This window comes from Streptomyces sp. DT190, assembly GCF_049846985.1.
Classification (GTDB): Bacteria; Actinomycetota; Actinomycetes; order Streptomycetales; family Streptomycetaceae; genus Streptomyces.
Genome location: NZ_JBNCNM010000004.1, coordinates 34529 through 149871, shown reverse-complemented (window position 1 = coordinate 149871; position 115343 = coordinate 34529). Strand labels below are relative to the sequence as shown.

Sequence of the window (115343 nt, the reverse complement as noted above, 5' to 3'; positions counted from 1 at the left end):
GCAGCTGAAGACCGCCCAGCGGACCACCTCCGTCGCGGTGTCCCGCGGGGGCGGGGTCGCGCGGCCCGCCTCGGAGGCGGGTCGGGGTCCGGACATGGCGTGCTCCCTGTGGTGTGGCTCACGGGGTTCAACGCGCGGCCGGGGTGTCGGTCACTGTGCGGCCCGATCACCCCACGGGTAAGTGAATCCTGTGCAAACCGCCTGTACAGCGCAGCAACCATTGCGTTACGGGCGTCGCCTCGTGCATGCTCCCTGGAACCCGCACGCACGGCGGGCGGGATCTGGGCTAAGGAGGCGTGCCGCCGTACCCTGGGGGGTATGGGGTTGGGAAGACCATTCCCGGACACAGCTCCGCCGCACACGTTGTCCCACCCATTAAAGGATCACAACGCCGAGACAGCCATGGCCGGTCACGAATTCTTCGAACACGCGGACCGCAAGCGGCCCGTCGCCGATCCCACGGCGGCCGAGCCCCTGGCGGCGGAAGAGCCACGCCATTCCTGCGATCCCGCCTTCAAGCACGGGGTCGTCGTCGGCTTCGACGGCTCCACCTCCAGTGAGCGCGCCCTGGCGTACGCGATCGGCATGGCCCATCGCTCCGGGTCGGGCCTGATCATCGTCCACGTCGCCAACCGGCTGCCGACCACGGTGTGGGCCGGCTGCGAGCCGCCCGTCTTCGTGGACGTGCCGGACCACCGCACCGAGGTGCTCGGTCTGGAACTGGCCTGTGCGGACTACCTCGCCGAGGTGCCCTGGATCCTGGTCGAGCGCGGCGGCGACATCTGCCACGAACTCGAAGAGGTCGGGCGGGAGTACGAGGCCGACGCGATCGTCGTCGGCTCGACCCACGGCATCGTCGGGCGGATCTTCGGCTCCGTCGCCGGCCGTCTCGCCAAGCGGGCGCAGCGGCCCGTCATCGTCATCCCCTGAGCTCCAACTCCCTTGGTGCCGCGTGAATCTACTCGCGCGTAGAGGTGTTCGTGCCCTTGTGAAGGGCATATACGGGACACCGCACCACTGCACCTGCACGAAGGGAGCCCGCCGTGGACGAAGACGTCTCCGGGGGAAGCGGAATCACGACCGTGGCCGGTCGACTCGCCCTGGGCATCACCCTGTTGGCCTTCGGGCTGGGCAACACCGCCGTGGTCGACGGCGTGTCCGCCGCTGACGCCACGTCAATCGCCCAGTACGTGGGCGGAGTCGCCCTCTTCGTCGCCCTGGTGCTCATGGCGATCGCGAGTTTCGCCGGCAACGACGGGCTCGTGAGTCCGCGACGCGCTGCGGGCCGGGGTGTGACGGCCATCGGTCAGCCGCGCCGGCCGGGAAGTTGGGCGGCTTCCCGGCGATGAAACGGACCCCCCGTGCGTGGTGGCAGCACGTGGGGGTCCGTTTTCGTTTGTCGGCCTGTGCGGGTGCGTTGTGGTTGCCCGCGCAGTTCCCCGCGCCCCTGAAAGCGGGGTCACTTACTCCACCGTCACCGACTTGGCCAGGTTCCTCGGCTTGTCGATGTCCCTGCCCAGGGCGAGGGCCGTGTGGTACGCGAGGAGCTGGAGCGGGATGCCCATCAGGATCGGGTCCAGCTCGTCCTCGTTCTTCGGGACGACGATCGTCTCGTCGGCCTTCTCCTGGTGCTGGTGGGCGACCGCGAGGATCTTGCCGCTGCGGGCCTTGATCTCCTCCATGGCGGCGCGGTTCTTCTCCAGCAGGTCGTCGTCGGGGACGATCGCGACCGTGGGCAGGGCCGGCTCGATCAGGGCGAGCGGGCCGTGCTTGAGCTCGGAGGCGGGGTAGGCCTCGGCGTGGATGTAGGAGACCTCCTTGAGCTTCAGGGAGGCCTCGCGGGCCACCGGGTAACCCCGGACACGGCCGATGAAGAGCATCGAGCGGGCCTCGGCGAACTGCTGGGCCAGCTTCTTGACGTCCTCCTCCTGCTCCATGATCTCGGCGATCTGCGCGGGCAGCTTGCGCAGGCCCTCGATGATGCGCTTGCCGTCACGGACCGACAGGTCGCGGGTGCGGCCCAGGTGCAGGGCGAGCAGGGCGAAGGCGACCGTGGTGTTGGTGAAGCACTTGGTGGAGACGACGCAGACCTCGGGCCCGGCGTGCACGTAGATGCCGCCGTCCGCCTCACGGGCGATCGCCGAGCCGACCACGTTCACCACGCCCAGGACGCGGGCGCCCTTGCGCTTCAGCTCCTGCACGGCGGCCAGCACGTCGTAGGTCTCGCCGGACTGGGAGACCGCGACGTAGAGGGTGTCGGGGTCGACGACCGCGTTGCGGTAGCGGAACTCCGAGGCGGGCTCGGCGTCGGCGGGGATGCGGGCCAGCTCCTCGATCATCTGGGCGCCGATCATGCCCGCGTGGTACGAGGTGCCGCAGCCGAGGATCTTCACGCGGCGGATCCGCCGGGCTTCGCGGGCGTCCAGGTTGAGGCCGCCCAGGTGCACGGTGGAGAAGCGGTCGTCGATGCGGCCGCGCAGCACGCGGTCCACGGCGTCGGCCTGCTCGTGGATCTCCTTGTGCATGTAGGTGTCGTGGCCGCCCATGTCGTAGGAGGCGGCCTCCCACTCGACGGTGGTGGGCTCGGCGGTGGTGCGGGTGCCCTCAGTGGTGTACGTGCGGAAGTCGTCGGCCTTGAGGGTGGCCATCTCGCCGTCGTCGAGGGTGACGATCTGCCGCGTGTGGGCGACCAGCGCGGCGATGTCGGAGGCGACGAACATCTCCTTCTCGCCGATGCCGAGGACGACCGGGGAGCCGTTGCGGGCGACGACGATGCGGTCGGGGAAGTCGGCGTGCATGACGGCGATGCCGTACGTGCCCTCGATGAGCCGGAGGGTCTCGCGGACCCTGTCCTCCAGCTTCGTCGCCTGCGAGCGGGCGATGAGGTGGACCAGGACCTCGGTGTCGGTCTCCGAGAGGAACTCGACGCCGTCCGCCTCCAGCTTGCGGCGCAGGTCGGAGGCGTTGTCGATGATGCCGTTGTGGACGACGGCGACCTTGCCCTCGGCGTCCAGATGCGGGTGGGCGTTCACGTCGGAGGGGGCGCCGTGGGTGGCCCAGCGGGTGTGGGCGATGCCGGTCGTGCCCTTGAAGCGCGCCGGGACCTTGGCCTCCAGGTCGCGCACCCGGCCCTTGGCCTTGACCATCTTCAGGCCGGAGGCCTTCGGGGACGTGACGACGATGCCCGCGGAGTCGTAGCCGCGGTACTCCAGGCGCTGCAGGCCCTCCAGGAGCAGGGGCGCGACGTCACGCTTCCCGATGTAACCGACGATTCCGCACATGAATACGTATTCCTAGCCGTAGACGATGCGCCGCAGCTGCCGGAGCGAGAGCTCCGGCGGGGCCACCGCGCGGTATTTGAGGTCCGCCTCGATCCGTTCGAAGATCGCCGCGTTGACCAGGCCCTGGGCCTGGAGCTCGCGGTGGCGGCGACGGACGTACTCCTCGGTCGTCTCGTCGAAGTAGGCGAGCACGTCCTGGATCACGCGCAGCGCCTCGCCCCGGCTGAGGGCGGTGGACCGCGTCAGATGATCTACGAGTTCGTCGTGCACTCGCTAGATCCTGGAGTACCGGCGGCCCTTTCGCAAGAATTCTGCCCGGATTCGGGCAAGCGCCACACTACTCCTTCCTGCGTGTGGACGTCGCCCCCGCGCCGAAGGGGCGCCTGGCCACGCTGACGGTGCGCGGCATCGCCGAGACCGGTGACCGCATCGACCACTTCACGGTGGCCCGCCGGGCGAAGTAGCGCCCGGGCGGCATCACATCCGCTTGAGGACCGCCTGCTTGGCCAGTGCGAACTCGTCGTCCGTGAGCACGCCCGTGCGGTGCAGATCACCGAGCTCACGCAGCCGGCGCAGCAGGGCGTCATGGTCGTCCTCGGCGGAGCCGACGGCGGGGGCGGGCGGTTGCGGCCGGGTGTCCGGCGCGCCGTCGGCGGTGGCCCGGGCCGGGTGCGGGAGCCTGGCCTGGACCGCCGCCGCGACCAGGGCCATCAGCGGGTCCTTCTTGAAGCCCCACAGCTCCACCGCGTTCGGGTCGTACTTGGGCGGGGTCCCGGTCGGCGCGTTGCGCACGGTGAAGCGGAGGTGGCCGTTGTCCAGGCCGGCCGCCGGGTGCCACTCCACGCCCGTGACGTCGGCGAGCGGGAGCGTGCGGGTGCCGGCGGCGGCCTTGGCGTCCTCCGTCTTCCAGTTCCACTCCAGGCGTATGCGCTCGCCGTCGAAGCTCGCCGTGCCGTCCCCGGCGGAGACCGACAGCGGCACGGCCGGGCCCGGCAGCAGGTACTCGGTGACCGGGCCGGCCGGCACCTGGTCCAGCAGCAGCGCGTTGCGGACCTCGTCCGTGAAGTACTCGGCGACCCCGTAGCGGTCGGACTCGACGACCAGCTGGTACGGATCGTGGGGCTCGGTCAGCCGCCCGCCGGTGGCGAGGAGCAGCGGGTCGGCGCCGTCCCGCAGGCGCAGCCGCAGCCGTCCGCTCTTCTTGCCCTGCTCCAGTGAGATGCCCGCCAACGCGGCCAGCGGGACGACGAGTTCACCCAGTTCCCTGCGCAGCAGGCTGACGTTCCTGTCCCGTCCCGGGGTCAGCCGCAGGGCGTCGCCGTCGAAGATCCACGAGCCGTCCTTCTGGATGATTTCCGCCATGGGGTGGATTGTTCCACCCAGGTGCCGGGATAGTGGTCCAGACCTCTTGGAGCTCAACGGCTCACGGAAGGGACGGTTTTGTGAGAGACGGTCTTGTCAGACAGCACCACAGAACACTTCGCCTTCTCGGCTCCCTGCTGCTCGTCGCGGTGGGCGTCGGCGTCACCCAGGCCGCCCCGGCCCGGGCGGCGGACCCCACACCGCTCGACCGGGTCGTCCCCGCGCCGGCCTCGGCCGAGCCCGGCGGCGCCCCGTACCGGATCACCCGCGGGACGCACATCCGTGTCGACGGCTCGCGGGAGGCGCGCGGCGTCGCCGAGTACCTCGCGGACCTGCTGCGCCCCTCCACCGGCTACCGCCTGCCGGTGACCACGCACGGCCGGGGCGGCATCCGGCTCCGGCTCGACCACGGCGACTTCGGCCCCGAGGGCTACCGCCTCAACAGCGACGCCCGGGCCCTCACGATCAGCGCCAGGACGCCCGCGGGCCTCTTCCACGGTGTGCAGACCCTGCGCCAGCTGCTGCCCGCGGCCGTCGAGAAGGACACCGCCCAGCCCGGCCCCTGGCTGGTCGCCGGCGGCACCATCGAGGACAGCCCGCGCTACGGCTGGCGCGGGGCCATGCTCGACGTCTCCCGGCACTTCTTCACCGTCGACCAGGTCAAGCGGTACGTCGACCAGCTCGCCCTCTACAAGTTCAACAAGCTGCACCTGCACCTCAGCGACGACCAGGGCTGGCGCATCGCGATCGACTCCTGGCCGCGCCTGACGACCCACGGCGGCTCCACGGAGGTCGGCGGCGGCCCCGGCGGCTACTACACCAAGGCCCAGTACAAGGAGATCGTGCGGTACGCCGCCTCCCGCCACCTGGAGGTCGTCCCCGAGATCGACATGCCCGGCCACACCAACGCGGCCCTGTCCTCCTACGCCGAGCTGAACTGCGACGGCGTGGCACCGCCGCTGTACACCGGCACCGAGGTCGGCTTCAGCTCGCTGTGCGTCGGCAAGGAGATCACGTACGACTTCGTCGACGACGTGATCCGGGAGCTGGCCGCGCTCACCCCGGGCAGGTACCTGCACATCGGCGGCGACGAGGCGCACTCCACCAGCCACGAGGACTACGTGACCTTCATGGACCGGGTGCAGCCGGTCGTCGCGAAGTACGGCAAGACGGTGGTCGGCTGGCACCAGCTGACCGGGGCCACCCCGGCGAAGGGCGCGCTCGCGCAGTACTGGGGACTGGACCGTACGAGCCCCGAGGAGAAGGCGCAGGTCGTGAAGGCCGCGCAGAACGGGACCGGCCTGATCCTCTCGCCCGCGGACCGGGTGTACCTCGACATGAAGTACACCAAGGACACGCCGCTGGGGCTGTCCTGGGCGGGGTACGTCGAGGTGCAGCGGTCCTACGACTGGGATCCGGGGGCGTATCTGCCCGGGGTGCCGGCCGGTGCCGTGCGCGGTGTGGAGGCGCCGATGTGGTCGGAGACGCTGGAGAACTCCGGGCAGATCGAGTACATGGCCTTCCCGCGGCTGCCGGGGGTGGCCGAGCTGGGGTGGTCGCCGGCCGCCACGCACGACTGGGAGCGGTACAAGGTGCGGCTCGCTGCGCAGGCCGAGCGGTGGGATGCCCTGGGTGTTGCCTGGTATCGGTCGCCGCAGGTTCCGTGGAGTGCGCAGTGACGCGTCCGCGGGCCGGTGGGGGCTGAGCGCGCAGTTCCCCGCGCCCCTGGAGGGAGATGTCCTGGCCCCTGAAAAGGACGGGCCCCCGGTGGACCGTACACCGGGGGCCCGTCTGCTTCCGGGTCAGAACTCCGCGATCGGGTTCTTCAGGTTGCCCACCAGCTGCAGGGCGCCCGACGGGTCCGCGAGGTCCACCATCTGCTGGTTGTTGCGCAGTTGCAGGCGGTTCAGGCAGGACAGGGCGAACTCGGGGGCGAACATGTCGTACTGGGCGAACTTCTCGGCGAGTTCGGGCCTCGACTCCTGGTAGGCGCGGGTGACCTCCGCGACCGTGCGCCAGAAGTCGTCCTCCCGAAGGATCCCCTCGGTGGCGAGGTTCGCCGCGAGGAAGCGGAAGAAGCAGTCGAAGACGTCCGTGAAGATCGACAGGAGTTTCTTGTCCTCCGGGACCTCCACGCGCAGCCGCTCCACCGCCGGCGGCAGCACCGCGTCCGGGTCCATGACCGCGATCTCCTCGGCGATGTCCTTGTAGATCGCCCGCTGCACGACCCCGTCCTTCAGCACGAGGATGACGTTCTCGCCGTGCGGCATGAAGACCAGGTCGTAGGCGTAGAAGCTGTGCAGCAGCGGGGTGAAGTACGCCTGGAGGTAGCGGCGCAGCCACTCGGTGGGGGCGAGGCCCGACCGCTCGATCAGCGCGCCCGCGACGGAGGCGCCCTCGTCGTCGACGTGGACCAGCGAGGCCATGGTGGCCAGCTGCTCGCCCTCCTGGAGGGACGGCACCGGGCTCTCCCGCCACAGCGCGGCCAGCATCTTGCGGTACGGCGAGTAGCGGTCCGTCGCCTGCTCGTACTCCAGGTGCCGGTAGCCGACGGCCGCGCGCTCGCGGATGATCGACAGGCCCGTGGCCTTCAGCACCGGGTCGCCCTCGATGAGCTGGGCCAGCCAGTCGTTGATGGCCGGGGTGGCCTCCATGTAGGCCGCCGACAGGCCGCGCATGAAGCCCATGTTGATGACGGACAGGGCCGTCTTCACGTAGTGCTTCTCGGGGCTGGTCCGGTTGAAGAAGGTCCGGATGGACTGCTGGGCCAGGTACTCGTCGTCGCCCTCGCCCAGGCACACCAGGTGCCTGCGGGCGACCTCGGCGGCGAAGGTGACGGAGAGCTTGTTCCACCACTGCCAGGGGTGGACCGGGATGAGCAGGTAGTCAGCCGGGTCCAGGTCCTGCGCGCGCAGGACGCCGTGGAAGCGCTCGACCGTCTCCGCGCCCAGCTCCTGCCGCACGAAGGACTCGTACTCGATGCCGACGCCGGCCGTGAACGCCGCCCGCGAGCGGTGGGCCGCCAGCCAGACGAGCCGGACCGGGCTCGCCGTCTCCGGGGCGTACGACAGGTACTCGTGGATGCCGAAGCCGAGCCGTCCGTTGTTGGCGACGAAGCAGGGGTGGCCCTCGGTCATCGAGGTCTCGACGGTCTGGAAGTCGGCGCGGGCCAACTCGGCCGCCGTCGTCCTCGGCTTGGTGAGCTTGTAGCAGGTGCCGGAGAGGGTGGAGGAGATCTCCTCCAGGTAGACCGGCAGGATGCTGTCGCTCAGGCCCAGGGACTTCTGCAGCTCGATGAAGAAGTCCAGCGCGGCGAGCGGGAGTTCGGCGCCGTCCCGGTGACGGGTGATCGACTCGGCGTCGACCTGCCAGTGGTCCAGGGCGCGGATTGTCGCTGCGAAGGTGTACCGGGTCAGGCCGTCGTCGCTGCGGACGACGTAGGTGCCCTCGGCGGTGGCTTCCGGCGTGATGAGGCGCTCGTGCGTGAACTCGGCGAGCGCCTTGCGGATCAGGAGGCGGTTGGCCCGCGCCCAGCGGTGGGGGGACAGATGCGCCACGGCGTCGGACAGGGTCATACGGCTACTCCTCGGGCGGCCAGGAACTGTGCGCGGGTGCAGAAGCTCAGCAGCGCGCGCTTCTCCGGCTTCTGGATCTCGCGCTCGGGTACGAACCCGACGGCCTCGTTCAGGGCGTGCACGGCCTTGTTGTCCACGTCGGGCTCGACGACGACCCGCCGCACCGCCGGGTCCTCGAAGAGGTGGGCCATCACGGCGGTGATGACGGACCGGGTGAAGCCGCGCACGGGTGTGTCGGTCGGCGGGGTGAGGAAGTGCATGCCGATGTCGCCCGGCTGCGGCTCGTACAGGCCGACCAGCTCGCGGTGGGCCGGGTCGTACTTCTCCATCAGGAAGGCGGGGACACCGTCCTGGAGGCCGAGCTCGGCGTGGTGGTGCTCGTCGGCCGCGATCTCCATGTAGGCGCGCTCGACGTCCTCCAGTCTCGCGTCCTGCATCATCCAGAAGGCGGCCTTGGGGTGGGTGACCCAGGCGTGCAGGAGCTCGGCGTCCTTCAGCGGGTCGAGGGGGCGGAACGTGAAGGTCATACCGAGAACTCCTGGAACGCGATCGTCTTCTCCACCGGGTAGTACTCGGTGCCGAGCAGCTCGCGGATGATGTACGCGTTCCGGTACGGGCCCATGCCCAGGTCGGGGCTGGTGATGCTGTGCGTGTGGACGCCGGCGTTCTGCAGGAAGATCCCCCGGCCGGTGACGTCGACGGCGTAGTTGCGGGCCACGTCGAAGTTGCCCCGCGAGTCGTAGCGCAGGCGGTCGCGGACCGGCGCGAGGAACTCCGGCTCGGCGTACCGGTAGCCGGTGGCCAGGATCAGGCCCTCGGAGGTGAGCTCGAAGTCCTTCTCCTGCTCCTCCTGGCGGAAGGAGAGGGTGTACGTGCCGTTCTCGTACGAGGCCGCCGTCAGCGCGGAGTTGGTGAGCAGCCGTGTCGGGACCGGGCCGCCGAGGTTCTTCTGGTAGAGCAGGTCGAAGATCTCGTTGATGAGATCGCCGTCGATGCCCTTGAACAGGCCCTTCTGCTCGGCCGTGAGGCGGTAGCGGGTGGCCTCGGGCAGCTCGCGGAAGTAGTCGACGTACTCGGGGGACGTCATCTCCAGCGTGAGCTTGGTGTACTCCAGCGGGAAGAAGCGCGGGGAGCGGGTCACCCAGTTCAGGCGGTAGCCGTGGACGTCGATCTCGCCGAGCAGGTCGTAGTAGATCTCGGCGGCCGACTGGCCGGAGCCGACCAGGGTGATCGAGTCCTTCTTCTGCAGCTCCGCCTTGTGCTGGAGGTAGCGGGAGTTGTGGATGAAGTCGCCGCCCAGGCCCTGGCAGGCCTCGGGGATGTGGGGCGGGGTGCCCGTGCCGAGGACCAGGTGACGGGCGCGGTAGGTGTCCCCGGCCGTGGTCCGCACGACATAGACGTCGTCCTCGTACGTCACCTGCGAGACCGTCGTGCCGAAGCGGATGCTGCTCAGCTTGTTCGCGGCCCAGCGGCAGTAGTCGTCGTACTCGACCCGCAGCGGGTAGAAGTTCTCGCGGATGTAGAACGAGTACAGCCGGCCCTTCTCCTTCAGGTAGTTCAGGAAGGAGTAGGGCGACGTCGGGTCGGCGAGGGTGACCAGGTCCGACATGAACGGCGTCTGGAGGTGGGCGCCGTCGAGGAACATCCCCGCGTGCCACTCGAAGTCGGGCTTCGACTCCAGGAAGACACCGTCGAGTTCGGCGATGGGCTCGGTCAGGCAGGCCAGGCCGAGGTTGAAGGGGCCGAGCCCGATGCCCACGAAGTCGTGGGTGGTGGTCGGGTTGTCAGGACGCGCGGTCAAGGGATTCTCCCAGGTACTGCTCGGCGTGGCCGGCGATCAGGTCGAGGACGGCGGCGATGTCGGACGCCTGCGTCTCGGGGTTGAGCAGGGTGAACTTCAGGTAGTGGCGGCCGCCCACCTTGGTGCCCGCGACGATGGCGTCACCGGAGGCGAACAGGGCCTTGCGGGCGTAGAGGTTGGCGCGGTCGATCTCGGCGGGGTCGGTGACGTCCGCCGGGATGTAGCGGAAGACGAGGGTGGACAGGCTCGGCTCGACCACGACATCGAAGCGCGGGTCGGCGGCGAGCAGCTTCCAGCCCTCCCGGGCCAGCGCGCACACCTCGTCGAAGAGCTGGCCGATGCCGTCGGCGCCCATGGTGCGCAGCGTCATCCACAGTTTGAGGGCGTCGAAGCGGCGGGTGGTCTGCAGGGACTTGTCCACCTGGTTGGGGATACGTTCCTGCACCATCCGGCGCGGGTTGAGGTACTCGGCGTGGTACGTGGCGTGGCGCAGGGTCGCGGCGTCCCGCACCAGCACGGCCGACGAACTGACCGGCTGGAAGAAGGACTTGTGGTAGTCGACCGTGACCGAGTCGGCGCGCTCGATGCCGGCGATGCGGTCGCGGTGCTTCAGCGAGGCGAGCAGACCGCAGCCGTAGGCGGCGTCGACGTGCATCCAGGTGCCGTACTGGGCGGCCAGTTCGGCGATCTCGGGCAGCGGGTCGATGGAGCCGAAGTCGGTGGTGCCGGCGGTGGCGACGACGGCCATGGGGACGAGGCCGTCCTGCGCGCAGCGCTCCAGTTCGCGGGCGAGGGCGACGGTCTGCATGCGCTTGTCGTGGTCGACGGGGATCGAGACCACGGCGTCCTGGCCGAGCCCGAGGAGCTTCGCGGACTTCTTCACGCTGAAGTGGCTGACCTCGGAGGCGAAGATGCGCAGTTTCGCCAGGTCCTCGGTCTTGGCCTCCTCGCGGGCGAGCAGCAGCGCCTGGAGGTTGGACTGGGTGCCGCCGGAGGTGAACACGCCGTCGGCGTTCTCGCCGAGGCCGATGCGGGCCGTCGTCCAGTCGATCAGTTTCCGCTCGATGAGCGTGCCGCCGGCCGACTGGTCCCAGGTGTCCAGCGAGGAGTTGACGGCGGACAGGACGGCCTCGCCCAGCACGGCCGGTATGACGACCGGGCAGTTGAGGTGGGCCAGGTACCGCGGGTGGTGGAAGTAGATCGCGTCCCGGAGGTAGACCTCCTCCAGTTCGTCGAGCACCGCGCTGGTGTCGTGCAGCGGCTGGTCGAGGTCGATGCCGTCGATGCGGGGAGCGAGGGCGTCGACGGTGACGCCGGTGAACGGCCGGTCGGTGGCGGCGAGTTTGGCGGCCACCCGCTCGACTCCTTCGGTCACGGAGCGGCGGTACTGCTCCGCGGTGGTGTCGTTGAGCAGGTGCGAGCGCATGTGGGGGTCCTCCGGTGGGGACAGTCCGGTGCGGGACAGGAGCGGGCTGCTCCGCGGTTCAACTTAGGTAAGCCTAACCTAACTTCGATCACGGGGAACCGGGCCCTGCCGTGACCGTGGTCACTCAGGTCACGCAGAGAGCCGGATGTGATGGACAGGCGAACGGCTAGCCCTCGGCGCGCAGTTGCTCCTCGGTCACGCCGCGGCGCCAGTAGCCGACGAATGTGACCCGCCGCCGGTCGATCCCGCGCTCGCGCACGAAGTGCCGGCGCAGTTCCTTCACGCACCCGGACTCACCGGCGATCCAGACGTACGGGCGCTCGGCGGGCGGGAGTTCGGCCGCGCGGAGGGCGTCGAGGGCCATGGGGGACCCCTCGGCGCCCTCCCGGTCCCCAACCAGCCAGGTGATCTCGGCGTCGGCCTCGGTCACCAGGTCCTGGATGTCCCCGGCGTCCGGGACCTCCAGCCAGACCCGGGCCCGGGTGCCGGCGGGCAGCGACTCGACGATGGCCGAGGCGGCCGGCACGGCCGTCTCGTCGCCCCAGACGACCACGAGGTCGGTGTCCTCGGGCGGCCGGAAGCGGATGGCCCGGTTGTCGGCGACGGCCGGGCCGAGCAGCAGCACCCGGTCCCCGGCACCGGCCCGGGCGGCCCAGCGGGAGGCGGGACCGGCCTGGACGGAGGCACCCGGCCCGATGCCGTGCAGGGCGAAGTCGATGTCGATCTCGTCCGGGTCGCGGCGCAGCGCGCGCAGTGTGTACGACCGCATCACGGCCCGTACGTCGTCGGGCAGTTCGCGCCAGCCCTGCCACCAGCCGTCCCCGAGCTCCAGCGGCACGACCGGCTCGGGCTGTCCCGGGTGCGGCAGGAACAGCGACAGCGACTGGTCGCAGCCGTCGGAGTGGAAGGCGTGCAGATCGGGCCCGGTGAAGGTGACACGGACCAGGGACGGCCCGAGCCGCCTCGTCCGCACGACCTGGAGGGAGAAGAAGCGGAACGGGGCGGCTACGGCGGTGGTCATGGATGGGCTCCTGAGTCGTCGTCAGGGATGCGGGCGCGCCCTTTCGGGGCGCGGGGAACCGGCCGCCCGGCTCGTGCGGACCGCGGTCGCGGCCGGGCGGTGTCCTGGCGGCGCCGGGCGCCTAGCCGACCTTCTTCGCGGTCTCGATGGCCTTGGCCAGGTTCTCCACCAGCGGCACGCACTTGTCGTAGGACAGGATCGGCTCGGCCGAACGCGAGATGACCTGGCCGGCCCTGACGGCGGGCAGCTTCTTCCAGGTCGCCTCGGTGATGTCGGCCGGCTGGATGGCCGAGGAGCGGTCGTCCATCATGATGATGTCGGCCTGGTACTTGTCGACGTTCTCCCAGCTCAGGCTCTCGAACCAGCCGCCGCCCTGGGCCTTGGCCTTCTCCGGCGGCTCGACGAAGTTCACGCCGAGGGCCTTGAAGTACTCCAGGTCGATGGAGAGGTTGGTGCCGGAGACGTAGAACAGCTCCTGGCTCGCCGAACCGGCCATCACCTTGATGTCGGGGTGCGCCTTGGCGGCCTTGCGCAGGCGCTCCGAGGCCTCCTCGAACCGCTTCTTGGCGTCGGTGGCCTTGGCGGACTTCAGGTCGCCGCCGAGGGACTCGGCCAGCTCCCACATGCGCTGCAGCGGGGCGGTGAGCTGGCGGTCGTAGACGGAGATGCCGACGCTCGGGGCGAGCTTGGCGATCTTGTCCTTCGAGGCCTCGGGGATGTACCAGAGGGTGCCGGCGTCGTCGAACATCGTGGAGATCAGCACGTCGGGCGCGAGGGTCGCGTACTTCTCGACGTTGAACTGGTCCCAGGTGTTGCCGAGGATGGTCACCTTGCTGATGTCCATGTCGCCGGCCTGGACGTCGGGCTTGCCGTCCTGGGTTTTGGTGGGGCCGAAGACGCCCTTGACCGAGACGCCGTAGTCGTGCAGGGCGGCCGCGACGCCGGTGAACGCCACGATGTTCGCGGGCGCCTTGTCGAGCTTGACGGTCGTGCCGCGGTCGTCCTTGAAGGACCACGGACCGGACTTGGCACCGGCCGTCGATTCCGAGCCGCCGTCCTTGGAGTCCTCGCTGCCGCACGCGGTCACGAGGGCGCCGAGTCCGAGTGCACCACCGGCGGCGAGGAGGCCGCGGCGGGAGAAGCGGGCGGTTCTGGCGTTCGACATGGGTGGGTCTGCTTTCATACGTACGGAGCCACTGCGGGCGCGGCGGACAGCCGCTTGGCTGGAATCAGGCTTAGGTTAGCCTAACCTCAGATCTTGTCCAGGGGGGCCCTGGTATCCGTGCCCGAGGGGAGGCGCGGACATGCGGACGGGCGCAGTGATCCACATCACCGCGCCCGTCGGCGACCGGCTCCGACCGGTGGTGCCGCCGGTCAGCCCACCAGGCCCAACTCCCGGGCGATCAGCATCCGCTGGACCTCGCTCGTGCCCTCGCCGATCTCCAGGATCTTGGAGTCGCGCCACATGCGGGCGACCGGGTACTCGTTCATGAAGCCGTAGCCGCCGTGGATCTGCGTGGCCTCCCGGGCGTTGTCCACCGCGACCGTGGAGGAGTGCAGTTTCGCCAGGGCTGCCTCCTTCTTGAAGGGCTCGCCCGACACCAGGCGGGCCGCCGCGTCGCGCCAGGCGAGGCGGGACGTGTGGGCCTTCATCTCCATGTCCGCGATCTTGAACTGGATCGCCTGGTTCGCGGCGATCGGCCTGCCGAACGCGTGGCGTTCCTTGGCGTACTTGACCGACTCGTCGACGCAGCCCTGCGCCAGACCCGTCGCCAGGGCGGCGATCGCGATGCGGCCCTCGTCGAGGATGCGCAGGAACTGGGCGTAGCCGCGGCCCTCCTCGCCCAGCAGGTTCGCCGCCGGGACGCGCACGTCCGAGAAGGACAGCTCGCGGGTGTCCGAGGCGTTCCAGCCGACCTTGGAGTACGGGGCAGCGACCGTGAAGCCGGGCGTGCCCGACGGGACGATGATCGAGGAGATCAGCGGCCTGCCGTCGGGCTTGCGGCCCGTGACCGCCGTGACCGTCACCAGGCCCGTGATGTCCGTGCCCGAGTTGGTGATGAAGCATTTCGTGCCGTTGATGACCCACTCGTTCGTCGACTCGTCCAGACGGGCCGTCGTACGGGTCGCTCCCGCGTCGCTGCCGCCGTCGGGCTCCGTCAGGCCGAACGCGCCCAGCACTTCGCCCGAGCACAGGCGGGGCAGCCACTCCCGCTTCTGGGCCTCGGTGCCGTAGAGGTGGATCGGCATCGCGCCGAGGGAGACGCCGGCTTCGAGGGTGATGGCCACCGAGGAGTCGACACGTGCCAGTTCCTCCAGGGCGACGCCGAGGGCCAGGTAGTCGCCGCCCATGCCGCCGTACTCCTCCGGGAACGGCAGGCCGAACAGGCCCATGCGGCCCATCTCCCGGACGATCTCGTACGGGAACTCGTGCCGCTCGTAGAAGTCGCCGATCTTCGGCGCCACCACCTCGTGCGCGAACTCCTCGACCGTGCGGCGGAGTTCCTCCAGCTCGGGGGAGAGACGGTAGTCCATGGTGATCAGTGCTCCTCGGTGTCCTCGTGGGACAGGGCTCGGACGGTGCGGGACGGGCTGGGTCGGCCTAGTTGGGCGGCCATCCACGCGCTTGTGGCGACGAGGCGGCCGAGGTCGATTCCGGTGTCGATGCCGAGGCCCCGCAGCATCCACACGAGGTCTTCGGTGGCGAGGTTGCCCGTCGCCGACTTCGCGTACGGGCAGCCGCCCAGGCCGCCCGCGGAGGCGTCGACCGTCGTCACGCCCTGCTGGAGGGCGGCGAGGGTGTTGGCCAGCGCCTGGCCGTAGGTGTCGTGGAAGTGGACACCGAGGGCGGAGGAGGGGATGCCCGCCTCGGCCAGGGCCGCGAGGAGGGCGGCCACATGGCCGGGGGTCGCCACGCCGATCGTGTCGCCGAGGCTCAGTTCGTCGCAGCCCATGTCCGTCAGGGCGCGGCAGACCTTCACCACCTGGGGGACCGGGACCGGGCCCTCCCAGGGGTCGCCGAAGCACATGGACAGGTAGCCGCGGACGTGGACCGACTCCGCCTTCGCCCGGCTCACCACCGGTTCGAACATCGCCAGGGCCTCGTCCACCGTGCGGTTGAGGTTGGCCTTGGCGAAGGACTCCGTGGCGCTGGCGAACACCGCCACACGGCGGGCACCGAGGGCCAGGGCGCGGTCCAGGCCCCTCTCGTTCGGGACGAGGACCGGCAGGGCCACCGGGAGGTCGGCGATCTGGGGGAAAAGCTGCTCGGCGTCCGCCAGTTGGGGGACCCACTTGGGGTGGACGAAGCTCGTCGCCTCGATCGTCGTCAGGCCGGCGTCGGCCAGCCGGCGGATGAACTCCGCCTTGATCTCCGTGGGGACGGTCGTCTTCTCGTTCTGCAGGCCGTCGCGGGCGCCCACCTCGTGGATGCGCACGCGGGTGGGCAGGTCCCCGGCGGGGACGGCCATCGGGAGTCCCGGGACGGTCATGGCGCCGCCTCCTCGTTCGGTGTGATGACCGCCAGGACCTGGTCCATGGCGACCGTGGTGCCGGGCGCCACGTCCAGCTCGGTGACCTTGCCGGCGTGCGGGGCGGAGATGACGTGCTCCATCTTCATCGCCTCCACGACCAGCAGGCTCTGGCCCGCGCTCACCTCGTCGCCGACGGCGACCTTGACGACGGTCACCGTGCCGGGCATCGGGGCGGTGAGGGAGTCGGCGCCGCCCTGCGCCGACCGGGTCAGGGACGCGGCCACCGGGTCGTGGTCGCGCACGTGCCAGGCGTCGCCGTCGCGGCCGAGCCAGTCCGCGGCGCGGTGGAAGGTGTGCCGGACGCCGTCCAGGGTCACCGCGACCCGGTCGTCGGTGACGGCCGCCGTGCCGCGCGGGGTGTACTCCAGCGGGTCCTGCACCCGCAGGTGGAAGGCGGGCGGCTTGCGGGCGCCGCCCAGGCGCCAGCCGCTCGGCACCGAGAACGGGTCCGTCCAGCCGCCCGGCTCGGGCTTCAGGGCCTCCAGGCGTACGGCCGCCGCCGCCTCGTAGACCTCCTCGGGCACGTCCGCGGAGACCAGGCCCTCCACCTCGCGCTCGACCAGGCCGGTGTCCATGTCGCCGGAGACCACCGCCGGGTGGGCCAGCAGGCGGCGCAGGAAACCGGCGTTGGTCTGCACGCCGAGCGTGACCGTCTCCGCCAGGGCCGCGCGGAGCTTGCGCAGGGCGGTGGCGCGGTCGGGGCCGTAGGCGATGACCTTGGAGAGCATCGGGTCGTAGAGGCTGCCGACCTCCGTGCCCTCGGTGAGACCCGAGTCGGTGCGGACGCCGTCGCCCTGGGGCTCGCGCAGCCGCAGCACCGTGCCGCCGGAGGGGAGGAAGCCGCGGGCCGGGTCCTCGGCGCAGATACGGGCCTCCACCGCGTGGCCCGTCAGCCGTACGTCCGCCTGGGTGAAGCCGAGGGGCTCCCCGGCCGCGACGCGCAGCTGCCACTCGACCAGGTCCAGGCCGGTGATCAGCTCCGTGACCGGGTGCTCCACCTGGAGGCGGGTGTTCATCTCCATGAAGTAGTAGGAGGACGGGTCGGTGCCGGGGACGATGAACTCCACCGTGCCCGCGCCCCGGTAGCCGCAGGAGCGGGCCGCCTGGACCGCCGCCTCGCCCATCGCGGCCCGCGTCCGCTCGTCGAGGAGCACGCTCGGCGCCTCCTCGATGATCTTCTGGTGGCGGCGCTGGAGGGAGCACTCGCGCTCACCCAGGTGGACCACGTTGCCGTGGCCGTCGGCCAGGACCTGGATCTCGATGTGGCGGGGGCGGTCGACCCAGCGCTCCACCAGCAGGGTGTCGTCGCCGAAGGAGGCGCGGGCCTCGCGCCGCGCCGAGGCGATCTCCTCCTCCAGGCGGGTCAGGTCCCGCACCAGGCGCATGCCCTTGCCGCCGCCGCCCGCGCTCGGCTTGAGCAGCACCGGGGCGCCCAGGGCGCGGGCCGCCTCGGCCAGCTCCGGGTCCCGGCCGCCGGGCACCACCGGCACCCCGGCCTCCTGGACCGTCTCCTTGGCGCGGATCTTGTCGCCCATCAGCGCGATCGCGTCCGCCGGAGGGCCGATGAAGACCAGGCCCGCCTCGGCGCAGGCGCGCGCGAAGGCGGCGTTCTCGGCGAGGAAGCCGTAGCCCGGGTGGACGGCCTGCGCGCCCGTGCGGGCCGCGGCCTGAAGCAGGCGCTCCACCGAGAGGTAGCTCTCGGACGCCGGGGCCGGGCCGATCCGCACCGCCGTGTCCGCCTCGCGGACGTGCCGGGCGTCGGCGTCCGCGTCGGAGAAGACGGCCACCGAGCGCACGCCCATCGACCGCAGCGTCCGGATGACGCGTACGGCGATCTCGCCCCGGTTGGCCACCAGCACTGTCTCGAACATCGTCGTCCGTCCCCTCACATCCGGAAGACGCCGAACTGGGGGTCACCCAGGGGCGCGTTGGCGCAGGCGGTCAGGGCCAGGCCCAGGACCTGACGGGTGTCCAGCGGGTCGATGACACCGTCGTCCCACAGGCGGGCCGTCGCGTAGTAGGCGTTGCCCTGGCGCTCGTACTGGGCGCGGATGGGCGCCTTGAAGGCGTCCTCGTCCTCCGCGGGCCAGGACTCACCGCGGGCTTCGAGCTGGTCGCGCTTGACCGTGGCGAGGACCGAGGCGGCCTGCTCGCCGCCCATGACCGAGATCTTGGCGTTGGGCCACATCCACAGGAAGCGGGGGGAGTACGCCCGGCCGCACATGGAGTAGTTGCCCGCGCCGTACGAGCCGCCGACCACGACCGTGAGCTTCGGTACGCGGGTGCAGGCCACCGCCGTGACCATCTTGGCGCCGTGCTTGGCGATGCCGCCCGCCTCGTAGTCCTTGCCGACCATGAAGCCCGAGATGTTCTGCAGGAAGACCAGCGGGATGCCGCGCTGGTCGCACAGCTCGATGAAGTGGGCGCCCTTCTGGGCGGACTCGGCGAACAGGATGCCGTTGTTGGCGACGATGCCCACCGGGTGGCCGTGGATCCGGGCGAAGCCGGTGACCAGGGTCTGGCCGAACTCGGACTTGAACTCGGCGAACCGCGAGCCGTCGACGACGCGGGCGATGATCTCGCGCACGTCGTAGGGGGTGCGGGAGTCGACCGGGACCGCGCCGTAGAGGCCGTGGGGGTCGACCTTGGGCTCGACGGGCTCCGCGACCTCCCAGGGGAGGGCGCCCCGGGCGGGGAGCGTGGAGACGATCGTGCGCACGATGCGCAGGGCGTGCGCGTCGTTCTCCGCGAGGTGGTCCGTGACGCCCGAGACGCGGGAGTGGACCTCGCCGCCGCCGAGCTCCTCCGCCGTGACCACCTCGCCCGTGGCCGCCTTCACCAGGGGCGGGCCGCCGAGGAAGATCGTGCCCTGGTTGCGGACGATCACCGCCTCGTCGCTCATCGCCGGGACGTAGGCCCCGCCGGCCGTGCAGGAGCCGAGGACGGCGGCGATCTGGGGGATGCCGGCGCCGGACATGCGGGCCTGGTTGTAGAAGATCCGGCCGAAGTGGTCGCGGTCCGGGAACACCTCGTCCTGCATGGGGAGGAAGGCTCCGCCGGAGTCCACCAGGTAGACGCAGGGGAGGCGGTTGTCGAGGGCGACCTCTTGGGCGCGGAGGTGCTTCTTGACCGTCATCGGGTAGTAGGTGCCGCCCTTGACCGTGGCGTCGTTGGCGATGACCACCGTCTCGCGGCCGCTGACCCGGCCGATGCCGGCGATCACCCCGGCGGCCGGTGCCTGGTCCTCGTACAGCCCGTCGGCCGCGAGCGGGGCCAGCTCCAGGAAGGGCGAGCCCGGGTCGAGGAGGGTGTCGACGCGGTCGCGGGGGAGCAGCTTGCCGCGCGCGGTGTGGCGGGCGCGGGCCTTCTCGCCGCCGCCCCGGGCGGCCGCGGCCAGCTTGGTGCGCAACTCCTCCACGAGGGTGCGGTGCGCCTCCTCGTTGGCCCGAAAGGCCTCCGACGCGGGGTCTGCCGCGCTCGTGAGCTCCGGTGCCTCGTGCATCCTGCGGGTCCCCTCACTTGTTAATGAGCGTTAACGCATTTCCTTCAGGTTAACGACCGCTAACCTCCCTGTCTAGAATTGATTTCATGGCCACCAGAACCGACGCCCCCACCCGCCGTGAGCAGATCCTCAAGGAGGCCGCGCGGCTCTTCGCCGAGCGGGGCTTCCACGGGGTCGGAGTCGACGAGATAGGCGCCGCGGTGGGGATCAGCGGGCCCGGGCTGTACCGGCACTTCGCGGGCAAGGACGCGATGCTCGCGGAGCTGCTGGTGGGGATCAGCGGGCAGCTGCTGACCGGGGCGAAGCGGCGGCTGGCGGAGGCGGACGGGGGTGGGGCGGAGCAGGTCCTCGACTCGCTGATCGAGGGGCACATCGACTTCGCGCTCGACGACCGGCCCCTCATCACCCTGCACGACCGGGAGCTGGACCGCCTCCGGGACAGCGACCGGAAGATGGTGCGGCAGCTCCAGCGGCAGTACGTGGAGCTGTGGGTCGGGGTGGTGCGGGAGGTGTACCCCGGGCTGGGGGAGCCGGCGGCCCGGTCGGCGGTGCACTCGGTGTTCGGGCTGCTGAACTCGACGCCGCACCTGGGCAGGGCCGGGGTGCTGCCCGGGCGGGGGGCCACGGCCGAGCTGCTGCACCGGATGGCCCGGGGGGCGTTCGCGGCCGTGGGGGGCTGAGGGGCCTTTCACCCACCCACCCACCCACCCGACACGGTTGGCCGAGAGGCCCGGCTCGCCTCGAACTCTGCCCCGGGCGCCGGGAAGTGTGCCCACGCGCCCCCGGCAAGCCCGACGGCAGGCACGCCCCCACCGTGACGAGCGCCACCCCGCCCCCACCCTGGACCCCTCCGATACTCACCGGTATCTTGGGCTGAGCAAGCGCTTAGACATGATGTCGTGGAGGTGGCGGCGTGCGCCGTACGGTGTTCAACGAGGATCACGAGGCGTTCCGGGAGACCCTTCGCGCCTTCATCGAGGCCGAGGTCGTACCGGTGTACGACGAGTGGTTCGCCGCCGGCCAGGCGCCGCGCGACTTCTACTACAAGCTCGGTGAGCTGGGCATCTTCGGCATCAACGTGCCGGAGGAGTTCGGCGGCGCCGGCATGGACAGCCACAAGTTCGAGGCCGTGCTGTACGAGGAGACCGCTCGCGCGGGCGTCCAGTTCGGCGGCTCCGGCGTGCACGTGCTGCTCGCCCTGCCCTACATCAAGATGCTCGCCACCGACGAGCAGAAGAAGCGCTACCTGCCGAAGTTCGTCACCGGCGAGGAGATGTGGGCCATCGCGATGACGGAGCCGGGCACCGGTTCCGACCTCGCGGGCATGAAGTCCACCGCCAAGCTGAGCGAGGACGGCACGCACTACGTCCTGAACGGCGCCAAGACCTTCATCACCGGCGGCGTGCACGCCGACCGCGTGATCGTCTGCGCCCGGACGGCCGCCCCGACCGCCGAGGACCGCCGCCACGGCATCTCCCTCTTCGCCGTGGACACCAAGTCCGAGGGCTACTCCGTCGGCCGCAAGCTCGACAAGCTCGGCCTGAAGACCTCCGACACCGCCGAGCTGGCGTTCGTCGACGTCAAGGTGCCCGTCGAGGACCTCCTCGGCGAGGAGAACAAGGGCTTCTACTACCTCGGCCACAACCTGGCCTCCGAGCGCTGGGGCATCGCCTTCGGTGCCTACGCCCAGGCCAAGGCCGCCGTGCGGTTCGCCAAGCAGTACGTGCAGGAGCGCACCGTCTTCGGCAAGCCGGTGGCGCACTTCCAGAACACCAAGTTCGAGCTGGCCGCCTGCCAGGCCGAGGTGGACGCCGCCGAGGCCGTGGCCGACCGCGCGACCGAGGCCCTGGACGCCGGTGAGCTGACGCCCGCCGAGGCCGCGTCCGCGAAGCTGTTCTGCACCGAGGTCGCCCACCGTGTGATCGACCGCTGCCTCCAGCTGCACGGCGGCTACGGCTACATGAACGAGTACCCGATCGCCCGCCTGTACGCGGACAACCGCGTCAACCGGATCTACGGCGGCACCAGCGAGATCATGAAGACGATCATCGCCAAGGACATGGGCCTGTAAGGCCCCCGACACCGGCACGCGATCACTGGCCGGTACAACCACCTCATGAGCCAGGCACTACAGGACCTCCTCGATCTGCTCGACCTGGAGCAGATCGAGGAGGACATCTTCCGCGGCCGGTCCCGGTCCGCCGTCGTCCCGCGGGTCTTCGGCGGGCAGGTGGCGGCCCAGGCGCTCGTCGCCGCCGGGCGGACCGTCCCCGAGGACCGGCCCGCGCACTCGCTGCACGCGTACTTCCTGCGGCCGGGCGATCCCGGCGCGCCCATCGTCTACACGGTGGACCGGATCCGGGACGGCCGCTCCTTCACCACCCGCCGGGTCGTCGCCGTCCAGCACGGCAAGCCGATCTTCCACCTGTCGGCGTCGTTCCAGGTGGACGAGGACGGGCTGGACCACCAGGAGCCGATGCCCGCCGCGCCCGACCCCGCGACGCTGCCCACCGGTGAGGAGCGGCTGCGCGGCTACGGGCATCTCGACCCCGTGGTGGTCGAGCGGTTCCTGGAGGCCCGGGCCGCCGTCGACCTGCGCTACGTCGACGAGCCGCCCTTCGGGAAGTACGGCGAGCCGCGCGAGCCGCACTCCCAGGTGTGGTTCCGGACCAACGGCAAGCTCGACAGCGAGGTCGACGACCCGCTGCTGCACGTCGTCCTCGCCACCTACGTCTCCGACATGACGCTGCTCGACTCCGTGCTGCTCGCGCACGGGCGCGGCGGCTGGGCCGTCGGGGACGTCGTCGGGGCCTCCCTCGACCACGCGATGTGGTTCCACCGGCCGTTCCGCGCCGACGAGTGGCTGCTGTACGACCAGGAGTCCCCGTCCGCGCACGGCGGCCGGGGACTGGGACAGGCCCGTATCTACACGCAGGACGGGCGGCTGGCCATCACGGTGATCCAGGAGGGCGTGGTCCGCGTGCCGCGCGGGCCGGGCGCTAGCTGAGGCCCGCCTCCGCCAGCAGGTACGCCGTCATCGGGTCGTAGTGGCGGGGGCTGACCACGTGGTCGTCCAGGGGCACCGTGACCTGGACGGTGCCCTCCGCCTCCGCGAGGAACAGGGCCGGGTCGTTGCAGTCGGCGTAGCCCACGGAGTCCACGCCGTGCTGTCCCGCGTAGCCGGCCCAGCCGTGGTCGGCGACGACCAGGTCGGGCAGCGGGCGGCCCTCGCGCTCCAGGGCCGTCAGGATCGCCTTCATGGGTTCGCCCGAGTGGGTGTGCCACAGGGTGGCGCCGTGCTCCAGGACCGCCACGTCCGCGAACTGCATGACGTAGCCCTCCTCCGTCGTCAGGCCGTCCGGGATGACCACGATCTCGCAGCCGGCCGCGCGCAGGGCCGCCGCCGTCGCGCGGTGCACGTCGAGCAGGCCGCCGGGGTGGCCGGTGGCGAACAGGACCCGCTGCTGCCCGTCCGCTGCCTTGCGCAGCCGCCCCGCCATCCGCTCCAGGCCGGCCACGGTCAGCTCCGGGTCGATGGTGTCCTGGCCGTAGCGGTGCTCGGGGTCGTCGTTCACGCCGACGCGTTCTGCCATCACCGCCAGGACGTCCTGCTCGTCGGTCCAGCGGTCGCCGAGTTCCAGGCCGAGCCAGTAGTGACGGTCGCCGTTCGCCAGCTTGCGGTAGTGGGAGAGGTTGTTCTCGCGCGGGGTGGCGACGTCGCCCGCGATGCGCGTCCTGACGAGGTGCTCGACGAGTTCGGCGCGGCTGGGTGTCCCGGATATCGGCATGGCATCCATTGTGAGGCAGCCCGTGCGTGGGCGTCCCTGGCGTATCGCACGCTGGGACGTGCGTCACGTACTCAGAGCGACACCGCTCACGTACTCAGACCTGCCGCAGCGCGAACCACAGTTCCATGCGGACGTCCGGGTCGTCGAGGTCCGTCTCCAGCAGGGCGGCGCAGCGGGCGACGCGCTGCCTGACGGTGTTGCGGTGGACGGACAGGGCGACGGCCGTGCGGTCCCAACTGCCGTGCAGGGACAGCCAGGTGCGCAGGGTCTCGGTGAGCGCCGGGTGCGCCGCGATCGGGGACAGGAGGGTCCGGGCGTGGGCCGCCGCCTCCTCGGAGGGCACCAGGTCGGCCAGGGCGGGGCGGGCGCCGTGCCGGACCAGCGGGGCCCTGGTGGCCCGGGCCCGGGCCAGGGCGCGGGCCGCCTGGGTGTCGGCCAGGGGCCAGTCGGACGGCGCGACGGCGGCGCTGACGCCCAGGACCCAGCCGGGCAGCGCGGCGGGTGCCCGGCCGGCCGGGACCAGGACGCGGACGACGTCGCCCGCCGGGTCGACCAGGGCGGAGCCGAGCGCGGCCCCCAGCGCGGAGGCGGCGACCGGGTCGGGGGCGCCGTCCCGTTCCGGCCGTCCGTGCACGACGAGCCACCGCCCGCCGCCGAGCAGCGCGGCGACGTCCTCGGCGGACGCGCCCAGCAGCAGCCGCACCAGGGCGGCGGACCGGGCCGCGCCCGGGCCGCTGTGCTGCTCCCCGGTCAGGAGGGACAGCAGCACGGCGGCGACGGAGGCGATGGTGTGGTCCCCGGCCGCCCGGTCCGGGGCGGCGACCCCGAGCACGAAGCCGTGCCCGGCGCCGAGCGCGTAGGAGGCCAGGTGGGTGCCGGCGACGGTGTCCGTGGCGGAGGCGGGCACGCTGCGTCCGCTCTCGCCCTCGTCCGGCCGCACCACCTTCGCCAGCCGGGCCAGTGCCTCGCGTGCCTCGTCCCCCGGCGGCCGGCCGCCGTCCGCGACCACCGCCCCGTCCGCCCCGTGGAGCACCGCCCAGCCGCCCAGCCGCCGGGCCAGCTGCCGCAGCACGGACGGGACCGGGTCGGGGCGGGAGGCGGCGGAGGCGAGGCTCTGCTGGGCCTCGGTCACGCGGCGGAGTTCCGACAGGCGGGCCCGGGACATCAGCTGCCAGACCGCCCGGGCCACGCCCGAGAAGGTGGTCTGCGGCGGCACCTCCAGCAGTGGCAGACCGTACGTCTCGCAGGCCTCGACCAGCGCCCTCGGCACCGTGTCGTGCACCGGCGCCACCCCGAAGCCCAGGGCCGCGCCGCCCGCCGCGACGATCCGGGACACGTAGTCGTCGAAGTAGGTGCCGGACCCCGCCGCCTCCGGGATGTGCACACCGGCCGTGAGCAGCAGCTCCCCGCCCAGCAGATAGGGGTACGGGTCCGCCATCTCGGAGGTGTGCACCCAGTGGACGACGGTGCCGGCGGCGGACGGGCCCGCCAGCTGCCGCAGCGCCAGGTCCTCCCGGGCCAGCAGGGACGCCAGGGGGACCGGCGGGGTGGGCGGGACGGCCGGATCCGGCATGGTGTGCGTTCCCTCCATCGAGGACCGGCGCGATGGATGAAACGTACACTTCGCAGTCGCTTTCCGGCCACCTAGTGTCAGTCCTCGTCCACCTCGTTGCCGAACGAGCGAGCGCGTGCGAAGGAGGCCCCATGGCCGTCGACTACCTCGTGATCGTCGTCTACCTGGCCGGGATGCTGGCCATGGGCTGGTGGGGCATGCGCCGCGCCCGGTCCAAGAGCGAGTTCCTCGTGGCCGGCCGCCGGCTCGGCCCGGCCATGTACTCCGGCACCATGGCGGCGATCGTCCTCGGCGGCGCCTCCACCATCGGCGGTGTGGGACTGGGCTACCAGTACGGCCTGTCCGGCGCCTGGATGGTGTTCACCATCGGCCTCGGCCTGCTCGCCCTGTCCGTGTTCTTCTCCGCCCGCATCGCCCGCCTGAAGGTCTACACCGTCTCCGAGATGCTCGACCTGCGCTACGGCGGCGGCCGCGCCGGGGTCATCTCCGGGCTCGTCATGTGGGCGTACACGCTGATGCTCGCGGTGACCTCGACCATCGCCTACGCCACGATCTTCGACGTCCTGTTCGACATCAACCGCACCCTGGCGATCGTCCTCGGCGGCTCGATCGTCGTGGCGTACTCGACCCTCGGCGGGATGTGGTCGATCACGCTGACCGACATGGTGCAGTTCGTCGTCAAGACCATCGGTGTGCTGCTCCTGCTGCTGCCCATCGCCGTCGTGAAGGCCGGCGGGTTCGCCGAGATGAAGGCGCACCTGCCCACCGCGTACTTCGACCCGCTCGGCATCGGCGGCGAGACGATCTTCACCTACGTGCTGATCTACACGTTCGGCATGCTCATCGGGCAGGACATCTGGCAGCGCGTGTTCACCGCCCGCAGCGACCGCACCGCCAGGTGGGGCGGCACCATCGCCGGCACGTACTGCCTCGCCTACGCCCTCGCCGGAGCCGTCATCGGGACCGCCGCCAAGGTGCTGTACCCGAAGCTCGGCAGCCCCGACGACGCCTTCGCGACCATCGTGAAGGACGAACTGCCCGTCGGCGTGCGCGGGCTGGTGCTCGCCGCCGCGCTGGCCGCCGTGATGTCGACCTCCTCCGGCGCGCTGATCGCCTGCGCCACCGTCGCCAACAACGACATCTGGTCGCGGCTGCGGGGCGTCGGCGGAAGCGCACCGGCCGACGGTCACGACGACCGCGACGAGGTACGGGGCAACCGGGCCTTCATCCTGCTCATGGGCCTCGCGGTGATCGCCACGGCCATCGCCATCGACAACGTCGTGGAGGCCCTGACCGTGGCCTACAACCTCCTCGTCGGCGGACTGCTCGTGCCGATCCTCGGCGGCCTGGTGTGGAGGCGCGGCACGGTCTACGGCGCCCTGGCCTCCGTCACGGTCGGCGGGGTCGCGGTCGTCGTGCTGATGGCGACCCACGGCATCCTCGCCAACGAGCCCGTCTACTACGGCCTGCTCGCCTCGCTCGCCGCGTACGTGATCGTCTCCCTGGCCACCCCGGCCACCGACGCCGCCGTCCTGGCCGCCTGGCGCGAGCGGCTCGCCGGGCGCCCGGCCGAACTCGCGTCCGAACCGGTCCCGGCGCCCCGGTAAAGTCATAGGGCAAGCAGTACATACGCGATGAAGCGTAGGAAAGAGAGCATTTCTTCATGAGCAGCACCGAGACTCCCCGCGGGCCCGTCGACTCCTCCCGCGTCCCGCGCTACGCCGGTCCCGCGACCTTCGCCCGGCTGCCCCGGCTGGACGAGGTCGGCCGGGCCGACGTCGCCGTCGTGGGCGTGCCGTTCGACTCGGGTGTCTCGTACCGGCCGGGCGCCCGCTTCGGCGGCAACGCGATCCGCGAGGCGTCCCGGCTGCTGCGCCCCTACAACCCGGCGCAGGACGCCTCGCCCTTCGCCCTCGCCCAGGTCGCGGACGGCGGCGACATCGCCGTGAACCCGTTCAACATCAACGAGGCCGTGGAGACCGTCGAGGCCGCCGCCGACGACCTGCTCGGCACCGGCGCCCGCCTGATGACCCTCGGCGGCGACCACACCATCGCGCTGCCCCTGCTGCGCTCGGTGGCGAAGAAGCACGGCCCGGTCGCCCTGCTGCACTTCGACGCCCACCTCGACACCTGGGACACCTACTTCGGCGCCGAGTACACGCACGGCACCCCGTTCCGCCGCGCGGTCGAGGAGGGCATCCTCGACACCTCGGCCCTGTCCCACGTCGGCACCCGCGGCCCCCTCTACGGCAAGCAGGACCTGACCGACGACGAGAAGATGGGCTTCGGCATCGTCACCTCGGCCGACGTCTACCGGCGCGGCGCCGACGAGGTCGCCGACCAGCTCCGCCAGCGCATCGGCGACCGGCCGCTGTACATCTCCATCGACATCGACTGCCTCGACCCCGCCCACGCCCCCGGCACGGGCACCCCCGAGGCCGGCGGCATGACCTCGCGGGAGCTGCTGGAGATCCTGCGCGGGCTGGCGTCCTGCAACCTGGTCTCCGCGGACGTCGTCGAGGTGGCCCCCGCGTACGATCACGCGGAGATCACGTCGGTGGCCGCCTCCCACACGGCGTACGAACTGACCACGATCATGTCCCGCCAGATCGCCGCGGCCCGGAAGGACTCGGAAGCCAAGTGACTCACGACCACGACCTGGTGCTCCGCCCGACGCCCGCCCAGACGGAGGCCGCCCTGAACCCTCCTCCCGGCCGCAACGGCGGAGACCTGGTCGTGGAGACCCTGGCCGGGCTCGGCGCGACGACCGTCTTCGGCCTGCCCGGCCAGCACGCGCTCGGCATGTTCGACGCGCTGCGCCGCTCCGACCTCAGGTACATCGGCCTGCGGGTGGAGAACAACGCCGGGTTCGCGGCCGACGCCTACGGCCGGATCACCGGTGAGGCCGCCCCGCTGCTGCTGTCGACCGGCCCGGGCGCGCTGACGTCCCTGGCCGCGCTGCAGGAGGCGGCGGCCGCCTCCGCGCCCGTGCTCGCGATCAGCAGCCAGGTCCCGACGGCGGGCCTCGGCGGCGGCCGCCACGGCTACCTGCACGAACTGCCCGACCAGGCCGCCTCGTTCCGGGGCGTGGTGAAGTCCGTGCACACCGTGCGCACCCCGTCGCAGATCCCCTCCGCGATCGAGGCGGCCTGGAAGTCGGCGCTGAGCGCCCCGCACGGGCCGGTGTGGGTGGAGATCCCGCAGGACGTGCTGCTCGCGACGACGGCCATCCCGGTGGTGACGGGCGGCGACGCCTTCCCCGAGGAGCTGCCGCCCCGGCCGGAGCTCACCGCCGTCGCCGCCGACCTGCTGTCCAAGGCGGCCCGCCCGGCGATCATCGCGGGCGGGGGAGTGGTCCGCGCGGACGCCTCCGGCAAGCTGAGGCAACTGGCCGAGACGCTGCGGGCCCCGGTCGTCACGACCCCCGGCGGCAAGGGCGCGTTCCCCTGGAACCACCCCCTGTCCCTGCAGTCCTGGATCGAGGACCGGCACATCACCGACTTCCTGGAGGACGCCGACGTCCTGCTGGTGGTCGGCTCGGGCCTCGGTGAACTGTCCTCGAACTACCACACGTTCAAGCCGCGCGGCCGGATGATCCAGATCGAGGCCGACCTCGGCAAGCTGGAGTCCAACCACCCGGCCCTCGGCATCCACGCGGACGCCCGCCTCGCCCTGCAGGCCCTGCTGGAGACGGTCACGCCCCGCGAGGACGCCACGGCGGCGGACCGCGTCAGCGAGGTACTGGCGAAGGTCGCCGACCGCATCGCCGCCCAGGACCTCACCCTGGAGCAGGACGTGCTGGCGTCCGTGCGCAGCGCCCTGCCGGCCGACTCCCCGTCCTTCTGGGACATGACCATCCTGGCGTACTGGGCCTGGTCGGCCTTCGACGCCAAGGGCCCCAACCACCTGCACTCCGCCCAGGGCGCCGGCGGCCTCGGCTACGCCTTCCCCGCGGCGCTCGGCGCGGCGGCGGCCGACCCGACCCGGCCGGTCCTGGCCGTCTCCGGCGACGGCGGCGCCCTGTACTCGATCGCCGAGCTGGCGACGGCCCGCCAGTACGACCTGGACGTCACCTGGCTGATCGTCGACGACGGCGGCTACGGCATCCTGCGCGAGTACATGACCGACGCGTTCGGCGAGGCCACCGCGACGGAACTGACCCGGCCCGACTACGTGGCCCTGGCCGAGTCCTTCGGCGTCCCCGGGGTCCGCACGAGTCCGGAGAACCTGGAGCAGGACCTCGCGAAGGCGCTGCGCACGCCCGGGCCCTCGGTGGTGCTGCTCCCGGCCGTGCTGCGGATGTTCGCGCCGACGCATCTGGGCTCGGACTGATCACCCGATCGGCTGTTGCCGGTGACCTTCACGGGATATGTTCCGTGAGGTCGCAGGCTCTCCAGCCGGGCCGATGTCAGAAGCGGCCATTACTCTGAGCCCGGAGAGGAGGACAGCGTGCTGCTGAGGTTCCGCGTCGCGAACGTACGGTCCTTGCGAGACGAGCAGGAGCTGTCCTTCGTCGCGCCTGCCGATGGACGAAGCGGGTCGGCGAATCCGGTGGATCTTGCGGGCGGCGGATCCGTCTCTGTTTTCCCGCTGATCGGCGTCTTCGGGGCCAACGCCTCCGGTAAGTCGAACGTGCTGACCGCGATGACGGACATGCGCAATGCGGTTCTCAACTCTTACGCGCACTGGGCCTCTTACGACGGCATCCCGCGGCAGGTCTTCTCCTTGGATCCCAAGAGCGGGAGCGAACCCTCCTTCTTCGAGGTCGACGTCGTCATCGACCAGGTCCGTTGGACGTACGGTTTCGAGCTCGGCGCCAACCGTGTCGAGTCCGAATGGCTGCACAGCTATCCGCGCGGGCGCCGTCAGGAATGGCTCGACCGCGATGCCTCCCGCCCGGACGTCTTCAAGTGGCCCGGCGGACGCGTCAAGGACCGGGCCCAGCTCGTACGGCGTACGCGGCCGAACGCACTGCTGCTTTCCACGGCCGGCACGGACAACCACCCGCAGCTTTCCCCGCTGTTCCACTGGTTCCGCCGCAACTTCTGGATGATCAACCCGGAGATCGAGCGGGACGAGCGCGCGCGCTACACCACGAAGGAACTGTCCGGACCGAGGGCCACCAGGATCCAGGAGCTGCTGCGGGTCGCCGACCTCGGCATCACCGGAGCGACGGTCGTCAAGGAGAGCCCGGGCCGGGACACGGTGAAACTGACGCACCACTCGGCTGCCGGAGACGTTTCCTTTGACTGGCAGGAGGAGTCCTACGGAACCCGGTCCTGGTTCGCCCTCCTCGGCCCCCTTCTCCTCGCCCTCGACGAAGGCGCGGTCCTCCTCGTCGACGAACTCGACGCCAGCTTGCACTCCCGTTTCGCGGCCGAGGTCGTCCGGCTCTTCCACGACCCGTACGCGAACCCCAAGGGCGCCCAACTGGTCTTCACCTCGCACGACGCTACGGTGCTCACCACCCCGAGCGGTGAGCGGCTCCTCGACCCGGCGCAGGTGTGGCTGACGGAGAAGGACAAGGACGGGGCGACCGAGCTGTATCCGCTGACCGACGCGGAGCCGGGCGAGGACGAGGACCTCACGCAGTCCTATCTCGCGGGGGCCTTCGGCGGGGTTCCGGCTCTCTTGGAGGGGCAGATCGCGCGGCGGCTGCTGGTGGCGCGCGATGCCGGCACGTACGACGGGACAGGCGAGCGAGCGGACGGGGCGGGACGCGACTGATGGGGCGGGCGCAGAGGGGCAGGGACTCGTGGGAGCGTCCGGCCCGGCGAGGCGGGCAGCGCAAGCGCCAGGTGTACATCTTCACCGAGGGCAAAGTGACCGAGCCCTCGTATCTCGACATCCTCAAGGACCAGGGCGTCCCGCTCGCCGGCGAGGTCCCGGTGGAGATGCACATCGCCAACCGCAGGGCCGACAGCGGGCGTAAGCCGCTCGACCTCGTCGAGCAGGCGATCAGGTTGAAGCGTGAAGAGGACCGTAAGGCGAAGCGGGCCAAGCTGGAGGAGAAGTACCTGCCTCAGGTCTGGTGCCTTTTCGACCACGACAACTACGCGTACGTCCGCGACGCAGTTGATCAGGCGGAGAAGGCGGGCATCGGCGTCGCCTTCTCGCATCCGTGCTTCGAGGTATGGCGGCTCGCCCACTACAAGCCGGTCAGCGGCTCGTTCGCCGGAGTGTGTGACGGGGCGGCCGGGCGGCTCCCGTTCCAGCGGGGCTCCCAGGACGCCAGGGCTCCCAAGGTCGTCCTGCCGCACCAGATCCTGGGCCGCTACAAGACGGCGCGGAAGAACGCCGAGCGGATGAACGGCCAGCATCCGGCCCATGTGGGCAAGTGGGACAAGGACCCTTACACGGACGTGCACGAGTTCGTGGAGAAGGCGCTGCACATCGACAGCTACTGACCCTTGTCGGCCATGATCACGCGTTGATTTCGGGATGGCCCCGGCGGAGTCATAAGGTCTCTCCGTCATCTCAGGTCGGGTCATAGGGAGTCGTACGTGGCCAAGCTCACGCTCGCCCAGCTGGAACGGCATCTGTGGGCCGCCGCTGACATTCTGCGCGGCACGATGGACGCCTCCGAGTACAAGGACTACATCTTCGGGCTGCTCTTCCTGAAGCGGGCCAACGACGAGTTCGAGGCGGCCAGGGACAGGCTCAGGCAGTACGCCGTCGAGGAGCTGAAGCTCAGCGACGAGGACCTTCCCGGTTACCTGGAGCAGCCGGGCCCCTACCGCAAGCGCGATGTGCTGTACGTGCCGGAGGAGGCGCGCTGGGCCAAGGTTTCCGCCGCCACCCACAACATCAACGAGATGACCCTGCGTCCCGCCCTCCAAGCGCTTGAGGGGCAGAACAGCAAGCTCAAGGGTCTCTTCGACCACCTGGACTTCAACCGCATCGGCGGGTCGGGCGCCGCATCAGGCGCGGCCAAGCTCGCCGACCAGCGCCTGAAGCTCCTCATCGCGCACTTCGGGCGGATCCGGCTGCGTACGGAGGACTTCGAGTTCCCCGATCTGATCGGTGCCGCGTACGAGTACCTGATCAAGGAGTTCGCGGACTCGGCCGGACGCAAGGGCGGCGAGTTCTACACCCCGCGCGCCGTGGTCCGCATGATGGTCGAGCTTCTCGCCCCCACCGAGAACATGAGGATCTACGATCCCTGCGTCGGCTCGGGCGGCATGCTCATCCACGCGGCGGAGTACGTGGAGGAGCACGGCGGCGACACGTCGTCGATGTTTTTCGCCGGGCAGGACGCCAACTCCGGCTCCTGGATCATGTCGACGATGAACATGGTCCTGCACGGGGTGCGCCGCTTCGACCTGGCCACCGGGGACACGCTCTCCCAGCCGGCGCACGTGCCGCGCTCGGACGAGGACCGCTTCGACGGGGTGCTGAGCAATCCGCCGTTCTCCCTGGACTACTCCCTCGCGGACCTGGCGCACCCGGCCGAGCGTGCCCAGTACGGGGCGACGAGCGAGCGCGGCAAGGCCGACCTGATGTTCCTCCAGCACATGCTGTGGGAGGCGAAGCGGGAGGGTCCTCGCGGCGGCATGGTCATCACGGTCATGCCGCACGGCGTGCTGTTCCGCGGGGGTGGTGAGAAGGCCATCCGTACGGAGTTGCTGGAGAAGGACGCCATCGAGGCGGTCATCGGCCTCGCGCCGAACCTCTTCTACGGGACCGGCATCCCCGCCTGCATCCTGGTGCTCCGCCCGCCGGGCCGGAAGGACCCGGCGCGGGAGGGCAAGGTGCTGTTCATCAACGCCGACCGCGAGTTCCACGCGGAGCGGGCGCAGAACATCCTGCTCCCCGAGCACGCCGAGAAGATCGTCTCGACGTTTCACGCGTACGAGGAGGTGCCCGGCTTCTCGCGGATCGTGACCCGTGAGGAGCTCGCCGCCAACGACGACAACCTCAACATCCGCCGGTACGTCGACAACACGCCGCCGCCCGAGCCGCAGGATGTGCGGGCGCACCTGGTGGGCGGGGTGCCGCGCGCGGAGATCGAGGCGAAGAAGCCGCTGCTCGACTCGTACGGGATCGGGGTGACCGATCTGTTCGTGGAGCGGGAGCCGGCGGACCCGGCGTACGTCGACTTCCGGGACGAGGCGGCGGGCGGTCGTCCCGATCTGGGCGAGCTGGCCCGGCCCCGCGAGGAGGCGCTGCGGGCCGAGTTCGGCAAGTGGTGGGAAGAGGAGGCTGCCCAACGCCTGGAGTCGGTGGCGGCCACGCCTGAAGCTCTCGCCTCGTCCACGTCCTCCGAGCGCAAGGCCGCTTTGATGGCGATGCGAGGGCAGCTGATGAAGTCGTTCGGGGAACGGCTGGGCCGGGTCGAACTGCTGGACCGGTACGCGTTGGCGGGTGCGGTTGCGGGGTGGTGGTACGACGCCAAGTACGACCTGCTCGCGCTCTCAGAGAACGGGTTCGGGGGTGTCGTCGACGGGTGGGTCGAGAACGTCGACACGTTGCTCTCGCCCGAGCAGGACGCGCGGACGAAGAAGCTGCGCGCGCGGACGGCGGCAGAGCGGCGCCAGGCGTACGACCACAAGGTGGTCGCTGCGATTGCTCCGCGGTTCCTGGAGGAGTTGGCGGAGGCGGACGCGCGCAAGGCAGAGGCGGACGCACGGTTCAAGGAGCTGAGCGCGCGGCTTTCGGGGGGCGGGGAGGAGCCGGAGGCCGACGGGAACCCTGCTGACAGTGAGGCCGACTCGGAGGAAGTCACTTTGAGCGAGGCGGAGGTGGCCGAGCTCACGGCTGAGCTGGCGCGGGTGAAGAAAGCACGCACGAAGGCTGGCGCGGACATCAAGCGCCTTGAGGCGGACTTCCATCGGTATCCGTACCCGAGTGATTCGCCCACGCTGGGGGAGGAGCCGCCGGGATTGTTCCGGGCGCGGGCTGAGCTCGACGCGGAGGGGGAGCGCCGGGTTGTGCTCGACCTGTTGCGGGACGACTTGGCGGCGAAGCTGGACGGGCATGTGGTCCGGTGGCAGCGGGAGTTGGCGGCGTCTTACGAGACGTGGGAGCAGAAGTACGCGGTTTCGTTGAGGGAGATTCGGGCGAGGCGGGAAGCTGCGGAGGGGAAGCTGGATGGTTTCCTGAAGGAGCTGGGTTATGCGGAGTGAGGCAGCTGTCTCCTGGGTTCCTGTCAAGGATCTCGGTGACGTCCGTATGGGTAAGCAGCTCTCGCCGGCGAGCCGGGCGGGTGCAGGGCAATGGCCTTACCTCCGGGTCGCGAATGTGCATGAAGGGCGTATCGATTACTCGGACGTGAACTCTATGGCCTTCTCGGCTGCGGAGCGCGAGACGTATGGACTTCTGCCGGGCGACATCCTGCTCAACGAAGGGCAGGAGAACCTGATGATGGTGGGGCGGAGCGCGCTGTACGACGGCGCTCCCGGAGAATTCTGTTTTCAGAACACGCTGATTCGGTTCCGACCCGGCCCGAATGTTCTTCCTGAGTTCGCGCAAGCGGTGTTTGTCTGGTGGCGCGCGAATGCGGTGTTTGCAGGGATCGCGGAGAAGACGAGTATTTCGCACCTGGGTGGGAGCAGGTTCGGGGAGCTGTTGTTCCCCTTGATTCCCGTGGCTGCGCAGCGGCGGATCGTTGATGTGCTCAACAACGTCACGGAGTTGGAGCGTGGCATCGAGGCATCGATCGCTAAGTTCCATAACGTGCGCCAGGGATCTCTACTGGCGTCCATGGAGTCTGTGGCAAGTAGGCGGCCAGCGGCAGGCTGGGCTCGCGTGCCGTTGAAGGACATTGTTCCGGCGGCCGAATATGGGATCTCTGAAGCCCTTGACAGGGACGCCCGCGGCGTACCAGTGCTGCGTATGAACAATATCCAGAGTGTCAGGATCGATGCAGATGGGCTTCGTTATTGCCCAGTTCCGGTTCCTTCGAAGTTGTTTCTCCGGCGCGGAGATGTCCTGTTCAACAGGACCAACAGTATGGAGCACATTGGAAAGGCGGCGATGTGGCGTGAAGAGTTGCCGAGTGCGACCTTCGCGTCGTATTTGGTGCGCCTCATCCCGGACCTGCAACGTGTGATACCGGAGTACCTTGTCGAATGGCTGATGCACCCTCTCGTTCGCCAGCGAGTGCGGTCGATTTCGACGGTTGCGGTGCAGCAGGTGAATGTCAATCCATCCCGGTTGAGGGAGTTGGAGATTGATCTCCCGGTCGATCTGGCAGAACAGCGGCGCATCGTAGCCACGCTGGAGGCATGTGACGAACAGATCGGGCGTGAGGAAGAGGAGCTGAACAAGCTCCGTGAGCTCAAGCAAGGGCTCGTGGATGATCTGCTGTCGGGGCGAGTCACAGCCTCTGGCGTGGTGGCCTGAGAGAACGGTGTCCGGCCCGCCCAAAGGTTGCGGGCCGGATGGATCGTTGCGGTGGGCGGTCAGGCGGACAGACGGCCGTCCTTAACTGCTGTGACGAACGATGTCCAGCCAGCCGACAGGAAGACCAGCGCAGGCCCTTGGGGATCCTTGGAGTCGCGGACCGGGACACCGTTCGGGTAGCCGTCCAGGACCTCGATGCAGCTGCCGCCTTCGTTGCCGCTGTACGTCGACTTGCGCCAGCCGTGCAGGGACGAGGCGTTGGGGATGGTGGGTTCATTCACAGTGTTCGTAGTCCTTTGCTGTCGCCCTCAGCAGGGTCAGTGACTCCTTGAGCGGCATTGCGTCGCCTAGGGCGAGATGGTATGTGCCTTCAAGGCGGTCGACCATGGCGGGGGAGTCGTGAATCTTGCCCACCTGGATGCCTTCGGAGTACGCCACCGGCGGCTGATCCTCGAACTTGAGCAGAGTGAGCATGCCCTGCATGAGGGGATGGACCCCCAGTCCGAAGGGCAACACGTGGACGCGTACGCGTCCTGATTCCACCAGCTTCACGATGTGGCGGAGTTGTTCCGCCATGACTTCCGGCCCGCCCACCAACCGCCGCAGCACAGCCTCGTCAAGCAGCGCCCACACTACGGGTGTCACCGGGTCCTCAAGGATCTTCGCCCGCTCAAGGCGTGTGACAACGAGCCTGTCACATTCCGCTTCACCCACCGGAGGGAACGACGTGCTCAGAACCGCACGCGCGTACCTTTCCGTCTGGAGGATGCCGGGGATGAACGACAGGGCGAACTCCCGGATCATCGTCGCCTGCTGTTCGAGCTGAAGGGCCGCCTCGAAGTATCCCGCGACAGCGGTGTCGTCATCCGGCAGGAAGCTGCTGAGGACATCGCCCGTGTTCAGCGCCCTGTCGAGGCGTCTTGCGTCCTCCTTCGACGGGGTGCGCCGGCCCGCCTCGATGTGCGAGATGTGCGAACGCGTCATGACGGCGGCCGTTGCCAGTTCCTGCTGTGTCAGCCCGGCCGCCTCTCGCTGCGTTTTCAACCACTCCCCATAGATGTTGCTCATCGTCAACTCCCGCGTGACAGATGCTTCGTCACATCCGACCCTCTGGCGAGCCTAGCCCGAGCTGTCTCACTCTGTAAGTGGATCGCTACACAGCGGAGTCCAAGCACTTCGACCTGCCCTCGGGCGCGGAAAACCCCCGCGGCGCTACCGACGGCCCGGGGACATGGCCCTCCACCACACTGGAGTTGACGACGTGTTGCACCGGATCGCCTACCTCCTTGAGCCGTTGCTGCGGCTCCTGTGGCCCGCCTCCGGGTGTCATCGGCACCGGAACCGGCACCAAGTCGGGGAAGCGGTGTCCAGCCCCGCGCCGACTGCCCCCGTCGCACCCGGCCGCCGTCCCTTCCCGCACGAGGCCCTCCTTCACGGCGAGGACTCCCGGCTCGTCCGTCCCTACCTCCTCGCCTATGAACGGCGCGCGCAGGCCAGAGAGCAGCGGGCCCGACGCCGCATCCTCTGGCTCGCCGTACACGGCATCGACACAGGGGCACGGCGCACTCACGGTGTCGACGTCGGCTCCCGCCGAATGCGGGGCAACGAGGTGACCGCCGCGTGATCTACCAGAGCCACGGCATCGCTGCCACAACAGCCACCCGGCCCCGCCTCCTCCCCTGGTCCAACCTCGACGGCAACCCTTGTTACCTCCTCACCGACGACACCGGCACCGGCCGTCTGTCGCGCCTCGCCGACGAGATCGAAGCCGTCCAGCTCGGCATGGCGGACAACCTTCTCGGCCACGCCGTCGATCTTCTGGGTGACGACAAGGTCACCGCGCCCCAACTCCGTTATCTCGCGGCATGCTTGGCCGAGGCGCTCCACGACGTGCACCGCATCGCTCGCAGCAGGGGAGCGCGTCTCCCCGTGCCCCACGGTGATGAGGAAGACCCCGGCGTCGTCCCGGCAGAGGGCCCCGGCGCCTGACCCACCCGCTCCGCCGCCGAATGTGCGGATGGACTGGCTGGAAACCCCCGTACATCCGCACGATCGGCCATGTCCCACCCCTGCGTCCCTTCCCCTCACCCCACCCCCCAGGCACAGAATGGATCTCCGGGGAACTGCGGGACGTACGGAGAGGCGCGGGGCTGTGGTGGTGCACGTCGAGCGGGACGAGGTGGAGCGGCCGTTAGTCGCGCAGTTGGAGGCCATGGGATGGACGCACGTGCCGGGCGCGGAGCTGGGCACGCTCGACGCGGCAGAGCCGCTGCTCGTCGACCAGCTCGGGCCCGCGCTGCGGCGGATCAACCTCCGGGGCGGTGACGGTCGGCCTTGGATGGGCGAGGACGACATCCGGCGGGCTGTCAGTGAGCTCGCCTCCTTCTCCCTTGGCAAGGGCGTCGTGCAGGCGAACCTCGCCGCCACCGACATGCTGCTGCACGGCTGGACGCTGCCCTCGCCCTCCGCCGCGCACGGCGGTCCGTCCGCCACCGTCCAGTACGTCGAGTGGCATCCTGACCTCGTCACGCGCAACACCTTCACCGTCGTCGACCAGCTCCGCGTACGCAGCCGCTCCGGTGAGCTGTCGATACTCGACCTCGTCCTCTTCGTGAACGGCATCCCGCTCGTCGCCGTCGAGTGCAAGAGCCCCGATCTCGCCGAACCCGTCCGCAGCGCCGTGCTCGATCTGCGGCACTACGCCGGGAATCCCGTTCCGGACCTCGACGCCACCGGCGCTCCGGTCCCCGCCGGTGTGCCGGAACTGTTCCGGACGGTGCAGCTCCTCGTCGCCGCGACCGGCGAGACTGCCCACCTGGGCACCGTCACCTCCGATCCCGAGCACTTCCACCCGTGGCGCAGTGTCGAACCGGAGGAGGAGAGCACCCTGCGGCGGGAGCTGCGTACCGCCGGACTGCTCGGGGACGGCGCCGACCCGGCCGCGCCCGCTCCGCTCGGCGAGCAGCAGAAGCTCGTCGGTGTGGTGCTGCGGCCGGCCGCCCTGCTCAACGTCGTACGGCACTACGTGATCCCGATGGCCGTCGAGTCGGGGGCGGACGGCGGGGCCGTGCGGACCGTGAAAGCTGTGGCCCGGTACCAGCAGTACCGGGCCGCCGAGAAGGCCGTCCGCAGACTGCTGACCGGGCAGGCCCGTGCCGGGCGGGACACCGAGGACGAGCGCGGCGGTGTCATCTGGCACACGCAGGGCTCCGGCAAATCGCTGACCATGACGTTCCTGGTGCGGCGAGTGCATCTGCACCCTCGGCTCAGCGAGTTCATGGTGGTGGTGGTCACCGACCGCACCCAGTTGCAGACCCAGCTCTCACGGACGCTGAAGCTCAGCGAGTCCGACGTCGAGACGGCGGAGACCCGGACGCAGATGGAGGGGCTGCTGCGCGACGGCGGGCGGCGCGTCGTCTTCGGCATGATCCAGAAGTACGGGACCGGCTTCACCTTCGCCGGGGACGCGGAAGGCAGCGGGGACGACCGGGACCTGACGGGAGAGGGATTCGGTCCGAGCGAGGACGAAAGCCCCGGCCCCGTACCGGACTTCCCCGAGTGCAACCCCTCACCGGACATCCTCGTCCTCGTCGATGAGGCACACCGCTCCCACACCAGCGTCCTGCACGCCGCCCTGCGCAAGGCGATCCCGAACGCCGCCAAGATCGGGTTCACGGGTACGCCGATCATCACCGGGCGCGAGGAGGACACGCGTCGGATCTTCGGGCGGGGCGACTCGCCGCGGGGCTTCCTCGACGAGTACCGGATGGAGGATGCCGAGCACGACGGCGTCGTCGTCCGTATCCGCTACGAGGGACGGACGGGGGAGGGCAAGGTCCGGGATGGGGAGGTCCTCGACAGGGGGTTCGACGACCTAGTCCGGGACCGCACCCTGAAGGAACGGGCCGCGCTCCTCGAGAAGTGGCCCACCGAGCGGGACGTCGCCGAGTCCGTTCCCATGATCGAGGCGAAGGCCGAGGACATGCTGGAGCACTGGGTGACCACCGTGCTGCCCGGCGGTTTCAAGGCACAGGTCGCGGCCGTCAGCCGGAAGGCGGCCGTGCAGTATCACCACGCCCTGCGCAAGGCCCGTGACAAGCTGCTCACCGAGCTGGCGGAGTTCGACCCGGAGTCGGTGACGGGGACACCGCTGGAGAAGCTGTCCGCCAGACAGCGCTACCTCCACCAGGCTTACCGGTTCCGGGCACTGCTGCGGCGGATCGACTTCGTTCCCGTCATCTCCCCGGGCTCCGGCCATAAACGCGGGGAATGGAGGGAGTGGACCGACGCCGGTCGCCAGGAGGCGTACACCGAACGCTTCCAGAAGGCGTTCCCCGAGCTGGCGCCCGATCCGGAGTGGGTCGCGGTGACCCCCTTCAACCCGCCGCAGGACCCGACCCCTCCCACCGGTCCCGTCGGCGGTCTGGACACCCCGTGGTCCGAGGCCGCGAACAGCGAGCCGCAGCCGCCCACCGCCTCGGTGCCCGACCCCGTGCACCCCGACAGCCCCATCGCGTTCCTGATCGTGAAGTCCATGCTGCTCACGGGGTTCGACGCCCCGCGCGAGCAGGTGCTCTACCTGGACCGGCCGATCCGGGACGCCGAGCTGCTCCAGGCCGTCGCGCGGGTCAACCGAACCTCGCCCGGCAAAGAGGTCGGTTACGTCGTCGATTACTACGGCGTCTTCGAGCACCTCTCCAGCGCGCTCGCCGGGTACCGGAACGCCGACGTCACCGACACCATGCGCGAACTGTCCTACGAGGTGGACAAGCTCGGCCCCGCCGCCCAGGAGGTCCGGGACTTCCTGCGGCGCAACGGTATCGATGACGCGCAGCTCGACCAGCTCGCCAAGCTGGGGCCCGCGGCCCTCGCCCTGCAACCCGAGGACCTGCGGTTCGGCTTCGACGAGGTGCTGCACGCGTTCCTCGCCACCCTCGAACGCGTCCTTCCGCACGAGGAGGCCCTGGACTACGTGGCGGACGCCCGGCGCTGGAGCCTGCTCCAGAAGCGGGTGCGGCGGTTGTGCCGGGACGACGAGGGCGGCACGTTCACTCTGCGCCGGTACGGGCGCAAGGTCCGGGCGATGATCGCGGACCACCTGGAAGGGCCGGAGATCGACCAGGTCATCCCGCCGGTCTCGCTCACGGCCCTCACCTTCGACGACGCCGTGCGACGCCTGCCGCCGCAGGAGGCGGCGGCGGAGATGGGCCACGCGCTCCGCTTCCACCTGGAGGAGCGGACGAAGCGGGAGGACCCCGCGAAGTACGAGCGGCTCTCCAAGCGCCTGGAAGAGATTCTGCGTACGATGCCGGGTCGCTTCGAGGAGCAGATCGAGGAGTTCGGTCCGCTGATCGAGGAGGCCAGGCAGGAACAGGAGGAGTCCCCGGAACTCGCCGGTCTCACACCGCTCGAGCAACGGGCTTACCGGCTCGTGGAGCAGATCCTGGAGGACACCCCCGGGATCAGCCTCGCCGATGGCGGCGACATCAGGCGGCTCACGGGAAGGGTTTGCGACATGGCCACCCGGACCATGGCCAGAGCGTCGTACCAGGGGCAGCACCAGGACATCAACGCGTTGGCCGGAGACCTTCAGGACGTCCTGCTCAGTGGCCACGTCCGGCCCGTGAAGGGAGACTGGGAGTCGTTGGAGAACGCGGCCCAGCGCCTGGCGTCCTTCGCGCAGGACAACCTCCGGCTGTTCCGGAGCAGGGCGAGGGGAGAATAGGCGGGTGACCGTGCCGGCCGATGCGACGCACCCCGCCCCCGACGCACTCCTCACCGTGGACGGGCTGTGCCTGCGGGTGCGTGCCAGCGCCCGCAGGAAACGGTTCGCGCTGACCGTCGAGACCGACGCGACCTTTACCCTGCACACCCCGACCGGGCGCTCGACGGCCGAGGCGGAGCAGTTCGTCCGTGCGCACCGAGACTGGCTGCTGACCAAACGGCTGGAGCGGGAGCGCACCCGCCCGCTCAGCCCCGTCAAGCGGCTCGCCGACGGAGAGGTCTTCCGCTATCTGGGGAGAACGTACCGGATGGCCGTGTCCGATGAGGAGGGGGCGGGGGGAGCAGTCCGGTTGATCGCGGGGCGCCTCGTCATGAGCCGGGATCTGGCGGCGGAGCCCCAGGCGGGACGGGCGGCGCTGATCGACTGGTACTGCCGGGCTGGCCGGAATTGGACGGGACACCGGCTTCAGCCGTGGGCGGCCCGCATGGGCGTAAGCGAGCCGGAACTCGACGTGCGGGACCTGGGAGACCGATGGGGTTCGTACCGGCCACCGGAGGCCGGGACGGGCGCCAAGGGGCTGATGAGCCTTGGGTGGCCGCTCTTCCAGCTGCCCATGCATCTGATCGACTACGTCATCGCCCATGAGCTGGCCCACGTGAAGGTGTCCGGGCACCGGGAGGACTTCTGGCGGCTCCTGCGGATCGCACTGCCTGAGTACGAGGAGCGGCGGGCGGACCTCGACGAGCTGGGACGGAGGCTTTGGATGGGTGATGTTCGGTAGGGAGAATTGAACTCCTTGCCACATGACCCTTGGTCGAGTTCGTGGGCCTGCCCCCGGACCGCCTGGAGCAGGACCTCGCGAAGGCGCTGCGCACGCCCGGGCCCTCGGTGGTGCTGCTCCCGGCCGTGCTGCGGATGTTCGCGCCGACGCATCTGGACTGACGCGGGCCGGAGCGGCCGGGCGGAGTTTCCCGCTCCTCACATGGGAGGGCCAGGACGGGGCACCTGTGTATCCGCCGACCAGCGAAGGGGAGCACATCATGGCAATCGCCGCCGTCATAGCCGTCTGCGTCGTCCTGGCCGTCCTGGCCTTCCTCGTCCCCCGCCTCTCCCGCCATCCCGAACGCGGCACGCAGCGCACCCTCGGGGCCGGGGCCCGGGCCGGGGGCAAGGCGCCCGGCTTCCTGGGCCGGATCTTCAGCAAGCCCTTCCACAGCAGCTCGCGCGCGGTGAGCCGCAGCGGCTCGGCGGGTCGCCGCACCCGCGGCCGCCTGCCCTTCTGAGCGCCGCTGCGAACCGAGCGGGGAGCGCGGAGATGAACACCGAGAACACCGAGAACGCCGCGAACACCGAGATCGTCGAAGAGGGCGACGACCTGCTGGACGGGCTCACCGTCGACGCCAGCAGACGCGAGCAGCCGATCGTCCTGGACGCGGACGGACGCCCCATCCGCACCTGGCAGGAGAACTACCCCTACGACCGCAAGGTGGGGCGCAAGGAATACGAGCGGACCAAGCGCATCCTGCAGATCGAGCTGCTCAAGCTGCAGCGGTGGGTCAAGGAGACCGGCGCACGGGTGATCGTCGTCTGCGAAGGCCGGGACGCGGCGGGCAAGGGCGGCACGATCCAGCGGTTCATCGAGCGGCTCAACCCGCGCGGCGCCCGCGTGGTCGCCCTGGACAAGCCCACCGAGCGCGAAATGGGCCAGTGGTACTTCCAGCGGTACATCGCGCACCTGCCCACGGCCGGTGAGATCGTCTTCTTCGACCGCTCCTGGTACAACCGGGCCGGTGTGGAGCGCGTGATGGGCTTCTGCTCCAAGGACGAGTACGAGCTGTTCCTCGACCAGTGCCCGGCCTTCGAGCGGATGCTGGTCGACGACGGCGTCCTGCTGGTGAAGTTCTGGTTCTCCGTCTCCCGCTCGGAGCAGCGCACCCGCTTCGCGATACGGCAGGTCGACCCGGTGCGCCAGTGGAAGCTCTCCCCGACCGACCTGGCCTCGCTCGACCTGTGGGACGACTACACCGAGGCGAAGGTCGACATGTTCCGGGCCACGGACACCGAGCACGCCCCCTGGACCGTGGTCAAGAGCAACGACAAGCGGCGCGCCCGGCTGGAGACCATGCGCAGTCTGCTGTCGCGCATCGACTACGCCAGCAAGGACCACGAGGCGGTGGGCACCCCCGACCCCCTCATCGTCGGCGCCGCCGACACCCTGCTGGAGCCCGGTGAGGAGGACACGACCCTGTCACCCACCCCGCTGTCCGCCGGGGCGCAAGGCCCCGGCCGGCACCCGCGGACCGACTGACGCACCGGCTGACCGACGCCCGCCGCCCCGGCGGGCGTCACTCGGTGGCGGGCTCGGCAGGGCGGAAGCAGGCGGTCACCGACTTGCCGTGCCGCTGGCAGCGCATCCCCCACTCGTCGGCGAGCTCCTGCACGATCGCCACCCCGCGGCCGCCGACGTCCCCCGGCTCCGGCCGCCGCGGCCGGGGCAGGTTCGGGTCCTCGTCGTGGACGCTCACATGGAGGCAGTCGCCGTCCCAGGTGAGGACCAGGTGGGCGTCGCTGTGCGCGTGCACGTGCGCGTTGGTGATCAGCTCGGAGACGGCCAGCACGACGGAGTCCACCGTGTCCGGTTCCGTCGCGGCCCACGGCAGGGACGTCAGACGCTCCCGCGTCCACTCCCGCCCGGCGCGTACGCCCTCGGACATGGGGAACGAGTGCGCCCATCCCATCGCCTTCACCGCCACCGCCCGACCTCATCCCTCTCGGTCCTCGCTGCGTGCCCGGACCGGGTACCCGGGGAGCGCGCCGCCAGACATGGGGTCAGTGGAACCAGAACAGCAGCGTGTCCGGGGTCGTGCCGAGCGTGCGCGCGGTCTCCCACGCGCGCGCCTCGAACCGCATGGCGTCGACGAACCGGCGTGCCGCGTCGCGGAATTGGGGATCGAGCCGGTCCAGCACGGCCGCGTACGCCTCGGCGAGCGCGGCGGCCCGCCCGGCCGGCAGGGTCCCGATGGCCGGCACCGCGTCGCCCGGGTGGGGCAGGCGCAGCGGCGGGCCGCTGAACAGGAACGAACCGGGGAGCAGGTCGGACGGGACGCCGTACCGGGCCAGTTCGTCGTCCAGGGTGGGGAACCAGCTCGGCCGCCGCCAGGCGCCGAGGTCGGCCGGGTCGGAGAAGTGGGCCGCGACGACCTGGTAGAAGGCGTAGCTGTACGCCGGACACCGGTCGGTGCTCGGGGCGCCCTCGACCAGCTCGTCCAGGGCCCTGCCGATGGAGACGTCGAGCGGGAGGCCCTGCTCCGCGAAGCGGGCGTCGGTGCGCGCGCACTCCGTGCGGATCCGGGCGAGCGTGCGCTCCTGCTGCTCGGTCCGCTCCACCGCGGTGAGCAGCCGCACCACCGTTCTCATGTCGCCGGTGCTCATCTCGAGGCAGTAGCCCACCCTGTGCTTCCCTTCACCCGCTCGCCGGACACCGATGTCCATGATCCGGGACGGCGGGACGGCCCCGGACCGAGGGGCCGGGGCCGTTTCGCCTTCCTTCACCGGCCGGGTGACGGGGCGTCAGTCCACGTCGGACGGGTCCAGGCGGTGGACGGCGGCCCGGCCGGACTGTGCCGAGGTGCCCGCCTCCGAGCCGGAACTCGAACCGGAGTTGGTGCCGTTGCTGTAGTCGCTCTCGTCGACCGCCGTGCCGTGGCGCTGCACCCAGGCGGTGACCTCGGAGCTGACGGTGGAGCCGCCGCCCATGCCGCCGCCCAGCTGGACGTAGTGCAGCTCGCCGTTCTTCACCAGCTCCTCGAGCCGGGTCAGCGTCATCGCCTTGTCGCTGCCGGACCGAGCAGCCAGGTGGCGCCGTCCCGTGCATCGTGGGCGGGCCCGGTGTGCGGCCCCTGTGCCGAAACTGGCCGCCGCCTGTGGAACCGCACTGCGTCCGGTAACGAATCGCACAAGCCTGGGCCAGGGCCTACAACCTTTGCCCCGCGTCCGTGAGTCAGGACGTGCATGACTTCTGGGATATCCCGCCGCGCGAGAGTGCTGGCGGCGGCCGTGGGTACGGGCGTGCTCGTGCCACTCGTCGCCGCCGCCACGCCCGCTGCCGCCGCCACGCCGACCGTGAGCTGCACCTCGGCCAGGGCCGGTCTGGCCGACAAGCTGAAGAAGGACATCACCGCCGCGCTCGCCACCCGCAAGGGCACGGTCGCCGTCGGCCTCCACGACCGCAGCACCAACACCACGTGCACCCTGCGCGCGAGCTCCGCCTACGACTCGGCCAGCGTCGTCAAGGTCACCGTCCTCGCCACGCTGCTGTGGGACGCGAAGAAGACCGACCGCTATCTCACCGACCGCGAGAACACCCTCGCGAAGGCCATGATCACCAAGTCGGACAACGCCGCGACCTCCACCCTGTGGAAGCAGCTCGGCATGACGAAGATCAAGGGCTTCCTCGCCGCGGCCGGCATGACCCAGACCAAGCCCGGCGCGGACGGCTACTGGGGCCTGACGCAGATCACCGTCACCGACGAGCAGAAGCTGCTGAAGCTCATCACCGGCAAGAACACGGTCCTGAGCGACAACTCCCGCGCCTACATCCTCAAGCTGATGAGCCAGGTCGTCTCGTCCCAGCGCTGGGGCACCCCGTACGGCGTGCCCGCGGGTGTCACCGTGGCCGTCAAGAACGGCTGGCTGCAGCGCTCCACGAACGGCTGGCGGGTGCACAGCATCGGCGCGTTCAAGGGCGGCGGCCACGACTACACGATGACCGTGCTCACCCACGGCAACAGCACGATGAACTACGGCATCGCCACCATCCAGGCGGTCGCCAAGGTCATCCACCGGGATCTGGCCGCGAGCTGAGCCGACGCTTCACCGCGCCGCCCCCCGGGCGTCACCGGTCGGTCCTACGGTGACGCCCATGCCCTTCAGAACCCACCTCGCCCTCCTCACGGCGGGTCTGGCGGCGGCCACGTGCCTGACCGCCGCCGGCCCCGCCCAGGCGTCGACGTCCCACGCCTGCTCACCGTCCGTCTCCCTGGACCGCTTTTCCGACGCGCTCGACAAGACGACGTACGGCGGCACCGTCGTCGGCAACCTCTCCGCGCTGGCCGTCGACCGGGACGGCTCCCTGGCCGCCCTCTCCGACCGCTCCGCCCTCTTCCGCCTGGACCCGCGGACGCTGCGGCCCCGGTCCGTGCTCCCCCTGTCCGACGAGAAGGGGGCCGCACTCGACTCCGAGGGCCTGGTCGTGGACCGGGACGGCACCTACCTCGTCTCCTCCGAGACCGAGCCGTCGGTGCGCCGCCACTCCCGCACCGGCGCGGTCCTCGACCGGCTCCCCGTCCCGGACGACCTGCGCGTGGCCCCCGCGGGCGGCGGCCGGGCCAACGGCACCTTCGAGGGCCTGACCCTGCTGCCCGGCGGCCGCACCCTCGTGGCGTCCATGGAGTACCCGCTGGCCGGCGACCCGGCCGACACCGTCCGCTTCCAGACCTGGCAGCGGCACGGCTCCCGCTTCCGGCTCGGCGCCCAGTACACCTACCGCACCGACCCCGGCCTCGGTGTCCCCGAGATCCGGGCCACCCCCGACGGTCGCCTCCTGGTCCTGGAGCGCGGCTTCACGGCGGGCGTCGGCAACACGGTCCGCCTCTACCTGGCCGACCCCCGCCACGGCATGCGCAAGACCCTGCTCACCGACCTCGTGACCTGCCCGCCCCTGGGAGCCACGGCCAAGCAGCCCCAGCCGAACCCGCTGCTGGACAACATCGAGGCCATCACGATCACCGGCCGCACGAAGAACACCCTGAGGGTCCTGCTCGCCAGCGACGACAACGAGAACCCGGCCCAGACGACCCGCTTCTACGCACTGCGGGTACGCCTGTGATCACATCTCCCAGCCGAGCAGCGGTACACGGACCCCGGTGAGCAGGGCCACGGCCAGCGCCGCCGACAGCAGCAGCACCGCGGCGAGCCGTACGACGGCGACCGCGTCCACCGCGGTGCGCAGCGGCGGCCAGGGCAGCAGACGCAGCGACCAGGTCAGCGCGACCGAGGCGGCGAGCGGCAGCGCCAAGCGGGCCAGCTCCGCCTCCCCGGACACCTGGCGCGGCGCGCTCGGATCCAGGTCGTAGCCCTCCGCGTACATCGCGAAGGCCAGCACGCGCCAGCACAGGGCGGCGCACAGGCTCGCCAGAGCCTCGGCCGGGGCGAAGCGCGGCCGCCGTCCTGCCTGCACAAGGGAGTGGAGCATGATCGGACGACCTTAACGCGGTCCTGGTCCCTGCGACGGAGGTTCCCTCGGTCGGAGGTCGGGAACGGGCCGGCGCGGGATGAAATCCGCTGCCCGGCGCGTTGGTGCCTTCCGGCAGAACAGGACGACTGGAAGGCACCGGCGTGACACCGAAACGGGGATGGGCACGACGACTGTGGGCCTATGCGTGGCGCCACCCCAAGGACGTCGTACTCGCTCTCGGCTCCTCCCTCGCCGGCATGGCCGTGATGGCCCTCGTCCCGCTGGTCACCAAGGTGATCATCGACGACGTCATCACCGACCACACGAGGGACATGGAAACCTGGGCCGGGCTGCTCATCGGCGCCGCCCTGATCGTCTACGTCCTCACCTACGTCCGCCGCTACTACGGCGGCCGCCTCGCCCTCGACGTCCAGCACGACCTGCGGACGGAGATGTTCGGCACGATCACCCGGCTCGACGGCCGCCGCCAGGACGAGCTGTCCACCGGCCAGGTCATCGGCCGCGCCACCAGCGACCTGCAGCTGATCCAGGGCCTGCTCTTCATGCTCCCGATGACCATCGGGAACTTCATGCTCTTCCTGATCTCCCTGGTGATCATGGCGTGGCTGTCCGTGCCGCTCACCCTGGTCGCCCTGGCCGTGGCGCCCGCCCTGTGGTGGATCGCCCGGCGCAGCCGCACCCGGCTGCACCCCTCCACCTGGTACGCCCAGGCCCAGGCCGCCGCCGTCGCGGGCGTGGTCGACGGCGCCGTCAGCGGTGTGCGCGTGGTGAAGGGCTTCGGGCAGGAGGACCAGGAGACCGGCAAGCTCCGGGACGTCAGCCGCAGGCTCTTCGCGGGCCGGCTGCGCACCATCCGCCTGAACTCCGTCTACACCCCGGCCCTGCAGGCCGTCCCCGCCCTCGGCCAGGTCGCGATGCTGGCCCTCGGCGGCTGGCTGGCGGTGCGCGGGCACATCACGCTCGGCACGTTCGTCGCCTTCTCCACCTACCTCGCGCAGCTGGTCGGCCCGGTCCGCATGCTCGCCATGGTGCTCACGGTCGGCCAGCAGGCCCGCGCCGGCACCGAGCGCGTCCTGGAGCTGATCGACACCGAGCCGTCGCTGGCCGACGGCACCAAGGAACTGCCCGCCGACGCCCCCGCGACCGTCGAGTTCGACGACGTCTCCTTCGGCTACGAGCCCGGCCGCCCGGTCCTCGACGGCCTCTCCTTCGACATCCGCCCCGGCGAGACCCTGGCCGTCGTCGGCTCCTCCGGCTCCGGCAAGTCCACCGTCTCCCTGCTCCTGCCGCGCTTCTACGACGTCAGCCGCGGTGCCGTCCTGGTCGGCGGGCACGACGTGCGCGAGCTGTCCCTGGAGTCGCTGCGGTCCGCGATCGGGCTGGTCCCGGAGGACTCGTTCCTCTTCTCCGACACCGTCCGCAACAACATCGCCTACGGCCGCCCCGACGCCACGCAGGAGCAGATCGAGAAGGCCGCCCGCGCGGCCCAGGCGGACCGGTTCATCGCCGAACTGCCCGACGGCTACGACACCACCGTCGGTGAGCACGGTCTCACCCTCTCCGGCGGCCAGCGCCAGCGCGTCGCCCTGGCCCGCGCCATCCTCAGCGATCCGCGCCTGCTCGTCCTGGACGACGCCACCTCCGCCGTGGACGCCCGCGTGGAGCACGAGATCCACGAGGCGCTCAAGGGCGTCATGCGCGGCCGCACGACCCTGCTGATCGCCCACCGCCGCTCCACCCTGAACCTCGCCGACCGCATCGCCGTGCTGGACGGCGGCCGGCTCGCCGACATCGGCACCCACGACGAACTCCAGGAGCGCTCGGCGCTCTACCGGCGCTTGCTCACCGACCCCGACGAGCTGGGCGCGGTCTCCCCGGGCCACACCCCGCCCGCCTGCCCCGAGGAGGACACCTCCGTACGGGACGAGCTGGACGCCGAGTTCGACGCCGAGCGCGGAGTCACCCCGCGGCTGTGGACCGGCGACCGCGAGCGCAAGGACCCCGCCCTCGCCGAGAGCCCCGCCACCCCCGAGCTGCTCGCCCAGGTCGAGGCGCTGCCCCCGGCCACCGACGTGCCGGACGTCGACGAGTCCCGGGCCGTCCGGCCGGAGGAGTCCTACGGCCTGCGCCGACTGCTGGGCGGCTTCGGGCTGCCGCTGCTGGTCAGCCTCGCCCTGGTCGCCACCGACGCGGGCATGGGCCTGCTGCTGCCGGTGCTGATCCGGCACGGCATCGACTCGGGCGTCACGCAGGCCTCGCTCGGCGCGGTGTGGGCGGCGGCGCTGCTCGCGCTGCTGACGGTGGCCGTGCAGTGGGCGGCCCAGATCGGCGAGACCCGCATGACCGGACGGACCGGTGAGCGGGTGCTGTACGCCCTGCGGCTGAAGATCTTCGCCCAGCTCCAGCGCCTCGGGCTCGACTACTACGAGCGGGAGCTGACCGGCCGGATCATGACCCGGATGACGACCGACGTCGACGCGCTGTCGACGTTCCTGCAGACGGGCCTGGTCACCGCGTTCGTCTCGGTCGTCACCTTCTTCGGCATCATGGGCGCCCTGCTGGTGATCGACCTGGAGCTGGCGCTGGTCGTCTTCGCGACGCTGCCGCCGCTGATCCTCGCCACGTACTTCTTCCGCCGGGCCAGCGTGAAGGCCTACGAACTGGCCCGCGAGCGCGTGTCGGTGGTCAACGCCGACCTGCAGGAGTCGGTGTCGGGGCTGCGGATCGTGCAGGCCTTCCGGCGTGAGCGGGACGGCGGCCTGCGGTTCGCCGAGCACAGCGACAGCTACCGGCAGGCCCGTATCCGCGGCCAGTGGCTGATCTCCGTGTACTTCCCGTTCGTGCAGTTCCTGTCGTCGGTGGCGGCAGCCGCCGTGCTGGTCGTGGGCGGCGCCCGGGTCGACGACGGCACGCTGGCGATCGGCTCCCTGGTGGCGTACCTGCTCTACATCGACCTGTTCTTCGCGCCCGTGCAGCAGCTCTCCCAGGTCTTCGACGGCTACCAGCAGGCGTCCGTCTCGCTGGGCCGCATCCAGGAGCTGCTGCGGGAGCCGACGTCGACGAAGTCCGCCGACGAACCGCGCGAGGTGCTGTCCCTGCGGGGCGAGATCGCCTTCGAAAACGTGCACTTCGCGTACGGCGAGGATGAGGAGGCGCTCGGCGGCGTCGACCTGCGCATCCCGGCCGGGCAGACCGTCGCGTTCGTCGGCGAGACCGGCGCGGGCAAGTCGACCCTCGTCAAGCTCGTCGCCCGCTTCTACGACCCGACCGGCGGCCGGGTCACCGTCGACGGCGCCGACCTGCGGACCCTGGACCTCACCTCGTACCGGCACCGTCTGGGGGTCGTCCCGCAGGAGGCGTACCTCTTCCAGGGCACCGTCCGCGACGCCATCGCCTACGGCCGTCCCGAGGCCACCGACGCCGAGGTGGAGGCCGCGGCCCGTGCCGTCGGCGCGCACGACATGATCGCCACGCTGGAGGGCGGCTACCTGCACGAGGTCGCCGAGCGCGGCCGCAACCTCTCCGCCGGGCAGCGCCAGCTGATCGCCCTGGCCCGGGCCGAGCTGGTCGACCCGGACGTGCTGCTGCTCGACGAGGCCACGGCCGCCCTCGACCTGGCCACGGAGGCCCAGGTCAACCAGGCCACCGACCGGCTCGCCGGACGCCGCACCACCCTGGTCGTCGCCCACCGGCTCACCACCGCCGCCCGCGCCGACCGGGTCGTCGTCATGGACCACGGCCGGGTCGCCGAGGACGGCACGCACGAGGAACTCCTCGCGCGCGGCGGCCGGTACGCCGAGCTGTGGCGGACGTTCATCGGCGCCGAGCCGGAGGAGCCGGTCGGCGTGCCCCGTTGAGCGTCACGCACAGCGCTTCCGTAACGCCCGTGCAACCATCCGACATACGTCATGCGTCCGTACAGCCGTACGCCGATGGTCGCGGACGACGCGGTACGGGAGGACGGACAGTGGACAGTGGAGCGATACGGCGGCGGCTCGCGCTCGGCCTGGCCGTGCTGACCGCCTCCGGACTCCTCGCGGTCGCGGCCCCGGGCGAGGCGCAGGCCGCCGCCTCCGCGTACTGCCCCGGCCGCAAGGTCCGCACCCTGCCGTTCTCCACCGGCACCGTGCTCGTCTACAAGCGCGGCGGCTACGTCTGCGCCGTGACCCTCGCCGAACGGCCCGGCGTGAAGCGCACGATGTCGGTGAGCGTGCAGGCGCGCGGCAACCGGCCGGTCGTCGACCAGGGCCGGTACGCCCACCACGCGGGCCCGGTGACCGTGCACGCCGGACGCCGCTGCGTCTGGCTCAAGGGCCGGGTGGGAGCGGGGCGCTACAGCTCCGGCTGGATCCTGTGCTGACACAGGGTTTTCCCTATGTCCCCTGGTGCTCGGGTGAGTTGGTCCGCTAGCTTCCGGCGCACATCTGTCTCACAGGGGAGTGCGCATGCGCAAGGCGCTCAGATGGCTGCTGGCGCTCACGGTGCTCATAGGCACGTTGAGCACGGCCGGGGCGGCCACCGCCGCCGAGCCGGAGGCCGGCACCGCTGACATCAAGGAGAGACTGCTCTCCGTACCGGGCCTGAGCCTGGTCGAGGAGAAGCCGTACGCGGGTTACCGCTTCTTCGTCCTGAACTACACGCAGCCGATCGACCACCGCAAGCCGTCCAAGGGCACGTTCCAGCAGCGCATCACCGTGCTGCACAAGGACGTCGCGCGCCCGACGGTGTTCTTCACCAGCGGCTACAACGTCTCCACGACGCCCCGCCGCAGCGAGCCCACGCAGATCGTGGACGGCAACCAGGTCTCCCTGGAGTACCGCTTCTTCACCCCGTCCCGGCCCCAGCCGGCCGACTGGACCAAGCTGGACATCTGGCAGGCCGCCAGCGACCAGCACCGCGTCTTCACGGCCCTGAAGGGCATCTACGGCAAGAAGTGGCTCTCCACGGGCGGCTCGAAGGGCGGCATGACCGCCACCTACTACGAGCGCTTCTACCCCCGCGACATGGACGGCGTGGTCGCCTACGTCGCCCCCAACGACGTCGTCAACAAGGAGGACTCGGCCTACGACCGCTTCTTCGCCACCGTCGGCACCGAGGAGTGCCGGGACCGGCTGAACGGGGTGCAGCGCGAGGCGCTGGTACGCCGGGAGCCGCTGGAGAAGAAGTACGCCGCCTTCGCCGCGGAGAACGGCCTCACCTTCACCACCATCGGCAGCCTGGACAAGGCCTACGAGGCGACCGTCCTGGACTACGTGTGGGGCTTCTGGCAGTACAGCGGGCTGTCCGACTGCGAGCAGATCCCGGCCGACGCGAAGAACGCCACCGACGACGAGATCTGGACCTCCGTCGACACCATCTCCGGCTTCTCCGCCTACGCCGACCAGGGCCTGTCGAACTACACGCCGTACTACTACCAGGCGGGCACGCAGCTCGGCGCGCCGACGATCCACTTCCCGCACATCGAGAAGCAGTACATCCGCTACGGCTACCAGCCGCCGCGCAACTTCGTCCCGCGGGACATCCCCATGCGGTTCCAGCCGCAGGCGATGCGTGACGTCGACACCTGGGTGCGGCACAACGCGCGCCAGATGCTGTTCGTCAACGGCCAGAACGACCCGTGGAGCGCGGAACCGTTCCGCCTCGGCAAGGGCGCGAAGGACTCCTACGTCTTCACCGCCCCGGGCATGAACCACGGCGCCAACGTCGCGGGCCTCGTGCCCGAGCAGAAGGCGCTCGCCACCGCCCGCATCCTCGAGTGGGCCGGCGTCGCCCCGAGCGCGGTGCAGGCCGACCCGCAGGCGGCCAAGCCGCTGGCGAAGTTCGACGCCAAGCTCGACAAGCGGGACATGCAGCGGGAGATGACGCTCCGCCCGTAACCACCCGCCACCGGACCCGACCGCCCTCCGTCCCACCGGACGGAGGGCGGTCGGCACTTGCCGGTCGATGAGCTGGCTGTGTGCTCACCACGGCCGGGCGCACCCCACGGGCCGGTCCCCGCCGAGTCGTACGTACAGTGCGGTCGTGTCAGGGCAGCCGGAGCGTTTCACGGCCGCCCGTACCACCTTGTACTCGGGCTTCCGCTCACCCGTGCCGTCGCACGCCGTCTCGCGGACCTGCCCGCCGCCGAGGCGGTAGACGCAGTCGCCGACGACGGTGCGCGGTCCGCCCCCGCCGCCCGGGTCGCCGGGGTGCGGGGGCTGGAGGTTGCGCATGCAGGCGTAGCCCTGCGGCACCGCCCCGTCGCCGTCCTCGTCGGAGGAGGGCCGCTGTTCGCTGATGTGCAGCACGAAGTCCGTGGTCGCCGGGCAGCGCGGACCGTCCCGGACGGTGCCGTCGTGCCGCGTCACGACCCGGGCCGCCGCCCGTTCCCCCGTGCACGGCACCTCGGTGAAGCTGGTCGTCCCGAAGGAGCTGCACTCGCCGACCGCGAGGAACACCGCCCCGTAACCGGACGGCCGCGTCGGCGCCGGCGGCACCGTGGAGGTCCGGCCGGTCCCGGAGGCCGGCCCGCCCAGCCGGCCGTCCTCCGCCGCGCCGCCCGACGGGCTCTGGCACCCGGTCAGCAGCGCTCCGAGCAGCACCAGCAGCCCCCACACCACCCCCGCCGCACTTCTCTCACGCATCGCCGACCCCCCGAGTACTCCGGCCCAGCGTGACCCGCCCGGGCGGGCCCACGCCAGGCACATGGGTCGGTTTGCGCACGTTGGGGGTGGTGCGCCCGTTCCATGACGTACGTCTAGTACGTCAGCCCGTACCCGATCGGGTACAGCACCTGCTCCGGATCATCCGCCCGCTGCACGGCCACCGGCAGCCGCCCGCGCGGCTTCACCCGTCCCGCGATCACCCGCGCGGCGGCCCGCAGTTCGACGTCGGTCCAGGACCAGGCGGCCAGGAAGGCCGGCACGGACGGCAGCCGGGCCACGTCGTAGGGGTTGCGGATCGCGACCGCCACGACCGGCCTGCCGGTCGCCACGAGCTGCTCGACGAGCGTCCTCTGGCTGCTGCCCGCGGTGACGTTGTAGGTGGCGGCCACCACCGCGTCCACGTCCGCGGCCGCCGCGACCGCCTTCGCGATCGTCGCAGCGGAGGGGGCGGTGCCGGTCGACAGGGCGGTGGCCGTGAAGCCCAGCTCCGACAGCGCGCCCGCCAGGACGCCCGTGGGGGGACCGGTCGTCCCGGAGGGGGAGGCCGGATCCGCGCCCACCACCAGCACCCTCGGGTGCCGGCGCCGGGACAGCGGCAGCAGCCTTCCCTCGTTGACGAGCAGGGTGGTGGTCCGCTCGGCGATCCGGTCGGCCGCCTTCAGGTGCGCCCGGGTCCCGACGGTCCGCTCCACACCGGCCTGACCGACGTACGGCGAACGGAACAGCCCCAGCCTCGCCTTGAGCCGCAGGATCCGCAGAACCGATGCGTCGAGCCGTGCCTCGGTGAGCTCGCCGTCCCGTACGGCGGCCAGCACGGCGTTCCAGGCGAGGTCCAGGTCGGGCGGGTTGAGCAGCTGGTCCACGCCCGCCTTGAGCGCGAGCACCGGCACCCGGTCGTCGCCGTACTTGGTGCGGACGCCCTCCATGCCGAGGGAGTCGGTGACGACGACACCGTCGTAGCCGAGGTGCTCGCGGAGGATGCCGGTGAGGATCGGCCGGGACAGGGTGGCCGGGTCGCCGGAACCGTCCAGGGCCGGGACCATCAGGTGCGCCGTCATGATCGAGTCGATCCCGGCGGCGATGGCGGCCCGGAAGGGCGGGGCGTCCAGCTTCTCCCACAGCTCGCGGCTGTGCGTGATGGTGGGGAAGCCGGTGTGGCTGTCGACGTTGGTGTCCCCGTGCCCGGGGAAGTGCTTGGCGGTGGCGGCGACCCCGGACCCCTGGTACCCGGCGACCTCGGCCGCCACCAGCGCGGACACGGCCCGCGGGTCGGCGCCGAAGGACCGTACGCCGATGACCGGGTTGGCCGGGTTGACGTTCACGTCGGCGACGGGGGAGTAGTTCTGCCGGATGCCCATCGCGCGCAGCTCGGCGCCCGCGATCCGGCCCAGCGTCCGGGCGTCCGGCCGCGAGCCGCCCGCCCCCAGGGCCATGGCGCCGGGGAACAGCGTGGCGGGCCGGCCCACCCGGGCCACGATGCCGTGCTCCTGGTCGGTGGAGATGAGCACCGGCAGGCCGCGCGGCAGACCGAGGGAGGCCCGCTGGATGCCGTCGGACAGGTCGGCGATCTGGTGCGGCTCGCGCGTGTTGTGCGCCCAGGCGAAGTAGATGATGCCGCCGACCCGGTACCTCTCGACCAGCTCGGCGGCCGTGCGGACACCGATCTCCTTGAGGTTGGCGTCGATGTCGGCCTGGTCGGGTGCGGTGGCGGAGTGGCCGTAGACCCGCATCACGAAGAGCTGTCCGACCTTCTCCTCCAGCGTCATGCGGGAGACGAGGGCACGCAGCCCGCTGTCGTCGGGGGCACCGGCCGCGGCGGCGGGCGCGGTGGCCGCGAGGGCGGCGGTGAGGCCGGCGCCGGCGGCGAGGAGGGTGCGTCTGGAGGGCTGTGCGGTGCTTCCCGTGCTTGACGTGCCGGTGTCGTGCACGTGCGCTCCTTCCGGAGGTGATCCGCTGGGATCCGCTGAAGGAAACTTCCAGGAGATCACCAATAACCGGGAAGTTTCTGCCAGTCAAGGGAATGCACAGTAACCAACGAGGGGCCGCCATCGGCGCGGTTGGAGGGGGGCGCGCCGATGGCGGCGGTGCCGCCGGCCCCGGTACGGCGGAGAGGGTGGTCAGCGATCGCAGCCAGCAGCGAGGGCCGACACCGCACCGTGGAGACTCTCCGGCGGCCTGCGATTGGACGCCCCGGGTCCGGTCCGGGTTCCCGACTCGCCCTCGATTTCGGCAAGTCGGGACGGGGGAGGCGGGAGGGGCGCGCGGGGCGGGGGAGCCGGCTTCGGAGCCGTTCGCGGGGCGGGGGAGCCGGCTTCGAAGCCGTTCGCGAGACGGGCGCGGCGGCCCGGCCGAGGGCCGGGGGAACCTCACCGGGCGACGGACCGGGGCGAAGGAACGTCAGCGGGACGCCCCGGATCCCGGCCCGAGTCCAACCCCGGGGCCCCGGCCCGACCTCGGCCCCGGCCCCGTCCCGCCGCTGGCCTCGTCCTGCCGCCTGCCGCCTGCCGCCGCACCCCGTGGGCACCACGTCAGCGGGGTGTGTGGGCCGAGGCCTTCGGCCACTGCTCGCCGAGGACCCGTACGGTCTCGGCGATGGCCGGCCGGCGGGCCGCGCCCTTGCGCCACAGCGCGTACAGCCGCCGCACCGGCAGCGGGTCGAGGGCCACCTCCACCACCCCCGCCGGGAGCGGCCCCCGGCCCAGCCGCGGGATGAGCGCGATGCCGAGCCCGGCCGCGACGAGGGCGACGAGGGTGGGGTTCTCGTCGGCCTGGTGGACGATGTCCGGCTCGTGCCCGGCCGCGCGCAGCGTGCGCAGCAGCCAGTCGTGGCAGACCCGGCCCGGCGGCTGGCAGATCCACCGCTCGCCGCCCAGCTCCTCCCGCCGTACGGCGTCCCGCCCGGCGAAGGGATGCCCCTCGGGCACGAGCAGGTCGCACAGGTCGTCCCCGATCACCGTCTGTTCGAGGCCCGGCGGGGCGGGCAGCGGCGCGATGTCCCAGTCGTGCGCGACGGCCAGGTCGACGGCGCCCTTCACCACCAGGTCGACGGACAGATGCGGGTCGACCTCACTGAGCCGCGCGTCCAGCGCGGGGTGCCTGCGGCCCAGCTCGGCGAGGACGCCCGGCATCAGCCCGCGCGCCGCCGAGGCGAACGCGGCGACGGTCAGCCGCCCGGCCGGCAGCCCCCGCCGCTCCTCCAGCGCGGTCTCGGCACGCTCCACGATGGCCAGCAACTCCTGCGCGGTCGCGGCCAGTTGCCGCGCCTCGTCGGTGAGCCGGACGCCCCGGCCCTCGCGCTCCAGCAGCACGGTCCGGGTCTCCCGCTCCAGCTTGGCGATCTGCTGGGACACGGCGGAGGGCGTGTACCCGAGCGCGACGGCGGCGGCGCCGACCGTGCCGTGCACGGAGACGGCGTGCAGGGCACGCAGCCGCTGCAGATCGAGCATGAGCCCTCCCTCTGATTAGCGACGCTTCATCCCATCATGCAGGAATCATCGCTGGTGCTTCACGATCCCAGGGGTGATGCTCACGGCATGCGCCCCTCCCACCTCGTCCTCGCCGTGCTGGTCGCCGCCGTCTGGGGCGTCAACTTCACGGTCATAGAGATCGGCCTGGACCACTTCCCGCCGCTGCTCTTCTCCGCCCTGCGCTTCCTCGCGGCGGCGCTCCCGGCGGTGTTCTTCGTGGGCCGCCCGAAGGTGGCCTGGAAGTGGATCGTGTCCGTCGGGCTCGTGCTGGGCGTGGCGAAGTTCGGTCTGCTCTTCGTCGGCATGGACGCCGGCATGCCGGCGGGCCTGTCCTCCCTGGTCCTGCAGATCCAGGCGGTCTTCACGGCGGTCATCGCCGCCCTGGTCCTCGGCGAACGCCCGTCCCGGGTCCGCCTGCTGGGCATGCTGGTGGCCCTGGCCGGCATCGCCGTGGCGGCCGTCGACGAGGGCGCCTCGGGCCCGCTCGGCGCCTTCGCGCTGGTCGTCGCGGCCGCGGCCTGCTGGGGCGCGTCGAACGTCCTCACCCGCAAGGCGGCCCCCGCCGACTCCCTGAACTTCATGGTCTGGGTCAGCACCGTGCCGGTCCTGCCCCTGCTGGCCCTGTCCCTCCTCCTCGAAGGCCCCTCCCGCGATCTGGCGGCCCTGCGCGCCCTGGACTGGCAGGGCGCGGGCACGGTCGTCTACGTCGCCTGGATCACCACGGTCTTCGGCTTCGGCGCCTGGGGCTTCCTCCTGCGCCGGCACCCCGCCTCCACGGTCGCGCCCTTCTCCCTCCTCGTCCCGGTCTTCGGCATGTCGTCGGCGGCACTGTTCCTGGGCGAACCGGTGAGCCCGCTGCGCTGGTGCGCGGCGGCCCTGCTGGTGGGCGGGGTGACGCTGACGTCCGTGCCGCCCCGCCGCACCACCCCGTCCGCCACGGCGCCGCGGCCGGCGGCGGATCAGCGGGTGTGCTCGACGAACCTCGCCGCCGTCTCGGCCAGCACCTCGCGCCCGTCGCGTGCCCACAACCCGGCGTTGAACAGCTCGACTTCGATCGGCCCGGAGTAGCCCGCGTCCTCCACGTACCCCAGCCACTGCCGCATGTCGATCGCGCCGTCGCCGATCTGGCCGCGGCCGGTGAGGACGCCCTCGGGCAGGGGGGTCGTCCAGTCGGCGAGCTGGAAGGTGTGGATGCGGCCGCCCCGGCCGGCGCGGGCGATCTGCGCGGGGGCGGTGTCGTCCCACCAGATGTGGTACGTGTCGACCGTGACGCCGACCTGCTGCGCGGGGAAGCGTTCCGCGAGGTCCAGGGCCTGGGCGAGCGTGGAGACCACACAGCGGTCGGCGGCGTACATCGGGTGCAGCGGCTCGATCGCCAGGCGGACGCCGTGCCGCTGCGCGTACGGGCCCAGTTCCGCCAGCGCGTCCGCGATCCGTTCGCGCGCCCCGTGCAGGTCCTTCGAACCCGCCGGGAGCCCGCCCGAGACCAGGACCAGGGTGTCCGTGCCGAGCGCCGCCGCCTCCTCGATCGCGCGGCGGTTGTCGGCCAGCGCCTCGTCCCGCTCCCGCGGGTCGACCGCGGTGAGGAAGCCGCCCCGGCACAACGTCGTCACCGTCAGGCCCGCGTCCCGCACGAGCTTCGCCGTGGCCTCCAGGCCGTGCGCCTGCACCGGCTCACGCCACAGGCCCACGTGGCGGACGCCCAGGTCATCGCATGTGTCCACCAGTTCCGGCAGCGACAGCTGCTTCACCGTCATCTGGTTGATGGAGAAACGGTCCAGCCCGGAGGCGCTCACTGGTCCACCCCGTACACGCTCAGCAACGTCTTCATCCGCTCCTCCGCCAGCTTCGGGTCCGGGAACAGCCCGAGACCGTCGGCCCGTTCGTACGCCGTGGTGAAGTGCGGCAGCGAGCGGGCCGACTGCAGTCCGCCGACCATCGTGAAGTGCCGCTGGTGCCCGGCCAGCCAGGCCAGGAACACCACGCCCGTCTTGTAGAAGCGGGTCGGGGTTCGGAAGAGGTGCCGGGACAGCCCGACCGTGGGGTCGAGCAGGGCCCGGAAGCCCGGTACGTCACCGGTGTCCAGGACCCGGACCGCCTCGGCCGCCAGCGGGCCCAGCGGGTCGAAGATGCCGAGCAGGGCGTGGCTGAAGCCCTGGTCGTCGCCCGCGATCAGCTCGGGGTAGTTGAAGTCGTCCCCGGTGTAGCAGCGCACGCCCCGCGGCAGGCGGCGCCGGATGTCGATCTCCCGCTGGGCGTCCAGCAGCGAGACCTTGATGCCGTCGACCTTGTCGGGGTGCGCGGCGATGACGTCCAGGAAGGTGCGGGTGGCGGCGTCCAGGTCCGTGGCCCCCCAGTAGCCCTCCAGCGCCGGGTCGAACATCGGGCCCAGCCAGTGCAGGATCACCGGCTCGGACGCCTGGCGCAGCAGGTGCCCGTAGCCCTCCAGGTAGTCCTCCGGCCCTCGGGCGACCGCGGCCAGCGCCCGCGAGGCCATCAGGATCGCCTGCGCGCCCGACTCCTCCACGAGCGCGAGCTGCTCCTCGTAGGCGGCCCGGATCTCCGCCAGGCCGTACGGGTGGCCGAACTCGGTGACCGGCAGCTGGTCGGTGCCCACGCCGCAGGCGATCAGGCCGCCGACCGACTTCGCCTCGGCGGCCGAGCGGCGGATCAGCTCGGCCGCGCCCGCCCAGTCCAGGCCCATGCCGCGCTGGGCGGTGTCCATGGCCTCGGCGACGCCAAGACCGTGCGACCACAGGTGGCGGCGGAAGGCGAGGGTGGCGTCCCAGTCGACGGCGGCGGGCGAGTCGGGGGAGACGTCCGCGAACGGGTCGGCGACCACGTGCGCCGCCGAGAAGACCGTACGGGAGGTGAACGGCGTGCCGGTCGTCACGGCCAGGGGCTCGGTGCGCGGCTCGTAGGTGCGCAGCGCCCCGCCCGGGCCCGGGAGTCGGATGGTCACAGCGAGATCTCCGGCACGTCGAGGCGGCGGCCCTCGGCCGAGGACCTCAGGCCCAGCTCGGCGAGCTGGACACCGCGGGCTCCGGCCAGCAGGTCCCAGTGGTAGGGGGCGTCGGCGTAGACGTGCCGGAGGAACAGCTCCCACTGGGCCTTGAAGCCGTTGTCGAACTCGGCGTTGTCTGGGACCTCCTGCCACTGGTCGCGGAAGACCTCCGTGGCGGGGATGTCCGGGTTCCACACCGGCTTGGGGGTGGCGGAGCGGTGCTGGACGCGGCAGTTGCGCAGCCCGGCCACCGCCGAGCCCTCGGTGCCGTCGACCTGGAACTCCACCAGCTCGTCGCGGTTGACGCGGACGGCCCAGGAGGAGTTGATCTGGGCGATCGCACCGCCCTCCAGCTCGAAGATGCCGTAGGCGGCGTCGTCGGCCGTGGCGTCGTAGGGCTTGCCGTTCTCGTCCCAGCGCTGCGGGACGTGGGTGGTGGCGATGGCCTGGACGGACTTCACCCGGCCGAACAGCTCGTGCAGCACGTACTCCCAGTGCGGGAACATGTCGACGACGATGCCGCCGCCGTCCTCCGCCCGGTAGTTCCAGGACGGGCGCTGCGCGGCCTGCCAGTCGCCCTCGAAGACCCAGTAGCCGAACTCGCCGCGCACGGACAGGATCCGGCCGAAGAAACCGCCGTCGATCAGCCGCTTCAGCTTCAGCAGACCCGGCAGGAACAGCTTGTCCTGGACGACGCCGTGCTTGACGCCGGCCTCGTTCGCCAGCCGGGCCAGGTCGAGGGCGCCCTGCAGGCCGGTCGCCGTGGGCTTCTCGGTGTAGATGTGCTTGCCGGCCGCGACGGCCTTCTTGATGGCCTCCTCGCGGGCCGAGGTGACCTGGGCGTCGAAGTAGATGTCCACCGTCTCGTCCGCGAGGACCGCGTCCAGGTCGGTCGAGACGTGCTCGAGGCCGTGCCGCTCGGCCAGGGTGCGCAGCGCGTGCTCGCGGCGGCCGACCAGGATCGGCTCGGGCCACAGCACGGTGCCGTCGCCGAGGTCGAGACCGCCCTGCTCACGGAGGGCGAGGATGGAGCGGACCAGGTGCTGGCGGTAGCCCATGCGCCCGGTCACGCCGTTCATGGCGATACGCACCGTCTTGCGTGTCACGTCGTTCCTCTCGTACGCGGTCGTCGCGCCGCGTACGCCCCACCCGTCACCGGTGAGCCGGTGAATCCGCCCGTGGACTGGTGAACGTGACAGCAAGCGCTTTCTATACAGGAAGAAGCTAGCCTCTGACGGCGGTCCGGACAAGACCGTGACCAGGACGAGTTGTTCGAGGGGGCGAACAACGGGGGGTCGGGGGCTTAAGGTCTGCTCGGAACCACGGCCACAGCTCTGGATGTGTACGAGGGCGGACGACGAGATGCACGACCGGAGGACGACGAGATGACGGTGACCCTGGCGGACGTGGCGGCCCGCGCGCAGGTCTCGCCCGCGACGGTGTCGCGCGTGCTGAACGGGAACTACCCCGTGGCGGCCTCCACCCGCGAACGGGTGCTGAAAGCGGTCGACGAGCTCGACTACGTGCTCAACGGGCCCGCCAGCGCCCTGGCCGCCGCCACCTCCGACCTGGTCGGGATCCTGGTGAACGACATCGCCGACCCCTTCTTCGGGATCATGGCGAGCGCCATCCAGGCCGAGATCGGCGGGCCGGGCGGGCGCGCGGGCGGGGAGCGTCTCGCGGTGGTCTGCAACACCGGCGGCTCCCCGGAACGGGAGCTGACCTACCTCACGCTGCTGCAGCGGCAGCGCGCCGCGGCCGTGGTGCTGACCGGCGGGGCGATCGAGGACGCGGCGCACCGGGCGGCCATGGACGCCAAGGTGCGCAAACTGACGGACGCCGGGACGCGGGTCGTGCTGTGCGGGCGCCCGCCGGCGCCGGAGACCGGGGCCATCGCTCTGACCTTCGACAACCGCGGGGGCGGGCAGGAACTCACCGAGCACCTGATCGGGCTCGGCCACCGGCGGCTCGGGTACATCGCGGGCCCCGAGGAGCGGACCACCACCCGGCACCGGCTGGAGGGCCACCGCGCCGCGCTGGCCGCGCACGGCATCGAGGAGGACCCCCGCTGGACGGTGCACGGACGCTACGACCGACGCTCCGGCTACGAGGCGACGCTCGAACTGCTGCGGCGCGACCCGTCGCTGACGGCGGTCGTCGCGGCGAACGACTCCGTCGCGCTCGGCGCGTGCGCGGCGCTGCGGGACTCGGGGCGGCGGATTCCGGAGGACGTGTCGGTCGCGGGCTTCGACGACCTGCCGTTCAGCATCGACGCGGTGCCTTCGCTGACGACGGTGCGGCTGCCGCTGGCGGAGGCGGGGGCCCGGGCCGGCCGGATCGCGATGGGACGCGAGGAGGCGCCGCCCGGGGGGATCGCCTCGGTGCGGGGGGAGTTGATGGTGCGGGGGTCCTCCGGGGTGCCGCGGTCCGCGTGAGGCGGTGCGGCTTCCCGCGGTGAGGCGGTCCTGGGCCGAGGTGGTCCTGGGGTGAGACGGTCCTGGGGTGAGACGGTCCTGGGGCGAGGGCCGTGCGCCGGTGACGCAACCGACCGACGCGGGCGCACACGCGGGCACCGGCAGGGCACGGGCACAGGCGCCGGCAGGCGTCGGACGGGGAGGGGCATGACCACGACGGAGGACGGCGCGCACGACCGCCGCAGCGCACCCGGCGGCTCCGGGGAAGCCGGTGACGTCCGGCGCTTCTGGGGCCGGCTCGGCCTTCCCGGTCTCATCGACGTGCACACGCACTTCATGCCCGAGCGGGTCCTGCGCAAGGTCTGGGACTACTTCGACACCAACGGGCCGCTGATCGGCGGACTGCAGTGGCCGATCACGTACCGGAAGGCGGAGTCGGAACGGGCGGCCCTGCTGCGCCGGTTCGGCGTCCGGGCCTTCACCTCGATGCTCTACCCGCACAAGCCCGGCATGGCGGCGTGGCTGAACGGCTGGGCGGCCGACTTCGCCCGCCGCACCCCCGACTGCCTGCACACCGCCACCCTCTTCCCCGAGCCGGGCGTCGGGACGTACGTCCGCGAGGCCGTCGAGGCGGGCGCGCGGGTGTTCAAGGCGCATGTGCAGGTCGGGGACTACGACCCCGCCGACGAACTGCTCCGGCCCGCCTGGGGCGTGCTGGCCGAGGCCGGGATCCCGGTGGTGATGCACTGCGGCTCCGGGCCCGCGCCCGGCAGGCACACCGGCCCCGCACCCGTCGCCCGGGTGCTGGCGCGGCACCCCGGGCTCCGGCTGATCGTCGCGCACATGGGCATGCCCGAGTACGAGGATTTCCTCGACCTCGCCGAGCGGTACGACCAGGTGCGGCTGGACACCACCATGGCGTTCACCGACTTCACGGAGGGATTCATGCCGTTCCCGCGCCGGGCCCTGCCTCGCTTCGCCGCCCTCGGCGACCGCATCCTGCTCGGCTCCGACTTCCCCAACATCCCCTATCCCTACCTGCACCAACTCCAGGCACTGGAGCGGCTGGACCTGGGGGAGGAGTGGCTGCGGGCCGTGTGCCACGACAACGCGGCGGACCTGTTCGCGATGCGATCGTGAGGCAGTCGTGTTCCGTCGCCCGTGAGGTGATGTCTTGAGGAAGGTGGCACTGCGTCCCCACGCACTGTTGCCTCGTCAGTACGACCCCGGGAGCGTGCTGGCCACCACCGTGGACGCCTGGGGCCGGGGCCTCTGGCTGATCTGCCCCGACGCCGAACTCCGCCCCAGTTCGTTCGGCCGTCCCCACCCCCGGCCCCGCACCTTTCCGTACGACGCGCTCCTCGTCACCGACGACCGCGGCGTGATCAGCGAACGGGCCGTGCCCGGCTTGGACTTGCGGGTGACCCAACTGGACTCGCTCCCCAACGGCCGGCTCGTCCTGCAGGGGTACGGCGACGGCGGTGACCGCAACGCCCGGATCCTGGGAAGGGACGGCCGCCGCCGCAGCGGCTTCGCGATGGGTCGCGCGGTCGAGTACCTGATGGCGGACCGGCGGCACCACGTGTGGAGTGCCTACTTCGACGAAGGCGTCTACTGCGATCCGATCAGCGCCGCGGGCCTGGTGCGCTGGGACAGCGGCGGTCATCGCCTGTGGGGGTATGCGCCACCGCGGGGCATCGAGTACATCGACACGGTGTACGCCCTCAACGTCGACGACGGCGTCGCCTGGGCGAACTACTACCCCGGCTTCCCGCTGCTGGAGGCCCGGACCGACGGCGCCGTCCGACTGCGGAGCACCCCCGTGATCGCCCCCCGGGGCATGGCCGTGCACGGTGACCACGTCACGATGCTGGGAGGTGACCGGCAACCGGACCTTCTGCACCGCTGCCGCCTGACGGACGGCGAGGCCGTGCCGGTCGAGGAAGCGTGTCTGACCCTCCCCAACGGAGCCCCGCTCAAGGGGTACGCACCCCCCGTGGGACGAGGCCGCCACCTCTACCTGCGCGGCTCATCTCCCCGGCAGTGGTACGTGATGCGCGCCTATGCCGGTGGCCGCCGGCCGGTACGGAGACCTCGCGGGACGTCCCTCGGCCGAAGGGGCGACCGGTTGCCAGGGGGCGGCGTACCCGCCTCGAGGGCTGGTCCGAGCGCCTCGTGCGGTCTAGGCTCGCCCTCACGGAATCTCTGACTCAGTCAAAGATCGGGGGCCGCGGCCATGACCGTCCAGGACATCCGCTCCTTCAACCGCTTCTACACGAACGTCATCGGCGCGCTCGACTACGGCCGCCACCTCTACGCCCCCTACACCCTCACCGAGTCCCGCGTGCTCTACGAGCTCGCCCACGCGGCCACGGACACCGCCGACCTGCGGGCCCGCCTGCACCTGGACGCGGGGTACCTGACCCGCATCCTGAACAGGTTCGAGGAGGACGGGCTGGTCGAGCGCGGGCCGTCTCAGACGGATCAGCGCCGCCGCCGCGTCAGCCTCACCGGGCGCGGCCGGGAGACCGCCGCGCTGCTCGACGAGCGGGCCCGGGAGTCCGTCGGGGCGCTGCTGGACACGGTGCCGGCGCAGGACCGGCCGCGTCTGGCGGAGGCGATGCGGACCGTCCGGAGGATCCTCGGCGACGGCCCGCCCCCGCGCCCCGAGGACGTCGTGCTGCGCGGGCCCGTCCCCGGCGACCTCGGCTGGATCGTGCAGCGCAACGCCGCGCTGTACGCCGCCGAGTACGGCTGGAACGCCGACTACGAGGCCCTGGTCGCCAGGATCGTCGCCGACCACGCCGGGAACCACGACCCCCGCCGGGAGCGGATCTGGATCGCCGAACTGGACGGCCGGCCGGTCGGCTGCGTGATGTGCGTGCGGGACGACGCGCCCGGGGCGGCTCGCCTGCGCCTGCTGCTCGTGGAGCCGGACGCGCGCGGCCTGCGCATCGGCGACCGCCTGGTGGGAGCCGTCGTCGGCTTCGCCCGCGAGGCCGGCTACCGCGAGGTGGTCCTGTGGACCAACGACGTGCTCACGGCGGCCCGCCGCATCTACCTGCGCCACGGCTTCACGCTGGTCGCCGAGAAACCGCACCGCTCCTTCGGACAGGACCTGACCGGCCAGGACTGGCGACTGGATCTTCACGCAACACCCGGGTGCGGAAGGGGAGTCGCCGCCGGGGGTGCCGGGTAGGGTCCGTCCACATGAAGCTGGCGTTCTCCACCCTCGGTGTCCCCGGCCTGCCCCTGCCCGACGTGCTGAGGCTCGCGACCACCCACGGCTACCACGGTGTCGAACTGCGCACCCACCCCGAGGAACCGGTCCACCCCGGCCTCGACGCGGCCCGGCGGGCCGAGGTGGCGGCCGAGTTCAAGGGCTCGGGCGTAGAGCTCCTCGGCCTCGCGGGCTACGCGCGGGTCGCCGCACCCGGCGACGACGAGCCCGTCCTGGCCGAGATCCGCGCCCTCCTCGACCTGGCCCGCGACCTGGGCGCCCCGTACGTCCGCGTCCTCCCCGGGGGCGACCCCGACACCCAGACCCCCGAGGAGGCCGACGAGACGGCCGCCCGCCGGCTGGGCACGGCCGCCGAGTACGCGAACGACCTCGGGGTCCGCATCCTCCTCGAGACCCACGACTCCCACCGCACCGCCGCCGACGCCATGCGCGTCCTCGGACTCGTCGGCCACCGCCAGGTCGGCGCGCTCTGGGACGTCATGCACACCTGGCTCGGCGGTGAACAGCCCGCCGAGTCCTACGCGGCCCTCTCCCCGCACCTCGGCTACGTCCAGGTCAAGGACATCGCCTCACCCGACGACACCACACCGCTGCCCCTGGGCGAGGGCGTCCTCCCGCTGGCCGAATGCGTGGAGATCCTCTCCCGCAACGGCTGGGACGGCTGGCTGTGCTGGGAGTACGAAAAGCGCTGGTACGAACAGGCACCCCCACTCCAGGACATCCTCACCCCCGGCCGCGAACACCTGAGCAGGCTCCTGAACGACTCGGCGTAGGAGGCACCTGCCCGGCCCCCCCGGCCCCGCCCGCGCCCCCGCCGGAAAAACCCGGCGAGAATTTCTCGTCCTCGCGTGCAACCCTTCCCCGCCCTCGCGGGTCGTATGGGGTGTCAGGACTTCTGGAGGGGGATCCGGGGGGATCGCGGGGGACCTGGCGGGAGGGGAAAAGCCGAGGGGCCCGATCGACGGATCGGGCCCCTCGAAACCGTTTTGGGGTGGCGTCCGGGGGTCAGAAGAAGACGCCGCAGCGCAGCAGGACGTTGGCGTACGGCCGGGCCTCGCCCGTACGGACGATCAGCCGGGCCCCTGCCGACAGCTCCTTGAGCCGCTCGTGCGGGACGAACTCCAGCGCGGGGAAGCAGCCGTCCAGCAGCGCCGCCGCCTCCGGGTTGGCGCGCCGCACCTCCTCGGCCGCCGTCGCCCCCTCGATCACCAGCTCGGCGAGCAGCCCGTCCAGCACCTCGGCGAACGCCGGCACCCCGGCGCGGAACGCCAGGTCCACCACCTGCGGCCCGTCGGGGATCGGCATGCCGGCGTCGCACACCAGCACCCCGTCCCCGTGCCCGAGCCCGGCCAGCGCACCGGCGAGGTGGCGGTTGAGTATTCCGGCCTTCTTCACAGCGCGGCGACCTCCGCCGCCGTGGGGAAGGACGCCTGCGCACCCTCCCTGGTCACCGTCACCGCCCCGACCCGCGCCGCGTACGCCGCGGCCTCGGCCAGGGACTCCCCCGCCCCCAGCCGCCAGGCCAGCGCGGCCGTGAAGGCGTCCCCGGCTCCGGTCGTGTCCACGGCGTCCACCTTCACGGACGGCACCCGCGCGACCCCGTCCGCCGACGCGACCAGCGCGCCCTGCCCGCCCAGCGTCACCACAACCGAGCGCGGGCCCTTCGCGAGCAGGATCCGCGCCCAGTCCTCGGGGGAGTCCCCGACGGCCGAGTCGCCCAGGATCACCTTCGCCTCGTGCTCGTTCACGATCAGCGGGTCGCAGGCCGCCAGCACCTCGGGCGGCAGCGGCCGCGGCGGCGAGGGGTTGAGCACGAAGCGGCTGCCCGGAGCCAGGTTCCGCACCACCTCCTCCACCGTCTCCAGCGGGATCTCCAGCTGCGCCGACACCACCCTGGAGCTCTGGAACAGGCACCCGGCGGCGCTCACGTCCTGCGGGGTCAGCCGGCCGTTCGCGCCCGGCGAGACCACGATGCTGTTGTCCCCGGACGGGTCGACCGTGATCAGCGCGACCCCGGTCGGCGCGCCGCCCACCAGGACACCGACCGTGTCGACACCGGCCTCCCGCTGCGAGTCCAGCAGCAGCCGGCCGTGGTCGTCGTCGCCGACCCGGGCCAGCAGGGCCGTACGGGCGCCGAGCCGGGCGGCGGCGACCGCCTGGTTCGCGCCCTTGCCGCCCGGGTGGACGGCCAGGTCGGAGCCGAGCACGGTCTCGCCGGCACCGGGCCGGCGCTCCACTCCGATCACCAGGTCGGCGTTGGCCGACCCCACGACCAGGAGGTCGTAGTCGTTCATGCGTCGTCTCCCCACGTGAGTGACATGGACGGGCGGTCCCACCAGCCGGGCGACCGCCCGCCGTTCCCCGATGTCAGCCGCTGAAGCCGGCCACGTTCTCCTTCGTGACCACCTTCACCGGCACCTTCACCGTCTCCTGCACCTTCTTGCCCTGGAGCGCCTTCAGGGCGTTGTCCACGGCGATCTTCCCCAGCTGGGACGGCTGCTGCGCCACCGACGCGTACAGCGTGCCGCCCTCGACCGCCTTCAGACCGTCAGGCGTGCCGTCGAAGCCGACGACCGAGACCGACGTGCCGGCCTTCGAACCCAGCGCCTTGATCGCGCCGAGGGCCATCTCGTCGTTCGCCGCGATGACGCCCTGGACGTCCGGGTGGGCCTGCAGCAGGTTCGACATCACGTCGAGGCCCTTGGTGCGGTCGAAGTCGGCGGGCTGCTGCGCGACGACGTCGATGCCCGGGTAGGCCTTGAGTCCCTCGGCGAAGCCCGCGGCGCGTTCCCGGGCCGCGGACGTGCCCGCCTGGCCCTGGAGGATCACGATCTTGCCCTTGCCGCCCAGCTTGTCCGCGATGGTCTTCGCGGCCAGTTCACCGCCGGCGACGTTGTCGGAGGCGACCAGAGTGTCGGTCCTGGCGTCGTTCACCGTGCGGTCCACGGCGATGACCGGGATGTCCGCCTGGTCGGCGGCCTTCACGGAGTTGCTCGCCGCGTCCGAGTCCACCGGGTTGACGATGATCGCGCCCAGGTTCGAACTGGTGAAGTTCTGCAGCTGGTTGGCCTGCTGGGAGGCGTCGTTCTGGGCGTCCGTGACGGTCAGGTCGATGCCCAGCCTCTTCGCCTCGGCCTGGGCACCCGCCCGGATCTGCACGAAGAAGGGGTTGTTGAGGGTGGACAGCGACAGGCCCATCTTCGGGGTGGCCGTGGAGGAGGAGCCGTTGTGCAGGAAGGACGTGGCGCCGACGATCGCGACCGTGACCACGGCGGCCAGCGCGTAGGTCGTCGCCTGCTTGCCCCTGCCGCCGCCCGCGCCGCCCGCGGCCGGGTTCACCCCGGCCTTGCGGCGGGCGGTGTCGAGCAGCACCGCCAGCGCGATGACGACACCGATGACGACCTGCTGCCAGAACGCCGAGACGTTCAGCAGGTTCAGCCCGTTGCGCAGCACCGCCAGGATCAGCGCGCCGATGAGCGTCCCGGACGCCTTGCCGGTGCCGCCCGCGAGGGAGGCGCCGCCGATGACGACCGCGGCGATGGCGTCCAGCTCGTAGCCGTCGGCGGCCTGCGGCTGCGCGGAGGAGAGCCGGGCGGCCAGTACGACACCCGCGACGGCGGCGAAGACACCGGAGAAGGCGTAGATGGCGAGCTTCTGCTTCTTCACGCGCAGCCCGGACAGCCGCGCGGCCTCCTCGTTGCCGCCGATGGCGTACATGGAGCGGCCGATGTAGGTCCGCCCCAGCACGAAGGCGGCGATCAGGCCCATGACGACCATGACCAGGACGGGCACCGGCAGCCAGCCGCCGAGGGTGTCGCCAAGGTGGGAGACCGAGTCGGGGAAGGCGATCGGGGAGCCCTCGGAGATGACCAGGGACAGGCCGCGGGCCACGGACAGCATGGCGAGCGTGGCGATGAACGGCGGCAGCTTGCCGTAGGAGATCAGGACGCCGTTGACCAAGCCGCAGACGATGCCCGTGGCTATGGCCAGCAGGACGGCGAGGAAGACCGGGACGCCCGCCGAGGTGGCGCTCCAGGCGAGGACCGTGGCGGACAGCGCGGCGACCGAGCCGACCGACAGGTCGATGCCCGCCGAGACGATCACGAACGTCACGCCGAAGGCGAGGATGGCGGTCACGGCGGCCTGTACGCCGACGTTGAGGAGGTTGTCCGTCGTCAGGAAGTCGCCGGACAGCGCCGACATGGCGATGACGAGGACGATGAGCGCGGTGAGCGCGCCGTTGTCGAGCAGGAGGCGGCGCAGGCCCCCGGAGGCGCCCCGCGCGCCCGTCGTGCTCTTGAGCGTGTCAGTGGCCACGGGAGGCCTCCGTTCCGGTCGTGCTGGTGGTGGGGGTGCTGACGGCGAGCGCCATCACGGCGTCCTGGGTCGCCTCGTCGGCGGAGAGTTCACCGGCGATCCGCCCCTGGGCCATCACCAGCACCCGGTCGCTCATGCCGAGCACCTCGGGAAGGTCGCTGGAGATCATCAGGACGGCCGCGCCGGCGGCGGTGAGTTCGTTGACGAGCTGGTAGATCTCGACCTTGGCGCCGACGTCGATGCCCCGCGTCGGCTCGTCGAGGATCAGCACCTTGGTGTCGGCGAGCAGCCACTTGCCGATGACGACCTTCTGCTGGTTGCCGCCGGAGAGCGTGCGCACGTGCTGGCCGAGGCCCGCCATCCGCACACCGAGCTGCTCGGCGATCCGCGCGGCGGCCTCGCGCTGACCCCGGAGGTCGACGAGTCCCGCCCGGGTGGCCGACCGCAGGGTGACCAGCCCGAGGTTCTCCTCCACCGAGGCGTCCAGCACCAGGCCCTGGCCCTTGCGGTCCTCGGGGATCAGCCCGATGCCCGCGCTCATGGCCGCGTTGACGTCGTACTTGGCGACCGGCGAGCCGGAGACCTTCACGCTGCCCCGGTCGTAGGGGTCGGCCCCGAAGACCGCCCGGACGACCTCGGTCCGCCCGGCCCCGACCAGTCCCGCGATGCCGACGACCTCGCCGGCGTGCACCTCGAAACCGACGTCGTGGAAGACGCCGTCCCGGGTGAGCCCCTCGACGGTGAGCAACGGGGCTCCCTTCGCGGGCCGCTCGCGCGGGTACTGCTGCTCGATCGAACGCCCCACCATGAGCCGGACCAGTTCGTCCTCGGGGGTGGAGGCGGGTACCTGCCCGACGCTCTTCCCGTCCCGGATGACCGTCACCCGGTCGCCCAGGGCGGAGATCTCCTCCAAGTGGTGGGTGATGAAGACGACCCCGACGCCGTCCTCGCGCAGCGTGCGCACGATCGCGAAGAGCTTCTCGACCTCCTCGGAGGTGAGCACGGCCGTCGGCTCGTCCATGATCAGCACACGCGCGTCCAGGCTCAGCGCCTTGGCGATCTCGACCATCTGCAGGCGCGCGATGCCGAGTTCGCGGACCCGTGCCCGGGGGGACACGTGCACGCCGACCCGCTTGAGCAGGACCTCGGCCTCGGCCTCCATCCGCTTGCGGTCGATCATCCCGAAGCGGCGGGGCTGCCGCCCGAGGAAGATGTTCTCGGCGACCGTCAGATCGGGTACCAGGTTGAACTCCTGGTAGATCGTGGCGATCCCGAGCCGTTCGGAGTCCTGCGCGCTCTGGATGCGGGTCTCCGCGCCGCCGACCAGGATCCGGCCGGCGTCGGGCGTGTAGGCGCCGGAAAGCATCTTGATGAGGGTGCTCTTGCCCGCGCCGTTCTCACCGAGCAGCACGTGCACCTCGCCCCGGCGCAGGTCGAAGTCGACGCCGTCCAGCGCGACCACGCCCGGGAAGGTCTTCCGCAGGCCCTCGATGCGCAGCAACTCGTCCGCGTTGCTCACGACTGGCTCCTGTTCGTTACGGGGTTCTCGCCGCAGGAGCGGCGTACGACGAGTCGGGCGGGGAGGGCGACGGACTTACCGGGCCGTCCCTCGATGCGGTCGACCAGGGCCCGTACGGCGGCCCGGCCCAGCTCGCCCGTGGGCTGGGCGATCGCGGTGATCGGCGGATCGGTGTGCACGAACCACCGGATGTCGTCGAACGCGGCCAGCGCGAGGTCGTCCGGCACGCGCAGGCCACGCGCCCGCACGGCGTCCAGGGCGCCGAGCGCCATCAGGTTGTCCGCCGCGAACACCACCTCGGGCGGCTCGGCCAGGTCGAGGAAGCCCTCGGTGACCCGGCGCCCGCTCTCCGCCTGGAAGTCGCCCTGTCCTATGTAGGTGTCGGGCAGTGGGAGCCCGTAGGCGCCGAGCGCCTCCCGGAAGGCCTCCACGCGCTCCCGGCCGGTCGTGGTCGCCGCCGGGCCCGCGATGATCGCGAGCCGCCGGTGCCCGAGCCGGTGCAGGTGCGCCACCAGGTCCCGCACCGCCGCCCGCCCGTCGGACCGGACGACCGGTACGTCCACGCCCGGGATCCACCGGTCGACGAAGACCATGGGCGTCCCGGCCCGGGCGGCGTCCAGCATCAGCGGCGAGCCGCCGTCCGTGGGGGAGACCAGCAGACCGTCGATCCGGCGGTCCAGCAGGGTGCGCACGTGGTGGTCCTGGAGGTCGGGCCGCTCGTCGGCGTTGCCGATGATCACGCTGTAGCCGAGCGCGCGGGCCTCCTCCTCGACGGAGCGGGCCAGTTCGGTGAAGTACGGGTTCAGCACGTCGCTGATGACCAGGCCGAGGGTGTGGGTCTGGTCGGTGCGCAGGGAGCGGGCGACGGCGTTCGGGCGGTAGCCCAGGGTCTCGACGGCGGCCAGCACGCGGGTACGCGCGTCGGCGCTGACCGACGGATGGTCGTTCAGGACGCGCGATACCGTGGCGACGGACACGCCCGCCTCGGCAGCGACATCCTTGATGCTCGCCATCGCCGCTCCACCTCCTTGTGGAAACGGAACCCGTCACGGGTCCGTGGAATCGATTACATCGACGGATGGATGGAATCGATTACACGGCGGTAAATCAAGACCTCGCGGGCACCTCTTGACCGGATCGTGATGTCGCGGCCTGTCCGCTCGCGGTCCAGGCTGGAGGGAGGGGGAGGTCGTTTTCCCCAGGCCCGGCCGGGCCGGAGCGGAGGAGTCATGAAGGCGGCGACCCGGAACGACGTGCCCGTCGCACTCGAAGGCGACGGAGTGGAACTGCGGATCATGCCGATCGGCGGCGGCCTGTCGGTGGGCTACCTCACCCTGCCCCGGGGCACCGACATGGGCCCGGCCCTGAAGGGCCTGCCGGACGACGCGTGCCAGTGCCCGCACTGGGGCTACGTGCTCAAGGGGCGGATCCGGATGCGCACGGCGGCGGGCGAGGAGGAGTACGAGGCGGGCCAGGCGTACTACTGGGGGCCCGGGCACGTCCCGGTGGCATTGGAGGACAGCGAACTGGTGGAGTTCTCGCCGAGCGAGGACTTCCAACAGGTGATCGACCACGTGGTGGCGCAGGGCGGCGGGTGAGCCCTGGTCGGGCGTGTGGTGGCGGCGGGGTCGACGCCCGGTCGGGCGGGTGGCAGCGGCGCCGCTTGGCCCCGGCCCGGCACGTGGTGGTGGCGGGGCGGCCGAGCCAGGGTCGGGCACGTGGCGGCGGCGCGGCGATTGGGCGCCCGGAAACCGGCCCGGTCCGCACCGATGATTTCCGCCGGCCCGGGCGGTCTTCCCTCTCGTCGACCACAGGAGGAGCGCTGTGTCCCAGTTGCTGCGCGTGCAGAATTTCAACGTCTCGAGTGACGGCTACGGTGCCGGGGAGAACCAGAGCCTGGAGCGGCCCTTCGGGCACGTCGATCCCATGGAGATGTTCGCCTGGGCCGGTGCCACGGCGAGCTGGCCCAACCGCACCGAACCCGGTGGGAGCCGCGGCCTCGACGACTACCTGACGCGCGACTTCACCCACGACATCGGCGCCGAGATCATGGGCCGCAACAAGTTCGGCCCCCAGCGCGGGCCGTGGCGGGACCACGAGTGGCGGGGCTGGTGGGGCGACGAACCGCCGTTCCACACGCCGGTGTTCGTCATGACCCACCACGAGCGCCCCTCGTTCACGCTCTCCGACACCACGTTCCACTTCGTCGGCGGCGACCCGGCCGACGTCCTGGCGCGGGCGCGCGAGGCGGCCGGCGGCAAGGACGTCCGGCTCGGCGGCGGCGCGGCCACCATCCGGCAGTTCCTCGACGCCGACCTGGTGGACACGCTGCACGTGGCGGTCTCGCCCGGCGTGGTGATCGGGTCGGGCTCGCGGCTCTGGGAGTCCCCCGAGGAGCTGTTCGACCGCTTCCACTGCGATGTGGTGCCGAGCCCCAGCGGGGTGATCCACCACCTGTTCTGGCGGAAGTGACGGCCCGTCAGGCGTCCTGGCCCCAGTCCAGCCGGCCGGCGAGGCCGGCCGCGGCGAAGGCGGCCTGCAACTCCTCGCGCCCCTCGGTGAAATGCGCCCAGCTGTCGTAGTGGACGGGGACGACGCGGCGGGCGCCGAGGATCCGCGCGGCCTCGGCGGCCATGGCGCTGTCCAGGACGAGGACCTGGTTGTCGAAGAGGACGGTGAAGCGGGGGGCCCCGGCGAACAGCACGGCCGTGTCCACGGGACCGAAGCGGCCGGCGATCTCGCGGACCGCGTCGAGGGAGGCGTTGTCGCCGCTGACGTACACGGTGGGCAGGCCCTCGCCGGTCAGGACGAAGCCGACGACCTGGCCGGTGAAGGGCTCGACCTCCTCGCGGGGGCCGGGGCCGTGCAGCGCGGGGACGCCGGTGACGGTGACCGTGCCGCCGCCGGGCCGGTCCAGCTCGACGGACTGCCAGTCGGCGAGCCCCCTGACCCGGTCGCCGAGGCTCTCGCGCAGGCGCTTGCCGCCGCCCGGCGTGGTCAGGGTGAGGGGTATGCCGGAGAGCAGGGCCCGGCCGGAGGTGTCGAGGTTGTCGGCGTGCTCGTCGTGGGAGAGCAGCACCACGTCGACGCGGCCGAGGTCGGCCGGGGCGGCGGCGGGCGGGGCGGTCTTGGTCAGGATCGGGCCGTCGCCGCGGGGGTAGTCGCCCGGTGCGTCGAAGGTGGGGTCCGTCAGAAAGCGCAGGCCACCGTACTCGAAGAGGGCGGTCGGGCCGCCGAAGGCGCGTACGGGGACGGAGTCACGGGTCACGGGCAGGGCGGATGACGACATGGAGCACCTCACGGATAGGAGGAAATTAACCGTGAGAAGAACGTAGCCGCTTCTCACGGATGAGGGCAACCCGTACCATGAGAATCATGGAGGAGTACGGCATCGACCAGTCCGCCCCGCCGCCCGCGCAGGGCGAGGAGGAGCACCCTTCGCTCGCCCTCGCCAACAGCGCCCCGGCCCTGCCCGGCGGGCACACGATCGATCTCCTGGGCAGCCCCGCGCAGGCCAACCAGTGGCTCACCCTGCGGGGCCTCGCCCCCGCGGACGCCGGTGTGCGCGAGATGTGCGCGGCCCAGCTCCGCTCGCTGCGCGAACAGATCAGGTCGCTGTTCGCCGCCCGGGCCGACGGTGTCCCCGCGCTGCCCGCGGCCGTGGCCGCCGTCAACGACGCGATGACCCGGGTGCCGACGGCCCCGCTGCTGCGCTGGGACGACAGCACCGGCCCCTACCGCACGGCCCCGCACCCCACGACCGCGATCGTCGACCTGGCACTGGCCACGCTCGCCGCCGACGCCGCCGACCTGCTCACCTCCGCCGAGGCCGAGCGCCTCACCGCCTGCGGCTCCCCGCCCTGCAACCGCTTCCTGCTGCGCCACGGCCGCCGCCAGTGGTGCTCCACCCGCTGCGGCGACCGCGTCCGCGCGGCCCGCGCGTACGCCCGGCGCGCCAACCCGCGATGACCCCGGATCACGCCCGGTGCGCGGGCCGGGCCTGCGTGGGGATCCGTGGGACGGAGCCGTAGCGGCGGGTGCGGCGGGCGTACTGCTCGATCGCGCTCCACAGGTCGCGGCGGTCCACCTCGGGCCACGGGGTGTCGAGGAACAGCAGCTCCGCGTACGTGGTCTGCCACGGCAGGAAGTTGGAGGTGCGCTGGTCGCCGCCGGTGCGCACCAGCAGGTCGACGTCGGGCAGTTCGGGGACGTGCAGGTGGCGGGCGAAGGCGTGCTCGGAGACCGAGGCGGGGTCGATCCGGCCGGCGACCGCCTCCTGCGCGAGGTGCGCCGCGGCGGCCGTGATCTCGGCCCGGCCGCCGTAGTTGAGACACACGGTCAGGGTGAGCCCGGTGCGATCACGGGTGCTGCGCTCCGCCTCGACGAGTGCTCCGAGGACGTCGGCCGGCAGCCGTGAGCGCAGCCCGGCCCAGCGCACGCGGACGTCCAGCGGCTCGGCGTCGTCCGTGATCCGGCGCAACTCGCGCGGGACCGTGTGCATCAGCGCGTGCAGTTCGTCGGCCGGGCGCTTCCAGTTCTCGGTGGAGAACGCGTACACGGTCAGGTACTTCAGGCCGATCTCCAAAGCGCCGCGCACGACGTCGGCCAGCGCGTCGGCGCCCGCCCGGTGGCCCTCGGTGCGCGGCAGGCCCCGGGCGGTGGCCCAGCGGCCGTTGCCGTCCATCACGATCGCGACGTGGCGTGGCACGGCCCCGGCGGGCAGCCGGGGCGGACGGGCGCCGGACGGGTGCGGTGCCGGCGGGACGACCGGTCGCCGCTCGGCGGCGGCCGGATGCGCTCCGGCCGCGAGCGGGCGTACTTCGACGGGCCCGGCGGACCATGAGGGCGGGCCGGCCGGATCCGGCGGCGGGCAGGGCCGCACGGGGAACGGGAACAGGGCCCAGGCCAGCGCGGCCCGCGCCCGGGCGGGCAGCAGCACGCGCCGCCGGGCCCCTGCCGGCAGGACCGGGCGCCGGTGCAGCAGTGCCGCCGGTGCTTCGGCGGCGGCCCTGAGCCGCAGCCGGTACAGGTCGGTGTAGGCGCCGAGCGCGATGCCGACCGCCGGGTGCAGCACAGGGGGCACCGGTGTCCGGTCCAGCCAGCCGCGTGCCCGGGCGGCCAGGCGGCGGACCATCTCCTCGAACGCCGGGGTACCGCGCCGGTCCAGCAGGTCCGCCCGGCGCACGCCGGCCTCGTCCAGGGCCTCATCGGGCAACGGCACATGACCGTCCGCCAGGTCCTCGGAAAGGTCGACGAGGGCGTCGGTGAGGATGACGGCGTCGGCCGCCGCCTGCCACGCCACCGCCGCTTCCGGTACGCCCGAGGCGATCGCCTCGGGTTCGGCGGACAGGCCCGCGACCCGCATCAGCAGGGAGGCCGCGCGCAGCACGAACGGGGTGGTGACCAGACTGTTGTAGCTGCGCCACTCCTGCCACGTGGTGAACGCGCGCCCGTGGACGTCCAGGCGCAACTGCTCCAGCTGGGTGTGCATGAATCCCGGCGGCAGGTTCCAGGTGAGCATGGTGTGGATCAGCGCCCGCCGTACCGGGTCGGTGCTGCCGCCGTCGCGCAGGTCGGCGTCGAACGCCGAGATCCACGCCTCCAGCCGCTCGGCGCGTCCGGCGCCCTTCGTGTCCGACGGCTGTGCCGTGTCCGCCAGGCAGTCCACCGTGACCCCGGCGCCGTACAACGCCCAGGTCGCGGCGCGCAGGGGCGGCGGGAGCAGCAGTGAGACGGCGTACTCGATCTCGCCCCTGGCGCGGGTGGCACGGCGGCACGCCTCGTAGCCGCGGCGCAGGAGGGGGTCGTGGATGCCGCTGCTCCGGTGGGTTCGGGCGGCGAGCACGAGTGAGGGCCTCACCTCACGCCTCCTCTTGGGCTGACGGGGCCTGTCGCGGGACCCAGGCCAGGGCCAGGGCGCTGCCGAAGGCGGTGAGCAGGAAGCCGAGGAGCAGGCCGCCGAGATTGGCGGCGACCAGACTGACCAGGGACAGTACGGCGGCCAGGACGCCGGAGAAGTAGCGCAGGGCCGGATTGCGCCACGTCGTCACCCCGGCGACGACGAAGAGGGCGCCCAGGGCCCAGGACGCGGCGCTGGCGGCGCCGGTGAACCGCAGAAAGCCCAGCCCCACCCAGGAGACGCAGATCAGCTCCAGCCCGCCGAGGGTGAGCAGCAGTCCCGCCACGAACGGCCGGCCCCGGCGCCACGCGGACCACACACCGGGTCGGAACGCCGCGGTCATCGGGCCGCTCCGGGCCGGCAGCCGCCCGCGGCCCGGCGCAGCTCGACGGACACCCCCCGGGAGGTGATCGTCCCGGCCGCGAAGGCGTGCGGCCGGGTGGTCACCCGGCTGCCGCTGACCTGCTCGGCGCCGACGGTGAACAGGCCCGTGGGCCGGTCCGGGGACGTCTGAGGGGTGCTGAACCTGGCGCCGGACAGCTTCACCGACCGGGCGGTGGTCCGGCCCGTCTCCACGGTCAGCCCGGTGGCCGACGCACGCTCGATCCGCACCACGGCCGTCACCGGGCCGATGACCGGCAGGTGGGCGGTGGAGGTCACGCAGGCGTCGTGCACGGTGGCCCGCTCCACCCGCGTGGCCAGCGCCGGAAGCAGGCCTCCCCGCCCGGAGGCGCCCGGGGAGGCCGAGACCCCCGACCCGGTGACCCGGGCGGCGTGGACCGTGACCGGCACCTCGCCCGCGAACGCCATGGAGACGGCCCCCGCGGCGCTTCCGGCCAGCAGGGCGGAGGCACCCAGGAGCAGGGGTGCCAGGGCCAGGGCGAACCGCAGGCGGCTCGTCCGCCCGGTCCGTGTGGTCACCGGGTCGCTGTCGTCGATCACGTCCGGCCCAACGACCGTCCCGGTCAGAAGTACTGCCGAACTCACTATCGGCCGATACGACCGGGAGTCGCCCCGCTCCCGGCTCCCGGCTCCGCTGTCACACTCCGGCGGTACGGTCGGATCATGCCCAACCAGACGGGGACCCCCGCCGGCGAACCGCGACTCGCCGTGCTCGAAGGGGTCCTGGAGCGCATCACGTACGCCAACGAGGAGAACGGGTACACGGTCGCCCGGGTCGACACCGGCCGAGGCGCCGGCGACCTGCTCACCGTCGTCGGCGCGCTGCTCGGGGCCCAGGTCGGCGAGTCCCTGTGCATGGAGGGCCGCTGGGGCTCGCACCCCCAGTACGGCAAGCAGTTCCACGTGGAGAACTACACGACGGTCCTGCCGGCGACCGTCCAGGGCATCCGCCGCTATCTCGGCTCGGGCCTGGTCAAGGGCATCGGCCCGGTCTTCGCCGACCGCATCACCCAGCACTTCGGCGTGGACACCCTGAAGATCATCGAGGAGGAGCCGAAGCGGCTCGTCGAGGTCCCCGGGCTGGGCCCCAAGCGCACCAAGAAGATCGCCGACGCCTGGGAGGAGCAGAAGGCCATCAAGGAGGTCATGCTCTTCCTCCAGACGGTCGAGGTCTCCACGTCCATCGCCGTGCGCATCTACAAGAAGTACGGCGACGCCTCGATCTCGGTGGTGAAGAACCAGCCCTACCGGCTGGCCGCCGACGTCTGGGGCATCGGCTTCCTCACCGCCGACAAGATCGCCCAGTCCGTCGGCATCCCGCACGACAGCCCCGAGCGGGTCAAGGCGGGCCTGCAGTACGCCCTGTCGCAGGCCACCGACCAGGGCAACTGCTACCTCCCCGAGGAGCGGCTGATCGCGGACGCCGTGAAGCTGCTCCAGGTCGACACCGGGCTGGTCATCGAGTGCCTGGCGGAACTGGCCGAGGTCCCCGAGGACGGCGGCGACCCCGGGGTGGTCCGCGAGAAGGTCCCCGGCCCCGACGGCGGCTCGGAGCCGGTCACAGCCGTCTACCTGGTCCCCTTCCACCGCGCCGAACTCTCCCTCGCCGCCCAGCTGCTGCGCCTGCTGCGCACCGACGAGGACCGGATGCCGGGCTTCCGTTCCGTCGCCTGGGACAAGGCGCTGGGCTGGCTGAGGGGCCGTACGGGCACCGAACTCGCCCCCGAGCAGGAGGCCGCCGTCAAGCTGGCGCTCACCGAGAAGGTCGCCGTCCTCACCGGTGGCCCCGGCTGCGGCAAGTCCTTCACGGTCCGCTCGATCGTCGAACTGGCCCGCGCCAGGAAGGCCAAGGTCGTGCTGGCCGCCCCGACCGGCCGGGCCGCCAAGCGCCTGTCCGAGCTCACCGGCGCCGAGGCCTCCACGGTCCACCGCCTGCTGGAGCTCAAGCCCGGCGGCGACGCGGCCTACGACCGGGACCGCCCGCTCGACGCCGACCTGGTGGTGGTCGACGAGGCCTCCATGCTCGACCTGCTGCTCGCCAACAAGCTGGTGAAGGCCGTCCCCCCGGGCGCGCACCTGCTGTTCGTCGGGGACGTGGACCAGCTGCCCAGCGTCGGCGCGGGCGAGGTGCTGCGCGACCTCCTGGCCGACGGCAGCCCGATCCCGGCCGTGCGCCTGACCCGGGTCTTCCGCCAGGCCCAGCAGTCCGGCGTGGTGACCAACGCCCACCGCATCAACGCCGGGCAGCACCCCGTCACGGACGGCATGAAGGACTTCTTCCTCTTCGTCGAGGACGACACGGAGGCCGCCGGGCGGCTCACCGTGGACGTGGCCGCCCGGCGTGTTCCGGCCAAGTTCGGGCTCGACCCGCGCCGGGACGTCCAGGTGCTCGCCCCCATGCACCGCGGCCCGGCCGGCGCGGGCACGCTGAACGGCCTGCTCCAGCAGGCGGTCACACCGGGCCGCCCGGACCTGCCGGAGAAGAGATTCGGCGGCCGGGTCTTCCGCGTCGGCGACAAGGTCACCCAGATTCGCAACAATTACGAGAAGGGCAAGAACGGTGTCTTCAACGGCACCGTGGGCGTGGTGACCTCGCTCGACCCGGTCGACCAGCGCCTGACGGTGCTGACGGACGAGGACGAGGAGGTCCCCTACGAGTTCGACGAGCTCGACGAGCTGGCTCACGCCTACGCCGTGACGATCCACCGCTCGCAGGGCAGCGAGTACCCGGCGGTCGTCATCCCGGTGACCACGGGCGCCTGGATGATGCTCCAGCGGAACCTGCTCTACACGGCCGTCACCCGGGCCAAACGGCTGGTCGTCCTCGTCGGCTCGCGCAAGGCGATCGGCCAGGCGGTGCGCACGGTCTCGGCGGGCCGCAGGTGCACGGCCCTCGACTTCCGGCTCGGTGCGCAGAAAAATGATCGATCAAATGAGTCGTGAAGGTCACAGAGCACTTCCGCAGGAGGAAGGCAGGGGGCAGGATGGGCAAGTTGGCGGCACTCAGTGCCGTCAGTAGGCCCGATGGTCGACCCCGAGTGCACTCTCCTGAGCCAAGTGGGGGATGGTAGAGACAGTCAGGGCACCTCGAAGATGAGGCACAACGTCGGTGAGGGAAGACGTGAGCGACAACTCTGTAGTACTGCGGTACGGCGACGGCGAGTACACCTACCCGGTGATCGACAGCACCGTCGGTGACAAGGGCTTCGACATCGGAAAGCTCCGCGCCCAGACCGGTCTGGTGACGCTGGACAGCGGTTACGGCAACACCGCCGCGTACAAATCCGCCATCACCTATCTGGACGGCGAAGCGGGCATCCTGCGGTATCGCGGCTACCCGATCGAGCAGCTGGCCGAGCGCTCCACCTTCCTGGAGGTCGCCTACCTGCTGATCAACGGCGAGCTGCCGACGGTCGACCAGCTCTCGGCGTTCAAGAACGACATCACGCAGCACACCCTGCTGCACGAGGACGTCAAGAACTTCTACAAGGGCTTCCCGCGCGACGCCCACCCGATGGCCATGCTGTCTTCGGTCGTCTCGGCGCTGTCCACGTTCTACCAGGACAGCCACAACCCGTTCGACGAGCGCCAGCGCAACCTCTCCACCATCCGCCTGCTCGCCAAGCTCCCGACGATCGCGGCGTACGCGTACAAGAAGTCGATCGGTCACCCGTTCGTCTACCCGCGCAACGACCTCGGCTACGTCGAGAACTTCCTCCGCATGACCTTCTCGGTCCCCGCGCAGGAGTACGAGCTGGACCCGACCGTGGTCTCCGCGCTCGACAAGCTGCTGATCCTGCACGCGGACCACGAGCAGAACTGCTCGACCTCCACCGTCCGCCTGGTGGGCTCCTCGCAGGCGAACATGTTCGCCTCGATCTCCGCCGGCATCAACGCGCTGTGGGGCCCGCTGCACGGCGGCGCCAACCAGTCCGTGCTGGAGATGCTGGAGGGCATCCGCGACTCCGGCGGTGACGTCGACTCCTTCATCCGCAAGGTGAAGAACAAGGAGGACGGCGTCCGCCTGATGGGCTTCGGCCACCGGGTCTACAAGAACTTCGACCCGCGCGCCAAGATCATCAAGGCCGCCGCGCACGACGTGCTGTCCGCCCTCGGCAAGTCCGACGAGCTGCTGGACATCGCGCTGAAGCTGGAGGAGCACGCGCTCTCCGACGACTACTTCGTCTCGCGCAGCCTCTACCCGAACGTCGACTTCTACACCGGCCTGATCTACCGGGCCATGGGCTTCCCGACCGAGATGTTCACGGTCCTGTTCGCCCTCGGCCGGCTGCCGGGCTGGATCGCCCAGTGGCACGAGATGATCAAGGAGCCCGGCTCCCGCATCGGCCGTCCGCGCCAGATCTACACGGGCGTGGTCGAGCGCGACTTCGTTCCCGTCGAGGAGCGCTGAGGCGCCGTACGCCCCACCGCTTCGGGCCCCCGTATCCGCGTGCCGGGTGCGGGGGCTTTCCGTGTGTCCGGTGCGGGGCCCGGGATCGGGCGACGATGCGCAGGGCCGGACAACGAAGGATGCGCAGGGCCGGACAAAGAAGAAGGCGCCCCGGCGCCGGTCCCCCCACGGGCCGACGACCAGGGCGCCTTCCCAGTCCCGGTTCGGATTCCCCCCACGGGATCCGGCCGGGCGTCTGTGAGGACAGCGCCTGAACCGCTGTTGAGCAGAACGAGCAGAACTCGTCGTACTACGGGTGAGTGCGATCTGCCGGGACAGCGCACGTCCGGGAGGGCCGCTCAAAGCTTCCCGGTGTACGTGCCCCGGCAACGCATCTCTGGAGAAGTCCCCCAAGACATCTCCAGATGTCAGTTCGCGCCCCCCAAGACGCTCCCTGACACCGTCAACTTAGACCTTCGAACCCCTCGGATGGTTACGTTCACATCACTGTGATCTGCGTCTCTTGCGTATGTCCGTTAGATACGCAAGAGCCCGAATGCACCGCTCGAGGCCCAAGCGTAAGGATGATGCGCGAGCCTTGTGAAGAGCTTATGTGAGCCGGGCCCGGTACTCCAGAGGGGTTCATATCGCGTTCGCCGCGAACTTCAGGCGAAGTGAGGCGACTTCACCGGAATGTCCGCAGTCGGAGACTGTTCGTCACGACGAAGACGGACGAGAAGGCCATGGCGGCCCCCGCGACCATGGGGTTCAGCAGCCCGGCGGCGGCCAGCGGCAGCGCGGCCACGTTGTAGCCGAAGGCCCAGACGAGGTTGCCCTTGATCGTCGCCAGCGTCCGGCGGGAGAGCCGGATCGCGTCCGCGGCCGCGCGCAGGTCGCCGCGGACCAGGGTCAGGTCGCCCGCCTCGATCGCCGCGTCCGTGCCGGTGCCGAGGGCCAGGCCCAGATCGGCGGTGGCGAGCGCGGCGGCGTCGTTGACCCCGTCGCCGACCATGGCCACCACCCGCCCCTCGGCCTGCAGCCGCCGCACGGCCGCGACCTTGTCCTCGGGCAGGACCTCGGCGACCACCCGGTCGATGCCGACGCGCTCGGCGACCGCCTCGGCCACCGCCCGGTTGTCCCCGGTCAGCAGCACCGGCGTGAGCCCCAGCGCGCGCAGCTCCCGCACCGCCTGCGCGCTGGTGTCCTTGACCGCGTCCGCCACGGTCAGCACGGCATGCGCCGTCCCGTCCCAGCCGGCCCACACGGCCGTGTGTCCGGCCCGCTCGGCCTCCTCCCGCGCGCGGGCCAGCTCCGGAGGCACGGCGTCGAAGAGCCGCCCCACGGCGACCGCACGGCCCTCCACACGGCCGCGTACGCCCCGCCCGGGGACGTTCTCGAAGTCCGCGACCTCCGGGAGCCGCCCGGCCCGCTCCTCGGCTCCCTGCGCGATCGCCCGGGCCACGGGGTGCTCGGAGGCGTGCTCGACGGCTCCCGCGAGCCGCAGCACCTCCTTCTCGTCGGCCCCCTCGGCGAGGTGGACCTCCTGGAGGGTCATCCGGCCCGTGGTGACCGTGCCCGTCTTGTCCAGGACCACCGTGTCGATCCGGCGCGTGGACTCCAGCACCTCCGGGCCCTTGATGAGGATGCCGAGCTGGGCGCCCCGGCCCGTGCCGACCATCAGCGCGGTCGGGGTGGCCAGGCCCAGCGCGCACGGGCAGGCGATGATCAGCACCGCGACGGCCGCCGTGAACGCGGCGACCGTGTCACCGGTCAGCCCGAGCCACGCCCCGGCCGTGGCCACCGCGATCAGCAGCACGACCGGCACGAAGATCCCGGAGATCCGGTCGGCGAGCCGCTGCACCTCGGCCTTGCCGTTCTGCGCGTCCTCCACCAGCCGCGCCATCCGCGCGAGCTGGGTGTCGGCGCCGACCCGGGTGGCCTCGACGACGAGCCGGCCGCCCGCGTTGACCGTGGCGCCCGTGACCGCGTCCCCGGCCGCCACGTCCACCGGCACGGACTCGCCGGTCAGCATCGAGGCGTCCACCGCGGAGGTGCCCTCCACGACCGTGCCGTCGGTCGCGATCTTCTCGCCGGGGCGTACGACGAACCGGTCGCCGACGACGAGCCGCTGCGCCGGGATCCGCACCTCGCGCCCGTCGCGCAGCACGGCGACGTCCTTGGCGCCCAGTTCCAGCAGGGCGCGCAGGGCCGCTCCGGCGCGACGCTTGGAGCGGGCCTCCAGATAGCGGCCCAGCAGGATGAACGCCGTGACGCCGGAGGCGACCTCCAGGTAGATCTGGGACGCGCCGTCGCCGCGCGAGACCGTGAGCTCGAAGGGGTGGCGCATGCCGGGCATGCCCGCGTCGCCGAGGAACAGCGCCCACAGCGACCAGCCGAACGCGGCCAGCGTGCCGAGGGAGACCAGGGTGTCCATGGTGGCGGCGCCGTGCCGGGCGTTCGTCCAGGCGGCGCGGTGGAAGGGCGCCGCGCCCCAGACCACCACGGGCGCGGCGAGCGTCAGCGAGAGCCACTGCCAGTTGTCGAACTGGAGGGCCGGGACCATCGCCGGCAGGACGACCGGGACGGCGAGGGCGGCGGAGACCAGCAGGCGCCGGCGCAGGGCCGACAGCTCGGGGTCCCGCCCGGCCGCGTCGTCGGAGGGCTCCTCCTCGCGCGGGGGCGCGGGCTCCTCGGCGGTGTACCCGGTCCTCACCACGGTGGCGATCAGGTCGGCGACCTCGACGCCCTCGGGGTAGGTGACCCGGGCCTTCTCCGTCGCGTAGTTCACCGTGGCGGTGACGCCGTCCATGCGGTTGAGCTTCTTCTCGACGCGGGCCGCGCAGGAGGCGCAGGTCATCCCGCCGATGAGCAGCTCGACCTCGGCGAGCGCGGGCTCGCGGCCGGTCGGCGCCCGGTCGATGGTGCTGGTCATGTCCTCACTCCAGGAGATGCGGGGCGCCCGGGAAGCGGAACGGGCCGCACGGGCCGGGGCGGCGGCCGTACGGCCCGTACGGGGGACGAGTGCCGGAATCGGCCCGGCTCAGGCCTCCCCGTCGCCGGCCGGGGCGGGTCAGGCCCGGCCGGCCAGTTCGAAACCGGCCTCGTCCACGGCGGCGCGGACGGCCTCCTCGTCGAGCGGGGCCGCGGAGACGACGGTGACCTCGCCGGTGGAGGCGACGGCCGTCACCGAGCGGACGCCGGAGAGCTGGGAGAGCTCACCGGAGACCGCGCCCTCGCAGTGTCCGCAGCTCATGCCGTTCACCTTGTAGACGGTGGTGACGGGGCCCGTGGTGTCGGTCTGGGCGGTCATGTCGTTACTCCTCGTCGAGGCGTGTGGGGCGACGGGGGCCCGGGGGGCTCCCCACTCCGTCCCACTGTACCCCTAGGGGGTATCGGTTTCACGCCGTCCCCACCAGGGGTCGCAGGTAGCGCAGCAGGGCGTCCTTGAGCTCCTGGACGTACGCCTCCCGCTCGGCTCCCTCCTGGGCCAGGACCAGCTCCAGACCGGCCTTGTAGATGCCCACGCACATCTGGGCCGTACGGGTGAGGGCCGCGGTGGGCGCGTCGGGCGCGAACGGGCCGAGGACCGTCTCCACGCGGGCGACCAGGGTGGTGTGCAGCGCGTCGTGCTCCTCGGCGATGTGCCCCGGGATGTCGGGGCCGTGCATCAGCGCGAAGAAGGCCGGGTGGCGGCAGCTGAACTCGATGAAGCGGTCGACGGTCCCGGAGATCACGTCCTCCAGGGGCGTGGTCGCGGGGTCGGCGGGGGCGAGGACCTCGTCGTAGGACTGCCGCATCTCGTGCATGAGCCGGCTGCCCAGCTCGATCGCGATCGCTTCCTTGTTCGGGAAGAACTGGTAGAGCGTCCCCGGCGAGACGCCGGCCTCGCGGGCGATCGCGTTGGTGCTGGCGGCCGTGTAGCCGGTCGTCGAGAAGACCGCGGCGGCCGCGTCGAGGAGCTGGGCGATCCGGCGCTCGCCGCGGGCCTGGCGGCGGCGCGGCCGCTCGTCGGCCGCCGCGGTCGTCGTCTTCGTTCCGGGCTTCTCGGTCTTCTCGGGCACGCGTTTTCCCCAGGTCTCGGTACGCGATTGACAAACGCGAGCAGTCGCTCGCATTCTGGATCCGGCAGGAATGCGAGCGATCTCTCGTGTTTGCCAGTCTACGGCAGTCCCGCGCTGCCCGGCTGTGCCTGCGCACGGGACACGGTGAAGGGGACACCGCACGATGACCGAAGTCAACACACCACCACGCGTCGGCGGCTGGACCCGCTTCGTGACCGCCAGGCCCCGGCTGTCGCTGCTGGTGGCGCTGGTCCTGACCGCGCTCGCGGTGGTGGCCGGCAGTGGCGTGGCCGACCGGCTCGGCGCCGGCGGCTGGGAGGACCCGGCCGCCGAGTCGACCTATGCGACCAGGGCCCTGGAGCGCGAGTTCCCCGGCTCCCAGCCGAACGTGCTCCTTCTGCTCGACGCGGGCGACGCCTCGGTCGACGACCCGGCCGTCGCCGCCGAGGCCCGGCGTCTGACCGAGCGCCTGGCGGGGGAGCGCGGGGTCACCGGCGTCGGCTCCTACTGGCAGTCCGGCGCCCCGGCCCTGCGCGCGGAAGACGGCCACGAGGCGCTGATAGCCGCCCGCATCACGGGCGACGAGAAGACCGCGGGGGAGACGCTGGAGCGCATCGCGCCCCACTTCCGCGGCACGCACGGCCCGGTGGACGTCGGCATCGGCGGCCCGGTCGCCGTACGGCACGAGATGCAGACGGTCATCCAGGAGGACCTGGTCCGGGCCGAGCTCATCGCCCTGCCGGTCACGCTGGTGCTGCTGGTGATGGTGTTCGGCAGCGCGGTCGCCGCCCTGCTGCCGCTCGGCATCGGCATCGTGGCGATCCTCGGGACGAACGCCATCCTGCGCGGCCTCAGCGAACTCACCGACGTGTCGGTCTTCGCCATCAACCTCACCACGGCCCTCGGCCTCGGCCTCGCCATCGACTACGCGCTGTTCATCGTGCGCCGCTTCCGCGAGGAACTGGAGGCGGGCGCCGAGCCGCTGACCGCGATCGGCACCACGCTGCGCACGGCCGGCCGCACGGTCCTGTTCTCCGCCCTCACGGTCGCGGTCTCCCTGGCGGCGATGCTGGTCTTCCCGCAGTACTTCCTGCGCTCCTTCGCCTACGCCGGCATCGCCGTGGTGCTGCTGGCCGCCGCGGCCGCGCTGATCCTGCTCCCGGCGGCGCTGGTGCTGCTGGGCCACCGGGTCGACGCCCTGGACCTGCGCCGCCTGTTCCGGCGCGGGCGGCCGCCCCGGCCGGCCGGTGAGCAGGGCAGGACCTGGGCACGCGCGGCGACGCTCGTGATGCGCCGCGCCCCGTTCTTCGCCCTGGGCACCACAGCCGTCCTCGTCCTGCTCGGACTGCCCTTCCTGGGCGTGAAGTTCGGCACGGCGGACGACCGGCAGCTGCCCGCCACCTCCGAGTCCCACGTCGTGCAGCAGCACATCCGGGAGGGCTTCCCGGGCAGCCCCGGCGGCGGCCTGGAGGTGCTCGCCGAGGGCCGCGCGACTGAGGCGCAGTACGGCGCCTACAAGGAGCGCGTCGAGCGGCTGCCCGAGGTGCTGCGGGTCGAGGGGCCCCTGGTGAAGGGCGACGCGGCCTACTTCACCGTGCTGCCGAAGGGCGAGGCGGTCGACGACCCGGCCCAGCGCCTCGTCGGCGACCTGCGCGAGCTCCCGGCGCCGTTCGGCACCAAGGTCACCGGCACGGCCGCCGTCCTGGTCGACTCCAAGGCCGCGATAGGCGAACGCCTGCCGCTCGCGGCCCTGTTCATCACGGTCGTCACCCTGCTCCTGGTCTTCCTGCTGACGGGCAGCGTCCTCATACCGATCCAAGCGGTCGTGCTCAACGCGCTCAGTCTGACGGCCATGTTCGGCGCGGTGGTCTGGGTCTTCCAGGACGGCCATCTCTCCGGCCTGCTCGGTTTCACCAGCCCCGGCTCCGTCGAGACGACCCTGCCGGTCCTGATGTTCTGCGTGGCCTTCGGCCTGTCCATGGACTACGGGGTGTTCCTGCTCTCCCGCATCAAGGAGGAGTACGACCACACCGGCGACCACGACCGGGCCGTCCGGCACGGCCTGGCGCGCACCGGCGGGCTCATCACGGCCGCCGCGGTCATCCTCGCGGTGGTCATGGTCGCCATCGGCACGTCCCGGGTCACCAACACCAAGATGCTCGGCCTGGGCATCGCCCTGGCGGTCCTGATGGACGCGATGATCGTCCGCAGCCTCCTGGTCCCCGCGGTCATGCGCCTGACGGGCCGCGCCACCTGGTGGGCCCCGGCCCCGCTGCGCCGCTTCCACGAGCGGTTCGGCCTGAGCGAGGGCGGCGCGCCCCGGCCGGCTGCGGGCGAGGCCGAACCCGTCCGGGACAGGGTCGGCGCGTCGGCCGGCTAGACCGGCACCCGCTAGCGTCGAACCGCCCGGGAGGGGCAGGGGCGCGCGGCCCGGTGCCGACGCCCCGGAGACGAGACGAGCGGAAGGCGGGTGGGTCATGCGGGCCGTGGTGTTCGAGCGGTACGGGGAGACGGCCGAGGTCCGGGAGGTCACCGACCCGGAGCCCGCGGAGCACGGGGTGGTCGTCCGGGTCGAGGCCACCGGGCTGTGCCGCAGCGACTGGCACGGCTGGCAGGGACACGACCCCGACATCACCCTCCCGCATGTGCCCGGGCACGAACTGGCCGGTGTCGTCGAGGCCGTGGGCCCCCGGGTGGGCCGGTGGCGGCCCGGCGACCGGGTCACCGTGCCGTTCATCTGCGCCTGCGGCACCTGCCCGTCCTGCGCGGCCGGTGACCACCAGGTGTGCGAGCGCCAGACCCAGCCCGGCTTCACGCACTGGGGCTCCTTCGCCCAGTACGTGGCGCTGGACCACGCCGATGTGAACCTCGTGCCGCTGCCCGGGGAGATGTTCTTCGGCACGGCGGCCTCCCTCGGCTGCCGCTTCGCGACGGCGTACCGGGCGGTGGTTCATCAGGGCCGCCTCGCCGCGGGGGAGTGGGTCGCGGTGCACGGCTGCGGCGGGGTGGGGCTGTCGGCGGTGATGATCGCGGCCGCCGCGGGCGCCCGGGTCGTGGCCGTGGACGTGTCGCCCCGGGCGCTGGAGCTGGCCCGGACGTTCGGGGCGGCGCACTGCGTCGACGCGGCCGCCGCGCCCGACACCGCGGCGGTGGTCCGGGACCTCACCGGCGGCGGAGCGCACCTGTCGCTCGACGCCCTCGGCGCGCCCGCCACCTGCGCCGCCTCCGTGAACGGCCTGCGCCGCCGCGGCCGTCACGTCCAGGTCGGACTGCTGCCCTCGCCGGAGGGCACGACCCCCGTGCCGATGGCCAGGGCGATCGCCCTGGAGCTCGAACTGCTCGGCAGCCACGGCATGCCCGCGCACGGCTATCCGCCGATGCTGGAGCTGGTCCGCGGCGGCGTCCTGCGCCCGGACCTGCTGGTGACGTCCACGATCCGGCTGGAGGAGGCCCCGGCCGCCCTGGCGGCGATGGGCACGGCACCCGGAGCGGGGGTCACGGTCGTCGAGCCGTGGGCCTGAGACCCCGCGGGCCCGGTCGGGACCCGCGGGGCCGGGCCACCGGCCCGGCGGAGGCCGGACGACCATGCCCCACGCGATCGATGGGGCACGGGGCCGGGGGCGCTGCGGCTCAGTCGCCTCTCCGGTTGCGGTTGCCGGGCCGGGAGGCGACCCAGGCCCGGACGGTGTCGGCGTACCAGTAGGGCTTGCCGCTCTCGACGTGGTCGGGCGGGGGCAGCAGGCCGTGTTTGCGGTAGGACCGCACGGTGTCCGGCTGCACCCGGATGTGTGCCGCGATCTCCTTGTAGGACCAGAGCCTTCGGTCGGTCATGACGTGTACCTCCTCGCGCGCGCCGCGGCGGCGGCCGGGGACGGCCGTCCGGGGGAGCCGGGCGCTGCGCCGGCGATCAACAAGCCTGTGTCCGGACAACGACGCTCGGTGACCGGGAGCGGGGCCTGTGCGCGGGTGTGACGGAAGACCCGCGTACGCGCGACATGTGTGACACGAGGGAGGTGTTTGTGACACAGCCGGGGCAAAGGCGTACGCCGGGGCGTCGGCGGGGCGCCTTGACGCGGCACCCGGTCCCGGTGCTCGGCCGTCCGGCGGGCGGCGGGCCGTCATGGCGAGCCGGTCGCCGCCGCGGCAGCCGCCAGGAGAGGCGGACCGAGGCGTGGGGCCGAAGACTGCGGAGGGGACGGAACGGCAGGACTCGGACCGGCCGCACCGAAAGCGCTGTCGTAATCTGGTCCGAATGTCCGGACAAAACATTGACAGGGCTTCGGGAAGAGGGCTACAAAGCCGGGGAGAGCCGAGCACCGAGGGGACACCGATGGCGTACGACCTGATCACCATGGGGCGGATCGGAGTGGATCTGTATCCGCTCCAGACGGGCGTCCCGCTGCCGCAGGTCACGTCCTTCGGCAAGTTCCTCGGCGGTTCGGCGAGCAACGTCGCGGTCGCCGCGGCCCGGCTGGGACGGCGGACCGCGCTCATCACCCGCACCGGCGACGACCCCTTCGGCACCTACCTCCACGAGGCCCTGCGCGGTTTCGGTGTGGACGACCGCTGGGTCACCGCCGTCCCCGGCCTGCCCACCCCGGTCACGTTCTGCGAGATCTTCCCGCCGGACGACTTCCCGCTGTACTTCTACCGCCTGCCCAAGGCCCCGGACCTGGAGATCGACGCCCACGAGCTCGACCTCGACGCGATCCGCGACGCCCGCGTCTTCTGGATCACCGGCACGGGCCTGAGCGAGGAGCCCAGCCGGACGGCGACCCTCGCCGCCCTCGCCCACCGCGCCAAGGCCGGCCCGACGGTCTTCGACCTCGACTGGCGCCCGATGTTCTGGACGGACCCCGAGGCCGCCCGCCCCTTCTACGAGGAGGCGCTGCGCCACACCACCGTCGCGGTCGGCAACCTCGACGAGGTGGAGGTCGCCACGGGCGTGCGCGAACCCCACGCCGCCGCCCGCGCCCTGCTGGACGCCGGGGTCGAACTGGCCGTGGTCAAGCAGGGCCCCAAGGGCGTCCTGGCGGTGAACAGCGCCGGCGAGAGCGCCGAGGTGCCGCCGCTGCCGGTGGAGGTCCTCAACGGCCTCGGGGCCGGCGACGCCTTCGGCGGCAGCCTCGTCCACGGCCTGCTGGCCGGCTGGGACCTGGAGAAGACCATGCGGCACGCCAACGCCGCCGGCGCCATCGTGGCCTCCCGCCTGGAGTGCTCCTCCGCGATGCCCACCCCCGACGAGATCGACGCGGCCGTCACCGCCGGCGCCGTCACCGCGGGGGCCGCCACGTGAGCGTCGACGTCTCCGAACTCGTCCGGCTGCGCAGCCACCGCCCGGAGGCGATCGCCGAGGCCGCGGCCCGCCGCACCAGGCGCCCGCTGCTGAACGACAACGGCCGGCTGATGATCGTCGCCGCCGACCACCCGGCCCGCGGCGCCCTCGGCGTCGGCGGCCGCAGCCTCGCCATGGCCAACCGCGCCGACCTCCTCGAACGCCTCTGCCTGGCGCTGTCCCGTCCGGGCGTGGACGGCGTCCTGGCCACCGCCGACATCCTCGACGACCTGCTGCTGCTCGGCGCGCTCGACGGCAAGGTCGTCATGGGCTCGATGAACCGGGGCGGCCTGCAGGGCGCCCGCTTCGAACTCGACGACCGTTTCACCGGCCACCGCCCCGAGGACATCGAGCGCCTCGGCTTCGACGCCGGCAAGCTGCTGCTGCGCATCGACTACGACGACCGGGGCTCGCTGACCACCCTGGAGTCCGCCGCCCGGGCCGTCGACGCCATGGCGGCCCGCCGGCTCCCCCTCTTCGTCGAGCCGTTCATCAGCCGCCGCGACGGGACCGGCCGGCTGCGCAACGACCTGTCCGCCGAGGCCGTCACCCGGTCGATCGCCATCGCCTCCGGTCTGGGCGGCAGCTCGGCCTACACCTGGCTGAAGGTGCCGGTCACCGACAACCCCGACGACATGGCCGAGGTCATGGCGACCTCCACGCTGCCCGCCGTCCTGCTCGGCGGCGAGGTCGGGGACGACCAGGACGGGGCGTACGAGAAGTGGCGCGGCGCGCTGCACCTGCCCACCGTGTGCGGGCTGGTGGTGGGCCGCTCCTTGCTGTACCCGGCGGACGGCGACGTGGCCGCCGCCGTGGACACCGCCGTAGGACTGCTGTGAGGGCCGCTTCATGACCAGTGAGCTGTACGTCCCCAAGGGCACCACCTCCGACGTGAACTACGTCCTGGACATCGACCCCAAGCGGGCCGGCTGGACGCACAGCAGCCTGCGGATCGTGGAGCTCCAGCCGGGCGGCACGCACACCTTCACCACCGGTGACAGCGAGTGGATCGTCCTGCCGCTGCGGGGCGGCTGCACGGTGCGTGTGGAAGACCAGGAGTTCACCCTCTCGGGCCGGGACAACGTGTTCGCGTCGGTCACCGACTTCGCGTACGCGCCCCGGGACGCCCGGGTCCAGATCGCCTCCGGCGCGGGAGGCCGCTTTGCTTTGGCAGGAGCGAAGTGCGAGCGACAACTCCCCGCCCGCTACGGCCCCGCGCCGGAGGTCCCCGTCGAGGAGCGCGGCAGCGGCAGCTGCCTGCGCCGCGTCCGCAACTTCGCCTCCGCGGACGCCTTCGACTGCGACAAGCTCATCGCCGTCGAGGTGATCACGCCCGGCGGCAACTGGTCCTCGTACCCGCCGCACAAGCACGACGAGCACCGGCCCGGCGAGGAGTCGCAGCTGGAGGAGATCTACTACTTCGAGATCGACGGTCCGAACGGTTTCGGCTACCAGCGCGTATTCCCCTCGCGTGAGGGCGGGTCCGACGTCCTCACGGAGGTCCGCTCCGGCGACGCCGTCCTCGTCCCCGACGGCTGGCACGGCCCGTCGATCGCCCAGCCCGGCCACGACATGTACTACCTGAACGTCATGGCGGGCCCGGGGGAGACGAGGGAGTGGCGGATCTGCTTCCACCCGGACCACACGGAGGGGTACCGATGACGATCCGCCTGACCGTCGCACAAGCGCTGGTCCGCTTCCTCGCCGCCCAGTACACCGAGCGCGACGGCGTGCGGCAGCGGCTCATCGGCGCCACCTGGGGCATCTTCGGCCACGGCAACGTCGCCGGCCTCGGCCAGGCGCTGCTGGAGCACCGCGAGCGGATGCCCTTCCACCAGGGGCGCAACGAACAGGCCATGGTGCACGCGGCGGTCGGCTACGCCCGCCAGTCCAACCGCCTCTCCACGCACGCGGTGACCACCTCCATCGGCCCGGGCGCCACCAACCTGGTCACCGGCGCCGCCCTCGCCACCATCAACCACCTGCCGGTGCTGCTCCTGCCCGGCGACGTCTTCGCCACCCGCCCCGCCGACCCGGTCCTGCAGCAGCTCGAAGTCCCGTACGCCGGTGACGTGTCGGTCAACGACTGCCTGCGCCCGGTGTCGAGGTACTTCGACCGCGTCACCCGCCCCGAGGCCCTGATCCCCTCGGCGCTGCACGCGATGCGCGTGCTCACCGACCCCGTCGAGACCGGCGCCGTCACCCTCGCCCTGCCGCAGGACGTGCAGGCGGAGGCGTACGACTGGCCGGAGCAGTTCTTCGCCGAGCGCGTCTGGACCGTACGCCGTCCCGGTCCCGACCCCGCGGAGCTGCTGGACGCGGTGCACACGATCCGCGCGGCGCGGCGGCCGCTGGTCGTCGCGGGCGGCGGCGTCCACCACAGCCGCGCCGAGGAGGCGCTCGCCGAGTTCGCCCGGGCTACCGGCATCCCGGTCGCCTCCACCCAGGCCGGCAAGGGCTCCCTGCGCCACGACCACCCGCAGGACGTCGGCGGCATCGGCCACACCGGCACGGCCGCGGCGGACGAACTGGCCCGCACCGCCGACCTGGTGATCGGCGTCGGCACCCGCTACACCGACTTCACCACCGCCTCCGGCACCCTGTTCGCCCACCCGGACGTGCGGTTCCTGAACCTCAACATCGCCCCCTTCGACGCCCACAAGCTCGCCGGGCAGCCCCTGGTCGCGGACGCCCGCAGCGGCCTGCAGGAACTCACCGGCGCCCTGCGCCTGCACGGACACCGGGTCGCCGACGGCTACGCCACCGAGTACACCGAGGACAAGGAGCGCTGGGAACAGCGCGTCGACGCCTGCTACGAGGTGGACGAGCCGGACACCCGCCCCTCCCAGCCCCAGGTCCTCGGCGCCCTGGACGCCCTCGTCGACGCGTCGGACATCATCATCAACGCGGCCGGCTCCCTCCCCGGCGACCTGCACAAACTCTGGCGGACCCGGTCGCGCGACCAGTACCACCTGGAGTACGGCTACTCCTGCATGGGCTACGAGATCCCGGCCGCCATCGGCGTGAAGATGGCCGCCCCGGACCGGCCCGTGTGGGCGCTCGTCGGCGACGGCACGTACCTGATGATGCCGACGGAGATCGTGACGGCCGTGCAGGAGGGCGTCGCGATCAAGGTCCTGATCATCCAGAACCACGGCTACGCCTCGATCGGCGGTCTGTCCGAGTCGGTCGGCGGCGAGCGCTTCGGCACGGCGTACCGCTACCCGTCCGAGGACGGCTCGTACACCGGCCCGCCGCTGCCCGTGGACCTCGCCGCCAACGCGGCCAGCCTCGGCATGCGCGTGCTGCGCGCCAAGACCGTCCGGGACCTGCGCGAGGCCCTCGCCGAGGCGCGGGCCGCCGACACTCCCACATGTGTCTACGTGGAGACCCAAACGGCAGACACAGTGTCGGGCGCGCCTCCCGCGCAGGCCTGGTGGGATGTACCCGTGGCCGAGACCGCGACACGGCCGTCCGCGGTCAAGGCACGTGAGCTGTACGAACGGCACGTCTCCACCCGACGCCGCCATCTGTGAAGGAGTTCCCGGCCATGACGAAGATCGTCAACCACTGGATCGGCGGCAAGACCGTCGAAGGCGCCTCGGGCACGCACGGGCCGGTGACCAACCCGGCGACCGGCGAGGTCACGACGAAGGTCGCGTTCGCCTCGGTCGACGAGGTGGACGCGGCGGTCGCCGCCGCCAAGGAGGCCTTCGCCACCTGGGGCCAGTCCTCACTGGCCCAGCGGACCTCGATCCTCTTCAGGTTCCGGGCGCTGCTGGACGCCCACCGCGACGAGATCGCCGAGCTGATCACCGCCGAGCACGGCAAGGTGCACTCCGACGCCCTCGGCGAGGTCGCCCGCGGCCTGGAGATCGTCGACCTGGCCTGCGGCATCAGCGTGCAGCTGAAGGGCGAGCTGTCCACGCAGGTCGCCAGCCGCGTGGACGTCTCCTCGATCCGCCAGCCGCTCGGCGTGGTCGCGGGCATCACGCCGTTCAACTTCCCGGCCATGGTGCCGATGTGGATGTTCCCGCTGGCCATCGCGTGCGGCAACACCTTCGTGCTGAAGCCGTCGGAGAAGGACCCGTCGGCCTCGGTCAGGCTCGCCGAGCTGCTCGCGGAGGCCGGTCTGCCCGACGGCGTCTTCAACGTCGTGCACGGCGACAAGGTGGCCGTGGACCGCCTGCTGGAGCACCCGGACGTCAAGGCCGTCTCCTTCGTCGGCTCGACCCCGATCGCCCGCTACATCCACACCACCGCCTCCGCCAACGGCAAGCGGGTCCAGGCGCTCGGCGGCGCCAAGAACCACATGCTGGTCCTGCCGGACGCCGACCTGGACGCGGCCGCCGACGCGGCGGTGAGCGCGGCCTACGGCTCCGCAGGCGAGCGCTGCATGGCCATCTCCGCGGTCGTCGCGGTCGGCGCCATCGGCGACGAACTGGTGGAGAAGATCCGAGAGCGCGCCGAGAAGATCAAGATCGGCCCCGGCGACGACCCCACCTCCGAGATGGGCCCGCTCATCACGAAGGTCCACCGCGACAAGGTGGCGTCCTACGTCGAGGGCGCGGCGGCCGAGGGCTGCGAGGTCGTCCTGGACGGCACCGGCTACACCGTCGACGGCTTCGAGGACGGCCACTGGATCGGCATCTCCCTGCTCGACAAGGTCCCCACGTCCGCCAAGGCCTACCAGGACGAGATCTTCGGCCCGGTCCTGTGCGTGCTGCGCGCGGAGACCTACGAGGAGGCCCTGGACCTGATCAACGCCTCGCCGTTCGGCAACGGCACCGCGATCTTCACGCGGGACGGCGGCGCGGCCCGCCGGTTCCAGCTGGAGGTCGAGGCCGGCATGGTCGGCGTGAACGTCCCGATCCCGGTCCCGGTGGGCTACCACTCCTTCGGCGGCTGGAAGGACTCGCTCTTCGGCGACCACCACATCTACGGCAACGACGGCACGCACTTCTACACCCGCGGCAAGGTCGTCACCACCCGCTGGCCGGACCCGGCCGACGCCCCGGCCGGTGTGGACCTGGGCTTCCCGCGCAACCACTGACCCTCGCGCCCGGGGCCGTCCGCATGGCGGACGGCCCCACTTTTTTGCGCACCCGCCCTGCGGTTCCCGCACCCGCCACGCCCGTGACGCAGAAGCCTTGATGCAACGTTAACGCGCGAAAGACCGCCCCTGCGCTGCGGATTTCGTAGGTGAACAGCCATTGACGTGATGGTTTCCGTCGATGTTGCATCCCTCACGTGACCGACACCCTCACCCCTGTCGAGGCCGCCGTCGCGCAGGCGTCGGGCGGCCCCAAGAAGCTCAAGCGCTCCATCGGAGTCGTCGGCGGCACCCTCCTGACCCTCTCCTGCGTGACCCCGGCCTCCACGCTGTTCGTGGTCGTCCCGGACCTGTTCGGCTCGCTCGGCACCGCCACCGCCCTGACGATCGCCATCGGCGCACTGCTCTGCGTCGCCGTGGCGTTCTGCTACTCGGAGCTGGGCACCCTCGTCCCCAGCGCCGGCGGCGAGTACGCCATGGTCTCGACGCTGGCCGGACGCCTCGCCGGCTGGCTCGTCTTCGTCCTGTCCCTGCTGGTCGTGATGATCGTCCCGCCGGTGATCGCGATGGGCACGGCCGACTACCTCGCCCCGCTGGTCCACCTCGACCCGTCCTGGGCGGGCGCCTCGGTGATGCTCCTGGCGACCCTCGCCGGCCTGCTCGACCTGCGGGCCAACGCCTGGATCACCGGCGTCTTCCTGGTCCTGGAGGTCGTCGCGGCGGCGGTCGTCGCGGTCCTGGGCTTCACGCACGCCGAGCGCGGCGCGGACAGCCTGGTCTCGATGCAGGTGGCCGGCCCCGACGGCACGCCGGACACGGTGACGGCCCTCCTGGTGGTCTCCGGCCTGGCGATCGCCCTGTTCGTCACCCAGGGCTTCTCCACGGCGGTCTACCTCTCCGAGGAGCTGGAGAACCCCCGCCGCTCGGTGGCCCGCACGGTCCTGGCCACCCTCGCCATCTCCGCCGTGATCATCCTGGTCCCGGTCGCGGCCATCACCCTGGGCGCCCCCGATCTCGCCGCCCTGAGCGGCGGGGACATCGGCGCCATGGTCACCGCCTGGTCCGACTCGGCCGTCGGCACGTTCGTCAGCCTCTGCGTGGCCCTCGCGATCATCAACGCCGGGATCGTCATGGTCATCCAGAACTCCCGCGTCCTGTTCGCCTCGGCCCGCGACCGGGCCTGGCCCTCCCCGGTCAACGCCCTGTTCTCCCGCCTCGGCCGCTTCGGCTCCCCCTGGGTCTCCACCCTCGCGGTCGGGGTCCCCGGCGCGGCCCTGTGCTTCGTGAACCTGGACACCCTCTACGGCGTCACGGGCGTCTCGGTGACGGGCATGTACCTCCTGGTCGCCGTCGCCGCCCTGCTCTCCCGCCGCGGAGCCCACCGCCACACACCGGCCTGGCGCATGCCGCTGTGGCCGGCGGCCCCGCTCCTGCTGGTCGTGGTCCTGGTCTACGTCCTCGTCCAGCAGGAACCGGCCTACCTGCTCTGGACGGGCGGCATCACGGCGACGGCCACCCTGTACTGGGCCCTGTACCTGCGCCCGCGCAAGCAGACGCGGTGGCTGGTCTCGGTACCGGAGGACGAACAGGCCTCTTAGGGACGCGGGGAACTGCGCGACCGGCCACCACGCACCCGCACCCGGCACCGCACAGCCCCCGCCGGGCTCGAAGCCGTACACCACCCGCAGTACGCCGCAGACTCCGTGTACACCCCTGGAAGGCCCCGCACTTCGGTCTCCGGTCGACAACTCATCGACAGGTTCACCCCGTACCGTTGACGCATGGATCTTCGACTGCCCGGACTCAACGGGCTGCTTCGGCGGCCCCGGAGGCTCCTCGCCGCCGGGGCCGCCGTCGTCGTCCTCGCGGGAGCGGGGACCTGGACGGCCGTCGCCGGCGACGAAGCGCCCCCGGTGCACCGCGCGGACCGGCTCCTGGACACCGGGGACGGCGTGCGCATCGACACCTCCTTCTTCACCACGCCGGGCGACGACCGCCGCCCCGCCGTCCTGCTCGGGCACGGCTTCGGAGGCAGCAAGAAGGACGTCCGGCAGCAGGCCGAGGACCTCGCCCGGGACGGCTACGCGGTCCTGACCTGGTCGGCGCGCGGCTTCGGCAGGTCGACCGGCAAGATCGGCCTGAACGACCCGAAGGGCGAGGTCGCCGACGTCTCGAAGCTCCTCGACTGGCTGGCGGAACAGCCCCGGGTCGAGCTCGACACGAAGGGCGACCCCCGCGTCGGCATGGCCGGCGGCTCCTACGGCGGCGCCATCGCCCTGCTCGCGGCGGGACACGACCGGCGCGTGGACGCCATCGCCCCCGCGATCACCTACTGGAACCTCGCCGACGCGCTCTTCCCGAACGGCGTGTTCAAGAAGCTGTGGGCCGGCATCTTCGTCAACTCCGGCGGCGGCTGCGAGAAGTTCGAGGCCGCGCTGTGCCGCATGTACGAGCGGGTCGCCGAGTCGGGCACACCCGACGCCGAGGCCCGCGACCTGCTGGAGCAGCGCTCCCCGTCCGCGGTCGGCAAGGACATCGAGGTGCCGACGCTGCTGCTGCAGGGCCAGTCCGACTCCCTCTTCCCGCTCGGCCAGGCCGACCGGGCCGCGCGGACGATCCGCGCCAACGGCGCCCCCGTGGACGTCGACTGGATCGCCGGCGGCCACGACGGCGGCGACATGGAGACCGGCCGCGTCCAGAGCCGCGTGAAGACCTGGTTCGACCGCTACCTGAAGGACGACAAGGCCGTCGACACCGGCCCCGCCTTCCGCGTCACCCGCACCCTCGGCATGGGCTCCGGCGACGGCGAACCCCGCCTGACCGGCGTGACCTCGGACCGCTACCCGGGCCTGGAGAGCAAGCAGCGCTCCCTCGCCCTGACCGGCCGCGAGCAGACCTTCGACAACCCGCCCGGCGCCAGCCCGCCCGGCGTCTCCGCCCTGCCCGGCCTCGGCGGCGCGGGCGGCCTCAGCCAGCTCTCCGGCCTCGGCATCGGCGTCTCCCTGGACTTCCCTGGCCAGTTCGCCGCGTTCGAGTCGGCCCCGCAGCGCGAGGACCTGCAGATCACCGGCTCGCCCACCGTGACCGTGCGGGTGAAGTCCACCAGCGACGACGCCGTGCTCTTCGCCAAGCTCTACGACGTCGGGCCCGGCGGTGACACCCAGCAGGTGCTGCCCTCCCAGCTCGTCACGCCCGTCCGGGTCGAGGACGCCAAGGCGGGCAAGGACGTCCGCATCACCCTCCCGGCGATCGACCACGAGATCGACGACGGCCACCGGCTGCGCCTGGTCCTCGCCTCCACGGACCTCGGCTACGCCTCCCCGACCGCCCCGGCCACCTACACCGTCTCCCTCGAGGGCGACCTGCAGGTGCCCTCCGCGCTCGGGCAGCGCGACACCCAGGGCGCGCTGCCCGCGTGGGTGTGGTGGCTGCCCCTGGCGGGCGCCGCGATCGCCCTGGCCCTGATCGTCACGGGCCGCCGCCGCACGGCCGCCCCCGCCCCGCCGGACCCGGCACTCGCCGAGGTCCCGCTGCAGATCACCGACCTGACCAAGCGCTACGCCAAGGCCTCGGACCGGTACGCGGTCAAGGACCTCTCCTTCCGCGTGGAGAAGGGCCAGGTGCTCGGCCTGCTCGGCCCCAACGGCGCCGGCAAGACGACCACCCTGCGCATGCTGATGGGCCTCATCAAGCCCGACGGCGGCGAGATCCGCGTCTTCGGCCACGCCATCGCCCCGGGCGCCCCGGTGCTGTCGCGGGTCGGTGCCTTCGTCGAGGGCGCCGGCTTCCTGCCGCACCTGTCCGGCCGCGAGAACCTGGAGCTGTACTGGCGCGCCACCGGCCGCCCCGCCGAGGACGCGCACATGGCGGAGGCCCTGGAGATCGCGGGCCTGGGCGACGCGCTCGCCCGGGCGGTGCGCACCTACTCCCAGGGCATGCGCCAGCGCCTGGCCATCGCCCAGGCCATGCTCGGCCTGCCCGACCTGCTCATCCTCGACGAACCGACCAACGGCCTCGACCCGCCCCAGATCCGCGAGATGCGCGAGGTGATGATCCGCTACGCCGCGGCCGGACGCACGGTCATCGTCTCCAGCCATCTCCTCGCCGAGGTGGAGCAGACCTGCACGCACCTGGTCGTGATGGACCACGGGCAGCTCGTCCAGGCGGGCCCGGTCGCGGAGATCGTCGGCTCGGGCGACACGCTCCTGGTGGGCACGCCCACGCCGGTGGACGAACCCGTCGTGGAGAAGGTCGCCGCGCTGCCGGGCGTCGCCTCGGCCGTGCGCACCGACGAGGGCCTGCTGGTCCGGCTCGACGCCGACGGCACCCCGCAGCGCCTGGTCGCCGACCTGGTGCGGCTGGACGTGGCGGTCGCCTCCGTGGGCCCGCACCGCCGCCTGGAGGACGCCTTCCTGACCCTGATCGGAGCCGAAGCATGAGCACGCTCGCCGACCCGCCCGTCGAGGTCGCCGACGGCTACCGCGCGGGCCGCACCCTGCCCTTCCGCGTCGAGCTGGTCCGGCAGCTGAAGCGGCGCCGCACCATGGTCATGGGCGGTGTCCTGTTCGCCCTGCCGATCATCCTGCTCATCGCCTTCCAGGTGGGCGGCGACCCGGGCGGCGGCAACAACCGCGTCAACCTCATGGACACGGCGACCGCGTCCGGGGCGAACTTCGCCGCGGTCAACCTCTTCTCCGCCGCGGGCTTCCTGCTCGTCATCCCCGTCGCCCTGTTCTGCGGTGACACGGTCGCCTCGGAGGCCGGCTGGTCGTCCCTGCGCTACCTGCTCGCGGCGCCCGTGCCCCGGGCCCGGCTGCTGTGGTCCAAGCTCGCCGTCGGGCTCAGCCTCAGCCTGGCCGCGCTGGTCCTGCTGCCGGTCGTCGCGCTGATCGTCGGCACGGCCGCCTACGGCTGGGGCCCGCTCCAGCTGCCCACGGGCGGCACCCTGCCCACCGGCACGGCGGCCCAGCGGCTGCTGGTCGTCACGGTCTACATCATGGTGTCCCAACTGGTCACCGCCGCCCTCGCGTTCTGGCTGTCCACCCGCACGGACGCCCCGCTCGGCGCGGTCGGCGGCGCCGTGTTCCTCACCATCATCGGCAGCGTCCTGGACGAGGTGACGGCCCTCGGCGACTGGCGCCACTTCCTGCCCGCGCACTGGCAGTACGCCTGGCTCGACGCGGTCCGGCCGCAGCTGGAGTGGTCGGACATGATCCAGGGCACGTCGATCTCCGTGACCTACGCGCTCGTGCTGTTCGCCCTGGCCTTCCGCGGTTTCGCCCGCAAGGACATCGTCTCCTAGCTCCCCGCGGCACGGGCCCGCCCATTGACCTTTCCTTACGCCTGAGTAAGTTTACTCCTGAGTAAGTACGAGCACGTGCCCGTACGTACGAGCGCCAGCACGTCAGCCTCATCCGCGACCGGGAGCCGTCATGGGCGTACGCAAGGATCTGAAACGGGCGAAGCAGCGCACCGACCTGGCGCTCCGCACCAGGGCCGAGACCGTCAGGGACGACCGGGGCGTCGTCCGCGAGGCCCGCACGGCGCCCCTCGCGCCCCGCCCGGCGACCGGCAGCATCGCCGACCTGCCGTACACCAACGCGGCCGAGGCCGCCGACGCCGTGGTCCTGCGCCGCGAACGGCACGGCAGCTGGCAGCCCGTCACCGCGGCCGCCTTCGCCGACGAGGTGACCGCCGTGGCCAAGGGCCTGATCGCGGCCGGCCTGGAACCGGGCGGCCGCGTCGCCGTGATGTCCCGCACCCGCTACGAGTGGACGGTCCTGGACTTCGCGATCTGGTCCGCCGGCGGCCAGACGGTCCCGGTCTACGCCACCTCCTCCGCCGACCAGGTGGAGTGGATCGTCCGCGACTCCGGAGCCCGTCATGTCGTCGCGGAAACGGCCGCGAACGCCGACACGGTCCTGACCGGCACGGCCGCCCACCCCGAACCCCCGCGCGTGTGGCACCTCGACGGCGGCGCCCTCGACGAACTCACCGCCCTCGGCCGGGACGTCACCGACGAGGAGGTCACCAAGCGGCGCACCGCCCTGACCCCCGACACGACCGCGACCCTCTGCTACACCTCCGGCACCACCGGCCGCCCCAAGGGCTGCGTCCTCACCCACGCCAACCTGCACGCCGAGGCCGCCAACACCGTCGAGCTGCTGCACCCCATGTTCCAGGAGGTCACCGGCGAGACCGCCTCGACGCTCCTCTTCCTGCCCCTCGCGCACATCCTCGGCCGCACCCTGCAGATCGCCTGCCTGATGGGCCGCATCGAGATCGGCCACTGCCCGAGCATCAAGCCCGCCGAACTCCGCCCGGCCCTCAGGGCGTTCCGCCCCACCTTCCTGGTCGGCGTGCCGTACCTCTTCGAGAAGATCCACGACACCGGCCGCGCCACCGCCGAGAAGCTCGGCCGCGGCTCCTCCTTCGACCGCGCCCACCGCATCGCCGTCCGCTTCGGTCAGGCCCACCTGGACAGGTTCCTCGGGAAGGGCAAGGGCCCGGGCCCGGGCCTGTGGGCCGCCTGGGCCCTGTACGACCTGCTGGTCTACCGCCGCATCCGCAAGGAACTCGGCGGCCGCCTGCGCTACGCCATCAGCGGCGGCGGCCCCCTGGACCGCGAGCTCAACCTCTTCTTCTACGCGGCCGGCATCCTGATCTACGAGGGCTACGGCCTCACCGAGACGACCGCCGCCGCCACCATCGTCCCGCCCCTGGACCCCCGCCCCGGCACGGTCGGCCTGCCCGTCCCCGGCACCGCCGTCCGCATCGCCGACGACGGCGAGGTCCTCATCAAGGGCGGCATCGTCTTCACCGCCTACTGGAACGACCCGGCCGCGACCGGCGAGGCCCTGGACGACGGCTGGTTCGCCACCGGCGACCTCGGCTCCCTCGACGAGGACGGCTACCTCACCATCACCGGCCGCAAGAAGGACATCCTCGTCACCACCGGCGGCAAGAACGTCTCCCCGGCCGTCCTGGAGGACCGCCTGCGCAGCCGCCCGCCCGTCGGCCAGTGCCTGGTCGTCGGCGACAACCGCCCCTACGTCGCCGCCCTGATCACCCTCGACCCCGACGCCCTCGCCCACTGGCTCGCGGTCCGCAAACTGCCCGCCGACACCCCGCTGTCCGAGCTCGTCCACGACGAACGCCTGCGCGCCGACGTCCAGAAGGCCGTGGACCACGCCAACGAGGCCGTCTCACGCGCCGAGTCGATCCGCGCCTTCGCCCTGGTCGACGGGGACTTCACCGAGGAGAACGGGCTGCTCACGCCGTCCTTGAAGGTCAAGCGGCAGGCGGCCACGGCGGCCTACGCGGAGCAGATCGAGGCGCTGTACGCGGGCCGGGCCTGAACGCGGCGGGCACAGCAAAGGGGGCGGGCCGCCCGGCAGTCGCCCGGCGGCCCGCCCCTTCAGGCGGGTCTGCGTCAGTCGCCGTTCGCCGACAGGATCGACACGTCCTCCAGCAGGTGCGCCAGCGCGCCGTCGCGCTTGGCGTTGGTGCTGTTCTCCGCACACTGCTGCTGCTGGTGGTCGGACAGGATCGGGATGTCCTGGATCGGGATGCCGATGAGCGCGCCCACACCGATCGGCAGGTCGTTCACGGCGATGCACGGCTTGTTGAACGAGCCCTGGATCAGAGCCATCTGCGGGCTCATGTTGCCGTACGTGGACGAGTTGCCGAAGCTCTGCATCGCCCCGTTGCCGTTCACGGCCGTCGGACCGCTGTCGTCACCGACGGCGAGCGCCTGCGGCGCCGCGGCGGCGGAGGCTCCCATGACGGAAGCGGCGATCGCCGCGGTGGCAATAACCTTCTTGATCACTGACCAGTCCTTTCTGAGGAAACCCCGTCCTCCGGAGCGTTCTGGTCAACTGCACGGGCGGTGCATGGTTTCTCCTCATCACTCTGTCAGCCCATGCCAGGACAGTTTGTGTGTTCTTCGTCCCCGGTGATTATCGGTGCTTTCGGGCGCTGCGGGCCAACCGGGTGAACACCCGCAACCAATCATCCCGAGGCGGGTTGATGAGGCCGTAGGACATGCGTCGCTACGAGGAAAGGAACGCGAAGTGCTCAAGAAGGCAATGGTCGCCGCGGCGGCCGCCGCCAGTGTCATCGGAATGTCGGTGGCGGCAGCTCCCCAGGCTCTTGCCGTCGGGGACGACTCCGGACCGTCCGTCGCCAACGGCAACGGCGCCTCGTCGTCGTTCGGCAACTCGGCGACCAAGGGCGACATGAGCCCCCAGCTCTCGCTGGTCGACGGTACGCTCAACAAGCCCTGTGTCGCCGTTCAGGACCTCGACGTCGGCGTTGCGCTTCTCATCGGCGTGGTGGTCCAGGACATCCCGATCCTGTCGGACCACGTCCAGCAGCAGTGCGCGGACAACTCGACGAACACCAAGCGGGACGGCGCGCTCAACCACATCCTGGAGGACCTGTCGGTCCTCTCGGCGAACGGCGACTGACCCGTACCGTACGCAGACCGGGCGGCCCGCTGAATCCACGGCGGGCCGCCCGGCCGTACCCGGGTCTTTCCGGTGGGCATTCGAGTGAATTCCCCCGCGTCGTACGTTCCTCAGTTTCTTCGGATGTCAATTCCTCGTTTGCAGACTGCAGGTCATGGTGCGAGCCGTCCAGGCTGTGCTCGCTCGGCTTCGGTCGACAAAGGGGCATGACTGCAGAGAAGGGAAAGTTCATGAAGAAGAGCGCTGCTGTCGTCGCGGGCGCGATCATGGCCCTGGGCATGGCCACCCCGGCCATCGCGGACGCCGGCGCCCAGGGTGCCGCCGTCGGTTCCCCGGGTGTCCTCTCCGGCAACGTGGTCCAGATTCCCGTGCACATCCCGATCAACGTGTGCGGCAACACCGTGAACGTCATCGCCCTGCTGAACCCGGCGTTCGGCAACGAGTGCGAGAACGACTGACGCGGTAACGCACCAGCAGCACCGGCTGCGACCTGGCCGGCCCCGGGAGAACACGTCCGGGGCCGGCCTTTCCCACTTCTACGAGCACTCCACCAGCAGGAGGCAACGAGAATGCGACAGACCCTGAGCAGGGGAATGGTCGCCGCAGCGGCCGCGACGGGCATCCTGTCCCTGTGCGGCGGCGCCGCCCTCGCCGACTCGACCGCCCAGGGAGCCGCCTCGGGCTCACCGGGCGCGGCGTCCGGCAACAACGTCCAGGTCCCGGTCGACGTACCGGTCAACGGCTGCGGCAACACCGTCGACGTGGTCGCCGCGCTCAACCCGGCGTTCGGCAACTCCTGTACGAACGACTCCGGCGGCCACGGCCGGCACGACTCCTCGGGCGGCTCGGCGTTCGACGACGGCGACGACTGGCCCGGCGACGACGGCGACGACGGTGACGGCGACGACTGGCCCGGCGACGAAGGGGACCAGCCCCCCGGTGACGGCGAGGACAGGTCCCACGGCGGCGGGGACACACCCCGAGGCGGCGGGTACGGCCACGACGACGGTGGCTACGGCCACGACGACGGTGGCTACGGTCATGACGACGACGGCGGATACGGGTACGGCGACACCCCGCCCACGAAGCCCCCGCACACGCCCCCGACGAAGCCTCCGCACACCCCGCCGCCTACCGAGCCCCCGCACACACCCCCGCCCGGCGGCCACCAGTCGACGCCTCCGCAGGCGCCTCCCGGGGAGCACCACACGCCCCCCGGTGGTCACGAGCAGCCGCCCAGTCTCCCCGAGACCGGTGCCGAGGCGATGCTCGGCGCCGCTGCCGCCAGCGCCGCGCTGATCACCGGCGGCGTCGTGCTCTACCGGCGGGGCCGCGCCGCGTCCCACCGCTGACACGGCGGGTGCCGGACGCGAGCGCCCGGCACCCGTGAAGGCCCTGCGGTCAGCAGTCGCCCGGGTAGAAGAACCCGAGCAGCGGGATGCCCAGCAGGATCAGGCCCAGGCTGTCGTGCTCCTTGCACTCCCGGTCCTTGGAGTGGGTGACCTCGGGGCGGATGTCCGCCTCCGAGGCCGTCGCGGTGCCGCCGAGGAGCGCGACACTCAGGGCGAGGCTGGAAAGCACCGTGGCGGTGCGCTTCATGTGAGTCATAAGAACAAATTAGGCGTTCACGTACGAAAAGCGCGCAATCCTACCGCGCCAGCCGGGTGAACCGGCCCGCCGGCTCCGGGCGCAGCCTGCCGAGCACCCGCCCGGCGGCGTGCCGGCCCCACAGGCGCCACATCGCCCGGCCGGGCGCCCGGTCGTCCGGGGCGTGCCAGGCCAGCTCCCGTCCGGCGGGCGCGGGCCGCAGCGCGCTCAGCGGCGCGTAGTTCTCCACCACGAAGGCCCGCCCCGGCCGTGGGGCCCCCTCCGGCAGTGGACGGTGCGTCAGATCGAGGTGCAGCGCCCGGACGACGTCCACGCCCGCCGTGTCCGTGAAGAGGCGGAACTGGGCGCCGGGGCGCGGGTTGAAGTCGAGCAGGTGGTAGCGGCCCGTCGTGCCGCAGCGGCGGAAGTCCAGGTCGAGGATGCCGCGGTAGCCCAGCTCCCCGGTGATCCGCTCGGCGAGCACCCGTACCTCCGGGTTGGCCGTCCAGCGGCCGACCGACGTCAGGCCCGCCCCGCGCGGCCGGGCGCGCTGCTTGTGCCCAGTGCCGCCGGCCCGCACCAGCCCGGAGCGGTCGGCGTACCCGTGGAAGAACCAGTCACGGTCCGGGCCCGGCGGCAGGAACGCCTGCAGGAGCAGCCGGCTGCCCGCCTCACCGGCGCGCAGGTACAGCTCCCGGGCCTGCCGCGCGGAGCGCACCAGCACGGTGCTGCGCAGTCCGCTGCCCGGCGGTACCAGCCAGGGCCTGCTCCACTTCGCCACCACCGGCAGCCCCAGCCGCGCCACGGCCGAGGCCGCCCGGTCCGCGCTGTCCGGCACGAGCGTCTCGGGGTGCGCGACATCCAGCGCGGCGCACATCACGGCCAGTTCCGCCTTGTCGGCGACGCGTTCGGGCAGCGCCCCGGGCGTCTCGGGCAGCAGGTACGCCGGTGCCAGCTCCTCGCGCATCCGGCCCACCGCGACGGCGCCCGCGTCGTCCATCGCGATCAGCACCGCGGGACGGGCGACGCGCCGGGCCACGCGGCGCAGCACGCCCGCGATCTCGGCCGGGGACGCCCCGGGCGCCGGCGGCGCGTGCAGCCCGCACACGAAACGGGACCGGGGGACGGGACTTCCCGCGCAGTCGGCGACCACGTGCACCTCCACGCCCGCCCGGCCGAGTGAGCGCACGGCCCCCAGCGTTCCGTGGTGAAAGGGGTTCCGGTCGATCCGCAGCAGGACCGCGGGGACGCGAATGTCGAGCAGTGACACGGGCTATTCCTTCGAACTTGGTCACCGGTGCGGACGAGGGGGCCACTCGAAAGCCCCAGCGGCGGTGGCGTGATTCCGTTTCATATGACTGAGTGTCAATAAGCGGAGACGAACGAGAGGGGCGGCCATGGCCACACGGCAGCGACGCGCACGGTCCCGGCGGCTGGCCTTCGTCGCGGCGGCGGTCGCCGCGACGGCGGCACTGGCGTCCGGCCACACGGTCGTCGCGGAGACGGGCACGGCGGGCCGCGCCGAGCCACCGGCCCCGGCCCCCGCGGCCACACCGGCGGCCCCCGCGGCCCCCGCCGTCCCGGCCGGGTCGCCCACGCCGGGCACCACCGCACCCGGCACCGCACCCGGCACCGCACCCGGCACGGCGCCCGGCACCGGTCCCACCGCACCCGCACGGCCCGCGACCGCCTTCGGCGCCTACCTCGACTACGGCCCGCGCGGCGTAACCCGCATGGCCCAGCTCAGCGCCTGGCTCGGCGGGGCGAAGCTGCGCGTCGGGCACACCTACCTGCCCGGCGACCGCTGGAGCAACATCGAGGGCCGCCCCGGCTTCCTCGACGTCTGGGCCAACTGGCGCCGGGAGCAGGCCGACCGGCTGCTCGTCCTCAACGTGCCGATGCTGGAGCGCAACGAGGAGGGCGTGCCCGACCACGAGGTGCGCCGGCTGCTGCGCGAGGGCGCGGCAGGCCGCTACGACCACCACTTCCGCAGCCTCGCCGAGCGGCTGGTCGAACTGGGCGTGCCGGACACGGTGCTGGTGCTCGGCTGGGAGATGAACGGCATCACGTACACCCACCGCTGCGGGCCGGACCCGGAGGCCTGGAAGCAGTACTGGAACCGGATCGTCACCACCATGCGCGCGGTGCCGGGCCAGAAGTTCCGCTTCGACTTCACACCGAGCCGCGGCCGGGACGCCGTGCCCTGGACGCAGTGCTACCCGGGCGACGACACCGTCGACATCATCGGCATGGACGCCTACGACCAGCCGCGCGGGATGTCGTTCGACGAACAGGTGACGGAACCCTACGGGCTCCAGCAGCACGTGGAGTTCGCGAAGGCCCACAACAAGGCCATCTCGTTCCCCGAGTGGGGACTCTTCCGCAACGGCGACAACGCCGACTACATGAAGCGCATGCTCGCCTGGATGGACGAGCACAAGCCGCTCTACCAGACGCTGACGGACTACTGCCCGCACGGCGTGTGGCAGTGCGACGACAACCCCCGGGCCTCCGAGGTCTACCGGTCGTTCCTCTTCGGCCGCGACCAGGGCGCCACCCCGGCCCCCACGACCCCCGCCCGGCCACCGCAGCCGACCCCCACCCCGACCCCGCAGCCGAGCGCGCCCGAGCCCGGGCGTCCGGCGAACTGCTCGCCGCTGAACCTCGGCGACTGGGTCGAGTACTGGATGGGCGGCAAGCTCTGCCTGCGCCTGGACTGGTGGTCGCGCACGCGGTAGCCCGTGCCCGGGAGCGCGGCCGGCGGCGGGCCCGGTCAGGGCCGGCCGCCGCGGTCGCGCTCCCGCAGCCGCCGCAGCGCCTCCTTGCCCCGCCGGCGCGCCGCCGCGTCGCCCAGCGCCGCCGCCAGCAGCGGTGCCGTGCGCCGCCGGGCCAGCAGCAGCCGCTGGTTCACCACCGGCAGCGGGCGCCAGTGGTGCTTGTAGGGCTCGTTGCCGCGCAGCAGGCTCAGCGTGCCGAGCGTGCCGTCCTTGGTGTGGGTGGCGGTCGAGTCCAGCAGCATCGCCGCCACGTCCGCCTTGTGCTCACGCAGCCGCGGGTGGGCGCCGTACAGATAGCCGCCCGCGAGCCGCGGTGACAGTAGCGTCAGGTCCACGGCCACCACGTCGCCGTCCAGCCGGAACTCGGTGACCACCGCGTCCCCGGCGCGCACCATCGGCCCGACCGACCGCACGAGGTGGTCACGGAACCGCGGCCGCAGATGCTCCGAGGTCACCTTCCGCCCCTGCCACTGCAACCGGTGCAACTCCAGCAGCCGCAGCAGCGCCTCGTCCACCTCGCCGGGGGTGACGACCCGCCGCTGGACGCCGAGCGCGTCCAGCCGGCGCAGCTTGGCGCGCAGCCGCTGCTGGGTCTTGGACGGCAGCCGGGCGATCAGCTCGCCCATGGGAACGGCCGGCAGCTCCAGGCACAGCGAGTCGTCCACCCGGGCCCTGGGTCCGGCCCACCGCTCCCAGACCCGCTCGGCCGCCGCGCCGGGCCGGACCTCGCGCAGGTCGATCAGCGCCGTGCGGGCGGCGGCCGACAGCGCGGCGGTGAGCGCGGCCACCGCCTCCTCGCCGTGCCCGTCGTCCACGAGGACGTCCCCGTAGTCGGAGATCGCCCCGCCGAGCGGCACGAGCACCGGGAGCGGGCGCGTCACGAGCCTCAGCGGGGCGGCGGCGACCAGGTCACCGGTGCGGCCGTCACGCACCAGCACCAGCCGCAGCCGGCCGCGCCCGCCGTACGACCGCCACCACGAGTGCAGCCAGGCGTGGCTCTGGAAGGGGGTGGCGTGGGCGTACCGCCGGTGCAGCCGGTCCCAGTCGGCGGCCAGGGCCGCGAAGGCCCGCTCGTCGGTGACCCGTTCCGCGGAGTACGTCACAGCTGCCCGTGCGCGTCGGCGGCGACGGCCGGACCGGGCACGGCGGCCGGCCGGCCCGGGCTCTCGGCGGGCCGCCGCGGCCGGACCAGCACCGCCAGCCCGCCCAGCAGCCCGCCCGCGCTCGCGCCGACCAGCCCGGTCACCCCGGCGGAGGCGGTGGACGGCTCGGCCGGCTCGACCGCCCGGGCGAACTGCTGGAGCTCGACCCGCGTGGACCGCTGGGTGTCCGCGGCGTGCCGGGTCAGCGCGCGGGCCACGGCGTCGGCCATGTCGGCGGCGAGGTCCGGGCGGGAGGACGTCGCCGTCACCGACACCATCGGGGCGTCCGGCGAGGTCGCCGTGCGGACGCTGTCCCGCAGCGTCGACACGGGCACCCCCGCCCACACCTGCGCGTCCCCGAGCACCGCGAGCTGCGGGGCGACCCGGCCGTAGGCCTGGGCGAAACCGAGGGCGGTCGCGGTGTCGGACTTCGCGGTCGGCACGGCGACGACGTAGCTGGTCGCCGTGTACTGCGGTGTCCTGACCAGGCCGTACGTGCCGCCGAGCAGACCGCCGGCCACGGCCCCGGCCGCGAGCAGCGACCAGGGGGGCAGGGACCTGGTGAGGGCGGTGACCTGGCGGTGCTGCCGTGCGGGGGTGTCGGTCATGAGGTGCGGGCTTCCTGGGGCGAGGGGGACAGGGGACGGGCGACCGCGGCGGCGTACACGTCCAACAGCCGGGCGGCGCTGCGGGTGATGCAGTAGTGGCGGGCGGCCTCGGGCACCGTGCGCGGCCCGGGGCCCTGCCGCCGTACCTCCGTCAGGGCGCGGGCGAACGCGTCGGGCCCGCCGGTGACCCGCCGGGCGGTGGGCGCCGCCGACGGGGGCAGGTCCTGCAGGGCCGGGCAGGAGGCGTAGAGGACCGGCAGACCGGACGCGAGGGCCTCCACGACCGCCAGGCCGAAGGCCTCCTCCGGGGACGGCGAGGCGAGGACGTCCATCGCGCAGGTCAGCGACGGCAGGTCGGGGCCGGGCGAGCCGTCGGGGACGCAGGGGCGTTCCCCGGTGAACAGCACACGACCGGCGACCCCGGCCGCCCGCGCGGTGCGGCGCAGCACGTCCTCCTCGGGGCCGCCCCCGACCAGCAGCAGCCGGTGGTCGTCCGGGAGGTGGGCCAGCGCCCGGATCAGCACGCCGAAGCGCTTGCCGGGCGCCAGCCGGCCGACGGCGCCGATGACGTACGCGTCGTCCGGCAGGCCCAGCCGGCGGCGGGTCTCGTGGCGGCGGGCCGGGTCGAAGCGGAAGCGGGCCACGTCGATGCCGTTGGGCACGACCTCGATGCGCGGCCCGGGCACGCCCCAGTGCCTCAGGCGCGTGGCGACCGTGGGGGAGACGGCGACCGTGGTGCTGCCCAGGCGTTCGCCCGCCAGGTACAGCGCGCGGACCCCCGCGTTGAGCGGCCGGCCCTCCATCTGCGAGTCGCCGAGGGAGTGCTCGGTGGCCACCACCGCCCGGACGCCGGCCAGCCGCGCGGCGATCCGGCCGTAGAGGCAGGCGCGGTAGAGGTGGGTGTGCACCAGCTGGTAGCCGCCCGCGCGGATGATGCGCACCAGGCGGGGCAGGGCGCCCAGGTCGCGGTTGCCGGCCATGCCGAGGTGGTGGACGCGCACCCCGTCGGCGCGCAGCCCGGCGGCCACCGGCCCCGGGTTGGTCAGCGTCACCACGTCGCAGTCGACGGGCAGGTGCCGCAGCAGCAGCCGCAGTTGCTGCTCGGCACCGCCCACACCGAGGCCGGTGATGATGTGCAGCGCCTTCACCGGGGCTCCTCGACGGGTCGGCGGCGCAACCGGTGCAGCCGGTACTTCAGCAACAGCCGCAGCGGCGTGTCGTTCTGGCCGATGTGCACCCGGGGCAGCGCGTGCGGGCCGCCGAGCGGGCCCGAGTCGATCGCGCAGGCGTAGGTGTAGCCCGCCTTCCGCACCGCGTCGACGGCACGCGCGTCGACCGTGCCGTAGGGGTAGCAGAAGCCGGCCGGTGCCGTTCCGGTGAGTTCCGCGAGCACGGTCCTGCTGCCCTCGGTCTCCGAGCGGAGGATGACGTCGTCGGCCCGGGTCAGGTCGACGTGGGTGAGGCCGTGCGAGCCGATCTCGACGCCCTCGGCCGCCGCGTGCCGCACGCCCTCGGCGGTCAGCAGCGGCTTGCGCGGGCCCAGCGGGTCCCAGGCGTTCTCGCCGCCGAGCCGGCCCGGGAGCACGAACAGGGTGGCGCCGCAGCCGTGGCGGCGCAGCACGGGCAGGGCCTCGGTGACGAAGTCGGCGTAGCCGTCGTCGAAGGTGAGCCCGTACAGGCCCCGGCCCTCGCCGCGGGCCCGGGCGGCGAGCAGGTCGGCCATGGACACGCCGCGCAGCCCGCGCCGCCTGAGCCGCCCGAGCTGCTGGTCCAGCCGCTCGGGCGTGACCGTGATGCGGTACGGGTCGTCCGTGGGGTCGCCGACGGAGTGGTACATCGCCACGAACAGGACCGGTCCGGGTCTGGTGCGGGTGCCGGTGTCGGTGTCGGGGGTGTCAACGGGAGCGGCCATGAGTCAGCCTTCGTGAGACGGAACGGAGGGTGGTCAGCGCGGTGCGGCAGCCCTGGTCGCCCAGGGCCCGGCCGAGCGTGAGGAAGACGACGGCGACGGTGAGGGCGCCGGCGGCGAGAGCGAGCAGGGGGGAGCCCGGGACGGCGGGGCCGAGGCGGCTCGCCGCCCAGGCGCCCGCGACGGTCGCGGCGGCCGCCGCCACCAGCGGGCGGACGAACCCCGCCAGGACGTGCCGGGTGCGGATCGGCAGGGCACGCGGGCCCATGCCGGCCAGCAGCAGCGCGGCCGTGACGGTGATGCCGGCGGCGTTCGCGGCGGCGATGCCGATGACGCCCCAGGGGCCCACCGCCCAGGCACCGGCCGCGCCCGTGACGACCAGCCCGGCCGCCATCGCGCCGAGCGGGTACCAGGTGGCCCGGCCCGCCGAGAAGTACGAGCGGATCAGCGCCCCGACCAGGGTCTGCGCGAGCAGTCCGAGGGCGTACACGCGCATCACCCGGACCGTCGCGGTCGTGTCCTGGGCGGTGAACGCGCCCCGCTGGAAGAGCAGTTCGACCAGCTGCGGGGCACAGGCCACGACGACCGCGGCACCGGCCAGCACCAGGCAGGCGGCCAGGGCCAGGTCGCGCTCCACGCGGGCGCGGGCCCGCTCGGTGTCGCCGTCGGCCAGGGCGCGGGCGACCACCGGGAAGGTGACCGTGCACAGCATCAGCGACAGGGTCATGGGGATCTGGGCGACCTTCTGCGCGTAGTTCAGGTGCGAGATGGCCCCGGCGGGCAGGGTGGAGCCGAGGAACCGCTCGATCAGCACCTGGGACTGGCGGCACAGCGCGAACAGCAGGACGGCCGCGAGCAGGGCCAGCCCCATGGGCCGGCCGCCGCCGTCCGCGCCCCCGGCCGGACCGGCCCCCGGGCCGCGCCGCATCTCCCGCCCCATCACGGGCAGTTGCGCCAGCACCATCAGGCAGCCGCCCGCGGCCACCCCGACCGCCGCCGCGCGCACGCCCCACCGCGCGCCGAGGACGAGCACCGCGGTGATGATGCCGGTGTTGTAGGCGACGTAGATGGCCGCCGGGGCGAGGAACCGGCGGTGCGCGCGCAGGGCGGCGCTGCAGTACCCGGCGAGACCGAACGTGAACACGCAGGTCGCGGTGAGCCGGGTGCAGTCCACGGCGAGTCCCGGATCGGGCAGGCCCGGGGCCAGCACGTGCACCAACTGCGGCGCGAAGGCGGCCAGCAGCGCGGCGACCGTGGCGAAGGCCAGCGACAGCCGGGGCAGCGTGGCGGCGACCAGGGCCCGGACCGGGTCCCCGCCGGCACCCTGCGCCCGCCGGGCCAGGGCCATGCTGAACGCCGGGATCAGCGCGATGGCCAGCCCGTCCTCGATCAGCAGCGTCGCGGCGAACTCCGGCACGGTCCACGCCACGAGGAACGCGTCCGTCTCGCTCCCCGCCCCGAACATCCGGGCCAGCGACAGGTCCCGCACCAGCCCGAGCAGGGCCCCGGCGGCGGAGAACACGGCCGTGACGAACGCGGCCCGCGCGAGGAACCCCCGGGTGACGGGGGCGTCGGCGGGGGAGGGGCGCGCAAGAGCGGGAGACTCGACGCCGACGGACGCGTCCGGCGCGCCCGTGGGCGCCGCATCCCGGGGCGGGGCGACCGTGGGCCCGGGGCGGGCCGGGGTCGTGCCGGTCGCCGGGGCGGGTTGCGGTGCCGAGGGCGTCCCGGCGGCCGTGGTGGAGGGCTTGCCTTCGACCGGTGTGCGGGTGGGGGCCGCATTCGGTGCCGGGGCCGTGGCTTGGGTGGCGGCCGGGGGCGTGCCGGTCGTCGGGGTGTGCTGCTGTGCCGAGGGCGTCGTGCCGGTCGTTGGCGGCGGTCCAGGGGTCGTGGCCCGCGGACCGGTGGGGGGCTCGCCT

Annotated in this window: 97 protein-coding genes and 2 pseudogenes (1 of these 99 cut by a window edge); 50 read left to right on the top strand and 49 right to left on the bottom strand. The window is 72.0% G+C overall.

What is annotated here, in order from left to right; genetic code table 11:
* Positions 1-96: the 5' portion of a hypothetical protein gene (locus tag ACPXCS_RS10360; protein ID WP_425947323.1), read on the bottom strand. Its footprint begins 237 nt before the window's first position; the window shows 96 of its 333 coding nt (coding positions 1-96); it begins with the start codon at positions 94-96; the stop codon falls past the left edge of the window.
* A 306-nt stretch (positions 97-402) separates the two neighbouring features.
* On the opposite strand from ACPXCS_RS10360, the gene ACPXCS_RS10355 reads away from it, so the two are divergent.
* Complete coding sequence (locus ACPXCS_RS10355; RefSeq protein WP_425947321.1) at positions 403-930, top strand: universal stress protein; 528 nt, start codon at positions 403-405, stop codon at positions 928-930.
* Between the two features lie 113 nt (positions 931-1043).
* Positions 1044-1226: pseudogene (locus tag ACPXCS_RS10350) on the top strand (hypothetical protein); the annotation flags it as partial.
* A 237-nt stretch (positions 1227-1463) separates the two neighbouring features.
* Here the strand turns inward: ACPXCS_RS10350 and glmS are convergent.
* The 3 genes from glmS to ACPXCS_RS10335 all read right to left on the bottom strand — a co-directional run bounded on the left by glmS (position 1464) and on the right by ACPXCS_RS10335 (position 4643).
* Positions 1464-3281, bottom strand: coding sequence for a glutamine--fructose-6-phosphate transaminase (isomerizing) (glmS, locus tag ACPXCS_RS10345; RefSeq protein ID WP_425947319.1), 1818 nt, complete (start codon positions 3279-3281; stop codon positions 1464-1466).
* A 12-nt stretch (positions 3282-3293) separates the two neighbouring features.
* Positions 3294-3551: a hypothetical protein gene (locus ACPXCS_RS10340; protein ID WP_031130491.1), complete on the bottom strand. Its 258-nt coding sequence runs from the start codon at positions 3549-3551 to the stop codon at positions 3294-3296.
* 207 nt (positions 3552-3758) lie between these two features.
* On the bottom strand, positions 3759-4643 hold the full coding sequence (locus ACPXCS_RS10335) for a DUF4429 domain-containing protein (protein ID WP_425947317.1): 885 nt from the start codon (positions 4641-4643) through the stop codon (positions 3759-3761).
* Positions 4644-4723: 80 nt separating this feature from the next.
* Here ACPXCS_RS10335 and ACPXCS_RS10330 point away from each other — a divergent pair, with 80 nt between their 5' ends.
* On the top strand, positions 4724-6322 hold the full coding sequence (locus ACPXCS_RS10330) for a beta-N-acetylhexosaminidase (RefSeq protein ID WP_425947316.1): 1599 nt from the start codon (positions 4724-4726) through the stop codon (positions 6320-6322).
* 123 nt (positions 6323-6445) lie between these two features.
* Here the strand turns inward: ACPXCS_RS10330 and ACPXCS_RS10325 are convergent, their stop codons facing one another.
* The 10 genes from ACPXCS_RS10325 to ACPXCS_RS10280 form a co-directional block, all read right to left on the bottom strand.
* Positions 6446-8218 (bottom strand): IucA/IucC family protein, encoded by a 1773-nt coding sequence (locus ACPXCS_RS10325; RefSeq protein WP_425947314.1) that lies wholly within the window; start codon positions 8216-8218, stop codon positions 6446-6448.
* Complete coding sequence (locus tag ACPXCS_RS10320; RefSeq protein ID WP_425947312.1) at positions 8215-8745, bottom strand: GNAT family N-acetyltransferase; 531 nt, start codon at positions 8743-8745, stop codon at positions 8215-8217. The genes ACPXCS_RS10325 and ACPXCS_RS10320 overlap by 4 nt, the downstream gene beginning before the upstream one ends.
* Complete coding sequence (locus ACPXCS_RS10315) at positions 8742-10019, bottom strand: lysine N(6)-hydroxylase/L-ornithine N(5)-oxygenase family protein (RefSeq protein WP_425947310.1); 1278 nt, start codon at positions 10017-10019, stop codon at positions 8742-8744. Before ACPXCS_RS10315 ends, ACPXCS_RS10320 begins: the two co-directional genes overlap by 4 nt.
* Positions 10003-11445, bottom strand: a complete 1443-nt coding sequence (gene desA / locus ACPXCS_RS10310) for a lysine decarboxylase DesA (protein WP_425947308.1) — start codon at positions 11443-11445, stop codon at positions 10003-10005. Before desA ends, ACPXCS_RS10315 begins: the two co-directional genes overlap by 17 nt.
* Before the next feature lie 166 nt (positions 11446-11611).
* Positions 11612-12466, bottom strand: coding sequence for a siderophore-interacting protein (locus tag ACPXCS_RS10305; protein ID WP_425947307.1), 855 nt, complete (start codon positions 12464-12466; stop codon positions 11612-11614).
* Positions 12467-12587: 121 nt separating this feature from the next.
* Positions 12588-13631 (bottom strand): ABC transporter substrate-binding protein, encoded by a 1044-nt coding sequence (locus ACPXCS_RS10300; protein ID WP_425947305.1) that lies wholly within the window; start codon positions 13629-13631, stop codon positions 12588-12590.
* Between the two features lie 209 nt (positions 13632-13840).
* Positions 13841-15001 carry an acyl-CoA dehydrogenase family protein gene (locus tag ACPXCS_RS10295; RefSeq protein WP_425947303.1) on the bottom strand — a complete coding sequence of 387 codons (1161 nt, stop codon included), beginning with the start codon at positions 14999-15001 and terminating at the stop codon, positions 13841-13843.
* A gap of 5 nt (positions 15002-15006) precedes the next feature.
* Positions 15007-15957 carry a hydroxymethylglutaryl-CoA lyase gene (locus ACPXCS_RS10290; RefSeq protein WP_425947301.1) on the bottom strand — a complete coding sequence of 317 codons (951 nt, stop codon included), beginning with the start codon at positions 15955-15957 and terminating at the stop codon, positions 15007-15009.
* On the bottom strand, positions 15954-17870 hold the full coding sequence (locus ACPXCS_RS10285) for an acetyl/propionyl/methylcrotonyl-CoA carboxylase subunit alpha (RefSeq protein ID WP_425947299.1): 1917 nt from the start codon (positions 17868-17870) through the stop codon (positions 15954-15956). The genes ACPXCS_RS10290 and ACPXCS_RS10285 overlap by 4 nt, the downstream gene beginning before the upstream one ends.
* A gap of 14 nt (positions 17871-17884) precedes the next feature.
* A complete protein-coding gene (locus ACPXCS_RS10280) occupies positions 17885-19501 on the bottom strand; it encodes a carboxyl transferase domain-containing protein (protein ID WP_425947298.1) in 1617 nt (538 codons plus the stop codon).
* Positions 19502-19587: 86 nt separating this feature from the next.
* On the opposite strand from ACPXCS_RS10280, the gene ACPXCS_RS10275 reads away from it, so the two are divergent.
* The 3 genes from ACPXCS_RS10275 to ACPXCS_RS10265 all read left to right on the top strand — a co-directional run bounded on the left by ACPXCS_RS10275 (position 19588) and on the right by ACPXCS_RS10265 (position 22508).
* On the top strand, positions 19588-20181 hold the full coding sequence (locus tag ACPXCS_RS10275; RefSeq protein ID WP_425947296.1) for a TetR/AcrR family transcriptional regulator: 594 nt from the start codon (positions 19588-19590) through the stop codon (positions 20179-20181).
* Positions 20182-20414: 233 nt separating this feature from the next.
* A complete protein-coding gene (locus ACPXCS_RS10270) occupies positions 20415-21572 on the top strand; it encodes an acyl-CoA dehydrogenase family protein (RefSeq protein WP_425947295.1) in 1158 nt (385 codons plus the stop codon).
* 45 nt (positions 21573-21617) lie between these two features.
* On the top strand, positions 21618-22508 hold the full coding sequence (locus ACPXCS_RS10265) for an acyl-CoA thioesterase (RefSeq protein ID WP_425947293.1): 891 nt from the start codon (positions 21618-21620) through the stop codon (positions 22506-22508).
* On the opposite strand, the gene ACPXCS_RS10260 is transcribed toward ACPXCS_RS10265, so the two are convergent.
* Both ACPXCS_RS10260 and ACPXCS_RS10255 read right to left on the bottom strand, forming a co-directional pair.
* Positions 22501-23289, bottom strand: coding sequence for a phosphatase (locus tag ACPXCS_RS10260; RefSeq protein WP_425947291.1), 789 nt, complete (start codon positions 23287-23289; stop codon positions 22501-22503). The two genes, ACPXCS_RS10265 and ACPXCS_RS10260, sit on opposite strands and share 8 nt — an antisense overlap.
* Positions 23290-23383: 94 nt before the next feature.
* Entirely contained in the window at positions 23384-24862 is a 1479-nt protein-coding gene (locus ACPXCS_RS10255; protein ID WP_425947290.1) for a PucR family transcriptional regulator ligand-binding domain-containing protein, read from the bottom strand.
* 131 nt (positions 24863-24993) lie between these two features.
* Here ACPXCS_RS10255 and ACPXCS_RS10250 point away from each other — a divergent pair, with 131 nt between their 5' ends.
* The 7 genes from ACPXCS_RS10250 (at position 24994) to ACPXCS_RS10220 (ending at position 35206) form a co-directional block, all read left to right on the top strand.
* Positions 24994-26469: a sodium:solute symporter gene (locus tag ACPXCS_RS10250; RefSeq protein ID WP_425947288.1), complete on the top strand. Its 1476-nt coding sequence runs from the start codon at positions 24994-24996 to the stop codon at positions 26467-26469.
* 56 nt (positions 26470-26525) lie between these two features.
* A complete protein-coding gene (speB, locus tag ACPXCS_RS10245) occupies positions 26526-27506 on the top strand; it encodes an agmatinase (protein WP_365740491.1) in 981 nt (326 codons plus the stop codon).
* Positions 27503-29194 (top strand): thiamine pyrophosphate-binding protein, encoded by a 1692-nt coding sequence (locus ACPXCS_RS10240; protein ID WP_425947286.1) that lies wholly within the window; start codon positions 27503-27505, stop codon positions 29192-29194. Before speB ends, ACPXCS_RS10240 begins: the two co-directional genes overlap by 4 nt.
* Before the next feature lie 117 nt (positions 29195-29311).
* Positions 29312-30589, top strand: a complete 1278-nt coding sequence (locus ACPXCS_RS10235) for an AAA family ATPase (protein WP_425947284.1) — start codon at positions 29312-29314, stop codon at positions 30587-30589.
* A complete protein-coding gene (locus tag ACPXCS_RS10230; protein WP_425947282.1) occupies positions 30589-31269 on the top strand; it encodes an RloB family protein in 681 nt (226 codons plus the stop codon). Before ACPXCS_RS10235 ends, ACPXCS_RS10230 begins: the two co-directional genes overlap by 1 nt.
* A 96-nt stretch (positions 31270-31365) precedes the next feature.
* On the top strand, positions 31366-33987 hold the full coding sequence (locus ACPXCS_RS10225; protein ID WP_425947280.1) for an N-6 DNA methylase: 2622 nt from the start codon (positions 31366-31368) through the stop codon (positions 33985-33987).
* Between the two features lie 46 nt (positions 33988-34033).
* A complete protein-coding gene (locus tag ACPXCS_RS10220) occupies positions 34034-35206 on the top strand; it encodes a restriction endonuclease subunit S (protein ID WP_425947278.1) in 1173 nt (390 codons plus the stop codon).
* 59 nt (positions 35207-35265) lie between these two features.
* On the opposite strand, the gene ACPXCS_RS10215 is transcribed toward ACPXCS_RS10220, so the two are convergent.
* A complete protein-coding gene (locus tag ACPXCS_RS10215; protein WP_425947276.1) occupies positions 35266-35487 on the bottom strand; it encodes a DUF397 domain-containing protein in 222 nt (73 codons plus the stop codon).
* A complete protein-coding gene (locus ACPXCS_RS10210) occupies positions 35480-36274 on the bottom strand; it encodes a helix-turn-helix domain-containing protein (protein ID WP_425947274.1) in 795 nt (264 codons plus the stop codon). Before ACPXCS_RS10210 ends, ACPXCS_RS10215 begins: the two co-directional genes overlap by 8 nt.
* Before the next feature lie 552 nt (positions 36275-36826).
* Here ACPXCS_RS10210 and ACPXCS_RS10205 point away from each other — a divergent pair.
* The 6 genes and pseudogenes from ACPXCS_RS10205 to ppk2 all read left to right on the top strand — a co-directional run bounded on the left by ACPXCS_RS10205 (position 36827) and on the right by ppk2 (position 43239).
* Complete coding sequence (locus ACPXCS_RS10205; RefSeq protein WP_425947273.1) at positions 36827-37195, top strand: hypothetical protein; 369 nt, start codon at positions 36827-36829, stop codon at positions 37193-37195.
* 163 nt (positions 37196-37358) lie between these two features.
* The gene (locus tag ACPXCS_RS10200; RefSeq protein ID WP_425947271.1) at positions 37359-40931 is read left to right on the top strand and encodes a type I restriction endonuclease subunit R; all 3573 of its coding nucleotides are present in this window, start codon (positions 37359-37361) and stop codon (positions 40929-40931) included.
* Between the two features lie 4 nt (positions 40932-40935).
* Positions 40936-41712, top strand: a complete 777-nt coding sequence (locus tag ACPXCS_RS10195; protein WP_425947269.1) for a M48 family metallopeptidase — start codon at positions 40936-40938, stop codon at positions 41710-41712.
* 53 nt (positions 41713-41765) lie between these two features.
* Positions 41766-41873: pseudogene (locus ACPXCS_RS10190) on the top strand (thiamine pyrophosphate-dependent enzyme); the annotation flags it as partial.
* 98 nt (positions 41874-41971) lie between these two features.
* Positions 41972-42214, top strand: coding sequence for a DUF6411 family protein (locus tag ACPXCS_RS10185; RefSeq protein ID WP_190048241.1), 243 nt, complete (start codon positions 41972-41974; stop codon positions 42212-42214).
* Between the two features lie 32 nt (positions 42215-42246).
* The gene (gene ppk2, locus ACPXCS_RS10180; protein WP_425947267.1) at positions 42247-43239 is read left to right on the top strand and encodes a polyphosphate kinase 2; all 993 of its coding nucleotides are present in this window, start codon (positions 42247-42249) and stop codon (positions 43237-43239) included.
* Between the two features lie 37 nt (positions 43240-43276).
* Here ppk2 and ACPXCS_RS10175 read toward each other — a convergent pair whose 3' ends face one another.
* The 3 genes from ACPXCS_RS10175 to ACPXCS_RS10165 all read right to left on the bottom strand — a co-directional run bounded on the left by ACPXCS_RS10175 (position 43277) and on the right by ACPXCS_RS10165 (position 44756).
* A complete protein-coding gene (locus ACPXCS_RS10175; RefSeq protein WP_425947266.1) occupies positions 43277-43684 on the bottom strand; it encodes an ATP-binding protein in 408 nt (135 codons plus the stop codon).
* 76 nt (positions 43685-43760) lie between these two features.
* The gene (locus ACPXCS_RS10170) at positions 43761-44423 is read right to left on the bottom strand and encodes a DUF7691 family protein (protein ID WP_425947265.1); all 663 of its coding nucleotides are present in this window, start codon (positions 44421-44423) and stop codon (positions 43761-43763) included.
* Between the two features lie 78 nt (positions 44424-44501).
* Positions 44502-44756 (bottom strand): hypothetical protein, encoded by a 255-nt coding sequence (locus ACPXCS_RS10165; RefSeq protein ID WP_425947263.1) that lies wholly within the window; start codon positions 44754-44756, stop codon positions 44502-44504.
* Between the two features lie 186 nt (positions 44757-44942).
* Here ACPXCS_RS10165 and ACPXCS_RS10160 point away from each other — a divergent pair, with 186 nt between their 5' ends.
* Both ACPXCS_RS10160 and ACPXCS_RS10155 read left to right on the top strand, forming a co-directional pair.
* Positions 44943-45794 (top strand): serine hydrolase, encoded by an 852-nt coding sequence (locus ACPXCS_RS10160; RefSeq protein WP_425947261.1) that lies wholly within the window; start codon positions 44943-44945, stop codon positions 45792-45794.
* Positions 45795-45852: 58 nt separating this feature from the next.
* A complete protein-coding gene (locus ACPXCS_RS10155; RefSeq protein ID WP_425947259.1) occupies positions 45853-46818 on the top strand; it encodes an esterase-like activity of phytase family protein in 966 nt (321 codons plus the stop codon).
* Here ACPXCS_RS10155 and ACPXCS_RS10150 read toward each other — a convergent pair whose 3' ends face one another.
* Positions 46819-47184 carry a hypothetical protein gene (locus ACPXCS_RS10150; RefSeq protein ID WP_425947258.1) on the bottom strand — a complete coding sequence of 122 codons (366 nt, stop codon included), beginning with the start codon at positions 47182-47184 and terminating at the stop codon, positions 46819-46821.
* A 143-nt stretch (positions 47185-47327) separates the two neighbouring features.
* Between ACPXCS_RS10150 and ACPXCS_RS10145 the strand changes: the two genes are divergently transcribed.
* From ACPXCS_RS10145 to ACPXCS_RS10135, 3 genes are all read left to right on the top strand, one after another.
* Complete coding sequence (locus ACPXCS_RS10145; protein ID WP_425947256.1) at positions 47328-51044, top strand: ABC transporter ATP-binding protein; 3717 nt, start codon at positions 47328-47330, stop codon at positions 51042-51044.
* Positions 51045-51154: 110 nt separating this feature from the next.
* On the top strand, positions 51155-51547 hold the full coding sequence (locus ACPXCS_RS10140; protein ID WP_425947254.1) for a hypothetical protein: 393 nt from the start codon (positions 51155-51157) through the stop codon (positions 51545-51547).
* Between the two features lie 85 nt (positions 51548-51632).
* Positions 51633-53063 (top strand): S28 family serine protease, encoded by a 1431-nt coding sequence (locus ACPXCS_RS10135; RefSeq protein WP_425947252.1) that lies wholly within the window; start codon positions 51633-51635, stop codon positions 53061-53063.
* 84 nt (positions 53064-53147) lie between these two features.
* Here the strand turns inward: ACPXCS_RS10135 and ACPXCS_RS10130 are convergent, their stop codons facing one another.
* The 3 genes from ACPXCS_RS10130 to ACPXCS_RS10120 form a co-directional block, all read right to left on the bottom strand.
* Complete coding sequence (locus ACPXCS_RS10130; protein ID WP_425947251.1) at positions 53148-53810, bottom strand: hypothetical protein; 663 nt, start codon at positions 53808-53810, stop codon at positions 53148-53150.
* Positions 53811-53923: 113 nt separating this feature from the next.
* Positions 53924-55759, bottom strand: a complete 1836-nt coding sequence (locus ACPXCS_RS10125) for a glycoside hydrolase family 3 protein (protein WP_425947249.1) — start codon at positions 55757-55759, stop codon at positions 53924-53926.
* A gap of 600 nt (positions 55760-56359) precedes the next feature.
* Positions 56360-57277 (bottom strand): LysR family transcriptional regulator, encoded by a 918-nt coding sequence (locus ACPXCS_RS10120; protein WP_425947248.1) that lies wholly within the window; start codon positions 57275-57277, stop codon positions 56360-56362.
* A gap of 87 nt (positions 57278-57364) precedes the next feature.
* On the opposite strand from ACPXCS_RS10120, the gene ACPXCS_RS10115 reads away from it, so the two are divergent.
* Positions 57365-58366, top strand: a complete 1002-nt coding sequence (locus tag ACPXCS_RS10115) for an EamA family transporter (protein WP_425947246.1) — start codon at positions 57365-57367, stop codon at positions 58364-58366.
* Here the strand turns inward: ACPXCS_RS10115 and ACPXCS_RS10110 are convergent.
* Genes ACPXCS_RS10110 through ACPXCS_RS10100 form a run of 3 tightly spaced genes read right to left on the bottom strand, consistent with a single transcriptional unit; the run spans position 58258 to position 61408 of the window.
* Entirely contained in the window at positions 58258-59055 is a 798-nt protein-coding gene (locus tag ACPXCS_RS10110) for a sugar phosphate isomerase/epimerase family protein (protein WP_425947574.1), read from the bottom strand. The genes ACPXCS_RS10115 and ACPXCS_RS10110 overlap by 109 nt on opposite strands.
* 35 nt (positions 59056-59090) lie before the next feature.
* Complete coding sequence (locus ACPXCS_RS10105; protein WP_425970939.1) at positions 59091-60260, bottom strand: dihydrodipicolinate synthase family protein; 1170 nt, start codon at positions 60258-60260, stop codon at positions 59091-59093.
* Entirely contained in the window at positions 60257-61408 is a 1152-nt protein-coding gene (locus tag ACPXCS_RS10100) for a Gfo/Idh/MocA family protein (protein ID WP_425947243.1), read from the bottom strand. Before ACPXCS_RS10100 ends, ACPXCS_RS10105 begins: the two co-directional genes overlap by 4 nt.
* Positions 61409-61687: 279 nt before the next feature.
* On the opposite strand from ACPXCS_RS10100, the gene ACPXCS_RS10095 reads away from it, so the two are divergent.
* The 5 genes from ACPXCS_RS10095 to ACPXCS_RS10075 all read left to right on the top strand — a co-directional run bounded on the left by ACPXCS_RS10095 (position 61688) and on the right by ACPXCS_RS10075 (position 66730).
* Positions 61688-62737 (top strand): LacI family DNA-binding transcriptional regulator, encoded by a 1050-nt coding sequence (locus ACPXCS_RS10095; RefSeq protein WP_425947242.1) that lies wholly within the window; start codon positions 61688-61690, stop codon positions 62735-62737.
* 186 nt (positions 62738-62923) lie between these two features.
* Entirely contained in the window at positions 62924-63856 is a 933-nt protein-coding gene (locus ACPXCS_RS10090; RefSeq protein ID WP_425947240.1) for an amidohydrolase family protein, read from the top strand.
* A gap of 94 nt (positions 63857-63950) precedes the next feature.
* Positions 63951-64925 carry a hypothetical protein gene (locus tag ACPXCS_RS10085; RefSeq protein WP_425970937.1) on the top strand — a complete coding sequence of 325 codons (975 nt, stop codon included), beginning with the start codon at positions 63951-63953 and terminating at the stop codon, positions 64923-64925.
* A 27-nt stretch (positions 64926-64952) separates the two neighbouring features.
* Positions 64953-65915: a bifunctional helix-turn-helix transcriptional regulator/GNAT family N-acetyltransferase gene (locus ACPXCS_RS10080; RefSeq protein ID WP_425947238.1), complete on the top strand. Its 963-nt coding sequence runs from the start codon at positions 64953-64955 to the stop codon at positions 65913-65915.
* A gap of 11 nt (positions 65916-65926) precedes the next feature.
* Positions 65927-66730: a sugar phosphate isomerase/epimerase family protein gene (locus ACPXCS_RS10075; protein WP_425947236.1), complete on the top strand. Its 804-nt coding sequence runs from the start codon at positions 65927-65929 to the stop codon at positions 66728-66730.
* Positions 66731-66962: 232 nt separating this feature from the next.
* On the opposite strand, the gene rbsD is transcribed toward ACPXCS_RS10075, so the two are convergent.
* The 5 genes from rbsD to ACPXCS_RS10050 form a co-directional block, all read right to left on the bottom strand.
* Positions 66963-67352 carry a D-ribose pyranase gene (gene rbsD, locus ACPXCS_RS10070; RefSeq protein WP_425947235.1) on the bottom strand — a complete coding sequence of 130 codons (390 nt, stop codon included), beginning with the start codon at positions 67350-67352 and terminating at the stop codon, positions 66963-66965.
* The gene (locus tag ACPXCS_RS10065) at positions 67349-68251 is read right to left on the bottom strand and encodes a ribokinase (protein WP_425947234.1); all 903 of its coding nucleotides are present in this window, start codon (positions 68249-68251) and stop codon (positions 67349-67351) included. Before ACPXCS_RS10065 ends, rbsD begins: the two co-directional genes overlap by 4 nt.
* A gap of 73 nt (positions 68252-68324) precedes the next feature.
* Positions 68325-70274, bottom strand: coding sequence for a substrate-binding domain-containing protein (locus ACPXCS_RS10060; RefSeq protein WP_425947233.1), 1950 nt, complete (start codon positions 70272-70274; stop codon positions 68325-68327).
* Complete coding sequence (locus tag ACPXCS_RS10055; protein ID WP_425947231.1) at positions 70264-71793, bottom strand: sugar ABC transporter ATP-binding protein; 1530 nt, start codon at positions 71791-71793, stop codon at positions 70264-70266. Before ACPXCS_RS10055 ends, ACPXCS_RS10060 begins: the two co-directional genes overlap by 11 nt.
* Positions 71790-72806, bottom strand: a complete 1017-nt coding sequence (locus tag ACPXCS_RS10050; protein ID WP_425947229.1) for a LacI family DNA-binding transcriptional regulator — start codon at positions 72804-72806, stop codon at positions 71790-71792. Before ACPXCS_RS10050 ends, ACPXCS_RS10055 begins: the two co-directional genes overlap by 4 nt.
* A 216-nt stretch (positions 72807-73022) precedes the next feature.
* Between ACPXCS_RS10050 and ACPXCS_RS10045 the strand changes: the two genes are divergently transcribed.
* Together ACPXCS_RS10045 and ACPXCS_RS10040 are read left to right on the top strand one after the other, a co-directional pair.
* Entirely contained in the window at positions 73023-73391 is a 369-nt protein-coding gene (locus tag ACPXCS_RS10045; RefSeq protein WP_425947228.1) for a hypothetical protein, read from the top strand.
* Positions 73392-73617: 226 nt separating this feature from the next.
* A complete protein-coding gene (locus tag ACPXCS_RS10040) occupies positions 73618-74265 on the top strand; it encodes a dihydrofolate reductase family protein (RefSeq protein WP_425947226.1) in 648 nt (215 codons plus the stop codon).
* Positions 74266-74272: 7 nt separating this feature from the next.
* On the opposite strand, the gene ACPXCS_RS10035 is transcribed toward ACPXCS_RS10040, so the two are convergent.
* On the bottom strand, positions 74273-75082 hold the full coding sequence (locus ACPXCS_RS10035) for an MBL fold metallo-hydrolase (protein WP_425947223.1): 810 nt from the start codon (positions 75080-75082) through the stop codon (positions 74273-74275).
* Between the two features lie 86 nt (positions 75083-75168).
* Between ACPXCS_RS10035 and ACPXCS_RS10030 the strand changes: the two genes are divergently transcribed.
* Entirely contained in the window at positions 75169-75762 is a 594-nt protein-coding gene (locus ACPXCS_RS10030; RefSeq protein ID WP_425947221.1) for a CGNR zinc finger domain-containing protein, read from the top strand.
* 7 nt (positions 75763-75769) lie between these two features.
* Here ACPXCS_RS10030 and uppS read toward each other — a convergent pair whose 3' ends face one another.
* The 3 genes from uppS to ACPXCS_RS10015 are packed head-to-tail and all read right to left on the bottom strand — an operon-like array spanning position 75770 to position 78679.
* Complete coding sequence (gene uppS / locus ACPXCS_RS10025) at positions 75770-77653, bottom strand: polyprenyl diphosphate synthase (protein ID WP_425947220.1); 1884 nt, start codon at positions 77651-77653, stop codon at positions 75770-75772.
* Between the two features lies 1 nt (position 77654).
* Entirely contained in the window at positions 77655-78035 is a 381-nt protein-coding gene (locus ACPXCS_RS10020; protein WP_425947218.1) for a DUF6114 domain-containing protein, read from the bottom strand.
* Positions 78032-78679 (bottom strand): DUF6230 family protein, encoded by a 648-nt coding sequence (locus tag ACPXCS_RS10015; protein ID WP_425970935.1) that lies wholly within the window; start codon positions 78677-78679, stop codon positions 78032-78034. The genes ACPXCS_RS10020 and ACPXCS_RS10015 overlap by 4 nt, the downstream gene beginning before the upstream one ends.
* A gap of 78 nt (positions 78680-78757) precedes the next feature.
* On the opposite strand from ACPXCS_RS10015, the gene recD2 reads away from it, so the two are divergent.
* Positions 78758-81037, top strand: coding sequence for an SF1B family DNA helicase RecD2 (gene recD2, locus ACPXCS_RS10010; RefSeq protein ID WP_425947214.1), 2280 nt, complete (start codon positions 78758-78760; stop codon positions 81035-81037).
* Positions 81038-81215: 178 nt separating this feature from the next.
* Positions 81216-82505 (top strand): citrate synthase, encoded by a 1290-nt coding sequence (locus ACPXCS_RS10005; protein ID WP_362274997.1) that lies wholly within the window; start codon positions 81216-81218, stop codon positions 82503-82505.
* 664 nt (positions 82506-83169) lie between these two features.
* Here the strand turns inward: ACPXCS_RS10005 and ACPXCS_RS10000 are convergent.
* The 3 genes from ACPXCS_RS10000 to ACPXCS_RS09990 all read right to left on the bottom strand — a co-directional run bounded on the left by ACPXCS_RS10000 (position 83170) and on the right by ACPXCS_RS09990 (position 86545).
* On the bottom strand, positions 83170-85416 hold the full coding sequence (locus ACPXCS_RS10000; protein WP_425947211.1) for a heavy metal translocating P-type ATPase: 2247 nt from the start codon (positions 85414-85416) through the stop codon (positions 83170-83172).
* A 138-nt stretch (positions 85417-85554) separates the two neighbouring features.
* The gene (locus ACPXCS_RS09995) at positions 85555-85794 is read right to left on the bottom strand and encodes a heavy-metal-associated domain-containing protein (RefSeq protein WP_425947209.1); all 240 of its coding nucleotides are present in this window, start codon (positions 85792-85794) and stop codon (positions 85555-85557) included.
* Positions 85795-85882: 88 nt separating this feature from the next.
* Positions 85883-86545: a TetR family transcriptional regulator gene (locus tag ACPXCS_RS09990; protein ID WP_425947207.1), complete on the bottom strand. Its 663-nt coding sequence runs from the start codon at positions 86543-86545 to the stop codon at positions 85883-85885.
* 163 nt (positions 86546-86708) lie between these two features.
* Here ACPXCS_RS09990 and ACPXCS_RS09985 point away from each other — a divergent pair, with 163 nt between their 5' ends.
* Positions 86709-88925, top strand: coding sequence for an MMPL family transporter (locus ACPXCS_RS09985; protein WP_425947205.1), 2217 nt, complete (start codon positions 86709-86711; stop codon positions 88923-88925).
* A 97-nt stretch (positions 88926-89022) separates the two neighbouring features.
* Positions 89023-90066, top strand: coding sequence for a zinc-dependent alcohol dehydrogenase family protein (locus ACPXCS_RS09980; RefSeq protein WP_425947204.1), 1044 nt, complete (start codon positions 89023-89025; stop codon positions 90064-90066).
* A 109-nt stretch (positions 90067-90175) separates the two neighbouring features.
* Here ACPXCS_RS09980 and ACPXCS_RS09975 read toward each other — a convergent pair whose 3' ends face one another.
* Positions 90176-90376, bottom strand: coding sequence for a helix-turn-helix transcriptional regulator (locus ACPXCS_RS09975; protein ID WP_425947202.1), 201 nt, complete (start codon positions 90374-90376; stop codon positions 90176-90178).
* A 499-nt stretch (positions 90377-90875) separates the two neighbouring features.
* Between ACPXCS_RS09975 and iolC the strand changes: the two genes are divergently transcribed.
* The 9 genes from iolC to ACPXCS_RS09930 all read left to right on the top strand — a co-directional run bounded on the left by iolC (position 90876) and on the right by ACPXCS_RS09930 (position 104291).
* Complete coding sequence (gene iolC, locus ACPXCS_RS09970; RefSeq protein ID WP_425947200.1) at positions 90876-91841, top strand: 5-dehydro-2-deoxygluconokinase; 966 nt, start codon at positions 90876-90878, stop codon at positions 91839-91841.
* Positions 91838-92719, top strand: coding sequence for a Cgl0159 family (beta/alpha)8-fold protein (locus tag ACPXCS_RS09965; protein ID WP_425947198.1), 882 nt, complete (start codon positions 91838-91840; stop codon positions 92717-92719). The genes iolC and ACPXCS_RS09965 overlap by 4 nt, the downstream gene beginning before the upstream one ends.
* A gap of 10 nt (positions 92720-92729) precedes the next feature.
* Positions 92730-93542, top strand: a complete 813-nt coding sequence (gene iolB / locus ACPXCS_RS09960) for a 5-deoxy-glucuronate isomerase (protein WP_425947197.1) — start codon at positions 92730-92732, stop codon at positions 93540-93542.
* Positions 93539-95416 carry a 3D-(3,5/4)-trihydroxycyclohexane-1,2-dione acylhydrolase (decyclizing) gene (gene iolD / locus ACPXCS_RS09955; RefSeq protein ID WP_425947196.1) on the top strand — a complete coding sequence of 626 codons (1878 nt, stop codon included), beginning with the start codon at positions 93539-93541 and terminating at the stop codon, positions 95414-95416. Before iolB ends, iolD begins: the two co-directional genes overlap by 4 nt.
* A gap of 14 nt (positions 95417-95430) precedes the next feature.
* Positions 95431-96933 carry a CoA-acylating methylmalonate-semialdehyde dehydrogenase gene (gene mmsA / locus ACPXCS_RS09950; RefSeq protein ID WP_425947194.1) on the top strand — a complete coding sequence of 501 codons (1503 nt, stop codon included), beginning with the start codon at positions 95431-95433 and terminating at the stop codon, positions 96931-96933.
* A 197-nt stretch (positions 96934-97130) separates the two neighbouring features.
* Positions 97131-98531 carry an APC family permease gene (locus tag ACPXCS_RS09945; RefSeq protein WP_425947192.1) on the top strand — a complete coding sequence of 467 codons (1401 nt, stop codon included), beginning with the start codon at positions 97131-97133 and terminating at the stop codon, positions 98529-98531.
* Positions 98532-98714: 183 nt separating this feature from the next.
* Positions 98715-101372, top strand: coding sequence for a CocE/NonD family hydrolase (locus ACPXCS_RS09940; RefSeq protein ID WP_425947191.1), 2658 nt, complete (start codon positions 98715-98717; stop codon positions 101370-101372).
* Positions 101369-102235: an ABC transporter permease gene (locus ACPXCS_RS09935; protein WP_425947189.1), complete on the top strand. Its 867-nt coding sequence runs from the start codon at positions 101369-101371 to the stop codon at positions 102233-102235. The genes ACPXCS_RS09940 and ACPXCS_RS09935 overlap by 4 nt, the downstream gene beginning before the upstream one ends.
* Positions 102236-102365: 130 nt before the next feature.
* On the top strand, positions 102366-104291 hold the full coding sequence (locus ACPXCS_RS09930) for an AMP-dependent synthetase/ligase (protein WP_425947187.1): 1926 nt from the start codon (positions 102366-102368) through the stop codon (positions 104289-104291).
* 74 nt (positions 104292-104365) lie between these two features.
* Here ACPXCS_RS09930 and ACPXCS_RS09925 read toward each other — a convergent pair whose 3' ends face one another.
* A complete protein-coding gene (locus tag ACPXCS_RS09925; RefSeq protein WP_062926939.1) occupies positions 104366-104761 on the bottom strand; it encodes a rodlin in 396 nt (131 codons plus the stop codon).
* 244 nt (positions 104762-105005) lie between these two features.
* Here ACPXCS_RS09925 and ACPXCS_RS09920 point away from each other — a divergent pair, with 244 nt between their 5' ends.
* The 3 genes from ACPXCS_RS09920 to ACPXCS_RS09910 all read left to right on the top strand — a co-directional run bounded on the left by ACPXCS_RS09920 (position 105006) and on the right by ACPXCS_RS09910 (position 106753).
* The gene (locus ACPXCS_RS09920) at positions 105006-105401 is read left to right on the top strand and encodes a rodlin (protein ID WP_425947185.1); all 396 of its coding nucleotides are present in this window, start codon (positions 105006-105008) and stop codon (positions 105399-105401) included.
* Positions 105402-105607: 206 nt separating this feature from the next.
* Complete coding sequence (locus tag ACPXCS_RS09915; RefSeq protein WP_425970932.1) at positions 105608-105859, top strand: chaplin; 252 nt, start codon at positions 105608-105610, stop codon at positions 105857-105859.
* A gap of 111 nt (positions 105860-105970) precedes the next feature.
* On the top strand, positions 105971-106753 hold the full coding sequence (locus ACPXCS_RS09910; RefSeq protein WP_425947181.1) for a chaplin: 783 nt from the start codon (positions 105971-105973) through the stop codon (positions 106751-106753).
* A 49-nt stretch (positions 106754-106802) separates the two neighbouring features.
* On the opposite strand, the gene ACPXCS_RS09905 is transcribed toward ACPXCS_RS09910, so the two are convergent.
* Positions 106803-107000, bottom strand: a complete 198-nt coding sequence (locus ACPXCS_RS09905; protein ID WP_425947179.1) for a hypothetical protein — start codon at positions 106998-107000, stop codon at positions 106803-106805.
* A gap of 49 nt (positions 107001-107049) precedes the next feature.
* On the bottom strand, positions 107050-108258 hold the full coding sequence (locus tag ACPXCS_RS09900; protein WP_425947177.1) for an ATP-grasp domain-containing protein: 1209 nt from the start codon (positions 108256-108258) through the stop codon (positions 107050-107052).
* 127 nt (positions 108259-108385) lie between these two features.
* On the opposite strand from ACPXCS_RS09900, the gene ACPXCS_RS09895 reads away from it, so the two are divergent.
* Positions 108386-109726, top strand: coding sequence for a glycoside hydrolase family 26 protein (locus tag ACPXCS_RS09895; protein WP_425947175.1), 1341 nt, complete (start codon positions 108386-108388; stop codon positions 109724-109726).
* Positions 109727-109761: 35 nt separating this feature from the next.
* Here ACPXCS_RS09895 and ACPXCS_RS09890 read toward each other — a convergent pair whose 3' ends face one another.
* The 5 genes from ACPXCS_RS09890 to murJ are packed head-to-tail and all read right to left on the bottom strand — an operon-like array spanning position 109762 to position 114946.
* The gene (locus ACPXCS_RS09890) at positions 109762-110868 is read right to left on the bottom strand and encodes a GNAT family N-acetyltransferase (protein ID WP_425947173.1); all 1107 of its coding nucleotides are present in this window, start codon (positions 110866-110868) and stop codon (positions 109762-109764) included.
* Positions 110865-111515 carry a lipopolysaccharide biosynthesis protein gene (locus ACPXCS_RS09885; RefSeq protein ID WP_425947172.1) on the bottom strand — a complete coding sequence of 217 codons (651 nt, stop codon included), beginning with the start codon at positions 111513-111515 and terminating at the stop codon, positions 110865-110867. Before ACPXCS_RS09885 ends, ACPXCS_RS09890 begins: the two co-directional genes overlap by 4 nt.
* On the bottom strand, positions 111512-112663 hold the full coding sequence (locus tag ACPXCS_RS09880; protein WP_425947170.1) for a glycosyltransferase: 1152 nt from the start codon (positions 112661-112663) through the stop codon (positions 111512-111514). Before ACPXCS_RS09880 ends, ACPXCS_RS09885 begins: the two co-directional genes overlap by 4 nt.
* Positions 112660-113427 (bottom strand): polysaccharide deacetylase family protein, encoded by a 768-nt coding sequence (locus ACPXCS_RS09875; protein WP_425947168.1) that lies wholly within the window; start codon positions 113425-113427, stop codon positions 112660-112662. The genes ACPXCS_RS09880 and ACPXCS_RS09875 overlap by 4 nt, the downstream gene beginning before the upstream one ends.
* Positions 113411-114946 carry a murein biosynthesis integral membrane protein MurJ gene (gene murJ, locus ACPXCS_RS09870; RefSeq protein WP_425947573.1) on the bottom strand — a complete coding sequence of 512 codons (1536 nt, stop codon included), beginning with the start codon at positions 114944-114946 and terminating at the stop codon, positions 113411-113413. The genes ACPXCS_RS09875 and murJ overlap by 17 nt, the downstream gene beginning before the upstream one ends.
* Positions 114947-115343 lie beyond the last annotated feature (397 nt).

Bases quoted from the DNA above. Each gene is read 5' to 3' on its own strand.
- ACPXCS_RS10355 (WP_425947321.1), top strand. From the start codon at position 403: ATGGCCGGTCACGAATTCTTCGAACACGCGGACCGCAAGCGGCCCGTC.
- glmS (WP_425947319.1), bottom strand. From the start codon at position 3,281: ATGTGCGGAATCGTCGGTTACATCGGGAAGCGTGACGTCGCGCCCCTG.
- ACPXCS_RS10335 (WP_425947317.1), bottom strand. From the start codon at position 4,643: ATGGCGGAAATCATCCAGAAGGACGGCTCGTGGATCTTCGACGGCGAC.
- ACPXCS_RS10325 (WP_425947314.1), bottom strand. From the start codon at position 8,218: ATGACCCTGTCCGACGCCGTGGCGCATCTGTCCCCCCACCGCTGGGCG.
- ACPXCS_RS10320 (WP_425947312.1), bottom strand. From the start codon at position 8,745: ATGACCTTCACGTTCCGCCCCCTCGACCCGCTGAAGGACGCCGAGCTC.
- desA (WP_425947308.1), bottom strand. From the start codon at position 11,445: ATGCGCTCGCACCTGCTCAACGACACCACCGCGGAGCAGTACCGCCGC.
- ACPXCS_RS10305 (WP_425947307.1), bottom strand. From the start codon at position 12,466: ATGACCACCGCCGTAGCCGCCCCGTTCCGCTTCTTCTCCCTCCAGGTC.
- ACPXCS_RS10300 (WP_425947305.1), bottom strand. From the start codon at position 13,631: ATGTCGAACGCCAGAACCGCCCGCTTCTCCCGCCGCGGCCTCCTCGCC.
- ACPXCS_RS10295 (WP_425947303.1), bottom strand. From the start codon at position 15,001: ATGGACTACCGTCTCTCCCCCGAGCTGGAGGAACTCCGCCGCACGGTC.
- ACPXCS_RS10290 (WP_425947301.1), bottom strand. From the start codon at position 15,957: ATGACCGTCCCGGGACTCCCGATGGCCGTCCCCGCCGGGGACCTGCCC.
- ACPXCS_RS10285 (WP_425947299.1), bottom strand. From the start codon at position 17,870: ATGTTCGAGACAGTGCTGGTGGCCAACCGGGGCGAGATCGCCGTACGC.
- ACPXCS_RS10280 (WP_425947298.1), bottom strand. From the start codon at position 19,501: ATGCACGAGGCACCGGAGCTCACGAGCGCGGCAGACCCCGCGTCGGAG.
- ACPXCS_RS10275 (WP_425947296.1), top strand. From the start codon at position 19,588: ATGGCCACCAGAACCGACGCCCCCACCCGCCGTGAGCAGATCCTCAAG.
- ACPXCS_RS10265 (WP_425947293.1), top strand. From the start codon at position 21,618: ATGAGCCAGGCACTACAGGACCTCCTCGATCTGCTCGACCTGGAGCAG.
- ACPXCS_RS10260 (WP_425947291.1), bottom strand. From the start codon at position 23,289: ATGCCGATATCCGGGACACCCAGCCGCGCCGAACTCGTCGAGCACCTC.
- ACPXCS_RS10255 (WP_425947290.1), bottom strand. From the start codon at position 24,862: ATGCCGGATCCGGCCGTCCCGCCCACCCCGCCGGTCCCCCTGGCGTCC.
- ACPXCS_RS10250 (WP_425947288.1), top strand. From the start codon at position 24,994: ATGGCCGTCGACTACCTCGTGATCGTCGTCTACCTGGCCGGGATGCTG.
- speB (WP_365740491.1), top strand. From the start codon at position 26,526: ATGAGCAGCACCGAGACTCCCCGCGGGCCCGTCGACTCCTCCCGCGTC.
- ACPXCS_RS10230 (WP_425947282.1), top strand. From the start codon at position 30,589: ATGGGGCGGGCGCAGAGGGGCAGGGACTCGTGGGAGCGTCCGGCCCGG.
- ACPXCS_RS10220 (WP_425947278.1), top strand. From the start codon at position 34,034: ATGGGTAAGCAGCTCTCGCCGGCGAGCCGGGCGGGTGCAGGGCAATGG.
- ACPXCS_RS10210 (WP_425947274.1), bottom strand. From the start codon at position 36,274: ATGAGCAACATCTATGGGGAGTGGTTGAAAACGCAGCGAGAGGCGGCC.
- ACPXCS_RS10185 (WP_190048241.1), top strand. From the start codon at position 41,972: ATGGCAATCGCCGCCGTCATAGCCGTCTGCGTCGTCCTGGCCGTCCTG.
- ppk2 (WP_425947267.1), top strand. From the start codon at position 42,247: ATGAACACCGAGAACACCGAGAACGCCGCGAACACCGAGATCGTCGAA.
- ACPXCS_RS10170 (WP_425947265.1), bottom strand. From the start codon at position 44,423: ATGGACATCGGTGTCCGGCGAGCGGGTGAAGGGAAGCACAGGGTGGGC.
- ACPXCS_RS10165 (WP_425947263.1), bottom strand. From the start codon at position 44,756: ATGACGCTGACCCGGCTCGAGGAGCTGGTGAAGAACGGCGAGCTGCAC.
- ACPXCS_RS10160 (WP_425947261.1), top strand. From the start codon at position 44,943: ATGACTTCTGGGATATCCCGCCGCGCGAGAGTGCTGGCGGCGGCCGTG.
- ACPXCS_RS10155 (WP_425947259.1), top strand. From the start codon at position 45,853: ATGCCCTTCAGAACCCACCTCGCCCTCCTCACGGCGGGTCTGGCGGCG.
- ACPXCS_RS10150 (WP_425947258.1), bottom strand. From the start codon at position 47,184: ATGCTCCACTCCCTTGTGCAGGCAGGACGGCGGCCGCGCTTCGCCCCG.
- ACPXCS_RS10135 (WP_425947252.1), top strand. From the start codon at position 51,633: ATGCGCAAGGCGCTCAGATGGCTGCTGGCGCTCACGGTGCTCATAGGC.
- ACPXCS_RS10130 (WP_425947251.1), bottom strand. From the start codon at position 53,810: ATGCGTGAGAGAAGTGCGGCGGGGGTGGTGTGGGGGCTGCTGGTGCTG.
- ACPXCS_RS10120 (WP_425947248.1), bottom strand. From the start codon at position 57,277: ATGCTCGATCTGCAGCGGCTGCGTGCCCTGCACGCCGTCTCCGTGCAC.
- ACPXCS_RS10115 (WP_425947246.1), top strand. From the start codon at position 57,365: ATGCGCCCCTCCCACCTCGTCCTCGCCGTGCTGGTCGCCGCCGTCTGG.
- ACPXCS_RS10110 (WP_425947574.1), bottom strand. From the start codon at position 59,055: ATGACGGTGAAGCAGCTGTCGCTGCCGGAACTGGTGGACACATGCGAT.
- ACPXCS_RS10095 (WP_425947242.1), top strand. From the start codon at position 61,688: ATGACGGTGACCCTGGCGGACGTGGCGGCCCGCGCGCAGGTCTCGCCC.
- ACPXCS_RS10090 (WP_425947240.1), top strand. From the start codon at position 62,924: ATGACCACGACGGAGGACGGCGCGCACGACCGCCGCAGCGCACCCGGC.
- ACPXCS_RS10080 (WP_425947238.1), top strand. From the start codon at position 64,953: ATGACCGTCCAGGACATCCGCTCCTTCAACCGCTTCTACACGAACGTC.
- ACPXCS_RS10075 (WP_425947236.1), top strand. From the start codon at position 65,927: ATGAAGCTGGCGTTCTCCACCCTCGGTGTCCCCGGCCTGCCCCTGCCC.
- ACPXCS_RS10065 (WP_425947234.1), bottom strand. From the start codon at position 68,251: ATGAACGACTACGACCTCCTGGTCGTGGGGTCGGCCAACGCCGACCTG.
- ACPXCS_RS10050 (WP_425947229.1), bottom strand. From the start codon at position 72,806: ATGGCGAGCATCAAGGATGTCGCTGCCGAGGCGGGCGTGTCCGTCGCC.
- ACPXCS_RS10045 (WP_425947228.1), top strand. From the start codon at position 73,023: ATGAAGGCGGCGACCCGGAACGACGTGCCCGTCGCACTCGAAGGCGAC.
- ACPXCS_RS10035 (WP_425947223.1), bottom strand. From the start codon at position 75,082: ATGTCGTCATCCGCCCTGCCCGTGACCCGTGACTCCGTCCCCGTACGC.
- ACPXCS_RS10030 (WP_425947221.1), top strand. From the start codon at position 75,169: ATGGAGGAGTACGGCATCGACCAGTCCGCCCCGCCGCCCGCGCAGGGC.
- ACPXCS_RS10020 (WP_425947218.1), bottom strand. From the start codon at position 78,035: ATGACCGCGGCGTTCCGACCCGGTGTGTGGTCCGCGTGGCGCCGGGGC.
- recD2 (WP_425947214.1), top strand. From the start codon at position 78,758: ATGCCCAACCAGACGGGGACCCCCGCCGGCGAACCGCGACTCGCCGTG.
- ACPXCS_RS10000 (WP_425947211.1), bottom strand. From the start codon at position 85,416: ATGACCAGCACCATCGACCGGGCGCCGACCGGCCGCGAGCCCGCGCTC.
- ACPXCS_RS09995 (WP_425947209.1), bottom strand. From the start codon at position 85,794: ATGACCGCCCAGACCGACACCACGGGCCCCGTCACCACCGTCTACAAG.
- ACPXCS_RS09985 (WP_425947205.1), top strand. From the start codon at position 86,709: ATGACCGAAGTCAACACACCACCACGCGTCGGCGGCTGGACCCGCTTC.
- ACPXCS_RS09980 (WP_425947204.1), top strand. From the start codon at position 89,023: ATGCGGGCCGTGGTGTTCGAGCGGTACGGGGAGACGGCCGAGGTCCGG.
- ACPXCS_RS09975 (WP_425947202.1), bottom strand. From the start codon at position 90,376: ATGACCGACCGAAGGCTCTGGTCCTACAAGGAGATCGCGGCACACATC.
- iolC (WP_425947200.1), top strand. From the start codon at position 90,876: ATGGCGTACGACCTGATCACCATGGGGCGGATCGGAGTGGATCTGTAT.
- iolB (WP_425947197.1), top strand. From the start codon at position 92,730: ATGACCAGTGAGCTGTACGTCCCCAAGGGCACCACCTCCGACGTGAAC.
- iolD (WP_425947196.1), top strand. From the start codon at position 93,539: ATGACGATCCGCCTGACCGTCGCACAAGCGCTGGTCCGCTTCCTCGCC.
- mmsA (WP_425947194.1), top strand. From the start codon at position 95,431: ATGACGAAGATCGTCAACCACTGGATCGGCGGCAAGACCGTCGAAGGC.
- ACPXCS_RS09940 (WP_425947191.1), top strand. From the start codon at position 98,715: ATGGATCTTCGACTGCCCGGACTCAACGGGCTGCTTCGGCGGCCCCGG.
- ACPXCS_RS09935 (WP_425947189.1), top strand. From the start codon at position 101,369: ATGAGCACGCTCGCCGACCCGCCCGTCGAGGTCGCCGACGGCTACCGC.
- ACPXCS_RS09930 (WP_425947187.1), top strand. From the start codon at position 102,366: ATGGGCGTACGCAAGGATCTGAAACGGGCGAAGCAGCGCACCGACCTG.
- ACPXCS_RS09915 (WP_425970932.1), top strand. From the start codon at position 105,608: ATGACTGCAGAGAAGGGAAAGTTCATGAAGAAGAGCGCTGCTGTCGTC.
- ACPXCS_RS09910 (WP_425947181.1), top strand. From the start codon at position 105,971: ATGCGACAGACCCTGAGCAGGGGAATGGTCGCCGCAGCGGCCGCGACG.
- ACPXCS_RS09905 (WP_425947179.1), bottom strand. From the start codon at position 107,000: ATGAAGCGCACCGCCACGGTGCTTTCCAGCCTCGCCCTGAGTGTCGCG.
- ACPXCS_RS09895 (WP_425947175.1), top strand. From the start codon at position 108,386: ATGGCCACACGGCAGCGACGCGCACGGTCCCGGCGGCTGGCCTTCGTC.
- ACPXCS_RS09885 (WP_425947172.1), bottom strand. From the start codon at position 111,515: ATGACCGACACCCCCGCACGGCAGCACCGCCAGGTCACCGCCCTCACC.
- ACPXCS_RS09875 (WP_425947168.1), bottom strand. From the start codon at position 113,427: ATGGCCGCTCCCGTTGACACCCCCGACACCGACACCGGCACCCGCACC.